Raw genomic sequence first — 115343 nt, 5'->3', positions numbered from 1 at the left:
GTTCTTGATGGCTACCAGTCGTCCTGTCTTTTCTGTGATATTGAGCGTCTTCACACCCTTACCACCACGATTAGTTACTCGATAGTCAATAACATCGGAACGTTTGCCGTAGCCCTGCTCACTCACAACCATCACGGTCTCATGCTCAGGATCGTTGACTACAATCATACCAATCAAAGCATCGTCACCCTCATCGAGGCGCATACCGCGAACACCAGTAGAAGTACGTCCCATGGTACGAATCTGATTTTCATCGAAACGAACAGCGCGACCATTACGGTTGGCAAGAATCAGTTCATTGTGACCATTGGTCAGGCGAACATCTACAACCTCGTCTCCCTCTACGATATTGATAGCAATCACACCATTGGCACGAGGACGAGAGTATGCTTCCAGACAAGTTTTCTTGACTGTACCATTCTTGGTAGCAAATACCACATAATGGTTGTTGATGAACTCTGCATCATTCAAACCTCTCAAGCGGAGGAAAGCGTTCACCTGGTCATCGCTCTCAATATTGAGCAGGTTCTGGATAGCTCGTCCCTTAGAATTGCGGTCACCCTCTGGAATCTCATAGCACTTGAGCCAGTAGCAGCGTCCCTTCTTCGTGAAGAACAACATGGTCTGGTGCATGGTAGCAGGATAGATGAACTCCGTGAAGTCCTTATCACGTGTGCGGGCACCTTTGGCACCTACTCCACCTCTTGCCTGCTCACGGAACTCAGATAATGGTGTGCGCTTGATGTAACCGAGATGACTGACTGTGATTACCACAGGGTCGTTTGGATAGAAATCTTCTGGGTTGAACTCATGGTCGTCAGGTTTGATCATGGTGCGGCGTGCATCGCCATACTTGTCCTTTACCTCGTTGAGTTCGTCCTTCATTACCTTCTTGCAAAGCTCTGGATCATTCAATATCTGATTCAAATAATCGATGGTCTTCATCAATTCGTTGAATTCATTATGCAACTGCTCCAGACGGAGTCCTGTCAACTGAGACAAGCGCATATCAACAATAGCCTTACTCTGAATCTCGTCCAGTTCGAAGCGCTTCTCCAGATTGCGTTGTGCATCAGAAGGAGTCTTGCTTGCGCGGATGATATGAACAACTTCGTCGATATTATCGCATGCGATGATAAGACCTTCCAGGATATGAGCACGCTCCTGTGCTTTCTTCAGCTCGTACTGGGTACGGCGGATTGTTACGTCATGACGGTGCTCCACAAAGTACTTGACGCATTCCTTGAGGGTAAGCAGACGAGGACGTCCTTTGACAAGAGCGATACAGTTGACAGAGAATGAACTTTGGAGGGCTGTCAGCTTGAACAACTTGTTCAAAAGAACGTTGGCATTGGCATCGCGCTTTACATCTACAACGATACGCATACCCTGGCGTCCTGATTCATCATTTACATTGGCGATGCCATCTACCCTACCTTCCTTGGCAAGATCGGCAATAGCCATGACAAGTTGCTCCTTGTTTACACCATATGGAATCTCTGTGATAACGATTTTGTCGTGAGCATCTCCGCTTTCGATTTCAGCTGTAGCTCTCACAACAATTCGTCCACGTCCAGTTTCGTATGCATCCTTTACTCCCTGGATGCCATAGATAGTAGCACCTGTAGGGAAATCTGGAGCAGGAATGTATTTCATGAGTCCTTCTGTGTCGATGTCAGGATTGTCTATGTAGGCACAGCATCCGTCTATTACCTCGCTCAGGTTATGGGTTGGTATGTTTGTTGCCATACCTACTGCAATACCATTACCACCATTAACCAGAAGGTTAGGAATCTTTGTAGGCATCACTGATGGCTCCTGAAGGGTGTCATCGAAGTTGTTCATCATATCTACGGTTTCCTTGTCCAGGTCATCCATGATGTGCTCACCCATCTTAGAGAGGCGGCACTCTGTATAACGCATGGCAGCAGGTGAGTCGCCGTCAACAGAACCGAAGTTACCCTGTCCGTCTATCAAGGTGTATCGCATATTCCATTCCTGTCCCATACGAACAAGGGCACCATATACAGAAAAGTCTCCGTGTGGGTGATACTTACCGAGTACCTCACCTACTACACGCGCACATTTCTTATATGGTTTGTCACTGGTGTTTCCAATACCCAACATACCGTAGAGAATACGACGATGTACAGGTTTGAAACCATCGCGTACATCAGGAAGCGCACGAGCCACAATCACCGACATAGAATAGTCGATATAGGATGACTTCATTTCTTCCTCGATGTTAATCTTCATGATTCTATCATGATCAAGAGTCTGATTTTCGTCCATTTTTTATATTGATTATTTGAATTGTTATCTTATACTTCTATGGTGGAGCTTAGAACTTCATTTGGAATTTCTGATTCCGACCCATCTACTTTTGGTGGAAAATTGTCGAGAAGGGCATTTGTTTGCGTTTTAAGCGATTTTGTTCCCTCTAAACTAACGACAAAGATACAAACTTTTTTTCTAAGAGAAGACATTGTGGCGTAAAAACAATAAGAATTTAGCGTTTTTTGTGTTTTAAGTTGCTTGTTATCTGCAAATATTCCTTGTTTTGTTCATTAGCCGTATTGTTTTACCTTTTTCTTTTTTTCTCTTTAGATATGTTTGTTGAACTCATTCTAAGTTTTATGAGTAGTGTGCTGTTGTCTGTTATACTCTTATACTCTGTGGTCAATTTTGTATCCCCGTCATGGACTTATGCTCTCCTCTCTGTGTTCTCTTTCCTCTTCTTTTGGCATAAATTTTGTGATATGGTAATTTAAAAATATGAATATATAAAAAGAATCATTGAAATTTAAATATTGAACAAATATGGAATGTCAAAAAAACATAAAACGCATTACTGTTCTTGATGGTTTTTCTTTTCCAGAAGATGATGACTTCTCGCTGAATGATAGTGAATCTAAAAAGGATTCTGCCGAATCTGCTTTTAAGACTACCGGCAGTACGGCAAAAGGGCAGTTGCACAATAATAATAAGACTCCATTCTTAGATAATTATGGTACAGATTTGACCCAAGCTGCTAAAGATGGAAAATTGGACCCTGTAGTGGGAAGAGAGCATGAAATCCAAAGGGTTTTGGAAATCATCGGTCGTAGAAAGAAAAATAATCCCATACTCATCGGTGAGCCAGGTGTAGGTAAAAGTGCTATTGTAGAAGGGCTGGCGCAACTTATTGTAAAACAGCAGACTTCTCCAGCTTTGTTCAACAAAAGAATTGTTTCTGTTGATCTTACTGCTATGGTGGCTGGTACCAAGTATAGAGGACAATTTGAGGAACGTATCAAGGGGCTTATTACGGAATTAGAGAACAATCCGGACATCATCATTTTTATAGATGAAATACATACTCTTATAGGAGCTGGTGGCGGTGGTGGAGCTATGGATGCTGCCAATATTCTGAAGCCTGCTTTGGCTCGTGGTACAGTTCAGTGTATAGGCGCTACGACCTTTAAGGAATATACAAACAGTATCGAAAAAGACGGAGCTTTGGAGCGTAGATTTCAGAAGGTTATTGTAGAGCCTACTACGGCAGAACAGACTTTGACTATTCTTAGAAATATCAAGGATCGTTATGAGGAGCATCATGGTGTGACATTCTGTGATGAGGCTCTTGAGGCATGTGTCAAACTGACAGAACGATATGTCACAGACCGCTTTTTCCCTGACAAGGCGATAGATGTCATTGATGAAGTTGGTTCCAAATTGAGATTGACAAATCTCAAAGTTCCTGACTATATTCTGGACCTTCAAAATGAAATCGAGGAAGTAACATCCAAGAAACTGGAGGCTGTTGGTAATCAGAATTTCGAACTGGCAGCCAGTTATCGTGATAAAGGCTTGTCTTTGGAGAATAAGTTGGATTTGATGCGCAAGCAATGGCAAAGTGGAGATCGTACTGAGCGTATTCCTGTGAAGGAGTCTGATGTGGCTGATGTTGTCAGTAAAATGACGGGTGTTCCTGTTCAGAGAATGGCTGAGGAAGAAGGTGCTCGTCTGAAAAATATGTCTGCAATCCTGAAGAAAAATGTGATTGCTCAAGATGATGCCATCGAAAAGATGGTTAAGGCTATTCAGCGTAACCGCATCGGATTGAGAGATCCTAACCACCCTATCGGTGCTTTCATGTTCTTAGGTCCTACTGGTGTGGGTAAAACTTATCTTGCCAAGAAACTTGCAGAGGAACTGTTCGGTTCTAAGGATGCGCTCATTCGTGTAGATATGAGCGAGTATTCTGAAAGTTTCAATACTTCCCGACTTTTGGGAGCGCCTCCAGGATATGTAGGTTATGATGAGGGTGGACAGCTTACTGAGAGAGTTCGCCGCAAACCTTATTCTATAGTACTGCTTGATGAGATAGAAAAAGCCCACGACAAGGTGTATAATATGCTTTTGCAGGTGCTTGATGAAGGTCGTTTGACTGATGGTAATGGGCGCCTGATAGATTTTCGCAATACCGTTATCATTATGACATCCAATGCAGGTACACGTCAACTGAAGGAATTCGGATCAGGTATCGGCTTTAATGCTGGCGGACTTACGAAGTCTGTAATGGATGAGAAGGATAAGGAATATGCTCGAAGTATCATTCAGAAAAGTTTGAGTAAGCAGTTCTCTCCTGAGTTCCTGAATCGTCTGGATGAGATTATCACTTTCAATCAGTTGGATATTGATGCGATTAAGCGTATTATTGATATTGAACTGCGAGGCCTCTTCGGAAGAGTTCACGATATGGGATATGAAATTCAGATTACTGATAAAGCGAAGGAACTTGTAGCCACTAAGGGCTATGATGTGCAGTTTGGCGCTCGTCCTCTGAAGCGTGCTATTCAGACCTATATAGAAGATGGCGTCTGCGAACTTCTATTGGGCGGCAAACTTAAAAAGGGTGATACAATCAGTATCGGTAAGAATCCGAACAGGGAGGAACTTACTTTCAAGGTTGCAGTAGTAGAGTAGTTCTTCCTCGGGTGGCAAATTCTCATGAGAAGAGCAAAATCTGAGGTGCTCCTGGATGATTGCCGTGTTAATATAAGTTAAGGGTAATGAATTATTTCATCAATTAGAAATATTTCATTACCTTTGCAATCGCTTTGAAAATGAAAAGCCATGATGGCTCAGTTGGTAGAGCAACGCATTCGTAATGCGTGGGTCGCGGGTTCGAGTCCCGCTCGTGGCTCTTTTCTGCACTATTTGTGCGGGATTAGCACATCGGTAGTGCACGGGCTTCCCAAGCCTGGGAGGCGGGTTCGATTCCCGTATCCCGCTCAAAAGATAAGGTATTGAAAATCAGATAGTTGTGGTTTTTAATACCTTATTCTTTTCTTCTCCCCTATCCGCCAGTTCTTATTATATATAAGGTATAAATAGCCTTTTTGTGAGTAATATGTGAGTAACGCATGAAAAGTGTAGATTCCTTGTAAGTGAATATCTCCTCTAATTACGCAAACCTTTACGGACGATTTTGGTGCATTTATGATATAAGGTAAGGGAATATTTTATACCTTTGCATCGGAAATTTAAAACAAAATAATAACATAAACAAATCATGAAAGAACTTAAAGCATTAAACAAGCGTACCGCTCCTAAGAGTGTCGCTCCTGAGAGAATCATTCAGTTTGGTGAAGGTAACTTCCTCCGTGCATTCGTAGATTGGATTGTATGGAACATGAATAAGAAGACCGATTTCAATGGTTCTGTCGTTGTAGTACAGCCTTTGGCTGGTGGTATGGTAGATTGGCTGAATGGTCAGGACTGCCTTTATCACGTAAATCTTCAGGGTAAGGAGAATGGTCAGGCTGTCAATACATTGGAGCGTATCGATGTTATCAGCCGTGCACTGAATCCATATTCTCAGAACCAGGCATTCATGGCTTTGGCTGAGCAGCCAGAGATGCGTTTCATCATCTCTAATACAACTGAGGCTGGTATTGCATTCGATGACGCTTGCAAGTTTACAGATGCTCCTGCTGCATCTTATCCAGGTAAGTTGGTTCAGTTGCTGTTCCATCGCTATAAGTTCTTCGAGGGTGATCCAACTAAGGGTATGATTTTGATGCCTTGTGAGTTGATTTTTTTGAACGGTCACCACTTGAAGGAGTGCATTTACCAGTATATCGAGCTTTGGAAGGAAGATATGGGTGCTGATTACGAGGGCTTCAAGGAGTGGTTTACTAACCATTGCTATGTTTGCGCTACACTCGTTGACCGTATCGTTCCTGGTTTCCCACGCGATACCATCAAGGAAATTCAGCAGAAGGTTTGCTACAAGGATAACCTCGTAGTAAAGGCAGAAAGCTTCCACCTCTGGGTAATCGAGAAGGCTGAGAATATGACAGTTGAGCAGATGCAGGAAGAGTTCCCTGCTCACAAGGCTGGTCTCCATGTTCTTATTACAGACAACGAGAAACCATACCATGAGCGTAAGGTTACTTTGTTGAATGGTCCTCACACAGTATTGAGCCCTGTAACATACCTCAGCGGTGTCAATATCGTACGTGATGCTTGCGAGCACCCAGTATTGGGTAAGTATATCCATAAGGTACAGTTCGATGAGCTGATGCAGACATTGAACCTCCCTATGGATGAGTTGCAGAAGTTTGCTTCTGACGTATTGGAGCGTTTCGAGAACCCATTCGTTGATCATCAGGTAACCAGTATCATGCTGAACTCATTCCCTAAGTATGAGACTCGTGACCTCCCTGGTGTGAAGGTTTACTTGGAGCGTAAGGGTGAGTTGCCACAGGGCTTGGTATTCGGTCTTGCAGCTATCATTACTTACTATAAGGGTGGTACCCGTGCTGATGGTGCTCCTATCCAGCCACAGGACGATCAGAAGATTATCGACAAGTTGAAAGAGCTTTGGGCAACAGGTGATACTCAGAAGGTTGCTGAGGGCGTTCTTGCTTTCGACTACATCTGGAAGGAAGACCTGAACAAGACTGTACCTGGTTTGACAGAGTTGGTTAAGAAAGATCTTGATCTTATCCAGGAGAAGGGTATGCTTGAGGCAGTAAAGACTATTTTGTAAGAAATAGAGTGAAACTTAGATAAAGCATTTCCATGCGTAAAAAAGGGAAGTTCCGAAAGGAACTTCCCTTTTGTCGTATTTATGTTTATCTGTTTCTGTGTTTCATATACCATGGATGAACACAATAATTATAGAATACTAAAGTAAGTACCAGCAAAACTATACTGATAGCCAGGATGTATTCATGGTCTGTCTGTATCTTGGGCAAGAACTTTTGCAGTTCTACAATTCTGTGATTTCCCCAGAAGCCATATCCTAAAAACAGTCCGAGGCTGATTCCAAATTCCCAAGACAGGAAAAATGAACTCTGACTGGTTCCTCTCTGGCAGTGTTTGGCCAGTTTGATATAAAACAGCAGGAACCTGCTTCCTATTACACCAATGCCAAATCCGATAAGAGATGGAGAGATGAACTGGATGGCCGACTGATGGTTTGTGAAGAATATCAAAACTGCAGCCAGCATGAAGATGACTCCAGAAAAGACTTCACTCTTGAGTTCAGCATTCGGAAATGCGAATTTCTCAGCAAGCAGGGCTATGATGAAACCTCCCATCAACATGGTGTAAAATACTACGGAATGCTGTATGGAAAACAATAATCCCACAACAGTTGTTATTGCAGCCGTGTTGAGGAACAAGAGAAAACCCTGAGGAAGGAAAAATCTATCCAGGCTAAGGATTTTCATATTGTCTGACGGAGCCTTGAAAGGAAACTTTACCCATGAGATGAGCAAGACAGGAATTAATGCGAAGCATCCTCCGGCGATGACTACACCTCTATAATTGAGCCACTTGAATAAAATCAGGGCAATTACTGGTCCGAGAGATAATGCGAATCTAGAAAACCATGCAGCCGTATAATTAGCTTCAGTTCTCTGAAACGACTCACAGGTATCAATGATGAGCGTACTGGCTAATGTCATTTGAGCCAATCCGATGAACGCACCTTGCAGCAGTCTTGCCAGTATCAACATCCAAAACTCTATTTTTACCTGCAGGACAAATTCCAGATAATAGATAAGTGCGAAGCACACAGCTACGCCCACAATCGCAAACTGGCATACATGATTTCTCCGATATTTCTGAACCAGATAAGAGCAGAAACCGCCAAGCAGGAATATTCCGATGCCATAGGCACCCATGATACTTCCCACTTCAAGTGAGGAGAAACCAGCCTGTATTAAATAAGGCGGAAGAGCCGGTATCAGCATGTAAGTGCTCGTCATCAAGAAAAGGTTTGCTATTGCCAGCAACCAGAAATCCCGATGCCACAACTTGAAGTGTACCGGCGTGTTTTGAGTATCCATCTTTTAAAATAGTGTTTGTAATTAGCTATTTTAATAGCTTTCTTCAATATTAGGATAATCACCTGTCTTGACAGCATCGACGTATGCCTGAACGCCCTTTGTCATCTCAGCCCCTACCTGTGCAAAGTGGCGCAAGAACTTAGGCTTGAACCCCTGGGTCATCCCCAATGCATCCGCATAAACCAATACTTGACCGTCGCATCCGTTACCAGCTCCAATTCCGATAGTTACGGCTTTTACCTGACGTGTAACTTCAGCAGCTATTTTGGCAGGAACTTTCTCCAAAACGATGGCAAAGCAACCAGCTTTATCCAGAGCGATGGCATCGCTGATGAGCTTTTCTGCTTCTGCTTCTTCTTTGGCACGGATACCATAACCTCCGAACTTGTTGACGCTTTGAGGAGTCAATCCTAAGTGGCCATGAACAGGGATTCCGGCATCTATCAGTGCTTTGATGGTATCTATCATTTCTACTCCACCTTCAAGTTTGAGGGCATCCACACCCGTCTCTTTCATCATTCGACAAGCATTGCGCAAGGCTTCTTCGCGTGAAATCTGATAACTACCGAAAGGCATGTCGCATACTACCATGGCATGATTAACGGCACGCGCTACGCTTCTGGCATGATAAATCATCTGGTCAACGGTGATAGGTAGTGTATCAGCGTTTCCTGCCATAACGTTTGATGCAGAGTCTCCGATCAGAATGCTGTCAATACCGGCAGCATCGATAATACCTGCAGTTGTAAAGTCGTATGCAGTGAGCATAGTTACCTTTTCACCAGCTTGCTTCATTTCAGCAAAAGTCTTGGTGGTAATTTTCTTTTTATCTGTTGATAAATATCCCATTTTTTGTGTTGTTTTTATAAATCGACTGCAAAGTTACACATTATTTACGAGATAGGCTAACAATTTTAACTAAATCTGCAAATGTGAAGCCAATATAGTCGGAAATCACTTCGTCAGAATAAGGTCTGATGGCATCAGCAGCGTTTGTCGTGGCCAATCCGAGCGTAAAGGCACCAGATGCTCTTACGGCTTTCAGACCGTTAAAACTGTCTTCCAAGCCAACACACTCTTCCGGTTTGACTCCGAAATAAGCCGCTCCCTTGAGATAGCAGTCTGGGTCAGGTTTGCTCTTGGCAAAATCTTCACTCGTGAGAACCCTGTCAAAGTAGTCTTTAAATTCCGGTCGCAGCTGATAAACATTGAGCATCTTAGGGATATTGCTGCTGGTTACAACAGCGCATTTTATGCCGTTATTGCGTAAATCCTTTACAAAATCCTCAAATCCAGCAATATAGTTGTAGCTCATGTTTTGCTCGAATTCATCCAGACGGGCGGTAATTTTAGCCTGTTCATCTTTCACGCTACAGAAATCATCTTTAGAAGCGAAAATCTTATCATCGGAAAAATACTTGTCGTAGATCTGAACCAGAGTCTGTCCTTTGATGATTTGTGCGAAATCAGGAATCTCAGGATGATACTCCTTCCCTATCATTCCCCAGAAAACCGAATATTGCGATTCGGTGTCAAAAACGACACCGTCTAAATCGAAAAGTGCTGCTTTAATCATTATTTTATTTGATAAATTGATAGATACAATCTCTTTTAATTCTCTAAATCGGTTGCAAAGTTACATATTTTTATTCTAAAATCAATAAAGAAAGTAAATAATCACAATCATTGTCAGTTATTTCGTATTTTTTTTATATTTTTGCACTCAAATAATAATATATAAGGTATGAAGATAATCGAGAAATACTTTCCGAATCTCACGGATAAGCAAAAAGAACAGATATCAAAATTGGATTCTCTCTATCGTGACTGGAATGCAAAAATCAATGTAATCAGCCGCAAGGATATAGACAATCTCTACGAACATCATGTGCTGCATTCCTTGGCAATAGCGAAAGCCATCCATTTCCGTGCGGGTTCTGAAATCCTGGATTTCGGATGCGGTGGAGGATTCCCAGGCATTCCTCTTGCTATTCTCTTTCCTGAATGCAAATTCAAATTGATTGATGGAACTGGCAAGAAAATCAGGGTTTGTAATGAGGTAGCTGCTGCTATTGGACTGGAAAATCTGAAGGCGGAGCATATTCGCGGTGAGGAGGAAAAGGGAAAATATGATTTTGTGGTCAGTCGTGCGGTGATGCAACTTCCTGATTTAATGAAAATTATCAAGAAGAATTTCAAAAAGTCCCAGCAAAATTCCCTCCCTAATGGTCTTCTTTGCCTGAAAGGTGGAAATCTTCAAGAAGAATTGAAACAATATAAAAATATTGCAGAGATTACTCCGTTGAGTGATTTCTTTGAGGAAGAATGGTTCAAGCAGGATAAACAGTTGGTATATGTGCCGGCGTGATAGATTGCACATATTCTGCAGAACAAATGATGGAGTCTTTCATGGAAAGGTCTCTTAAGAGTTTTTGATTATACAAATGTTTCTAATTATTTAAAAGAATATTCGATGTTACATATTGAAAAATTCGAAGTTAACATGCTTCAGGAGAATTGCTATGTGGTAAGTGATGAAACCCGGGAGTGTGTCATCATTGATTGCGGAGCTTTTTATCCGGAAGAAAGAACAGCCATCGTCAATTATATCAAGGAGAATAACCTTCAACCGGTTCATCTTCTTGTAACCCATGGACATCTTGACCATAATTTCGGCAACAATACAATCCATGAAACTTTTGGGTTGAAACCGGAAGTGTCGGCAGCAGATGAGAGTCTGATGAAGAACCTGAAGCAGCAGGCTGAGGTTTTCTATCAGATGCAGTTGGATTACGATTTTCCTCCTGTAGGTCATTTCTTTGAAGAAAATGAAGTGATCCGTTTCGGAAACCATCAGTTTGAAATCATCCTCACTCCGGGTCATTCCCGTGGCTCAGTCACATTCTACTGTGCCGATGAAAAGGTAGCCTTTACGGGCGATACGCTTTTCCGTGGTTCTATTGGCAGAACAGATTTTAAAGGCGGTTCTATGTTCCAGATTATCAACAGTCTCCGTTTCCTGGCCCAGTTGCCTGATGATGTAAAAGTATTGCCAGGACATGGACAGGCAACGAGCATCGGCGAAGAACTCGCTCATAATCCGTATATGGATCGATGAATAAAGTAGAGAAAATCATTCTTGGTATTGACCCTGGAACCAATGTGATGGGCTATGGGGTCATCAGGGTGACAGGCAATAAGGCTCAGCTGGTAGTCATGGGTGTCATCGATATGCGCAAGGAGAGTGATCCTTATCTCCGATTGGGTAAAATCTTCGAGCGTGTAACCGGTATCATTGATGAGTATCTCCCGGATGAGATGGCCATCGAGGCTCCTTTCTTCGGAAAGAACGTTCAGTCTATGCTGAAATTGGGGCGGGCTCAAGGAGTGGCTATTGCTGCAGCTATCCATCATGATGTGCCGATTCATGAGTATGCTCCTCTGAAAATCAAGATGGCCATTACGGGCCAGGGACAGGCTTCCAAGGAACAGGTGGCGGGCATGCTGCAAAGAATGCTGCACATCAGTGATGAGGATATGCCGAAATTCATGGATGCCACGGATGCCTTGGGTGCGGCTTATTGCCATTTCCTGCAAATGGGAAAGCCGGAAACCAATGCCAGGCATTATAGCAGCTGGAAGGATTATGCTTCCAAGAATCAGGCAAGGGTTGCTGGCAGCGCCCCCGTTACGGGGCCGAGAGCCCAGTTGATGGCTGCTCTCAATCGTACAACACATAAATAATTTTGATTATAAAGATATATAAGAAGATGCAAACAATTATCAAAATAGAAAATGGCATTACGCGTATGCCGGAATGGCGTATGGCTGAGCCTGTCAATTTTGAGGCTTGTGAAGGTGAACATATTGCCATCGTAGGTCCTAATGGAGGTGGAAAATCTATGTTTGTGGATATGATAGTGGGTCGCCATCCTCTGGTAATGCATGATCCATATTATGATTTCTCTCCGAGCAACAAGCCGATGGTGAGTGATAATATCAAATATATCACTTTCCGTGATACCTATGGCGGTGATAATGACCGTACTTATTTCTTGCAGCAGCGCTGGAACCAATTGGAGATAGATGAGTCCACTCCTATTGTCAGAGATAAACTGGAGGAAGCTTATCAGATGGCTGGAGAGGATACGCCGGAGCGCCGTGCCCTGCAGAAGCACATTTACAAACTCTTCCACATGGAGCATTTGCTCGACAAATATACGATACTTTTGTCCAGTGGAGAGTTGAGAAAGTTCAAGCTGGCTTCTACCCTCTTCGCAGAACCACGTGTGCTGATCATGGATAATCCGTTTATCGGACTTGATGCAGATACCCGTGATCAGTTGAAAGAGCTTCTGAAAACACTCTCTTCGGAGCGTGCGCTGCAAATCATTCTGGTCTTGAGCAAGAGCGACGATATTCCAGATTTCATCACACATGTTGTGGAAGTGAAAGATATGAAAGTATTGCCAAAACTGACAAAAGAGGAATATTTGAAGATGAGGCAGCCTGTTCCTGATCACATCTTAAGTCCAGAATTGGAGCAGGCCATTGTGGATCTACCATATAGTGAACGTGAATACCATAATGAGGAAGTTGTCAAGATGAATAAGGTTCGCATCCAATATGGTGAACGTATTATTCTGAAGGACCTGGACTGGACGGTTCTGAATGGAGAAAGATGGGCTTTGAGCGGACAGAACGGAGCAGGAAAATCTACCCTCTTGAGTTTGGTTTGTGCTGATAATCCGCAGAGTTACGCTTGTGATATTGCGCTCTTTGGCAATCCACGTGGAAGCGGTGAAAGCATCTGGGACATTAAGAAGCATATAGGTTATGTCTCTCCGGAACTGCATCGCTCCTATCAGCGAGATCTTCCTGCCATCCGTATCGTAGCAAGTGGTTTGATGGATTCTGTAGGTCTTTATGTTAAACCTAAGGATGAGGATTTAGCTATCTGTCGTTTCTGGATGAAGGTCTTTGGATTGGAAGGAAAGGAAGAAGCGGGTTTCCTCAAACTCTCCAGCGGCGAGCAGCGTCTGGTCTTGTTGGCTCGTGCTTTTGTGAAGGATCCAGAACTTCTTATCCTTGATGAGCCACTTCATGGACTTGACAATGTGAATCGTAGGCTGGTGAAAGATGTCATAGAGGCATTCTGCAAGCGAAAAAACAAGACTATGATTATGGTGACCCATTATAAGGAAGAATTGCCTGCTTGTATTGATCACAGCATCTTCTTGATTCGTCATGCCTGATAGTAGAGAAAGTCTTTGATACTTTTGTGAAAGGTTTGAATACGGATAAAAAATCTTTAATATTAATTAAAAAAATAAGAAAAATGAAAAGAATGATCATAGCAATGGCGCTCATAGCGCTCACATTTGCATCAGCTTCTGCACAGGATGTGCTGAATGAAATAGTGAAGACCTCATTTGCAACCGTAAATGATACAACCCAAAATATCGAAGTGCGCAAGACTGCGGTTTTCAAGTATGATGCCATGACTTATCTTCGTTCCAAGTTGTTGCAACCAGCTGACCTGCTTGACAAGAATGTAGATTTGAAGAAGGTGAATGCCACCATCCAGGTACTCAATGAGCAGGCTTTAGCCATGAATCAATATGTTGCTCTCTATCAGAAGCGTCTTTATGAGGCTAAAAAGAAGAACAGAGATATTGTAACCAATTTGTTCAAGCAGGCAACCCGAGATCATAAGTTGTTCAATGATACTGATACAGAGGTAACCTTAGCTTATTATGACCGTAAGGACTACCCTATCCAGTTCTGTATTGATTGCGATTGGATAAAGACTTTGGATTTCATCCGTACAATCGATTGGAATGGTCTTTAATAGTATTGAAAGAAGTACTCCTTATATATAATATGGATATTTGTGAAGGTACACCTTATTATATATAGAGAATAATAATGAAAAATATCTCATAAAATTTGCATATTAAAAAATAAGTAATTACTTTTGCAAAATAAAAGAGAATTTATGATGAAAAAGGAAAATAATATGAGTCTCAAACACTTGACCAAGTCAAGTGTTTGGGAAATACAGGAGAACGATGTGTTCCGTCTTTGGGAAGCTGCGGAGAAGGATACTGATCTGAAAGATAATCAGCGCCGCTATGTGGATGTCATCCGTAGTGCCTTCGAAATAGAGGAAATCAAAGTTGATAAACCTATCGTTATTGATAAATATATCCAACGAGGTTTTAAAATCGGAACCTTCCGTATTGATGATATGAATGTAAAGTACGCTATCAAGAAGCGCCCAATTCTTCGTGTTACCGATTTGACTTATGAGAATATTCATCACATAAGTGCTACAAAACTCATCGAAGTGTTGGAACGTAACTTTGGTGGTGGCTGGGAATCTCTCCCACAGAGTATCCAAGATATCATTCAGAGTGGTTTTGATATCAGCACAACTACCCTTCCTAAGGATCGTCTTCATAAGCCAGGCGGTCTCTATGAGAAGAAACTTGATGATGGTTTCGAAGTGCTGGAAATTCCTAAGGGAACATGGACCGAGGCGATTTTTGCCAAGGCGAAACCTCAGGTTGAGAAGGTGCGCATGAAATTTGCCGATGAAGACGAATTGGATCGTGAGGATGATCTTCGTGCGCGTGCTGAGGATGATGAAGACGACGATGAGGATGCACCAGAGATTGAGGATCATTACAATGATATCGATGAAGATGATGACGCTTTCGATGATGACAAGCTGACAGAGGAAAGTTATCGTACTACATTTGAGGATCCTGAAAATTTAGGTCTTGATGATGCGAATGATGTCGCTGACGATGATGAATATTAAAAAATAAAATAAAATGAATGCATTAATTGGTTTAATAGCTTTAGTAGTTGTAGCCCTTGTCGGATGGGCTATCGCCGAGTTTAAGTATAAGGCCTTCACTTTCACCCGTTCAGAAAAGGATATTGAGGAAGAGAAGGAATTGGAAGAATTGAAGCGTGCTGATGGTTTCAAGGAGATGAATATCCGCGACATCATGCGCAAGAATTCTACAAATGGTTATAATGCCGTAGGTTAATCTTTATGGTATTTCAATACATCATAATAGGAATAGTAATAGTGGCATGCCTTGTGTATGCCACTATTATTATGTGGAAAAATGGCAAATCTCAGCTGAAATGTGGCGATTATAAGTGTGCAGGATGCCCTTTTTTCGAGAAATGTGAAAAAAAACAAGAAAAAGTTGGGAAAAAATTTGGTGGAACCAAATAAAAGTAGTACCTTTGCAACCGCAAATGAGAAATACAATATCTCAATCTACAAGGTGTCTTAACCGAGCGGTTAGGTAACGGTCTGCAAAACCGTGTAGAGCGGTTCGACTCCGCTAGACACCTCGAAATAATCAAGAGGATGTGTCATAGTTTTATGACACATCTTTTTTTTGTTCTTCATATTTCTTATTCATCGGATTACGCAGAGTTCACGGAATATTCTTGCCCCCTCGGATTACTCACTGATTTTCACGGAACTCGACCTTGCGGTCGTAGCGATACCCCCTAAAGCAGGAACGTTACGGCTATATAAACGGCTGCATAAGCCAATCCCTATAGGCATAAAAAGTCCCACAGATTTCACAGATTTATTTGGGGCTTCCAAAAGAATTGTGTAAATCTCTGAAATCTGTGGGTAATTGATGATATGCTTTTATTTTTTCAAGGCAATATTATAATTGTAGTATTTAGTATTACCCGTGATGTCTTCTACAACTTGAATGAATGGCGGGAATTTCACGCTCTCTTGTTTTGCAATACCCTTTGTTTCAAGTATCATCAGATCATTCACAGGAGATTCGAAGGAATCCAATTCAAAATACTGACCTTTCCAGATAAAACTCTTGCGATGCTTCTTGATGGTTTGGCGGTAAGGATCCGCCTGCTGGAGAAGCGACTCATAAAGATTGCTGCTTATCTGGCGTTCTGTTTCTATTTGTTCTGTGTCAGATATTCTCTTCTTGGTAGTATGTACAAATACTTCCTTTTCTTCAAAGCGGCGCTTGCGCAAACGAATCTCACAATTAGGTTCACCAGTCAAGTATGTCTGTACAATATCGCTGTCAATACTATTTGGCACATTGCCAGTCAATTTGACAATATACTTTCTTTCCTCCTCTATTGGCTGAGGAATTCCAAGTACATTAGAAATCTCTTTGAGCACGCGATTCAGCTTGTTGTCAAAGTCTTCATGATTGTTGATCACTCTCAGATGTGGATGACCCGTCCATGCCTCAATGACACGCTTGTCCAATTCGCGGGCTATTTGAAGACCCTTTTCATCAGCCTTTTCCAGGCGCTGGGCATTGTTGCTTGTTGTGTAGAATTGCTCAGCACCATCCGCAGCAGAAACCAAGTGAAGTATGGCATCATATCTCTCGTCTCTCAGTTGAGTCTGCGTATAGCCAATTTCTCCGATAATATCTTGCCATTGCTGCGGTGAAAGATAAGCCGAGATGTCCATTACTCCCCTATCGCAGACGATGAGAACAGGCTGTTCGAGCGTCTGAGCCATTTTGTAAAAACAGTCCTCGAGATGCAGTTGGGTCAGGAGTGTAGCTTTCTCTCCAACGTAGAAGAAATCTTTGTTGGATGTCAAATAATTCATACCCGCCTGCGTAAACATCGTAGGCACCTCTGGGATTGTGAAAACCTTGTATCCCAGACTGGAGAAATGCTCAATAACTTTCACCAGTGCAGTAGTCTTACCAGCACATGGTCCACCGGTAAGCACGATTTTCTTAATAGTATTCATTCCGTATTTATTTTCTTTATTTTGTTTGCAAAGTTAACAAAAAATATCTGGATTATATCCAAATTTCGCATAATATTAGTATAAAGTATAAAAAAGAAAGGGAAATATTTTGCAGTTCATTTGAATTGCCGTATCTTTGCATAAAAATAAATATAAAAACTATGGAACAAGTAAAGACTTTGATTATCGGAAGTGGTCCTGCTGGATATACAGCAGCCATATATGCAGGAAGAGCTGATTTGAAACCCGTTCTTTATTCAGGTATTCAGCCAGGAGGCCAGTTGACCACCACTACAATCGTAGAGAATTTCCCAGGCTATCCTAATGGCGTGGATGGCAACCAGATGATGATGGACTTGAAGGAACAGGCCTCTCGCTTTGGAGCCGATATCCGTGATGGCAGTATTTCTAAGGTAGATTTCAGTAAGCGCCCTTACCATATAGTTGACGAGCGTGGAAATGAAATCCTTGCTGATACAGTCATTATCGCTACAGGTGCTTCTGCCAAATATTTAGGTTTGGCTGATGAGGAAAAATATCGCGGACAAGGTGTTTCTGCTTGTGCCACCTGTGATGGTTTCTTTTATCGTAAGCGTACCGTAGCAGTAGTTGGTGGAGGTGATACTGCCTGTGAAGAGGCCCTGTATCTTGCCGGACTGGCTAAAAAAGTCTATATGATTGTAAGAAAACCTTATCTTAGAGCCGCAGAGATTATGCAGCAGCGCGTGAAGGAGAAAGAGAATATTGAGATTCTTTTTGAAACAAATACATTAGGACTCTTTGGTGAAAATGGTGTAGAAGGTGCTCACCTTGTGAAGCGCAAGGGCGAAAGTGATGAGGAAGAATTTGATATTGCCATAGATGGCTTCTTCCTGGCAATTGGTCATAAGCCTAATACTGAGTTGTTTAAGGATTACATCGACTTGGATGAGCAGGGATTTGTCAAGGTTATTCCTGGCACTGCGAGCACAAATGTACCTGGTGTTTTTGCAGCAGGAGATGTGGCAGACCCGGTTTATCGTCAGGGAATCGTTGCAGCAGGTTCTGGTGCCAAAGCAGCCATTGAGGCAGACCGATATTTACAACAGCTTTAATCGGAAGATTGTCATGATAATTGATAAGAATACGAATTTCGAAGAAATCTTCAAGCGTGATCTTCACCAGTATTTATGTTCTATTGATCGAGTAGATGAACATTTGCCGGAAGCTCCAGATTTGGAAGAACTCTGGGCAAAGATTGGTGAAAGCTATTTGCCGGATGCAATGAAGGAATTTACAAAATATCCTACCGTGTCACTCGGTTGGATTATGTTTGTAGGATTGGCAATGGCTAAATATTGGGATGTAGATTGGGAGTTGTATAGTAAGGTAGAGAATCATTATGAATACTTGAAAAATAGTATTGATTTTGATCACATGGATGATTACATCTGTGAGAAAATACTTCTTTTGGATGAGGAATCTCATCAGAAAATGAATCATGTGGTGGCAGAATGTGCTTCCCGTACATTGAATCAATTGGCTCATATGGGAATAGAACCAGGTACAGAGACTGCATTTAGAGCTTTTATCGCCGCATTGCATCAGATGTATTTGATGGGAATAGCCGTTGAATTGAAAGCATTAGGCTATCATATGACTCAGCTGTCATGAGATGATCATTATAACGAAATTCCGATCAGAAAAAAATATAAGCTGCATTGCAGTAAAACAAAAATGATATTGCTTATGGAGGGAAATTATATTCGTTTTGATTGGGCGATGAAACGCCTACTTCGCAACAAGGCTAATTTTGTGGTCTTGGAGGGATTTTTGGCATCACTGATAGGCAAAAAGTTCAAGATAGAACGCTTCCTCGAAAGTGAAGGCAACCAGAGTGATGAAGAAGACAAATACAATCGTGTAGATATCCTCGCCGAAAGCGAGGAGGGAGAACTCTGCATTATTGAAGTACAGAATAGCCGTGAATTATCATATTTCCACCGTATGTTATATGGCGTTTCCAAGACTATCACAGAATATATCGGTTTAGGAAAACCTTATGAAGAAGTGCGAAAGGTTTACTCCATCAATATTGTTTATTTCGAATTGGGTCAGGGTAAGGATTATGTTTACCACGGCAAGACAGAATTTGTGGGTATTCATCAGCCTCATGATACCTTGAAACTATCCGTCAGACAAAATGAAAAATTCTTCGGTAATAAAGAATATGATATTTTGAAGCGTAAGGCTGCAGGTGATATCTTCCCTGAGTATTATGTGCTCCGTGTGAATGATTTCGATCAGGTAGCTACCACTCCATTAGATGAGTGGATAGAATTTTTGAAGACTGGTAATATCAGTGCCAAGGCAAAGGCTGCTGGTCTTGCTGAGGCCCGTGAGTGCTTACGTGTCGATTCGCTCTCTGAAAAAGACAAAAAGGCTTATTATCGCCACATGGAGTCAATAAGGCACATGAAGAGCCTCTTTGATACTAGCCGTGATGAAGGCTTTCAGGAGGGGAAAGATGAAGGACTTGCGGCGGGCAGAGCAGAAGGCAGAGCAGAAGGCAGAGCAGAAGGCAGAGCAGAATGTTCTTTAGAAATTGCTAATCAGTTGAAAGCGATGGGATTATCACCAGAGCAGATTGCCCAAGCCACTCATCTCCCTATAGAAGAAATATCAAAACTCTTTAAGCAATAATAGTTAAAGCGCGGCTAAGGTATCATAATTATTCCTTAACTGTGCTTTTTTATTAATTCCCCCCTTTCGTGCTTAAGACTTTTCGAAGCAAGGACAGATCTTGGCGGAAAACTCGTTGTTGCCGTGGATGGTGTTTCGAAAAAGAAAATTGAAAATGATTTTGACCGAAAATGACTTTGACCAAATGACCGGAATATTATATTGTAAGTCTGGCAAAGCATTACAGAATAGTTGCGCATAACCGATTTCGCTTCTAAAAGCATTATTTTAGAGTTCAAAATTAAGGGATTTTAGTGAAATAATCCGCAGTTTTGAGCTTATAAGTGAAAAAATAAGCCGAAAAATACGCTTTTTATAGAGATTTCTTAATACCAATATAATAACTTCGTCTCGATTTGTAAGCATCGCTATATTTACTATTTGTCCATTAAAAAGTTAAATCTTAACTGTCAACAGACGAATCAATTTTCCAAAACAACTATTATGTAAGTACTTGATATTGTGGGTTATAACTACAATCATTGGCTTGATATAGATTAAGTCAATAAAATTTGTTATCTTTATAAATGTTCTGTATTTTTATTATTATAGCAGAGATTGGCAAACTATTATATAATACCACTTTTAATGCTTTCTTTAACGTAAAAGTTATTTTTGAGGCTATTTTTGCGATTTAAGACCCTCGAAAATGGCGAAAAAATGAAGCAGAAATGCCCAAACAAGTACCCCCAAATGCAGTTTTAGTAAAGAAACACTACAAAATGACAGGCAAGAAATGGATATTGAACATGGATTTTCTTTGAATTTGAGAGACAGGAGCATATAAGAATAAGATTTTTTAGGAGAGAAAAAGAGGGGTTTAATAATCATATAACACACTGATAGTCAAGTACTTCTAATTACATCTTATACACTAAGACACTTGCTATGAAGAAAACAAAATCCGGTCATTTGGTCAAAGTCATTTTCGGTCAAAATGAAATTTGAATCGGTCAAAATGGTCTATAATATAATATAAATAATATTTATATTATATTATAGGATGACCGAGCGCCCCCGAAAACGATTTTGACCGAACATGACCATGACCAAATGACCGCTTTTCTAAAATTCTGAGTCACAAGCCTTCATTTTCTTCCAATTCTATCAAAATGCAGCAATTGATTTCCGAAATATCATTGTAAAGCAATATCAGTCAGGCACTTACAGACACCCCTAAAAAATCTGTAGCCCAAAAATTTGTTTTCAACTCCAAATTGTTGTACCTTTGCACCAGCAATCGAAAGAAAGCTTCTCTTGCACCGAAAGTCGGTCTTTACAGACGACACATTTGAGTCTCGATTGATGTAAGGCGCCAGACATCAATAACGACCCAAATAAGGGCAAGAAACGAGGCTTCTGGGGAATTGAAATATCAACCATCTAAACAACACAAAGTATGATTAATTACTGCATTACCATGCGCTCAGTGAATAGGATGAAGACCGAGAAGTTTGCCAAGCACATCTCCAGCCCCCATTAATACTCATTTCCCTCATCCTTAATCACGCTTGGACCATCGATGAGCTCGGGTTTTGGTGCATTACGGTTTACGCCATCATAAGCATTCCTTACATCCCCCATGCTGATGTCTATATCGCGATTTACAGGGCGGTCTGAATCATTCAGCGTGTGGGAGAAAAGCCATTGATAAGTTTTCTTCATGTAGAAAACGCGGGCTGGCATTCCATGATTGGCACCTTGCCACCAATCATAAATCAAGCGGGAATCATTTCCGTCACGTTTTAATTTATCTACTACTACTTTGGATTGCTTTACAGGAACGGCTCTGTCGGCTGTGCCATGGATAATCCAAAATGGAAGTTTCCCCAAACCGCTTACGTCTTTCAGGGAACAACCGCCACAGAGCGCCATTCCTGCTGCAATACGGTCGGGATAGGTGCCACAGACATCCATTGTTCCATATCCTCCCAAACTCATGCCTAAAACATAGACACGGGTGGTGTCACAGGAATAATGCTGCTTCACCCAATCAAGCATATCCATCACTTTCTTGGGACTCCAAGCACCTCCAGGGTTTTGAGGCACAAGCGTCAGAGCATCAATATCTCGGCCTTTCACAATGGCATCCAGCGGTCCGTATCTTCTTACTCTTTCAAGGTTGCGACCGCATAGACTGGCACCATGAAGGAAGATGATCACTGGCGTTTGCTCCTGCGTATAGAAATAATCCACTGGTGTATAAACCCAGAAGTTATAGCCTCCAGGTATCTCATTCTTTACTGCCCTAAGAAAATCGTATGCAGATATCTTTAAGACGGAAAGCAATAATATAGTCAAACAAAATATCTTTTTCATGTTGGCGAAATTACAATAAAAAATGCAGAAAACCAAGATTTGTCTTGGATTTCCTGCATTATTTCATATACTTTGCAACAAGTTAATATGCTTTCACAAACTATGGGATTTGTTTCTCAGCCTGTTGGGGTCAGACATGATATTTGTACTTCTTGGTGGCCCGCTGCGGTATGGAATGGTCAAAATTAGGTGATAAACCATTTCCTGTAGAAACTCCTCCTCCTCTTGCAGCCCCACAATAGCTTGACCATCGCTGCATGATTTTGGAAACGTAATTGACTGTCTCGCTTCCACGCATATAGCCACATTTGATGATTGGCAATTTATAATAGGTAGGATTACTGAGCTTGAGTACTGACTCTGCCACATCATCCCAGCGATGCGGATTCTTGCCGTGTTGACGTGTCAGTGCCATCGCATCCCGGATATGCCATGGTCCTGCATTATAGGCTGCAAGTCGGAATTTCAGACGCTCGAATGGGTCGCCTATATCCTGGAACATACGCTCGAATTTCGCCATGCACGTAGCCGAAGCGGAGATGTTGATTTCCGGATTGGTGAGTGAGGAAACGGGGATTCCTAATTCCTTGGCAGTACCTGGCATAATGGCCATCAGTCCGCAATAGCCTGCCCATGATTTTGCATAGGTATCAAAACCTGACTCCGTATAGCATTGGGCTGCCATCAGTCGCCAGTCGATTCGTGCCATAGGGGCATACTTCTTAAACAAATGGTCGTATTTGCTGATGACGCCTCCTGCTGCATTGATCATAGGAGCATAGACTTTGTGGATGATAAGTCCCTCTGAAAGTATCTTCTTTTCCTCCTTTTGGACGTTTGCCAAGATATGGGGCGTAAACCAATGGTTTAATGCTTCTTCCAGTGATTTGTTTCCCTTGTTGACTGCCCATTGGACTGAGGCGGTCGCCTGATCAGAATCTTTCTCTTTCGATGTCTGGTAGGCGCCGCAATAGGCAATATCGCTGCGTTTGCCTTTCTTAAGCGGATAAGCGATTAAATCACCTTTGCCCTTTTTCAGTTTGTTGATCATATCCAGGGTATCCTTGCAGAGTTCTACTCTTACCGAAACGCCTATGGAACTGGCAAATTTCTCACAGAGCAAGTAATCCTTACCTAAGCCCACTCCCTTATAATCATAATAGGTAGAAGGGCCTGATAGGGTCAGCATGATCAGTTCTCCATTGTTTTCTATATCTGCGAGCGAGAAGGTACTTGCAGAGGAACTGGAGTCTGAAGCCTCAGCATCACCTGAGTCTCCATCCTCTATCACCGTTCCCCATGGCGTATATTCCGTCTTCTTATTTTCCTTCTTGCATGATACGGCTAAAGACAACAGACAGATGGTCAGCATTGCCGTTCTAAAATATTTTCCTGTTTTCATTTTATTCAGCCGGTTGCTTGTCGCCAGATTCTGTAGGCACGGATTCTGGCTTCTGTTTTTCTACATGCTGATTGTCATGTTGTTTATCATGCTTCTTGGTGGCATCATGATGACTGCTCTGTTCTTTAGGCGAATCCTTCTTCGCATCAAGCGTTTCATTCAAAGCAGGAGTAGTGTGAGTACCCTTCTGCTTTTTGGTAGAATCTGCAGTTGTTGACTTGGATGAAGTGCTTACGGAACTGATGCTTGGCAAGATGGTACCATTCTGATGGAGGAATTTCGTGTATTTCTTGCAAATTTTATTGGAATATGCATTGAAGATATTGTTGGCAAACAGAATATCAGTTATTTTATTATCACTGACATATTTGCGCATATTCTTGGTGAAATATCGATAATCGACTACATGGATTTCCTCAAATGAATAGAACAGGTAGCCTGGAAGAGCATTTCCGAAACTATCCTTCAGAATCATGACGCGGCGATGATTGTTGACATTGGTTTTCACCCGGGTAATTCGGGTATCACCGCCCATGAAGGTACAGTAGGCACCACCATTGCCGTCTTTATACTTATAGAAGAAGATGCCTTTGTATGGCTTGCCTTCGCCTATGACCTCGTAGTTGCGGTTGATTTTATAATCCGTATAATAGGTTTCGTATTTTACGTTCTTTGGAACATAATAGACGAAATCTTCCGGGGCATTTTTCAGGGAAATATCATGAGAATAGCCATACATACTTCCTACGTATCCATGTACCACTTTTCTTTCATAGCTTGAAAGCGGCTTGAAAGGAACCTTTGCCACTTTAGCGAATTGCTGGGCTGCATAGAAAGCTCCAAGTGGTGCCCAGTGGTGGTCGGTTCTGAGGAAGATGTTTTCTGCCACGTGTTTGCCCAGTGCAGTATAGACATCTACGGCATGAACATCCTTGTCTAAGTGAGCATAGATGTTGTTGATGGTTGGACGTTCTTCGTTGGAGCATCCTTTTGCCTTATCAGGACAATAGAAATCCACTGCAGTCGGTATGACCATGCAATATACATTTACCTTTGGTCCGAATACCTTCTTGTATTCATTTGCTGACTGGGCATAATCCACACCACCCTTGGAACTGCCGCCATAAGCCATCAAAGCTCTTACCTCTTTTCCTTTACCTACGATGATAATACCACGGTTGGCGATTTTGGCATTCTCTTCTGCCGTAATATTATTCTTGTATTTACCTACATTTCTCTCTCCCATTTCCAGTTCTTCATCTGTAAGACCCGATGTCTCGGTGGCATCTGCTGATGCATGGAAGGTCACTTTTTCTTCACCCACAGACATGCTGATGAGATCCTTTTCCTGCATACTCATAGACATGAAGATGTCTCGGTAAGGTTCACTATCGCTGAACCAGGAATTGATGCTCTTGGTAAATTCACCCGATTTCAAACTTTCCAGTGAATATTTTGGAAATTTGGCAAGCTCTCTCTTTTCAAGTGCAGAGTATGTGCTCCGAGGGAAGAACAGGAAAACGATGGTGAATCCTAAGAACACCATACTCATGATTGATATGTATATATAATTCTGTTTCATGACTTTAAATGCAATAGTTAAATATCACAATCTATTTATTTCTTCATTTGCGTTATTGGCGCAACATTCGTTCGAAGCCTCTTGCCGTGGATTTTGCATAGGCATGCTGCAAGTTGTTGGCGAAGAGTATATCTGTGATTTGATTGTCATTGACATATTTCACAATGTTCTTTGTGAAATATCTGAAATCTACTACATAAATATCCTCAAATGAACCGAAGAGATATCCTGGCAAAGCATTGCCATAGCTATCTTTGATGATCATCAGTTTTCTTCCATTTCTTACGTCTGTCTTGACATGCGTTGTGCGCAAATCGCCACCCATGAAGGTGCAATATGCACTGCTGCTGCCATCCTTGTATTTGATGAAGAATGGTCCGGTGAATGGGTTTGTGAGGCTCGTTACTACCCTATTCTTACCCATGTTGTGTCCGACATAGGTGGTGACATAATTGCTGTCTTTAGGAATATAGTAAATGAATTTCTCCGGAGAGTTCTTTACTGTGATGTCCTTTGAGTAATGATACATACTCCCCACAAAATTATGGATGGTACGCTCTTCGAAATCGTTCAGATTAGGAACCTTTACCTGTGCTTTTCTGGCAAATTCACGGGCTGCATAGTATGCTCCTAATGGAGACCAGTGGTGGTCGGTGCGGGAATAAATATTCTCATCCACGTGTTGCTTGAGTACAGGATATACATCTACTATTTCTACGCCTTTCTCCAGATGCTGATACATATTATTGATGACCGGCTCTTCATCGCGAATCCATTCCTTGGCTTCCTCCGGACAGTATAGACCTGCAGAGGTAGGAACGATCATGCTATAGATTCTTACATGATGCTTCAGCGTATCCCGGTACTGATTGATGGCATTTGAATACCATGTTCCTCCTGTTGCCAAACCGGTAAATGGTTCCAGTGCTCTGATCTGGTTGTTCTCTTTGCTGATGATGATGCCCGTTCTGGTTTTATAGCATGTGGAATGGGTTTCTGCCATCATTGCCTGAGCGCAGAATGAGCAGAATAATGCAGTATTTATGAATGTATATAATCTTTTCATTTTTTTGGTATATTTTAAATTAGAATCTGGTGTAAATGAAGGCATTGTTGGTGGCTCCAACAAGCAAGGCTACGCTCAGCGTGAGGAGGATAATGGACACTACCGTGCGAGTTGCAAGGGTGATGTTCTTCTTCATCCTTGTATTGTTGGGCAGATATCTGTTATACAACTTTGCCACCGTATCATATACTGGAAGACAGAACAGGATGCCTGCCACCCATAACCAGAAATTGTCCATGCATGCACTTTCTGCTGCAAAGTCATATACGTTCTTGGCATTTCCACAGAACGCATCGAAGAAATGTTGCATCTTGGTAAAGTCATCAAAATAGAAAATTCCCCATCCGATGATGACGAGCAACAGACTGTATATATGCAGCAGGAAGGAAGGTATCTTATCCTGCACCTTCAGCAATGTATATTTTTCGGCAATCACGATGACACCGAAATAAAGACCCCAGAAGATGAAGTTCCAGCTGGCTCCGTGCCACATACCGGTCAAGAACCAGACAACAAAGATGTTGAGTGGCTGGTGACGTCGGTTTCCTCCCATTGGAATATACACATAGTCGCGGAAGAAACTACCTAATGACATGTGCCATTTCCTCCAGAAGTCTGAAATGGATGTGCAGCAATAAGGGTGCTTGAAGTTCTCAGCAAAGTGAAAACCTAAACATCTGCCCAGTCCTATTGCCATGTCACTATATCCTGAGAAGTCGAAGAAGATCTGAAGCGTGAAGGCTAATATGCCCACCCATGCTCCAAAGGTGGATAAATTCTGAAGTCCGTTGGCAAGGAACTGGTCTGCTATCTCTGAAAATTGGTTGGCAAGAATTACCTTTTTACCCAATCCAATCAAGAAACGATAGCAACCTTCTACGATGTCATACTGTCTTACCTTTCTGTCTCTGATTTCCAATGCCACAATATCATATCTGACAATAGGTCCTGCTATCAGCTGCGGGAACATGGAAATATAGAGAAGCAAGTCCAGGAAACGGCGCTGGGCTGGCGCTTCACGGCGATATACATCTATGAGATAGGATATGGACTGGAAGGTATAGAAACTGATACCGATAGGCAGTGAAATCTTTGGAATGCTTACTGGAATACCTATCGAATTGAGTGTTGTTGCAAAGAATCCCGCATATTTGAAAGTGCCGAGTAATAGGATGTTGCATATCAAACCAATTACCAATGCTCTTTTGCGATGGGATTGCTGACTGTCTATTCCAAGACCGGCAAAGTAGTTGACCATGACACTGAACAGCATCAGGAAAACATATATTGGTTCGCCCCAAGCATAAAATATCAGTGAGAACAGTACAAGTATCGCATTGCGTACATTTGCTGGATGCTCGCCCGTCTTGAAGAATTTCTTATCCAACAAGTAGGCTAACAGATAGCACAACATAAAGGCTGGTAAGAACGCAAAGATGAAAAATAAATCGGAAAATACCATTATGTTTTATTTTTATTTATGTTTTGTAAAACTTTCTGTTTTGACTGAGTGTCTGTTTGATTCTGTTAATACAACAGCAGACTTTCTAATTGGTTGGCAATGAAGTAACCATTTCGTTTGGCTCCCTTGCTGTTGGTGTGGACTCCATCTGTCGTAAAAACCCTGCGGTTGATTTCTCTTGCCCCCTGAATGGTTCCCCCATAATCCAGACGGATGACCGATAGGCTCATATAATGTCCGCATTTTTCTATGATGTCGCCAATTTTGTGAATACCAGTAACGCCAGGCTTACCTATCTGCATCGGTGTTATCAATACAATCTGTGCGTCAGGGAAAGCTTCCTTTATCTTTTCACAACTGTATCTGACAGATTCTGCAAGGGAGGTCACCTGATGGATTGGTTTCCTTAATACGGTATTGGAAGTCGCAGAAAAAACCTGCTGTGGAGTTTGGGAAAATAATTGCGGTCTGGATGATTTGAACCAAGCATCATTTGTTCCAGCCATAATCATGATCAGATCTGGTTGGGACTCCTTGCCTTCTGTTGTTGCTTGAATCAATCTCAGTACTTGATTGAAAATGACATTGTTATCCGTCAACTTCTCAGAATATTCCTCGGTATTGATTTTTGTTTTAGAACAATTAGTCCAAGTAGCGCCACTCCTGGCATAACTTTTACAGGTAGAAGGGGAAAATCTCTCTTTGAACCATTTGCTCCAACCTCTGTCTTTGTCGCAATCATCTCCACCTATGAACGTATTGGAATCACCCAATAAGACAACATGCAGGTGAGAATGATTGGCTGCTGAGATATTAGTCATAAAGCCTATGACCATTAATATCCCTAAAAACAATTTTATCTTCATTTTTTATTTCAGTCTCATTTTCAAAATGTTATCTGTCTAAATCGGGTGCAAAATTACAGTTTTTTTTGTTAATATGCAAACTTTCAGAATAAAAAAATCAGGAAAGATGAATTTCGTCTTTCCTGATTGTATTTATGACTGATAGAACTATTTCTTTCCTATCCTATATCCTGCAGGATTTTTATCCATGCCCCTGCTTCAATTTTTGCGTGGGCAAGGAGAAATTTTTGCGTGGGCACGCAAAATAAAACCACTATGGGACTTCCCAAAATATGGGTCTGACTATGCGCAGATTTTTGCGTTATTTTTTTGCGAAAATATGTATAATCCGCTAAATGTGATGAGTCCGTTGAGCATCAATAATTCATAACCCAATTTGTAGCCCAAATGATGGGATGAATACCAGTCGATTGCATAACAGATAATCGGACTCAAAATCGCAATATAGGGAGTTACTTGATCATTGGCTCTCCGTTTGGTGAAGATTCCAAATCCAAATATTCCCAAAAGGGGTCCGTAGGTGTAGGAGCAGATAATGTATATGGCATCTATCACGCTTGTTGAGTTGATCTGCTTGAAGAGGATGATGAAAATAACAAACAGAATGGCGACGCCAAGATGCGTAGATTTTCGTAGTTTTTCATCCTTTGGAGAATCTATGATATCTACGCAAATGCTGGTAGTTATCGCCGTAATGGCTGAGTCGGCACTGGAAAAGCTGGCTGCCACAATACCGATGGTAAAAAATACGACAACGATATTGCCCATGTAGCCTGATGCAGCAAACATCGGCAATAGATCATCCGGTGATTCTGGGAAAGGCATTTGTTGCTTTTGTGCCAGTAATATCAGCAATATGCCTAATGCTAAAAACAGCAGGTTGGCTGGTACGAAGGCAAAGCCATACGTACACATATCTTTCTGGGCATCACGAAGCGTCTTGCAGGTGAGATTCTTCTGCATCATGTCCTGATCAAGTCCCGTCATGACTATGACCACGAATATTCCACTTAAGAACTGCTTCCAGAAATTCTGTCTTGAAATCCAATCGTCGAAGACAAATATCTGCGAATATTTACTGTCACAAATGGCATGGTAAGCCTCCATCGGAGTGAAGTCCAGGCATTTGATGGTATAATAAATAATCAGGATTAAGGCAGAAAACATACATAAAGTTTGGAACGTATCCGTCCAGACTAATGTCTTGATTCCACCCTTGCGGGTATAAAACCATATCAGCATGACCATTACGGGAACTGTCAATATGAATGGGATTCCTAAATTGTCTAATACAAACTTTTGCAGGATGATGCATACAACATAAAATCTGACCGCGGCTCCTATGATTTTGGAAATGATGAAAAAGGAAGCACCGGTCTTATAGGAATGATTGCCCATCCTATCTTTCAGGTAAGAATAGATGGTCGTTAAATTGTGCTTATAATAGACGGGTAATAGGAAAAAAGCTACGATGAAATAGCCAAAAATAAAACCGATACACATCTGCAGGTAGGTCATGTTCATCTTATAGGCCATTCCCGGTACACTGACAAAAGTGATTCCGCTGATGGATGCGCCCACCATTCCGAAGGCCACCATGTACCAGGGAGACCTGCGGTTTCCCCGGTAGAAGGTTTCATTATTTGCCTTGTGTGACGTTATTTTACTGAATATCAGCAATATGCAGAAATAGATAAGTATTGTAGCTAAAATCATTGTTCTGATCGTTTAAAAAGGAATTCTAAATTTTGTATTTATTCTTTTTCTTAGCTTCTGTCGGAGTGCCATGATAATTGCGGGGTGAAATCATTCTCCTGCCACTACTGATATTTCCTCCACAGTATTCACTCCATCGTTTCTGAATGCGCTCTACGTAATCTGCAGTTTCCGTGCCTCTCATGAAACCTCTTTTCACGACAGGATCCCTATAATAGTAAGGATTGCTAAGCTTGAGGACGAAATGTTTTACTTCCTCCCAATTGTATGGATTGCCCCCATATTTCTTGGTTAAAGCCATGGCATCTCTGATGTGGCTGAAGCCTCCATTGTATGCAGCAAGGGCATATAAGATTCGCTGGCTTGGATCATGGATGTCAGAGAAATGTCCCTGAAGTTCTGCCATATAGCGGGATGCTGCAGCGATGTTGGCCTCTGGCTGATGTATGTCGTTCATGGAAAGTCCCAGATGGGATGCGGTAGAAGGCATGATCTGCATGAGTCCGCAAGCCCCTGCCCACGATTTGGCATTTGGGTCAAAGCAACTCTCCTGATAACATTGCGCAGCCATTAAGCGCCAATCCATTCTTGCTGTTGGAGCATATCGCTGAAAGTAACCATCGTATTCCGAGATTACACCTTTAGTTCTGTTCAGGAAAGGAGAATAAACATGGCGCCTGATACTTTGTGAGGATAAAAGAAATGCTTCTTCTTTTTTCACTTCTGCAGTTAATTGCGGTTTGTACCAGGCATTCAGAGAGTCTGCCAAACTGTTGTTGCCTCCTATGACGACCCATTGTTCTTGGGTTGTATCTTGCTTAGGACCGCAAAACAACAAATTACCTTTCGCTTTCTTGCGTGATAAGGGTACGGCAATAATGTCGCCCTCCCCTTTTTCCAACTTGCTGATCATTTCAGTAGTGTCCTTACATACTTCCACTCTCAGGCTGACACCAATTTTCTGGGCAAATTTCTCGCAAAGAAGATATTGCATACCTAAATTCCGGTTCTTATATATATAATATGTATCAGGACCGTTGACAGTCAGCATGATTAATTCACCATTTGATACAATATCATCATAAGTAAAACTTTGCGTTTGATTTGAGTTACTGGAATAATCCTCCTCGCCTATAGGTGTCCCCCAAGGTGTAACATCTGGTTGCGTTTTCTGATTAGAACAACTGCAAACCAACAAAAATAATGCAAATATTGCCGATAAATATACTTTATTCATATTTCAGGTTACAAAATTACATAATTTTTTGGATATTCAAGCGAAAAGATGTACTTTTGCAATGTTTTTTAAACAAAATGAAGAAATATGTTACGAATAGCAGTACAATCTAAAGGGCGTCTTTTCGATGACACCATGAATTTACTTTCAGAAGCAGACATTAAAGTGAGTGCTTCTAAGCGCACTCTTTTGGTGCAGTCTTCTAACTTCCCTCTCGAGGTTTTGTATCTCCGTGATGATGATATTCCTCAGAGTGTAGCAAGCGGCGTCGCTGACATCGGTATTGTTGGCGAGAATGAATTTGTGGAAAGAGGTGAAAATGCCCAGATTATTGATCGTCTTGGTTTTAGCAAATGTCGTTTGAGTCTGGCTATCCCTAAGAAAATTGATTATCCTGGTTTGCAGTGGTTTAATGGCAAGAAAATTGCGACTTCTTATCCCAACATCCTTCGCAATTTCATGCAGCAGAAAGGTATCAAGGCTGATATCCATGTCATTACTGGTTCTGTGGAAATTAGTCCTGGTATCGGTCTTGCTGATGGTATCTTTGATATCGTAAGTTCAGGCTCTACCCTTGTTAGCAATAATTTGGCAGAGGTGGAAGTCGTGATGAAGAGCGAGGCTTTGCTTATCGGTAATTGGAATATGGATGAAGAGAAGCATCAGATTCTGAACGAAATGCTGTTCCGTTTCGAAGCTGTGCGTTCTGCTCAGGACAAGAAGTATGTGATGATGAATGCACCAAAGTCTAAGGTGAAGGAAATTACGGATGTCTTGCCTGGTATCAAGAGTCCTACGATCATCCCATTGGCTGATGATGAATGGTGCAGTATCCATACGGTTCTCGATGAGAAGAGATTCTGGGAAATCATCGGAAAACTCAAGGAGCTGGATGCTCAGGGTATTCTGGTTACTCCTATCGAGAAGATGATCTTGTAAAAAGAGTTTTGATCATATCTGTCTTCTACCCGGAACTTTGATTTCATGTTCTGGGAGTTAGAAACAAATATAAAAGTAAATTATTAATAATATAAGGAATGAAGGTAATTTGTTATCCTGCAAAGGAAGAATGGGACGAATTAGTGAAACGTCCACACCTGGATATTTCAGAGCTTAATGCTACTGTAGAAGGTGTTCTCAATGATGTTAAGAATCATGGCGATAGCGCTGTTATACGTTACGAAGAGAAATTCGACCATGCGCATTTGGACTCTTTATCTGTATCTGATGCAGAAATGGAAGAGGCTGAAAGCCTGGTTTCTCTTGAACTGAAGCATGCGTTGGAGTTGGCCCATCATAACATTTCTTCATTCCATCAGAGCCAGCAGTTTCATGGAGAAAAGGTGGAAACAGTCTCTGGTGTGACTTGTTGGCAGAAAAGTGTTGCTATTGAGAAAGTTGGCCTCTATATTCCTGGAGGTACAGCTCCTCTCTTTTCTACGGTCCTGATGCTTGCAACACCAGCCAAGATAGCCGGTTGTAAGGAAATCGTACTTTGTACTCCTCCTAACAGAGAAGGCAAAGTGAATCCTGCCATCTTGATGGCGGCTAAGATTGCTGGTGTGAGCAAGATATTTAAAATCGGTGGCGTTCAGGCGATTGGTGCGATGGCATATGGCACAGAGAGTGTTCCTAAGGTATATAAAATCTTTGGTCCGGGCAATCAGTACGTCATGGCTGCTAAACAACATGTTTCTTTACACGATGTGGCTATTGATATGCCTGCGGGGCCTTCTGAAGTATGTGTTATTGCGGATGAAACCAGTAATCCTGTGTTTGTTGCTGCCGATTTGCTTTCTCAGGCTGAGCATGGTGTTGATTCTCAGGTTTTCCTGATTTCTACTTCTGAAGAGATGATTGAGAAAGTGAAGGAAGAGGTGGAAAAACAACTCGAACAATTGCCGAGAAAGGAGATGGCAGCCAAGTCTTTGGATAATTCTAAACTTGTCTTGGTGAAGGATTATGATGAGGCCATTGAACTCAGCAATACTTATGCGCCTGAACATTTGATTATCGCCACTCGCAATTATGATGAATTGGCGGAGAAAGTGGTAAATGCCGGTAGTGTATTCTTGGGACAGTATGCTTGCGAAAGTGCTGGTGATTATGCCAGTGGTACCAATCATACCCTTCCTACTCATGGTTATGCGCTGGCATATAATGGCGTCAATCTGGATAGTTATAACCGCAAGATTACGTTCCAGCATTTGACTGATGAAGGTATCAGAAGTATCGGTAACGCTGTTGTTGTTATGGCTGAAAACGAACAGTTGGAAGCTCATGCCAACGCGATGCGCGTGAGAGTTGATGAAGTGGGAAAATAGTTTTGTCCATTTCGACTTTTTAATTTTAAGAATCTATTTTATCGAAATATGAAAGAATTAAAAGAACTCTGTAGAGCCAATATTTGGAACCTTTCTCCATATAGTTGTGCAAGAACAGAATTTTCTGGTAAGAAAGCTCACAACTTTCTGGATGCCAACGAGAATCCGTATAATGATCCCTATAATCGTTATCCGGATCCTTTCCAGACGGATGTGAAAAAGGTCTTGAGCAAGATCAAGAACGTGCCTGTGGAGAATATATTTTTGGGAAATGGAAGTGATGAGGCTATTGACTTGGTGTATCGTATCTTCTGTAATCCGGGAATAGACAATGTGGTTGCCATTGCTCCTACTTATGGAATGTATCAGGTATGTGCTGACGTGAATGATGTGGAATACCGTCAGGTGTTGCTGGATGAGAATTATCAGATTACGGCAGATAAGTTACTGAGTGCTTGTGATGACCATACGAAGGTTATCTGGATTTGTAGTCCGAATAATCCTACGGGCAATCTGATCAATCCGGAAGCGATCGTTGGTGTATTGCAGCGTTTTGATGGCATCGTAGTCTTGGATGAGGCTTATGCTGATTTCTCCAGTATTCAGCCATTCAGATCATACTTGTCTAAATTCCCTAATATGATTGTGCTCAACACCATGAGTAAAGCCTGGGGTTGTGCTGCTTTGAGATTGGGTATGGCTTTTGCCAGCAAGGATATTATCGATTTGTTCAACAAGGTGAAATATCCTTATAATGTGAATTTACTTACTCAGCAACATGCCCTGGAGGTTTTGAATGATCCATATCAGGTGGATGAATGGGTGAAGAATCTGTTGCAGGAAAGAGGTAAGATGGTTACGGCCTTTACAGAACTTCCTATCTGCGTGAAAGTTTATCCTACTGATGCCAATTTCTTCTTGGCGAAAATGACGGATGCGCAGGCTATATACGATTATTTGGTTGATAAGGGTATCATCGTTCGCAATAGAAATAGAGTGCAGCTTTGTGAGAACTGCCTGCGAATTACGATCGGTAAAAAGAGTGAGAATATAGAATTGTTATCAGCTCTTCGACAATATCAATAAACAATAAAAGCTCGGAAGGAAATCTTTCGAGCTTTTATTGTTTATTTGAAAAGTATATTTTAGAATTTTATCTTCTTCTTCTTGCCTTTACTTTCGTTGCCCACTCTATCTAATGCGGTTACAATGTAGGTAGTTTTACCATCCTTGATATATGGTACTTTCACGTTGTGATCGTAGGTGATCTTCATAATTTTGGATGCGTCGTTTAAGTCAATAGGTTCACCTTCCTTAAATTGATAGATAACAAATTTATTGGCCACATCACCCCATTTTTTTCCTTTAGGAGTTTTCCATTTCAATATAGGTCCCTGCTCTGTCCATTTAAGTTTTAGACATCTAACGTCTTTTGGACTTTTATGATCCAAGAAAGTCATAAGAGGAGGCAATGCAGGATATTTCCAATAGTAATCTCTTAAAGTATGACCAATATTTCCAACGTTGTCAGCAGCTGTCTGGGCGTACCATAAAACGGTTCCCTTTACATTCTGCATTTGCTGGTGTAACTTGTGCTTGGCTGGAAGCTGATGACTTCTTGGATTTTCTGGGTCAGCAAACTTCGCTGTTCGTTCAATGTCTTCGCCAATAAATAAAGGTCTTTTACCTGCATGCTTGTTCCACCAGGTAATAAGGGTCTTATAATCAGCAGCCTTATGTCCGATTTCCCAATACAATTGAGGAACGCAGTAGTCTATCCAACCATTATTCACCCACAAAAGTACATCGGCATAAAGGTCATCAAAATTCTGCAAACCATTCGTTTCAGAACCATTCGGATCATTTCTTTTATTGCGATAAATACCGAAAGGAGAAACACCAAATTTTACCCAAGGTTTTACATGATGTATAGTCTTCCCCAATTGCTTTACAAATCTGCTTACGTTATCTCTTCGCCAATCTCCAATATTCCAATAGCCATGAGAGTTCTGCTGATACAGGGCTTGGTCTGGAATCTGTTTGCCAGCTACTGGATAAGGATAGAAATAATCATCTATATGGAAACCATCTACATCATATCTGCTGACGATGTCGGCTGCCACTTTGCAGACGTAATCAGCAGATTCTTGCAAACCAGGATTGAGAAGCACTAAATTATCATAGGAAAAGCATAATTTAGGTTGTTTTACGACAACACTGTTTTTGCTAAGTTGTGACATGCTTGTGGATCCGTGTTTAGCACGATATGGATTGATCCAGGCATGAATTTCCATTCCTCTTTTATGGCATTGTTCTACCATCCATGCCAAAGGGTCCCAGTAAGGATTCGGAGCCTGCCCCTGGGTTCCTGTCAGGAATTTACTCCATGGTTCCAGTTGGCTCTCATAGAGGGCATCACATTCCGCTCTCACTTGAAAGATAATGGCATTGACACCATCTTTTTCCAACTCGTCCAGTTGCTTGCTGAGCATAGACTGAATCTGTTGGGTGCTTTTACCCATGAATTGACCATTGACACATTGGATCCATGCGCCACGGAATTCACGTTTGTTTTGTGCTGATGCGCCCAATGTAAGGAAAAGGGCCATCGCAAAAATGATTAGATTCTTATACATTTTAATTTATATTATTTGTTTATTCTTCGTCTCTTAATTTTGGTAGTGAAATATGGTATCTTACTGCCAAGAATCGGATCGCGCAAACGATAGCAAATGTGGCAATGACCGTGATATAGAGGCTAACCTGCAACCAGCTCAGCAACCAGTATGTGAGTCCTCCCACCACACAAGCCATAGCGTATATTTCCTTTCTGAAGATCACAGGTTCTTCGTTGAGCAGCACATCTCTGATCACTCCTCCGGCAGCTCCCGTAATGCATCCCATAATGATAGCAACCCAAAATGGGAAGCCACATTCCAATGTTTTTTGAATACCCGCTATATTGAATAGGGCCAAACCGAGTGTGTCGAATAAAAACCAAGTAGTATCCAGACGTCTGAGATAATGGTGGCATACTATTACGACACACTGTGCAAATAGCGTACATATCATGTATATCGGACTTAGCATCCAGAAAGGTCTTACACCTAACATGACATCTCGTATGGTTCCTCCTCCTATTGCCACAGCAATACCGCATACAAAGCCTCCCAGCCAGTCGTAATGTTTGCTGGCTGCGAGTCTTATGCCTGACAATGCAAAGGCAAATGTTCCTATGAATTCTATTACACGTTGTAGTGTAATGACAAATTCCGGGTCATGATTGATTATCATTTCATTATTCTCCTACTAATGTTTTTGTTATATTTTGATTGATTGAACGTATTATTCCTTGAATCTATCTCCCCAACAGGTTACCATCCAATTATATAATTTTTCTTCATTAGGAGAGTGCTGTGCATACCAGAATCTCTCATTTTGAATTTCATTCGGAAGATATTGCTGGTTGGTGAAGTGCCCAGGATAGTCATGTGGATATTTATATCCGTCATGGTAGCCCAATTCTGCCATTAATTGGGTTGGAGCATTTCGGATATGCAGCGGAACAGGAAGATTTCCCGTTTCCCGCACCCTTGCTATTGCTGCATTGATGCCTAAATATGCACTGTTACTCTTAGGACTGGTGGCAAGATAAACCACCGCTTCGGCTAATGCAATCCGTGCTTCAGGCCATCCGATTTTCATGACCGTATCAAAAGCCGCATTTGCCAAGAGTAAAGCATTCGGATTGGCAAGTCCGATGTCCTCGCTGGCACTGATGACCACTCTTCTTGCAATGAATTGTGGGTCCTCCCCTCCTTCTATCATTCTTGCCATCCAATATAATGCAGCATCAGGATCACTTCCCCGGATACTCTTGATGAAAGCAGAGATAATGTCATAATGCATTTCTCCCTGTTTATCATAGGCAAGAGGATTTTGCTGGAGTTCCCTTTCTACTACCTCGTCTGTGATGATTATTTCATCCGAAGAGAAAGAATTCACGATCAATTCCAAAATATTCAGCAGTTTGCGGGCATCGCCACCACTATACCTTAGCATTGCACTCGTTTCCTTCAACGTTATGTCTTTCTCTTTGAGAACAACATCTTTATGGATCGCTCTTTCAAGAAGCCCCTGTAAGTCGTCTTTTCCTAAAGGTTTCAGAACGTAAAGTTGGCACCGGGAAAGTAAAGGCCGTATTACCTCAAAGGAAGGATTCTCTGTGGTTGCTCCGATGAGGGTAACGATGCCTTTCTCTACTGCACCCAATAATGAGTCTTGCTGACTTTTGGAGAAACGATGGATTTCGTCAATAAACAGTATAGGAGAAGCGGAGTCAAAAAAACGGTTGTTTTTGGCTCTTTCTATCACTTCCCTGACATCCTTTACACCGCTTGTCACAGCGCTCAAAGTATAGAAAGGTACTTTGAGCGTGTGAGCGATAATTTGTGCCAATGTTGTTTTGCCTACACCAGGAGGTCCCCAAAGAATAAAAGAGGAAATTCTTCCTGCATCTATCATTTTACGGAGTATGGCTCCTTCACCTACTAAGTGTTTTTGGCCAACGTAGTCGTCAAGAGAACGTGGTCGCATTCTTTCTGCTAAGGGTTCACTCATTTTCTTTACATTTTATGATCTGTTTCCAAATATGAGAATACAATGTTTTGTATGACTTGTATTCATTGCGTCTGTCGTCATGAGATTTCATCTATCATCATATGGATGTCTGCCTCATTTCTTTCCTTCAGAAGAAATCTGGTTCCCCATCAGTTTTTGTAATTCGATGACGCTTTGATTATAGTCATTGATTGCTGCAGCTTTCTTCATGTAGAAGTCAATGCTGTTGTTCAGCGCTTCAACATATTCAATATATGAAATTTCGCCATTTTCATATTCTGCCTGGCTCATTTCTTCCAGTTTCTGGTTGTTTTGCTTGCCTTCCTCCTGATAATATTTCATTCGGACAAATGCTTCATTGCACTTACTCAAGCATGCATGATATTCTTGTTGCTTATCCAACTGCTCTTGCTTGATTTCATATTCTGCAATTTCTTTATCTTTTTTGGCAGCCTTAATTCGGGCTTTGGTTGCACCATAAAAGAGTGGAATCCCCACTCCAACTTCAAATCCCATAAAGTTGCCTCCTTCAAACCTGCTTCTATTGACATGGTAGGGATCCCATGAGGAGATGACCATCTGGTTGCGAAGGGAAAGACTGAGAGAGGGTGCATAGCCGTTTTTTGCTACGCTGACTGCTTTGTCTGCTACTGAAATCCTATCTTGCGCATATTGTCCTTCTGGAGTAAGCTGGTAGTTGAAACTGTTTTGTACCCAATCCAATGCTACTAAATTCCGGTCTGCAGGTTTGATGGGTTCATTGCTATTTACCAAACCGGATAATAGGAGTTGCTTACTTTCGATTCCGCTGAGGACATTCGTCATTTCCAACTTGTTTTCACGATGCATTCTATTGGCTGAAAGTAATTCCAGTTGGCGTGTTTCTCCTGCCTTGAATCGCGCTTCAGCTATTGTCCGATAACGGTTGAGAATGCTGTCCTGCTTGTTGAGAATGTTTAAACGTTCATATTCATATATCAACTGATAGTAATTGCTTTTAATCTGATAAATAAGTTCAGACAATACTACATTCTTCTTACTCTTTTCAGCTTGAGTTTCCGCTTTTAATTGCTTGTTCTTTGCAATATAAAGAGTTGGAAATTCTATACTTTGAGTGAGGGAAATGGAATTGTCCGTACTTCCGCCAGATGTAGGATCCTGTGACAGCGTCAAATCGGTTTTGTCAATATCCCATGCTGTGGCCTGAAGGTTTTTGGCACGTTCTATCGACTTGTTTGCTGCAAGAATCTTATAATTCTTTTCGTATGCCATATTCAGGCATTGTTGTAAATTGAGTACTTTGTGTTGTGCTTGCATATTGCTACACAAACACAACAAAGTAATATATATTATTGCTCTTTTCATATAACTATTTCTTAGTAAACGTTTTGTAAATTGCCGGTAAAACCAACAAAGTCAATAATGTAGAAGTGATGAGTCCGCCGATAACAACAGTAGCCAAAGGTCTTTGTACCTCAGCTCCATCTCCGTGTGACAAAGCCATCGGTAAAAATCCTAACGATGCTACGAGTGCAGTCATTAATACAGGGCGGAGTCTGATCATGCAACTGTCAATTATTCTTTCGTGAATAAGTTGAGTGTTGCTGCGCCCGGACTCTACTGCTGATGACAACTGATTCTTCTGCATTTGATTCATCTCACCGATGAGTACAATTCCGTTAAGAACTGCAACACCAAACAGGGCAATGAATCCAACTCCGGCTGAAATAGAGAATGGCATACCTCTAAACCATAATGCCCATACTCCACCAATGGCAGCCAATGGAATTGCCGAGAATACGAACAGACTTTCTCTTACGTTTTTTACTGTTGCATAAAGTAACAGGAAGATAATGATAAGCGCCAATGGCACTACTATCATCAATCGGGTAATTGCACTCTGTAAATTCTGGAACTCGCCACCATAGGTATAATAATATCCTTCCGGCAACTTCAGTTTCGTATCCAGCAGATTCTGTATTTCATCCACCGTACTCTGCATATCTCTTCCTTTTATGTTGAAACCGACATAGATACGTCGCGCACCATTTTCGTGAGAGATTTGTGCTGGAGCGGGTTCGTAAATGATATCTGCAACCTGGGTCAATGGAATTGTTTCCCCGGAACCTATTGGGATAGCAAGATTTTGGATAGATGAAACATTGCGGTCGTTATTATCTAACCTCAATACAATGTCAAATTTCCGTTCTCCTTCATAAATGGAACCGGCTATTCCGCCCGCAAATGAAGTTTCAAGCACTTGATTGATGTCATCAACGTTGATTCCGTATTCCGCCATCCGTTCATGATTATATACCACCTGAATCTGCGGCAAACCAGAAACTTGTTCCACAGATGTTCCACTTACTCCCTGGATGCCACTAATCATCTTGCCTACATGTTCTCCTAACTTGGTGAGTTCATCCAGATCATCTCCAAATATTTTGATTGCAACATCTTGCTTGATGCCAGTCAGCAACTCGTTATTACGCATTTGGATAGGCTGTGATATTTCAGCCTCTAATCCCGGAATCGTATGGAGTGTTTCTTCCATCTTTTCCATGAGTTCTTCTGTTGTTTCAGCGGAAGTCCATTCTGCTTTTGGCTTGAGTGAAATCATGATGTCCGCTCTTTCAACAGGCATTGGGTCAGTTGGAATCTCGGCACTTCCTATACGGCTAACGACTTGTTTCACTTCCGGATATTCAGCCCTCAGCAGTTTCTCTGCCTTGGTACAACTTTCTACCATTTGCGAGAGAGAAGTTCCTTGCGACATACTCATTTCTACGGCAAAATCTCCTTCTTCCAAACTTGGGATAAATTCTCCTCCAAGAAACTTGAATGCCACAAGACTGACACAGAACAAAGCAACGGCACCTGTTATCACGTTCTTGTTTTGTTTCAGTACCCAGTTGAGGACAGGAAGATACCATTGCTGTATTTTCTTGACCATCTTGTCGGCGAAAGTCTCTTTCTTGCTGATTTTCTTGCTAAGGAAGAGGCTACTTGCCATCGGAACATACGTAAGTGACAATATGAAGGCGCCGAGTATGGCAAAAAATACAGTGAGAGCCATCGGACGGAACATCTTGCCTTCAATGCCCACTAAGGTCATCAAAGGAACATATACGATCATAATCATGATTTCACCGAAGGCTGCACTTTGCCTGATACGTGAAGCAGAGAAATGAACTTCTTCATCCATCTCGGCTTGCGTGAGGCTCGTCTTCTGAGTTTTTTGGTTGATATGGGTAACTACGGCTTCCACAATAATGACAGCAGAATCCACAATCATACCGAAATCAATGGCTCCTAAACTCATCAGGTTGCCATCTATGCCAAAGGTCTTCATCATTCCAAAAGCGAATAGCATACTGAGTGGAATGACGCTTGCAACGACCAGTCCTGCTCTCCAGTTTCCTAAGAAAATGACCAATACAAAGATGACAATGAGGCCTCCCATGATCAAGTTGTGCTCTATGGTTCCCTCAACACGCTTTACAAGATTTGTACGGTCAATGAAAGGTTCTATGATGACTCCTTCTGGGAGGGATTTCTGAATCTGGGCAATTCTTGACTTGACATTTTTGCTTACTTCTTGGAAGTTTTCTCCTTTGAGCATGATAGCTATTCCGGCTACGACTTCTCCCTCGCCATTTCTCGTAACGGCACCAAAACGGGTTGCGTGACCTTCCTGTACCTTGGCAATGTCGCCGACTTTTATTGTTATTCCGTTGACATTCTTTACAGGTATATTGGCAATATCATCAAAAGTCTTGGCCACACCAATAGCACGGATATAGTATTGGTTTGAGTTTTGCTCAATATAGCTTCCACCGGTATTGGCGTTGTTCTTTTGCAAGGCATCGAAGACTTCGGATACTGTTATGCCATTGGCATTCAATCGGTCTGTGTTGATGGCTACTTCGTACTGTTTGACAAATCCTCCCCAACCGCTCACTTCTGCAACACCAGGAGTTCCTGAAAGTTGTTTTCTGACAATCCAATCTTGGATCGTGCGAAGTTGCGTGAGGGAATACTTGTTTTCATACCCTTTCTTGGTTCGTACTGTATAGTGATATATTTCTCCCAGCGCAGTAGCGATGGGTCCCATTTCTGTAGAAGTGTTCTTTGGCAACTCTTTTACTGCGTCGTTTAAAACCTGACTTACTTGAGAGCGGGCCCAATAGATATCTGCCTGGTCATCAAAGATTAATGTTATAACTGATAATCCGCTTCTGGAAATGCTCCTTCGTTCTTGAAGGCGTGGTATATTGGCCAATGCCATTTCGATAGGAGTGGTTACATATTGCTCGACTTCCTGGGCACCCAGGGAAGGTGCTTGGGTAATTACTTGAACCTGATTATCGGTGATGTCTGGTGTAGAGTCAAACGGCAATGTAGCCAACGACCAAAGTCCCCAAACTATAAGCGATATAGTGAGGAAACCTACCACAAACTTGTGCTTGATGGAACTTGTAATTAGTTTCTGAAACATGATGTCCTTTTAAATTTGTAAATTGATTAATAATTTTAATTTCCGGACACTAATCTTCTTCTCCATGATCGCCAATCTGCGATGCCAGGTAGAAAGCATTATCAGTCACTATCTTTTGTCCATTCTGTATGTGCTTGCAGAGTGAAACCTCTGTATATCCGTCATTTCTGACTCCTGTTGTCACTTCATGTCGTGAAAAACTGTATTCTCCATTTTTGGGTTGTTTATTGAGTGCAAAGATATATTGTTTACCTTCTATATTAACAATAGCTTTGTTAGGAAGCGCAACACAAAGCTGGCGTCCTGTCGCTATTTGCCCGGATACATACATGCCATCAAAGAGGTTTGTGCCTCTGGTTGCATCAAGTTTGACATGTACAGCAACGCTTTTTGTTCCTTCGTTAAAATATTCATTCATGCCATAAACATGACCGGAGACTTTTACGCCTGGTTGATTGGTGAGTGAGAGTAATACTCGGTTTCCAATCTTTACTTTATTCAGATCTCGTTCAAAAACATTCAAGTCACATTCTACAGCATTGTTATTTCTGATTTTCATCAAAGGCGTCTGCATGTCTGCGTAACTTCCCAAAGATGCTGTAATTTCGCTTACCGTACCTTTGATAGGAGCATATAAAGGGAAGACTGTTGTAAATTTTCCCTTCGCCACAGATGCTGTAGAGATGCCCAACTGAGTCAGCTGGCGACCGATTCCTATAAGATTTGCTTTCGCCACCTTATAGTCTTTTTCAGATAAGAGTAGTGTTTTTTTGATACCGGCTCCTGCGGAGGCCAGTGTTTTCTGTCTTTCCATTTCAAGCTTCGCACTTTCCATTTCTTTATATGCAGAATAGTAGTCTTTCTGTAAAGATACGATTTCTGTATTTTCAATGGTTGCCACAACTTGCCCTTTATTAATCTGTTGTCCTTCTTTCACAGAAATTGATTTGACGACACCGCCCATCAAAGAAGCGACGTCTGCCATATTCTGGGCTCTAAGTACCAACGTGCCGTTTACATGAAGCATTGCATCCAGTTCGCGCTTTTGTGCCTCCCCTAATTTGAGGTCAATAGCATTCAGTTGTTTGCTGGTTAAAGGAATGTTTTGAAAATCCACTTCTTCTTCCTTTTCCTCATTCTCCTCCTTGTCTGCTTTACTTTCAGAATAGAAACTGAAAGCAAAAAATGCGATTGCAGTACATACCACAATCAAAGATATTCTTTTCACCATTTTCTTATTATTCTTTTGTTTAGTATTTGCTGATCAATCCAAGTTGCTTCTTTATAGATCAAGCAGCTTCTTTATAGATTCTGTCGCAATGAAATGATGGAATTTCATCTAAGATGCGACCGTCTTCAGTTATCAACTAAAGAAATGAAATGAAGTAAGAAAAAGGAGGCCCCCGTAAAGAACTATTCACAGAAGCCCCTAACTTGATTGACATCGTTTTTTGTTGCCATTTTGATATGACAATCTTGTAGCATGGGGTCAATTGAATAGAAGAAGGCAATAGGGCTACGAGCATATTTCTGTCGTAGTCCGGATGTTTGTATATGGATTTTATATTTTTGCCATTAGAGATAAACTGATGCATCTGGTGAATATTGCATCCCTTGTTGTCTTTCTCATGGTGGGCAGTATGCTCATCATTAATATTTCCATCATATTGGCATTGTTGTTCTATAAAACAAACTTGCCCCATATGATGGTGGTGAAGTATAATGGTAGATAGCAACAAAGCGCATGTTGCTATCCACATATTTAAAATATGAATTTTATACTTTACCATGATTGCAATATTAAGTCTGATGATGTTTCTATACGATTGCAAAGTTACTATTTAAAATTGGCATTTCAAAATTCAAAGATGTTTTTTAACTAAATCTCGCTTAATTCAGTAAAAAAACGAAAAAAAATGATGTAGTTAACGAAAAAGTTTATACTTTTGCTCTCAATTTATATAAAGGTGTTTTAATTCAATGTGCTATGTTTTGTAATGAACAGAAAAAATATCGATTAAGTGTTGCAATATTGATTGTTGTTTCACTTTTGATTTGCATATATCTGATAGCTTTCAGTTACTTCTTTTCTAAGAAGCAGATCCAATCGGCTATGATACCTGTCAAGGTTTACTCTCAATATGAAATATTGGATGGAGGAAAAGTGGTTTATCATTTTGATAAAGATACCATTTCTGCTACTGGATATTTCTTCAATAAATACTTTTTTATCCCTTCCTGTCAAGGTCGTATTTATGCTGATTTGGATAGTACTATCTGGCAGAATAAATATAAGGATGTAAATGTGGAAAAATTGGTGCAACTTCATATCGATTCCTTGAAAACGAAGTATAGTCAGTCAAAGTGGATTGATGGAGAGTTGTCTTATTATTTGAAATGTCACAATGCCAGTGATGAAGGATTCTTTCATATTTCTCAGGTTGCTTTGAAAGAAGAAAACCTTCGGGATTCTACTCGAAAGATGTTGGATTCATTAAAACATCTTTCACATAAGTCTTTGAAGATAGTTCGTCATTTGGAATTCGTTGCGATTTCTCCTTCTGGTAAGGCTAATAGAAAACAAGTTGAAAAATTAAAACATGTTGGTGGAAATGTTTTCCAATTGTTCTCAGAAACCTTACCTGAAGAGTCTTGCGCTTTGTCTTTTCATAAGTCAAAAGAATTGGCTTCTTTGAGTATTGTCCCTATTTTGTTTGATGTCAAATTGGATTATTTTTTGGGCACAACAGGAACTTATAATGGTGAGGTTGATTCTTTAGGATTGCCTCATGGTCATGGTGAATGGCAGGGGTTTACCGATGCTGCCTATTACCAGGGAAACTGGAAACATGGAAAACGTAATGGTTTTGGTTTTTCTGTTGCAGATAAAAGTCAGTTGCGCATAGGAGAATGGGTGCTGGATAAATACAAAGGAGAACGATTAATTTATAGTTCTGATCGAATCTACGGTATTGATATCTCTAAATATCAGCATGTTATAAAAGGTAAGAAATATAATATCGATTGGAAACGTCTGCGTATTTCCCATCTTGGAAATATCAGTAAAAAAACAATTAATGGGGATGTTAATTATCCGATTAGTTTCATCTATATTAAAAGTACTGAAGGGGCAAGTTTATTAAATCCTTTCTATAGAAAAGACTATGTGGCAGCACGGGCACATGGATATAAGGTAGGAAGTTATCATTTCTTTTCTACTCTAACTCCAGCTACTTTGCAGGCACGTCAATTCCTTAAAAATTCATATGTCAAATCGGGTGACTTGCCACCTGTTCTTGATGTTGAGCCTACTAAAGCCCAAATTCAGAAGATGGGAGGCGTGGGTGTCCTTTTGACCAGAATGAAAATATGGTTAAGAATGGTTGAAAAAGAAACGGGTAAACGTCCTATTATTTATGTAAGTCAGACTTTTGTAAATCGCTATTTGAGCAAAGCGACTGATATAAAGCAAAAATATCAGGTGTGGATTGCAAGATATGGAGAATACAAGCCTGATATCAAATTGGTTTTCTGGCAACTTTGTCCTGATGGTAGGGTTACAGGAATTCGGGGTCATGTAGATATCAATGTATTTAATGGTTATCATGATTCTTTCAAGCAGTTTATCTCTAATCTGAAGTGATTCGTAATAGGCAGTTTGTCTCTAATCCGAGGCCTCTCGTAATAAAAAATATGCTTTTCTCCAAAAATATATTGTTAAAGTATATTAATAAAAATAACAATGATGCAATATTTTTCTTATATTTGCGTAATATTATATATACGCAATTAAAAATAGGAGTTAATAGCATAGGATGAGACAACTTAAGATTCAAAAAAGTATAACCAATCGTAACAGCGAGGCACTTGATAAGTATCTTGTTGAGATAGGTCGTGCCCCAATGGTGTCAATTGACGAAGAGATTGAATTGGCCCAAATCATTAAGAAAGGTGGTCGGGCTGCGGAAAGAGCAAAAAACAAATTAGTTGAGGCTAATCTTCGTTTTGTGGTCTCTGTTGCCAAACAGTATCAGCATCAGGGGTTGACTCTTACTGACTTAATTGATGAGGGTAATATCGGATTGATTAAAGCTGCAGAAAGATTTGATGAAACCCGTGGTTTTAAGTTTATTTCTTATGCAGTTTGGTGGATTCGACAGAGTATTTTGCAAGCAATTGCTGAGCAAAGTAGAATAGTCAGACTTCCTCTTAATCAGGTTGGTTCCTTGAATAAGGTTAATCAGGAAAGTAATAGATTTGAACAAGAAAACCAGCGTCGTCCAAGTGTAGAAGAACTTGCGCAGCGCACAGGTATAGATGAGGAAAAAATCTCTCAAAGCATGGCGGCAAGTGGTCATCATGTAAGTATTGATGCGCCTTTTGGTGAAGATGATGACAATTCTATGGTTGATGTCATGGCAAGTGGAGAAGATAGTCGCACAGATAAGCATGTTGATCATGAAAGTATGGCTATGGAACTACGTCAGGTTTTGGATAAGGTTCTTAAAGACAGGGAAAAGCAGATTGTTTGTGCCTGCTTTGGAATTGGAGAAACTGAAAAAGGATTGGAAGAAATTGGAGATAAAATGGGATTGACTCGTGAAAGAGTTCGTCAAATACGTGAGAAAAGTATTACAAAACTTAGAGATTCCGGAAATGTCAAAATTCTGATGAAATACTTAGGGTAATTTTTGAAAAAACATTTAATTCTCTTTGTTGTTTCATAAAAATATACTAACTTTGCAATCGGGTGCTTTTTCAAGCTCCCGATTTTTTGTTATGAGGCTTCTGGTTCATATTATAATCTGTATTTTCTTGACTTTATCGCTGGATGGATATGCAAGAAATGTTACACCGAAAGACGATTTCCGTGATTCGGTGATGAATCGTATCTATCGATATTATCAGTTGTCTTATTCCGCTTCTGAGCAATCTCATGAGTCTTATGCATACACGAAATTTATGATGCGTACCAATCATCGCAACTTTACGTTGGCTATGGTTCCTTCTCTTTATGCGATAGCTCATGGTTCCGGTAGAGAATTTATGGGAGAATATTATAGTAAATATACAGTAAAAGAAAAGAATAAGATAACTCCTCATCGTTTACTATGTATTACTACAGTTCCTCACAAAAGGAATACAATGCCTTCTCTGCTGAATTATCTTACTCCGAATGTTTATGGTGAATGTCTTTTTCAAGACAATATACTGTCTCCCTATCATCGGTCAAACAGGAAATATTATAAATTTATGGTCACGGCTCTTCCATTTGGAAAAGCTCAGGTTTATGCCTACCCTAAATTGAAAAATACTCAATTGGTTACGAGTATGGCTATAGTGGATAGTCATACGGGTAGAATAAATTTGGTTGATTTTGAAGGTGAGTATGATATGACTCGCTTCTTTATCAGCGTGGTGATGAATAAAGAGGATTCTGTGGGTTCTCTGTATCCGAAGAAGTGTGACTTGAGAGCTAATTTTCGTTTTATGGGCAATCAGATAACGGCCAGATATTCTACTATTTATGGCTTGCCGAAATTATTGTCGGATTCATTGAATAATGTTGAAGATACTACATTGATGGCAAAGGTGCGCCCTACCCCGTTGAATGAGGAGGAATTGCATTTCTTGAACCATTATTATCTGAAAAAGAATGAAAGGGATTCTTTGGCCAAAAACGAAAAACATAAAAAGTCCTTTGTAAAAGATGTGTTGTGGGATATTGTGGGCGATAATGTCTTAAATCGTATCAAGCAAAATTTCGGAAAACAAAATCAGGGGTACCTTAGAATTAATCCTATTCTGAATCCTCTTTATATGGGTTATTCCGAAAGAAAGGGATTTGTGTATAAGTTTGATGTGCGAGGAAGTTATTCTTTTAGTGATGATGTGCAATTTGCTCTTCGCTTTAAAGCTGGTTATGCTTTCAAGCAGCATCGCTTCTATTTCAGTATTCCTGCTACTCTTAATTACAATAAAAAGCATGATGGATTCCTGCAGTTTGAGTTGGGTAATGGAAACCGAATTAATACCAATGTTGTGGCTCGTCGTATATTGGATATCAGTGAGAAAAAAGATAGTCTTATCAATTTCCCATATGGTGATTATACGGCTTTTAAGGATAATTATTGGCGACTGACGAATCATTGGATGTTTAATAACTATATCGGTTTTGAATTGGGAATCATTGCCCATCAGCGTAAATCTATAAGTCCGGAATTTTATAAGGAAAACAATTTCCCAAGTTTGTATAGATCAGTTGCGCCTGCATTGGCTCTGGTTTGGCATCCTATCGGGAAAAACGGTCCTGTCGTAAAAGTTGATTATGAAAGAAGTTTCAATCATTTTCTTCATTCTAATATCAGCTACGAACGGGTTGAAATGGATATGCAAGATATTATCAACATGTCAAGAAGGCGGAGCCTTTCTTTGCGTTTGGGTTCTGGATTCTATACTCAGAAAGGTGACCATTGGTATTTTGTTGATTATACCAATTTCAGGGACAATAATTTACCTGGCGGCTGGAATGATGATTGGGCTGGCGAATTTGAATTGCTTAACTCAGGATGGTATAATGCATCAGATTATTATGTTCGGTCCAATGTTACTTATGAGTCTCCAGCCTTGTTTGCTGCCTGGTTGCCATGGGTTGGACGTTTTATAGAAAATGAACGATACTATGTCAATGCCCTCTTGGTAAGACATCTTCATCCTTATACGGAATGGGGATACGGGTTCAAAACCCGTGTGGCTTCGGTAGGCATATTTGCTTCTTTTCAAAACACAAAATTTCAAGGAGTCGGTTGTAAATTCGGCTTCGAATTATTTAGAGAATGGTAATTACAATTTAATATACAAGCATTAAGATATGAATTCTCAACTTACTGTTTATAAAGCAAGTGCAGGTTCTGGAAAAACCTTTACTTTGGCTAAAGAGTATATGGTCTTGGTGATACAAGACCCATCTTCATACAGGAATATTCTTGCTGTAACATTTACTAACAAGGCAACTGAGGAAATGAAAAATAGAATCCTCAGCAAACTGTATGGAATAGCTAATCGGCTGGATGACTCAAGAGATTACTTGGAACAAATCAAGGGGGTATTATCTCAGATGTCAGAAGAGCAGATTATTGAAAATGCTGGTATTGCTCTGAAAAATCTTATCCACAATTATAATTATTTCCGCGTCGAAACGATTGATACATTCTTCCAGAGTGTACTCCGTAATCTGGCACGTGAACTTGATTTGACCGCTAATTTGAGAATTGGTCTTAATGATGTCCAGATAGAAGAACAGGCTGTAGATGAATTGATCGAAGAACTTCAGATGACAGACAAGCTTCTCTTTTGGATTATGGATTATATTAAGGAAAATATTGCAGATGACAAAAACTGGAATGTGATTTATCAAATAAAAGCTTTTGGACGGAATATCTTCAAGGATTTCTATAAGGATCATGCTGATGCGCTGAATAATTGTATTGAAAAAGAAGGCTTTTTTGAGGCTTTTTCTTCAAGATTGAGAAAAATGCAAGCAGAAGCTAAAGAGCATTTTGACCAGATTGCGGCTACCTTTTTTGACGCATTGGATGAAAACGGACTTTCGGCAGATGACTTTCAAAATAAGACCAGAGGTATATGGAGTTACTTTTCCAAATTGAAAAACGGTAAATTCAATGATGATGATTTGCAAAATGCTACATTGGTAAAATGTCTGGATAGCGAAGAATCCTGGGTCAAAAAGTCTGACGCTCAGGCTGGTAAACCTGCGTATGACTTAGTGGTTTCCCAACTCTTCCAACTGCTTCATTATTCAGAAACTTCAAGACCCAAGTTATTGCGTATATATAAAAGTTGTGATCTTACTTTGCGCCATCTGAATCAATTACGTCTTTTGGGAAGTATTGAAAAGAGAGTCAGAGAAATGAACAGAGATGCCAACCGTTTTTTGCTTAGCGATACCCAGACTCTTCTTCATTCTTTGATTCAGGATGAAGACTCCCCTTTCATCTTTGAGAAAATCGGTTCTCAGTTGGAGCATGTCATGATCGATGAGTTTCAAGATACCAGTACTGTGCAGTGGAAAAACTTCAAGGTGCTATTACAGGAGACAATGAGTCATCAGAATGCAGGAAATTTAATAGTAGGTGATGTGAAACAGAGTATTTACAGATGGCGTTCTGGTGATTGGCGTCTGCTTAATAATATTGAATCTGAGTTTCCATCTAATTATACAATTCAAATTGAGTCACTCTCTCACAATTATCGCTCAGACAGGAATATCGTAGATTTCAATAACGCTTTCTTCGAAGCTGCTGCAGAAAAAGAATATCAGGCCATAACGGATAAAGATTTACCTCATACTTTCTCTGACTCTGGTTCTGACTCAGACTCTGATGGCTCCAGTGCAGCTCAACTCAAGAAGGCTTATAGTGATGTAAGGCAATGTGTGCCTCAGAAAAAGCCTGCATGTGGCTATGTGAGGATTAATCTCTTGGGACAGAAGAGTATCAAAGAAGATGAGAATTCTGAAAACTATCAGGACAAGATGATGGGTATGATTTTAGATACCATCAACGAACTTGTAGAGGCGGGAGTAAAATATAAGAATATTGCCATATTGGTGAGAAGTAATAAGACCATACAGAATATTGCTGATTATCTGATGGCTAATAGTGCGACTCCATTGCCTTTGGTTTCTGATGAGGCTTTCAGACTGGATGCCTCTCAGGCCGTGAATGTGATGGTTACTGCTCTTCGGTGTCTGGCTCATCCGAATGATGATATAGCTAAGGCCGGCTTGATGAAGTTCTGCATGAAATATCTGGAAAACAAGCAAATAGCAGAAAAATTCTTGGAAGAAAGAGAACTTTATTTGCAAAAGCCGCTTTTGGATTTGACAGAGTCCCTTTACAGTTACTTTAAATTGGGAGAAATAGAAACGCTCTCTCAACAAAGTTCATACGTAAGTGCATTCTATGATCAGTTGGCTTCTTATCTCTCAGATAATGGTGGTGATATAGATGATTTCTTGAATGAATGGGATGAGAATATTCACTCAAAAAGCATTCATAGTGATAAGGCTGACGGAATCAGGCTTTTGTCCATTCATAAAAGTAAAGGTCTGGAGTTTGACAATGTCATCATGCCTTTCTGTGATTGGGCGTTAGAGAAGACTGATACGATTTGGTGTACGCCTCAGGTTGCACCATTCAACGAACTTCCTTTGGTGCCTGTCGATTTTTCTGCAAAGAAAATGGTTGGTAGTATTTATGAGAAAGATTACTATCAGGAACATTTGCAGAATATGGTTGATAATTTGAATTTGCTATATGTAGGATTCACGCGAGCTGGTAAAAATCTGTTTGTATATGGTAAGCGAGGTGCTGCTACGCAGAGAAGTTTTATCATCGAAGATAGTCTGGAAGCAGTTTACAAGACATTGAATGCCCAGAATGCTTCTGGCCAGTATGAGGAACAGACTCTCGATTTTCAAGGAAATGGAACTGACAAGAAAACCGATGATGTTTACTTCGAATATGGAGAGATAGATGCTTCTTCCAAAGAGGAGGCGTTTGCCGAAAATAAGAATGTTTTTATGCAAAAATCTGCAGACTTGCCTATTCGGATAAAAGTGAAGTCTGATTTATATTCCTTTAAACCAAGCCTGCAGAGTGAATTCTTTATGCATGGTGATGAGTCCGAGGAACAGCAGAAGTTCTATATCAAAATCGGAACGGTTCTTCATGAATTGTTTTCAAAGATAAAGACAAAGGATGATGTTGAGTCGGTGTTGAAGCAACTTGAACTTGATGGTGTGCTTTATGATGAAAATATTTCGAAGGAAAAAATCGAAAAAATGTTGCGTGCTCGACTGAATAGTCCGCTTGTCAGTGAGTGGTTCTCTGATAAATGGAAAGTACAGAACGAAACCAGTATCCTCTATTTGGATAAGGATGGAAAGGTTTGTCAGGATCGTCCGGACCGTGTTCTTGTAGGAGAAAACGAGATTATCGTGATTGACTTCAAGTTCGGTAAACCTCATGCTGAATATCATGATCAGGTAAGGCAATATATGTCTCAACTCAAGGGTATGGGATATTCCTGCGTCAAGGGCTATCTGTGGTACGTTTATCCTAATAAGGTGGAGAATGTTGTTCTTGAAGATTAATTTGTTTAATAATTTTGTTTGAAATTTACAATGAAATCATTTCTAAAATACGTTGCTGAAGATATCATTAGAGATTATGGTACTGACTTAAGTCGCATCATGGTCGTTTTCCCAAATAAACGTGCCAGCCTTTTCTTAAATGAAGAGCTGATGAAAATCGTACAGAAACCATTTTGGAGCCCTAATTACATGACAATTAGTGATATGTTTCTCCAGAATACTTCTTTACAACTGGCAGACCCGATCAAACTAATCTGTGATTTGCACAAGTCGTTTGTGAAATGCACAGGGGTTGATGAAACGCTCGATCATTTTTATGGTTGGGGGCAACTTCTGTTGGCTGATTTTGATGACCTGGATAAAAATCTTGGTGATGCAAGGAAGATTTTTATCAATATTGCTGATCTTCATGAATTGGATGATGACAGTTATCTTGATGAAGATAAGAGAAGAGTTCTGAAGAAATTCTTTGGTAATTTCAAGGATACTCAGAACACAGAATTAAAACGCCGTTTCATGGCTTTGTGGAATCATTTGTATGATATTTATACGGATTTCAATCAACGATTGGCAAGTCAGGGACTTGCCTATGAAGGCGCTTTATACCGCCATGTGATTGAGGCTGACACTTTGAACCTGCGTTATGATACCTACTTGTTTGTGGGATTCAATATGATGCAGCAAGTAGAAACTGCCCTTTACAGGCGTATCAAGCAGGATGCTTCTTGTCATTTTTACTGGGATTATGACAAATATTATGTTGGTCAGAATAAAAATGAAGCGGGTGTCTATATCAATCAATATCTGAAACTTTTCGGCAACAAGTTGTCTGAACCTTCGCTTCAAAACGGTATCTATAATAATCTGAACTCCAAAAAGAAGATTACGTATATCAATGCTGCAACTGAGAATATTCAGGCAAGATACGTAAATGATTGGTTGATGGAAAAGGTTGAGGATGATCATGGAAATCTGGTTCCACGCTATCAGACTGGCCGCAAAACTGCTATTGTGTTAGCTGATGAAAACTTGCTTTCTACCGTGATTCATTCCTTGCCTACAGAAATTGACAGTCATGTGAATATTACCTTAGGCTATCCGCTTAAGCAGACTCCTTTTTTCAGTCTGATCATGCAATTAATCAATCTTCAGACGATAGGAAGTGTCAAGGGTTCTACTGCTTTTCGTCTGCATTATGTGGTCAAGGCATTACGCCACCCTTATGCTAAGTATATCAGCTCAAATTATCAGGATCTTCTCCATAAAATAGAAGAACAGAAACTTTACTTTCTTGACAGGGATGTACTGTGTGCAGAGGAAGATGAAGGTATGAATATGATGTTCGCCGATTTGGAAGCCTCTGAAAATAGATGCCTGGCTTTGGTCGGTTATCTGGTTAACATTCTCAGACTTATAGGTTCTCATGCAAATGATGGGGAGGATTCCTTGTTTCAAGAATCTCTCTTCAGAACTTATACCTTAATTAATAGATTGAAATGTTTGGTTGAATCTGGCGATTTGGATATCGACATAATGACCCTGCAACGTCTTATTCAGCAACTTTTCCAAAACACAAATGTGCCTTTTCATGGAGAACCGGTCATCGGAGTTCAAATTATGGGTGTATTGGAAACCAGAAATTTGGACTTCGACCATATTCTCGTGTTGTCATGTAACGAAGGTAATCTGCCGAAAGGTGTCAATGATTCTTCGTTTATTCCCTACTCCATCCGTAAGGCTCATGGTCTGACTACGATCGATAATAAAGTGGCTATTTTTGCCTATTATTTTTACCGACTTATTCAAAGAGCACAGGATGTAACTCTTTGCTACAACAGTTCTACAGATGAAGGACATACCGGTGAAATGAGCCGTTTCATGCTCCAACTCTTGGTGGAAAGTAAACACGTGATAAGTCGCAAAACGATAGTCTCTGGTCAAAATGTTGAAACTCATAAAGCGGAAGTTATAGTTAAAACACCTCAGATGATGGAAATCTTAGATAAGCCTCGTCTGCTAACTCCTACTTTCCTCAATACTTACCTGAGATGCGCTAAGAGCTTCTATTATAAATATATTTTGAGTATTCGAGAGCCGGAAGAACTGGAGGATGAAATGGACAATAGAATGTTTGGAAATATTTTCCATAGAGCAGCTCAGTTGTTTTATTTGAAATTCGCAAGTAGTTCTGATATTAAGATAGGAACTGATGGGGAAAAATCCCTGATCAGACCTATCGTTATTAACAAAGGAGATATTCAGAATGCGATAAAAGATGAGAGCTTGCTTTACAGACTGGTCGATCAGGCTTTTAAGGAAGAACTGTTCAAAATCAAGGATCAGAAAAAATCTCCTCAATATAATGGTTTGCAGCTGATCAATCGTGAAGTAATTACCAATTATTTGAAACAATTGCTGTATATTGATATAAAACTGGCTCCTTTTACTATCAAAGGTTTGGAGATAAAGGTAGAAAAAACTTTTGAATTCTCTACTCCTTCTGGTACAAAGAATTTGAGATTGGGCGGATTCATAGACAGACTTGATGAAGTTTCGGCTTCTGAAAGTTCTGATCATAGTATTCTTGGTGAACGTATCAGGGTGATAGATTATAAAACGGGACGTATTCCTTCTTCTTTACCTAAAGTTGTGGAGAGTCTGTTTGATCCAAATGAACTTGACAAACATACAGATTATTATCTGCAGGCTATGTTGTATTCATATATTGTCAAGCAGAGCAAGAAACTCAATCCTGCCAATGAGTCAGTAAGCCCTGGCCTCTTGTTTATTCAGCAATCTGGAGCAAGCGGTTATGAGCCAACATTGAAGTTTGGAAAAGAATACATTTCAGACGTTTCGCCTTATGAGGAGAAATTCTTCGCAGGTTTAAATCAACTGATTTCTGATATATTTGATCCGAATTCGCAATTTGCTCCTACAGAGAAAAAAGAACGCTGTGAATTATGTCCTTATAAAACTCTTTGTAAATAATGTAATTGATAATCTCTGACAAGTAAATGTTTAATTTCTCTTAAAACTTGCTTGTCAGAGTACCCTTTTCTTCCTGTGGATACGTATTAAGTTAAACTCAATTTTAAAAATAATGTTAGATATTGCATATTATGTTATATTTTATGCAAGAATATTAACTATTTTGTCTATCTTTGCAGTGTAAATAATAAACAGACAGAAAAATATGAAAAAAGTATTAGTAATTCTTCAGTTACTCATGGTAGTACTGTTTGCGCAAGCTCAGATGATGAATCCGGTAAAATTTACCAGTTCATTGAAAACAAATGGTACGCCTGAGGCAGAGATTGTTTTTACTGGTAAGATTCAACCAGGTTGGCACGTTTATTCAACAGGCTTAGGTGGTGATGGACCTATTTCAGCATCCTTCAATGTCAATAAGATGGATGGTGCTGAAGCTGTAGGAAAGTTGCAGCCACGAGGCCATGAAATTTCCAAGTTTGATAATCTTTTTGGTATGAAATTGCGCTACTTTGAGGGAAGCGTTACTTTCGTTCAGAAAATCAAATTCACAAAGCCTGATTACCATATTGACGTATATGTAGAATATGGCGCATGCAACGATCAGAACTGTATGCCTCCAAGTGAAGCAACCTTCAAGGGAAGTGGTAAGTCTCCTGCTGTAGATAGCAAAGCTGCCAAGGAGGAAAAGGCACAGAAAGAGGATCAATTAGATCCAGCTGCGCTGGCTAAGGCAAAGGCTGATTCTCTGGCTAAGTTGAATGCAAATGCTGTAGATAGCACCCAGGCTTTGGATTCTGCTGCTCTTTCCTCTACCCTCCAGACTATGGATGCTAAGGAACTCTGGAAACCGGTAGTGAAAGAACTTCAGGCTTTTGGAGGTAATAATGATATCGCAAATCATTCACTTTTCTATATTTTCATCATGGGGTTAGTAGGTGGATTGCTGGCACTTGTTATGCCTTGTATCTGGCCTATTATTCCTATGACGGTAAGTTTCTTCCTGAAAAGAGCAAAGAATGACAAGAAGAAAGGTATTCGTGATGCGGTTACTTATGGTTTGTCTATTGTTGTCATTTATCTCGCTCTTGGCTTGATTATTACTGCCATCTTTGGTCCAAGTAAACTCAATGAGTTGTCAACAAGTGCTGCGTTCAATATTATATTGTTCCTGATGCTGGCAGTCTTTGCTTTCTCTTTCTTCGGTTGGTTTGAAATTAAGTTGCCAGACCGTTGGGGAAATGCTGTTGACAACAAGGCTTCCAATACTACAGGTCTGATTTCTATCTTCCTGATGGCATTTACGCTTGTATTGGTATCATTCTCTTGTACTGCTCCTATTATCGGTTTGCTTTTGGTTCAGACTGTAACATCAGGTGATTGGTTGGCTCCAACCATCGGTATGTTCGGTTTTGCCATTGCTCTTGCTTTGCCATTTACCTTGTTTGCATTGTTCCCATCATGGTTGAAGTCTGCTCCAAAGTCAGGTTCTTGGATGGAGACTATCAAGGTTGTGCTTGGTTTTGTAGAGTTGGCATTCTCTTTGAAGTTCCTCTCTGTAGCCGATCTCGCTTATGGTTGGCATATTCTTGACCGTGAGGTGTTCTTGTGCTTGTGGATTGTTATTTTTGCAGCATTAGGATTGTATCTTATCGGTAAACTAAAGTTCCAGGTAGATGCTATCGGTGGCGATATCAATAAGCCAATGCCTGTTCCTTGCATCATGCTCGGTCTTTGCTCTCTTGCATTTGCCATCTATATGATTCCTGGTCTCTGGGGTGCTCCATGTAAGGCTGTAAGTGCTTTTGCTCCACCTGTCAACACACAGGATTTCAATCTCAATACAAAGACTGTTGAGCCTGCATATAAGGATTATGAATTAGGTATGGCTGCTGCTAAGGCGTCTGGAAAACCTGTTTTGATCGACTTTACCGGATTTGGTTGTGTTAACTGCCGTAAGATGGAGGCTGCTGTTTGGACAGATCCTTCTGTGGCAGATAAGTTGTCCAAGGATTATGTTCTGATTTCTCTTTATGTGGATGATAAGACTCCTCTTCCAGAACCGATGGAAGTTACTTTCAACGGAGAGAAGAGGACTTTAAGAACTGTTGGAGATAAATGGAGTTACTTGCAGGCAAGTAAGTTTGGTGCCAATGCGCAGCCTTTCTATGTGGCAGTAGATGATGAGGGTAATCCTCTTACCGCTTCTTTCAGCTATAAGGAAGATGTTCCTGCATATTTGGATTTCTTGAACAGAGGTCTTGAAAATTTCAGAAAATAAGAGTAATCAAAATTTTCTAAAATAAATTTAAGTTAAAACCGGAGACTTTTTGGCATGAAAAGCCAAGGTCTCCGGTTTTTTATATTTAGTGGCACACTATTTGTTGTTTATATGACAAGAAATTTAAATTATATAAGAATGAAAACAAAGGAATTACCAGTATTATTGCTGACAGGTTATCTTGGCAGCGGTAAAACCACATTACTCAATAGAATATTGGGAAATAAAAAGGGTATTAAATTCGCTGTTATTGTAAATGATATTGGCGAAGTAAATATTGATGCAGCCTTGATTGAAAAAGGTGGTGTTGTAGGTCAGAAAGATGATTCTCTTGTTGCACTTCAGAATGGTTGTATCTGCTGTACTTTGAAAATGGACTTGGTTGAGCAGCTGAAAGAGATTACTGATATGAAGAAATTCGACTATATCGTAATCGAGGCCAGTGGAATCTGCGAACCTGCTCCTATTGCCCAGACCATTTGTTCTATTCCTTCTTTAGGTCCAGAATATATCAAGAATGGTGTGCTCCGTCTTGATAGTATCGTTACGGTAGTGGATGCTCTCCGTATGAAAGATGAATTTGCTAATGGCGATGATCTGATGAAGGATAATATCGATGAAGAGGATTTGGCTTCATTGGTTATTCAGCAAATCGAGTTCTGTAATATCATCCTTTTGAATAAGGCTGCTGAGGTTGAACCAAAGGAACTGGAGAAACTGAAACAGATCATTCGTGCTATTCAACCTAAGGCAGAAATCTTTGAATGCAATTATGGTGATGTAGATTTGGATAAAATCGTCAATACTAAAAAGTTTGATTGGAATACTGTTGCTACTTCTGCTGGTTGGATACAGGAAATCGAAGCTGAGCGTAATGGGAAGGAAGAAGATGAACATCATCATGATGAAGATGATCATGAACATCATGATGAAGAAGATCACGACGAGCATGAGCATCATCACCATCATCATGAAGACGAGCATGAACATCACCATGGTCACGAGCATCACCACCATCATGATCACGACCATGAGGAAGGTGAAGCTGAAGAGTATGGCATTGGAACATTTGTTTATTACAGCCGTAAGCCATTCGACTTGGGTTTGTTTGATGAGTTTGTCGCCAGAAAATGGCCTCGTGATGTTGTAAGAGCCAAAGGTATCTGCTATTTTGCTGACGAAAAAGATATGTGTTATGTCTTTGAACAAGCTGGTAAGCAGAAAACTGTTAAGCAGGCTGGACAATGGTTGGCTACAATGCCTAAGGATCAGTTGGAAGAACTTCTTCAGCGAGAAGAACAACTTCGAAAGGAATGGGATCCTGAGGTTGGCGACCGTATGATTAAGATTGTCTTTATTGGTCAGCATTTACAGAAAGCTGCTATTTGTGCAGAATTGGACAAGTGTCTGTGGGATTAGATTAGTCTGTTGGAAATCATTTTATAATAAAGATAAAGGGTGAATCAAAAGTCTTTGACTCTTGACTCACCCTTGTTGGTATGCTCGGCATGAGCTTATTCTAATGGGTGCAAGTCCCTAACGAGCCCCAATAGCGGGAATCGTATAGCCAATAGCAAGGGTGTCCATTGCGAGGTGGAATCTGAAAGAAGCTTGCGGCAAACATCTGACCTAACGCACAGAAACTTCATACAAGGCATTTGACCATGGATGAGATTGCCAAACAAATCAAAGTCCTATAGCTATTCGGAATGGTTGGTGTAAATGAAGTGGGTATAAGATGGAAAGAATAAGCCCTTATCCGAGGAGGTCTCACGGACATGGCGATTAGTTGCTTTTACGAAAGTCATGGAGTAAAGCTTGCCGTGAGAAGTCAGCAGATGCCATAGTAGTGGAGTTCTCGATAACACTCCATGAAGGGCAGAACCTATAAATTAAACGATAGTAATTGAAACGTACCTTATGAAGGAAAGAATGCAGAAAACATTGGCAGAAGTCAAGGGCTGCCCACAGAAAGATAGGACGGAATCCGAAGGATATGTGGGAGCGCAGACCTTCATGTGGATATGTGAAGACAACATCGTGGAAGTACCATTCGATAAGGAACACCTATTGGAGCGCATCATCAGTCCCGATAACTTGCTCAAAGCCTACAAGGCAGTGCAGCGTAACAAGGGCTGTAGCGGTATCGACAAGATGTCATGTGAGCAAATGCTCCCTTGGCTCTTGGCTAATAAGGATGTCCTAATCCGTTCCTTGCTTGACGGTTCATACCGTCCGAACCCAGTTAAAAGGGTAGAGATACCCAAAGACAATGGCAAGATGCGCCTGTTGGGCATCCCCACGGTCATAGACCGTCTGGTTCAACAAGCCATCAATCAGACCCTAACCCCCATCTATGAGCGCCAATTCTCTCCAAGAAGCTACGGCTTTCGTCCGAGAAGAGGTTGCCATGATGCCCTGAGAAGTGCGCAGAAAATGGTCGATGAAGGCTACATCTATGTGGTTGACCTCGACTTGGAGCGTTTCTTCGACACGGTGAGCCACAGCAAACTCATAGAAATCCTCAGCCGCACGATAAAGGATGGCAGGGTAATAAGCCTTATCCACAAATATCTCCGCAGTGGTGTGATGAACAAAGGAATGTTCGAGACAAGTGAGGAAGGCACTCCACAAGGAGGACCGTTAAGTCCGCTTTTGAGTAATATCATGCTCAACGAGTTGGACAAGGAACTCACACGTCGAGGTCTCCCTTTTGTTCGCTACGCCGATGACTCGATGATATTTTGTAAGTCCAAGCGTGCAGCCAAGCGCGTGAAGGAATCCATAACCCGATTCATCGAAGGAAAACTTCATCTAAAGGTGAACAGGGATAAGACATTTGTGTCCTATGTGCAAGGTGTGAAATACCTTGGCTACTCCTTTTATGTAATGAAAGGCAAATGCCAACTCACTGTGCATCCAAAAGCCAAAGCCAAGATGAAAGCCAAACTCAAGGAGTTGACTTCCCGAAGCAATGGTTGGGGATATGCCAAGAGGAAGCAAAAACTTGAAGAGTACATAAAGGGTTGGGTAGGTTACTATCACCTTGCCAACATGAAACGTTTTCTCATAGACATGGATGAGTGGCTAAGGCGACGGCTACGTATGTGTATATGGAAGTCGTGGAAGAGGGTGAAAACGAGAGTTGCCAACTTGGTAAAGTGCGGTATAGACAAATACCAAGCTTACATGTGGGGCAATAGTCGTTTGGGTTATTGGCGCATAGCTGGCAGTTATATACTATGTCATGCGATAACCAACGAAAAGTTGAGCATGGCAGGCTATGCTACACTGATGGGTTCATACATCGAATGGCACCCAAAAATAGGAACCGCCGTATGCGGAACCGCACGTACGGTGGTGTGAGAGGTCGGAAAACGAAAAGTAGGAGAAAAACTACTTCGTTTTCCTCCTACTCGATTTTATATATTTCAACTTTTTTTTATATTGCCCAAATTGTGATTCTCGGTTTGGGCACTCGTTGCCCGCCTCGTGATCCCTCGTTGCCCGTCTCTTGTTCACCAGCTCCCCATCACGTGTTCCCCGAGGGATCGCTTGATGGGCATGGTAGGAACGCGGTTTTTGACGAGAATGCTCTCCCTTATATCTGTAGTTTCCTATATTTAGTTGACTACATAGTTCCTTATTCCTATTGTAAGTTGACAATTATTTTCTCTATTCCTAATTCTACTTGTCAATCTTCTATCTTATTCCTAGTTAGTATTTACATACTGTAGTTATTTTGCATGAAAGATTCAAAGGAGGAAAAAAACTGCACAAAACTTTGTTGGATTGTAGCAAATACTCGCTTATGTGTATGAAATCATCAATGCCTATAGCATCAAATCCTTGATGGTTGTACCATTCATGAATCTGCTTAAATCTATCCTTTCTCCAATACCATGCAAATGTCCGGTTTCGGAATACTGCCAGATATTGCACTTTCCTCTGCCGTCAATAGGGGGTTGTCGGGAGTTATAATTGGCGATGAAGAGATAATAGCGATTGAACTTCGCCCCCATCTCCTTATTATAGAAGCTCTCGTTGCTATAGATGATAGGATACTTGCCATAGTGTTTTTTCACTAAATCAGCAAACACCTGTATGCTATCCTGCAGCTGTCGTCCCTTCCATCTTCCCTGGATGCCTTTCTCCTCCACATCCAATACAGGAATCAAGTCCTGCTCGCCCTTCTTCACCATCTTTTGGAAATCCCGGAACTGAGCAGTTACTGAAGAGCCGGCAGACATCAGATGATAAGATCCCACCTTCAATCCATATTTACGAGCCAGTCTGATATTTCGGCGATAATGTCGATCCACATATCCTTTACCATGTGTAGCTCTGATATAAACGAACTTGATTCGCTTATTCTTCGCTATTTCCTTCCACTTGATAACTCCATTGTGTTTCGATACATCAATGCCGTCATATCCGCCACGAGTATAAGGTTGCCCTTTCAATCTATCAACGAACACATCTGAATAAGATGAAGCGATGCCTAACCATCGCTTCACATTATATGGCGACACCACATACATGATTCCCAGACCAACACCAGCCAAAACGACCAGGCTGCCTAAGGAAACCAAAGTATATTTTAATCCTTTCTTCATTATATTTTATCTTTTAGTTGTTTTCAGGGGGACAAAGATAGTGAATTTATCCGAAACAGCATAGAAAGTTGGGGGATAAATGTATGAAATGGGGAGCTGGAAGTACCAAATGACAAAACGGATCTTGACCACATTCTTCAAGCATCCGTTTTGCAAAATTCATACACACATAACCGATAGTAAATCTGATCCTATTTTATGAAGACCATCAACAATACGTTTACGCTGCTGCTCACGTGGTTTCTTCAATCCATTCACATAGTGTGATAAAAGACTTTGGTTTATTCCAGAAGCACGACTAATTGCCGCTAGAGAAACGTATGGAGAATATGCCTTCAAAAGAGTAGTTGCATCCTGATAGTTATACACAAACTCATAATCGCCATTCTTCAGCCATTCCGGAACATCTTCTCCATTTTCCACAAGACCTTCAACATGAAACTCTAAACTATCCTTTGCCTCCTTTTGCAAAGCTTCAAAGGTTGGTGCTGTAAAAACTACCGCACCTGGTACATTACTACCAAGAGAACCGCCAAAATTCTTGTCACACCACGCAACATTAACAATAATCTTTTCCATAATGTGCTACTTTAAAATCATTATTAATTCAAAAAGCGAATGCACCAAGGCTGTGGAAGTTTTACTTCCAACCTGCCTGGTGCCAGATGCTATTAAGAAGAAATTGATTCAGCACTTCATTTTCCTTACCTCTAATCGTTACGGTTCCAGGCTTGGAAGGATGCTTGAATTGTCTATGGTCACCCTTGGTTCTCGCCAAATACCAACCATCTTTCTTCAACATCTGCAAAACATCTTTGACTTTGTACTTTTTCATATCATTGAATGTTTTGATTACGCAGGCAAAGGTACGAATAATAATACTTTTAAGCAAATATTTTGCGTTAAAAGTATTAAAACCCGTTGGCACATTTTATCGTTTTGCAAGCAAAAATCCATTAAATCCTATAGGCTGCGGCTTTGAGAACATTCTCTTAGTTTTATAACTAAGAAAATGACAACGAAATGGTTAGAAAAACAAATAATATTTTCAGAATCTTTGATATGACCGATAATATTAGCAATTCGGTTGGATAACGCAAGCTTACCTCATCGGAAACATATCTCTGACCAAAAACTTCATATGTCATAAACTAACAAATCGGCACTAAGTAATTGAGTTCGTCGTTTAAACTTCTACTCTGTGCCGATTTTACCTATCGGATTTGCCAATTACAAACTTTCGTAATAGCTGCGTATCTTCTGTGCCATTAGTAAGCGACGCTGCTCAAGGAACTCTGGATACAAATCACAGTCTAAGTCGCAAACATTTTCGGGAATACAGTTTGCGACAAGGTTCTTCTTAAGAGCTACATCATTAATAATAGACCCACATTCTGCTTGCTTGGTTTCGCACTGTTTCAACGCCAAAGAAAAATAGTCTTTTGGGGCACGCATTCCTATCGATTCATTTACAGGCCTGTCAAGGTAAGCATAGTTGGCTTCCTGATTGTAGAAGTTCTTACTGTAATTGTTCTTGATAAGATACTTCTTGGGGAATATGTGGTGTACGTCCCCACCAAGGCTTATCAACTCACGTACTGTTATATTGGAAGACAATAAAGAAATGTCGTTGAAATAAACCTGAGCAGCTAAATACACAAGATAAGTAGGATTGGTCGTAGACGTGGAGTTCAAATTTTGGGGCAAAGCCACCGTCCAAAAGTTTTCAGACAGGATGGCATCTTCCATAGCCTTAAGCATTGTCGGTACTCCTCGCTCACTTATCTGACGCAAATCCCTTGCAAAAGCAGACTCTGGTGAAGTGCTGTATCTTCCGGTTAGAGCAGACAACACATACCATTTCTGAACAATGCGTTTTCGTTCAGCAACAGGCACATCTGACTTTTGGAGCAACAGGTGTATGGTATAGGCAAAATCAAGGGCCATATTTGAAGTGACCATCTTGCTTGATATAAAACCAGCCGACTTGATGGCTAGCATGAACTGCGTGAAGTTGTGCTGACTGATAACATTAAGTACACCTTCATACATTTGCTTGAACGTATCATCCACAATCTCCTCTTTGAAATCTCGGGTTTCAAAGTCACGTCCCGTGAGCAACTGCACAAGTTCAGCCAACTTGGCTCGCTTCAATTTATGCATGAAAGCGACACGTATAACATCATCACAAGTCGGATCATATACAGTCTCTGTATCTGTAGAAAGCCAAGCAAGTTTTTCCAAATAGCCACTTCCAGCAAACTCTGTATCATGTTCCTTGATATAGTTATAATAGGTGGGTACAACTGATAAATGACTGAAATAATCAATGATTTTGCGCAAGGTATTACCCTTGTGCGCCTCATCTGCAGCCATCTTTGACATCACAAAGTCGCCTTGGCTGAGAGCTGAGCCTTTGGAGTTGATGCGGATGAAGATGTCAGTCACCACGTCTATATCAAGATTCTCTGACAGTTCTATCACTCCCATCTGAATGGCCTCTATCCCTTTCAAGGTGTTCAGAACTCCCTGTAAGTCCTCGCCTGTCATGTTGGGATTCTGCTCAATATATTTTGGAATAAAAGTCCACGATGAAAACGAAGTACTGAATATTTCAGAAATATCAGGAATCCAATACTTGCTTTTTAAGTGAGCTGGTGTTTGCACTGCGAAAATTTCCGCTTCATTGTTACCATTAGCATAGTCAAGTGCAGCAAACGGATTAAAAGCTATCTTTACACGGCACTCTTTGAACTCATTGTTAAAAACCTTTTGTGCCGCCACGGCAGTCATCAATGCAGTAATGCGTTGTTGACCATCTATAATTACTTTCTTGCCAGAAGATATAGTACCGTCCTTTAGCTTTACATTAGGATTCTTCCAAAGGATAATGTACCCTGTAGGATAACCCTTGTAGAGCGAATCTATTAGGTCACGCACCTGACTGTTCTTCCAAACAAACGGACGTTGTATTTCAGGGATGGCGACATCCTTGGCTTCTATCAAGCCTAAAATTCCCTTGATAGAGATGAATGTATTTCTAAATTTCTCTCCGTTCATGATTTTCCGTTTAATAAGATTATATTCGTTGTATACTTTTTATAATATCTTCTTCCTCTATGCGTTTAAGCATATCTTTATCGCAGCTTTCAATATTAGCCAAACGATTTGCCTGTTGTGTTATAGCCTTCTCAAAGAGGTTTCTTACAAAACGAGCATTTCCAAAATCGTTCTTACCTTTACCAACTTCCTTTGTTAGGAAATTAGCTGTTTGAGTCAATGCTGATTCTGACAATACGTATTGTTGCTTAACAAGATAGCTCTGGAATATTTCCAATAATTCATTTGGAGTGTAATCAGGGAAATTAATGTACCTGTTGAAACGAGACCTTAACCCAGGGTTAGATTCAATAAACGTTTTCATTTCAGAACCATACCCGGCAAGAACTACAATTAGTCTATCTCTATTGTCTTCCATGCGTTTAAGCAAAGTAGCAATAGCCTCGTGTCCATAATCTTGACTTCCACCTTGAGCCAAAGTGTATGCTTCGTCAATAAACAGGACTCCATCAAGTGCGGTGTCTATAATCTTGTTAGTTTTCACTGCTGTTTGCCCTATATATTCAGCAACTAACCCAGACCTATCAGTTTCTACAAGTTGGCCTTTTTTCAATACTCCTAGTTCTTTAAATATTCCTGCTAATAATCTTGCCACAGTTGTTTTTCCAGTACCAGGATTTCCTGTAAACACACAATGATATGCAATTTGAGTTACGGGAAGCCCTTGTTCTGTTCTTTTTCTGTTCAGTTTTATAAAATTGACCATAGAGGATAATTCTTCCTTTACGGAAGCTAATCCGATTAAAGAATTTAAAGCATCCATAGAATTTAAGACTTCCACAGCCTCTTTTCCTTGTGATTTTTCACAAAAGCCTTTCTTTTGTAAATCTTCTTGTATTATTTGATTTTCCGATGTGCGTGTTTGGGCTGACAACAACTCATTTATAGGAGCTGTTTGGTGAATGGTACTATGGGGGTGCTTTGCAAGTTTAGCTAATTTTAAATTTAATTCGTCTATACTTTTCACATACACCTCACGCGGCTTGCTACCTTGCGCTGGTCCCACGATACCCTCCATCTCCAACTGGTCCATCAGTCGTCCTGCACGGTTGTAGCCTATACAGAACCTGCGCTGGATCATGCTAGTAGAGCCCTGCTGTGAAAGAACAATCGCGTGGGCTGCCTCTTCGAAGAATGGATCCTGCTCGCCAGCACTAATGCTGCCGTTTCCACCTGTACTTCCTTCATCATTGGCTGGTTCTGGCAACTCCATTGGTTCGATAGGACCAGGCTGTTCGCAGATATACTCGTTGATGCGCTCGATTTCAGTAGTATCAACGAACGCACATTGCACCCGTACAAGTTCATTGTTTTGGATGCAAAACATATCTCCTCTTCCTGCAAGACGATTGGCATCTGGATATCCAAGAATGATTTGAGATTCACTTTTTAAGACCATTCTGAAAGCTATGCGTTCAGGAATACTATCCTTAACAGCATCAGTAACAACACTCTTAGAGGGGCGACGAGTAGTTATAACCATATGAATGCCCACAGTACAGGCTTCCTTGGCAAGACTAACAATAAGGTCTTCCGCCTCCTTTCCATAAGTCATAATGAGGTCACTAAACTCATTAATTACCACAACTATGTAAGGCAAATACTCATGTCCGTCAACGAGCCACAATCTACGGTTGATGTACATCTGATTATACTCCTTTATATTGCATGCCCCAGCTTTCTCAAAAAGCTTGTTGCGGTCATTCACAACTTGACTGATGCTATTGAGAGTTAGCATTGCTTTCTTGGTATTAGTGACTATAGCCTCATCATCGGGTATTGCTGCCATAAACTTATTAGCTATTCTCGAATAGACATTTAACTCAACTTTACCCAAATCAATGAGTACCAGCTTGAGTTCGTTGGGATGTTTTTTATAGAGCAATGAGAAAATAATGGCATCCAATCCTAAAGCATCGTTCTGCCCCATAGAGCCTGCAATGAGCAAATGTGGCGCCATAGATAGATCTATCATAAACACCTCTCCGTCAATGTTTTTTCCTATTGCCAACGGAAGTTCCATTCGAGTGTCTTTAAATTGAGAAGAGTTAAGAACACTTTCTATGCTTACAACATCAGGATAAGAATTTGGTATTTCTATTCCAAACGTTTCTTTACCAGGGAGTGGAGCGATAACACGAGTTCCGAAGGCAGAAAGGCTTAGAGCGATATCATCCTCGAATTCTTTAACCTTAGATAGAAGCATACCATCTGCTAATTGTATTTCGTAGAGCGTAATGGCAGGACCTACAGATGCATGAATAGTTTTTATCTGTATTCCAAAATTACCCAATACCTCGATGATACGGTTCTTGTTAGTCCTTTGTTCCTCCTCATTTATGTGATTGATATTTACCTCATATTCCTTGAGTAGATCAAAAGACGGATATTTATAACGGGTAAATGGTTCTTTTGGATTAATTGGGGTTATGGTAGACTCCATTTTTTGAGATACGTCTTTTGGATTAATCGGAGGTGTTGTAGACTCCATTGTTTGGGATACGTTTTTTGTGTGATTTGTATCGGTCGAAGTATTTTTTTTGAGAGTATTACTAAAATAAGTTATGGATGCAAATAAAATATAAAGCACACAAATAACCAATATAGAAAGAGTTAATGCCGACCATTCGCATGTAGAATGAATTGCCATAACTATTACTATACCAGAGAATGCTAAGAAACTACCTAAGCAAGAATAATTTCTTTTAGGCTTTTTATTTTCACCTGTGGATTGCGATTTATCCTCTACTGATTTTTTAGTTGTTCCAACTTTCTTTACATAGGAAATCCCCGTTCCTGGTATACCGACATGAGCAGTTGTACCTGTTGGTCCAATGGTGATACCTGCACCTCGCTTTCCGATAGATGTACTAATCCCCTTTTTTCCAAAGTTCAAACGAACACCTGGAGCTATTTTTATTGATTTTCTTATTCTTAATCCCATAATAATATTTTTTTCACTAATGCCGTACACTGTTTCTTGCTTACTCAAGCCTACAACTCGGATTCTTTACCTGTACGTTCAAGACAACTATTCCTTACCAAGGTATCTAGCTTTTCAACCATCTTACGCTTAGTTTCCTTAGAAGCATTCCAACGGCACAACGCTTCTTCCCTTGTTAACTTTGTTGTATTCATTCTTTATTCCTCCATTTTTAGTTCAAATTACATCAGCAAAGATACAACATTCTAGTGTAAACGCCAAAGAAATAAGAGAAAATCTTTATTTTATCGTATTACATAGATTCCATCACGTTCTATTCTTGATTTAAAGAAAGGATTCATGTTTTTGTGAATACGCACTACATCAACTGAGCACTTGAACAAGCCCTCTAAAAACTCTTTCAAGTCGGCCAATAAAAATGGATTAGGAGTTTCTGTTTCTACACAAATATCCAAATCGCTTTGCTCTGTTTGCTCATTTCGTGATACGGAACCAAAAATGCGTAAGGTCTTGATTCCAAAATCTTTAGTAATTTTGGAACTATTTTGCCTTATTATTGCCATATAATCTTGCACAGTTCTCATAACACCTATCTTTAAACAGTGCAAATATAAGAAATTATCTGGTATCTTCCAAACTTTTTGCCATGTTCTTGCAATTCATCCCACAAAATATCATTTTAAAACTTTGATACATTCAGACATTAGTATCCAATAAAAATTGGACACGTTAATTAATCAAATAGTCCCTTAAAAAGGGGATAATCGAGTTCTTTGACATCGTTGAAAATAGTCTTATCAAATAAATCTCTTAGGTGGGTTTTGTCCGTCAACGAAATGCTTAGAATCTGCAAAACTTCATACGTCGAGTGTTTCAATTGCATATCATGGTGCACAATAGCCACGAGACAATAAGTGATAATGGCAACACTAATGGCCAAATAAGCATCAAAACTGATGAAAAATGCTGCTTTATAGCTATTTTTTCTTCATTTCCTATTCTAATTCGTTTTTTTTTGTTAATTTTGCAACGAAAATACAATAAAGTCATATCCGTAAAAATACAGAAGATGGACAAAAAACATTTCGATATAGATTTCAGGGCAGCCACGCTAAAAGATTTTGAGGAGTGTATGGATTTAATAAATCAGGCACGACAGCAGATGATAGAATCAGGACTACATCAATGGACTGGTGGCTATCCTTCTGAATCTGATATTTTGGCTGATATCAATAACGGAGTAGCGCAAGTACTTACTATTGATAAAAAGATTGCAGTTTATGGAGCTGTCATACTTAACGGGGAAGAAAAATATAATAGTATCCAGGGTACTTGGAAGACATATGGTAATTATTATGCCATTCATCGTTTGGCAACTTTACCCGAACTCCAAAGAGAAGGTTTTGCTCAGGTATTTATTAAAAAGGTAAAAGGACTTTGTGAAGTAGAATGCATTCCAAGTATCAAGGTAGATACCCATATCAAAAACCTGAAAATGGTGAAACTTCTATCATTGATGGGATTCTGCTATTGCGGAACTGTCGATTATGGTACCCGTGGCAAGCGAATTGCATTTGAATATGTTACGCTGAATGAAAAAGAAGAAAATATCTATTAAGAGATTTTAATGTCGTATTTCCAAAATATTGTTTCTTTTTTTGGCAATTAGAATTATTTGCAGTATCTTTGCATTAGATATGTTGTAGCTGGCTTTTGAAAGTTGATATTTCATTTTGTCCGCTTACTTCTATCTAAGTATGAAAGAAACAATTATGAAAGAAGAAAAAACGACTATGATGAAGCAGCTTGTTGAACAACTCAACAATGCTTCTCAAGCATATTATAATGGTGAGGCAGAACTGATGTCCGACTATGAGTGGGATTCCAAGTTCGACCAGCTGAAATTGTTGGAAGATGAAACTGGAATAGTTTTACCAGATTCTCCAACAAATAAAGTTTCTGAGGATTCTATTTCCGGCAAGAAAGAACCTCATGAATTTCCTGCCTTATCACTTGCCAAAACCAAAAGTGTTGCTGACCTTGAAAAATGGGCCAGTAACAAACCGATTTGGATTTCATGGAAACTTGATGGACTTACGTTAGTTGCTACTTATGATGATGGGAAACTTACCAAAATCGTAACTCGTGGTGATGGGCATATTGGTACGAATATTACTCATCTTGCCCCTGCCATCAAGGGAGTATTGCCTAAGATTTCTGAAAAAGGGCATTTGGTAATCCGTGGAGAGGCTGTAATTTCCTATGAGGATTTCAATAATTTTCTTTTAGAGACAGAAAGTGATTATGCCAATCCGCGTAATCTTGCGTCTGGATCTCTGACGCTTAAGGATGTGGATGAAGTTAAACTCCGCCATATCCAGTGGATTCCTTTCACTTTAGTATATTCCGATCAGGAAATTCTATCATGGGGGCAAAGAATGGATTATTTAGAAAAGCTTGGTTTTCAGACGGTGGAACATCGATTCATAGAAAATCCTACCTCTGTGAATATTCAGGAGAAAATTGATGAGTTTACCCAGAAAGTTACCCATAAGAAGCAACCGTTTCCGGTGGATGGACTGGTTATTACTTATGATGATACCCAGTATGCTTCTACTGGTTCTGTTACTGGTCATCATGCGACAAGAGCCGGTTATGCTTTCAAATGGCAGGATGAATATGCAGAGACGGTTTTGGATCATATAGAATGGTCATGTGCTGCCAGTACGATTTCACCTGTTGCTGTTTTTCAACCAGTAGAGTTGGAAGGCACTACCGTTCAGCGTGCTTCGCTCTGTAATATCAGCGAATGTGAACGCTTGGGTATTGGAGATGCGGGTACGAAATTACAGGTTATCAAGGCCAATAAGATTATTCCTAAAGTCATCAAAATAACTGAAAAAATTGGCGTTCTGAATATTCCTGATAAATGTCCTGTTTGTGGTGCTGAGGCTCATGTGGTTTTGAGTGAATCGGGGACTAAGAAATTACATTGCAGCAATGCTGACTGTACTGCTAAACAGTTGAAGAAGTTTGCCCGCTTTGTAAGCAAAGATGGAATCAATATAGACGGAATTTCAGAACAAACGGTTTCCACTTTTATCAATCATGGATGGATCAGGGATTATGCTGATTTCTATCACTTGAAAGATTTTGCCTACCAGATTACGAGTTTGGATGGATTTGGTAAGAAATCGGTCAGTAAGTTGTTGGAAAGTATCGAAAAAAGTCGAAATACTGACAGCAGGCATCTGCTGTATGCTCTGAGTATTCCTCTATGCGGGTTTGATGTTGCCAAACGTCTTTTAAGTAAATATACTTTTAAGGAATTGATGGAAACTGCTAAGACTTCGCTTTTTGATGATGTATTTGCAAGTATAGATGGTATTGGACCTGAAAAAAGTGCCAGGTTCGTAAACTGGTTCAAAGATGATAAAAACTATCTTAAGGTTTCAAACCTACTGAAGGAACTTGATGTCAAAGAGGTAGAAGTTGCGGAAGTGGGTACGAAATGTGCAGGTCAGACTTTTGTGATAACAGGCGATGTGTATCATTATAAAAACCGAAACGAACTGAAGGCTTATATAGAAAGTCAAGGTGGTAAGGTAACTGGTAGTGTGAGTAAAAGCACAACATACCTTATAAATAATGATGCAGAGTCTCAAAGTTCTAAAAACAAGAAGGCCCATCAACTGGGCATTTCCATTATCACAGAGGAACAATTCAGAGAAAAATTCACTTGAGATGACCATTCTTAATATATGATGATTCTTTCTTCATAAAAATGGATTTCATCTCATCTAAACTTAAATAAAGTATGTATATAGCAGTAGCAGGTAATATTGGAAGTGGTAAAACAACGCTTACTCAAATGTTATCAAAGCATTACGGATGGAAGAAATTTCTTGAACCCGTTGAGAAAAACCCTTACCTGGATGATTATTATAAAGATATTCCCAGATGGGTGCTCAATATGGAAATCTTCTATTTGAAGCAGCGCTTCAAAAATCTGTTGGAAATACAACAAAGTAACGAGACTATCATTCAAGACCGCAGTATCTTCGAGGGCGTGTATGTCTTTGTGGCTAACAATCGAAAAATGGGTTATATGGACGAGCGTGACTTTGATACTTATATGGGATTGTTTGATTCAATGATGTCTGTTGTAGAGCAACCGGAATTGATGATTTATCTTCGTTCTTCTGTACCGCATCTCGTCAAAAATATCCAAAAAAGAGGACGGGAATGTGAACAGAAAATTCCACTTGATTATCTTCAGGGGATCAATGCTCTCTACGAAGATTTTATATGGAATAAATACAAAGGAAGGGTGCTCGTGATTGACGTTGACAACATGGATTTTGAGCATAATCCTAAAGAGTTTGGAGGCATCATTGATAAGATAGACGCAGAACTCTTTGGCCTTTTCTCTTCACGAGTAAACGAAAAAGATTAGTAAACAATTTAAACGTAAAGAAAATGCATATAGCAATTGCGGGCAATATCGGTAGTGGTAAAACGACGCTCACGAAATTACTGAGCAAAAGATATGGTTGGAAACCTAATTTCGAACCTGTTGATAATAATCCCTATCTGGCTGATTATTACAAGGATATGGAAAGATGGTCTTTCAACCTGCAGATCTATTTCTTGAATAAGAGATTTCATGATGTAGTAGAAATCTCCAAGTGTGATGATACGATTATTCAGGATAGAACTATCTTTGAAGATGCGAAGATTTTCGCTCCAAATCTTCATGATATCGGTATGATGAGTGACAGGGATTTTGAAAACTATACCGACCTCTTTGATCTTATGATCAGTCTGGTAAAACTTCCTGATCTCATGATTTATATCAGAAGTAGCATCCCTACTCTGGTGAGCCATATCGAGCGTCGTGGTAGAAACTTTGAAAAAAGTATTCGCATAGATTATCTTCAGGGATTGAATAACAGATATGAGAATTGGATCAAAAACTATAAGGGTAAATTGATTATTATAGATGGTGACCATCTTAATTTCGAGGAGAACCCTGAGGATTTCAGACAGATTACTGATCAGATAGATGCTGAACTTTTTGGCCTGTTCCCGTTGGAATAAGTTAGATGTCAATAAGTTTCAGTTTCCTGATTACGAATATATTATCAACAAGAATTAACAAATTGTCAACGTATGAAGCATTACAATATCGAAGAAGACATGAGGTATCTCCAACTTCTTTCGCAATCGTTTCCTACGGTTGCGGAGGCGAGTACGGAGATTATCAATTTGCAGGCAATCCTTAATTTGCCTAAGGGTACGGAACATTTTCTGGCTGATATCCATGGTGAGTATGAAGCATTTATTCACGTATTGAAGAATGCATCTGGAAACATTAAGCGAAAGGTAAATGAACTGTTTGGCAACACACTGAGGGAATCAGAGAAAAGAGAACTGTGTACGCTTATTTACTATCCTGAACAGAAACTTGAACTGGTAAAGCATAATGAGACGGATATTGATGACTGGTATCATATTACGCTTCATCAATTGGTTGCAGTATGCCGTGATGTTTCCAGCAAATATACTCGTTCAAAAGTAAGAAAGTCACTTCCTGCTGATTTTTCATACATCATTCAGGAACTTCTACATGAGCATACGGAAGATCATGATAAAACTGCTTATGTGAATGTAATTGTCGATACGATCATTTCTACAGGTAGAGCGGATGATTTCATCATCGCCATTGCCAATGTAATCCAGCGTTTGGCTATCGATTCGCTTCATATATTGGGAGATATTTACGATAGAGGTCCTGGCGCTCACATCATCATGGACACGATGAGGAAATATCATAGTTGGGATATGCAATGGGGAAATCACGACATTCTCTGGATGGGTGCTGCGGCAGGTAATGATGCTTGTATCTGTAATGTTATCAGATTGAGTTTGCGATATGGTAATTTACCAACTCTTGAGGAAGGATATGGAATCAATCTTGTTCCTTTGGCTACGTTTGCCATGGAGACTTACAAGAATGATCCATGTATGGAGTTTATTCCTAAAACAAGTGGTGGTGCTTCCCTGTTGGATGAAAAAACTTTGCGATTAACGGCTCAGATGCATAAGGCCATTGCGGTAATTCAGTTTAAGGTGGAGAGCCAGATTATTGCCAAGCATCCTGAATGGAAAATGAATGACAGATGTCTCTTCGAACATGTTGATTATCAGAATGGAACGATAGATCTTCAAGGGAAAACGTACAAGATGAGTTCTTGCTCCTTCCCTACTATCAATCCTGCTGCCCCATCTGAATTATCACCAGAGGAAGAAATTCTCATCAGCAAATTGCATCATTCATTCTCTGTTTGTGAAAAGTTGCATAAGCACATCAGAGTGATGTTGCAACATGGTTGTATGTATGGAATTTATAATAATAATCTGTTGTTCCATGCATCTTGTCCACTGAATGAAGATGGTTCTTTGAAGGAAGTGGAAATTTATCCTGGAAAGAAATATAGCGGTAGAGCCTTAATGTACCATACGGGTATGCAGATTCGTACTGCTTTCCAGCAGGATTCTGCGCCAGAGGAGCGAGATTATGCGATTGACTATTTCTTGTATCTGTGGTGTGGTCCAGACAGTCCTCTCTTTGACAAGAGTAAAATGGCTACATTTGAGCGATATTTTATTGCAGATAAGGAGACTCATGTTGAGGAAAAGGGATATTATTTCAAGCTTCGTGATGATGAAGAAGTGATAGACCATATTCTTGATGCATTCGGAGTGGTAGGTTCTAATAGACATATCATCAACGGACACGTGCCTGTAAGAACTCTGAAGGGTGAAAATCCTATCAAAGCCAACGGAAAACTGATGGTTATCGATGGTGGATTCTCTAAGGCTTATCATAATGAGACGGGTATAGCCGGTTATACGTTAGTCTATCACTCCAGAGGTTTCCAGCTTGTTCAGCATGAACCTTTTACAAGTACAGAAGATGCTATCCAGAGAGGTACGGACATTAAAAGTACCACCCAGATAGTAGAAATGTCTAATAGAAGAATGCTTGTGGCTGATACTGATATAGGTGTGGAACTTCGTAAGCAAATTGACGATCTGGAGGAATTACTCTTTGCTTACAGACATGGATATATTAAAGAAAAAGAAAAGAAGCAATAATTTGTAATACAGCAAGTTATCCAACTTTAGTTAGAGAAATATTATAAGGCATTATTTCCTTGTAATATTTCTCTTTTTTTTGTTTTTAGCCCGATAACATCTTTTTGTTTTTTCATTTGAGTCTTAAAATGATTGTTAAAATGACTTTAGGTAAATAAACTTATTTCTACTACACTTCGTCTAACCAAACGTAAATAGAGAAAAACTGTAATTTGATTTAGATTATGAAATCTGTAGTTAGATTTAAATGATAAAATAAATCGGATTATACTAATAGTGATAATAATATAAATGATTAAGATATGAACAAAAGATTTGGTAAAGTTTTGATTGGTGCTTTCTTAGCCACCATTCCTTCTGGGATTTATGCAAAACAATGGACTCTTAAAGAATGTATCAATTATGCATTGGAGAATAATATAAGTTTGCAAAAGACTCAAATTAAAAAAGCAAGTGCAAATGAGGATTATTTGCAGTCTAAGGCTGCTTTGTTGCCCTCTTTGTCAGCTTCGTCTAATCAGAATGTAAGTTATACTCCGTGGGTAACAAGCGGAATCAGTGGAGAGGGTTTCACCAAATCTTCTGTTGATAAGGTTTATTACAATGGTTCTTATTCTGTAATGGGTAACTATGTAATTTGGAATGGTAATAAAAATCGTAATCAGGTAAAACTGAATAAGTTGACTTACGAGGCTGCAGCTTTGGATTCAGCTACTCAGGCTCAAAACCTTCAAGAACAAATTGCAACATTATACATTCAGATTTGCTATTCTACAGAGGCGATAAAGGTAAATCAGGAAAGCTATAAGTCAAGTCTGGAAAATGAAAACCGTGGAAAGGAATTTGTTAAGAATGGTAAGATGAGTCAGGCGGATTTAGCTCAGCTTACTGCTCAGAGAGCACAGGATGAATATAATATTGTTGCTGCTGAGAGTAATGTAAAGAATTACAAGAGACAACTTAAGGAATTGTTGCAAATTACAAACGATGAGGCTTTTGATATTGTGATTCCTTCTACTACTGATTCACAGGCTTTAGCTTCTATTCCTGCTCTCAATAGCGTTTATGCTTCTGCTCTTGACAATCGTCCGGAAATCAAAAGCTATCAGAATATGATAGATCAGAGTAATTTGAATATTGATATTGCCAAAGCTGGTAAAATGCCAACGATTAGTGCTAATGCAGGTGTCTCTACAAGTTCTACTTCCATGAACAAGACTGGTTGGGGAACGCAAATCAAGCAGAATTTTAGTTTAGGTGGTGGTGTTTCCATCAGCATTCCTATCTATGATAATCGTGCAACCAAAACTGCTATCAACAAGGCTAATCTTCAGAAACAGAGTAGTATGTTGGATTTGAAGAATGAGCAGACAAAGCTCTACTCTACTATTGAAAATTATTGGTTGCAGGCGAATACAAATCAGAGCCAATTCAAGTCTGCAAAAGTTTCTACCGAAAGTGCCAAGACCTCTTTTGAACTCTTGAATGAGCAATTCAAATTGGGATTGAAAAATATCGTAGAACTTCGTACGGGTAAGGATAATCTCCTTAAAGCTCAACAGAATGAATTGCAGGCTAAGTACTTGACAATCCTTAATTTAGGTATGTTGAACTTCTATAAAAACGGAAAGGTGGAGTAATCTTCTTTTATCAATATAAATAGGTATGATGAAATAATAAATTAAAAGAATACAGAGAGATATGAAAAAGAAAATCTTTAGTAAGGTATGGATTGCCATGATTCTTGTGGTTGTCATAGCAGTTGCTGCTTGGTTGCTTTCAGGGGGCAAAAAGGAAGAAAAGATTAATTTCAAACAAGAGAAAGTTGCCACTCATACACTGCAGAACAGTATTACTGCTACAGGAACGATAGAGGCTGTTACCAGTGTTACGGTTGGTACTCAGGTGAGTGGTATTGTGAATAAACTTTATGTGGATTACAATTCCGTAGTTAAAAAGGGTCAGGTGATTGCTGAACTTGACAAGACCAACCTAATCAGTGAACTGAATACGGCCAAGGCAAATTTAGCAAGTACTGAGAGTAATCTCTGTTATCAGAGTGCCAATATGAAGCGCTATCAGACTTTATATAAGAAAGGTCTTGTAAGTGCTGATGAATATGAAAATGCCCTTTTGGCTTACAGACAGGCCAAGGAGCAGGTTGCTTCTTCCCGCGAAAATGTGCAGAAAGCGCAAACTAATCTGGGTTATGCAACGATCACCTCTCCTATCGATGGAACTGTGATTTCTAAAAGTGTGGAAGAAGGACAGACTGTTGCAGCCAGCTTCAATACACCAGAACTTTTCACGATTGCCAAAGACTTGAAGAATATGCAGGTTATTGCAAATGTTGATGAGGCTGATATAGGCGGTGTTGCTGTTGGTAATAGAGTAAACTTTACGGTAGATGCTTATCCTGATGATACTTTCGAGGGTGTTGTTAAGCAGGTGAGATTGGAAGCTACTACAACTAATAATGTGGTAACTTACGAAGTGGTAATCAGCGCTCCTAATGCTGATTTGAAATTGAAGCCAGGACTTACTGCCAATGTTACCATTTTTACGAAGGAGCAAGCTAACATATTGAGTGTTGCTAATAAGGCTTTGCGCTTTACTCCAACTAAAGAGACGGTGGGCAAAGATATGAAAATCGTAGATTGCAAAGGTAAGAATAAGGTATGGACGCTAAATGGTAATACGCTGACTGCCCATTCTGTAAATATCGGGCAGAGTGATGCAATGCATACTCAGATTATTAGCGGTATAAAGGCAGGTCAAAGCGTTGTTACAGAAATTGTTGTTGATGCTTCTGAAGACGAAGAAGATAGTCAGCCGCAAAGTCAGGGATTGATTAGCGGACCTGGTCCAAGAGGAAAGAAAAAATAACCCAAGTTGAGAGTTCCCTGATAACGGGACTCTCAGCAGAAACAATTTTCAAGAGATGACAGAAATTTCAAGCAATAGCCAAGAAGGCAAACAAATAGGGCAACAAGAAGGCAAAAAGGTCGTCATTGAACTGGATAATGTGAAGCGCAATTTCTTAGTTGGAGATGAGGTGGTTCATGCCTTGAAAGGTGTTAGCTTCAAGATCTATGAGGGAGAGTTTGTTACAATCATGGGTAAATCTGGTTCAGGTAAATCTACCCTACTCAACCAGCTCGGTTGTCTCGATACTCCATCCAGTGGTGAATATTATCTTGATGGAGTCAGCGTGAGAACGATGTCCAGAAATGACCGTGCCATTCTGAGAAACCGTAAGATTGGTTTTATATTCCAGAACTACAACCTGTTGCCTAAGACGACAAGTGTAGAGAATGTAGAACTTCCTCTGATGTATAATCCTAATATAGGTCCTGAAGAGCGAAAGAATAGAGCGATTGAGGCATTGAAGGCTGTAGGTCTTGGCGAGCGACTTTATCACAAGAGCAACCAGATGTCTGGTGGACAGATGCAGCGTGTTGCTATTGCCAGAGCTCTGGTCAATGATCCTGCGGTGATTCTCGCTGATGAGGCTACAGGTAATTTGGATACGAGAACCAGTTTTGAGATTCTGGTCTTGTTTCAGAAACTTTATGCAGAAGGCAGAACCATTATATTTGTGACTCATAATCCGGATATTGCCAATTATTCCAGTAGGAATATAGAGTTGCGTGACGGTCATATTATCAGTGACGAATACAATCAGCATATCCTTTCTGCCAAGGAAGGTCTGGCTGCATTGCCTCAGAATACAGATGAGTAGATTTAGAATCTTATTTCTTTGATATTCCTATAAAAAATAAGAAAATGAATTATCAGAATCTTTTTAAAATAGCAATCCGTGCCATTGCGGCCAATAAGATGCGCTCTTTCCTCACGGCATTAGGTATTATTATCGGTATTGCCGCAGTCATTACCATGCTTGCCATTGGTCAGGGAAGTAAAGCCAGCATCAAGGCTAATATTGCAGAGATGGGTTCCAATATGATTATGATTCATCCGGGAGCCGATATGCGTGGAGGTGTTCGTCAAGATGCTTCTTCCATGGAGACTCTTAAGCAGACCGACTATGACGCCATTAAGGATGAATGTAACTATATTTCGGCCATTTCGCCTTCTGTAAGCAGTAATGGACAATGGATCAATGGTAACAATAATACCCAGAGTAGTATTTATGGTGTGAATCAGGACTATTTGACTATCAGACAATTGAAGATTGCTGATGGAGAGATGTTTACTGATTCTGACATCAAGACTGCTGCCAAAGTTTGTGTCTTGGGACAGACGGTTGTGGATTATCTTTTCCCGGATGGAAGTGATCCTATAGGAAGGGTTGTCCGCTTCAACAGTATTCCTTTCCGTGTGATAGGAGTTCTTAAGAAAAAGGGTTATAACAGTATGGGTATGGACCAGGATGACCTTGTTTTGGCTCCCTATACTACGGTCATGAAACGTATTCTGGCGCAGACTTATCTGAGTGAAATTGTATGTTCTGCCATTACAGAAGAAGCTTCAGAACCTGCTCAGGATCAGATAACACAGATTCTTCGTAGAACACATAAGTTGAAAGACGCTACGGATACGACGGAGGGTGACGATGATGATTTCAATATCCGTTCACAGGAAGAAATCTCAAGTATGATGAATTCCACGATGTCAACTATTACAATTTTGCTCGGTAGTGTTGCGGGTATTTCTCTGATTGTGGGTGGCATTGGAATCATGAATATTATGTATGTGAGCGTCACAGAACGAACCCGAGAGATTGGCTTGAGAATGAGTGTTGGAGCCAGGGGAATAGACATCCTCAACCAATTCCTTATCGAGGCTATTCTGCTGAGCGTTACTGGTGGTATAATCGGTGTGATTCTTGGAGTAAGTATTTCGGTTTCCTTGCAACAGTTTGCCCACGTAGCTACTCAGATAGAGCCATGGAGTATTATCATGAGCTTTGCAGTATGTACGTTTACTGGTGTATTCTTTGGATGGTATCCTGCCAAAAAAGCAGCAAGGCTCGATCCGATAGAAGCCATTCGTTACGAATAAAACAGGCAATAAAAGTTTTTTAAGAGATTTTTTGTAGCCAAAAAGACAATATTATGGCCTCCACTACGTTATTTTTTAATAACAAGTGGAGGCTTTTATTAGCTCACATTTAATAACTTGGAGATTTAACTATTTAAAGATTACTATTATGAAAATTAGTTGCGCAATAGTAGATGACAATATAGAATCTGTAGAAATTCTAAAGAGCTATGTAGCTAAAGTCCCCTATTTGAATTTAATAGGTGGCTATACGAATGCAGTTGAGGCAATGAAAGGCTTTAGAGAACATTCCATTGATTTGCTTTTCATGGGTATTCGTATGCAGCAGTTGAGTGGCTTGGAACTTGCGAAAATGCTACCTAAGAAGACTCGTATCGTTTTTGTTACTGCATTTAGTGAATATGCGATAGATGGTTATAAGTCTGGCGGTTTCGACTATCTTCTCAAACCGGTAAATTATCAGAATTTTCAGGCTTGTGTTGAGAGAGTAAGAAATTACATGAGAGATGTGGATGAAGCTGACCCGATAAGGAGAGATGGCTATATGTTCGTGAAGAGTGATTATAAAGCTATCCGGGTCAATTTTGATGATATTCTTTTTGTGGAAGGTGTAAAGGATTATGTGAAATTCCACATGAAAAATAAAAGAAACATCATTACTTTAATGAATTTGCGCCAACTGGAAGATCATCTCCCCAAACGAAAATTCAAGAGAATTCACCGCTCTTATATTGCAAATTTTGATTTGTTTGATTATACAGACAAAACGAAACTCTATTATGGAGAAATTGGTATCCCGATTTCTGAAACATATAAGAATATTGTAGTTGATTTTATCGACAGACATACTTTGGATTAAGATATTGGTTTACAAGAGCTGCAGATCTTATGGATGAAGTCTTCAGAAGAAGAACTTAAAAGCAGGCTTATAAAATAAATTAGGATTTTGAAATAGTGCTATAAGGGAAGTATTATAAAGGTAATTTTATAAAAAAGTTGTTTTATATATGGAGTCCTATAGATATATTTCTTAGAGTAAGTTTTATTGTAAGAGTAAGATTTTAAAAATATAAAAAGCGAAATATTGAAAAGTATTAAATGAAACCCAAACAGGCAAAGCTAAATTCCATACGCTTTAATTCATTAGCATTGCCTGTTTGAGAGAATAATTATTTTTTGCTCTATTTATTAATGCTTTATAGTTTGATAGAAACTTTTGTCGTACATAATTTTTGACGAGGTTAAGCGTCTGTTGATTTTAAGTTTTATCGAACTTAATTTTTGTTGCAAATGAGATTTATCGCAATTGTAGCGGATTCGTGATCAAAATGCTGGCTCCGTGCTCTATCAGAAAATTGTAATCGCGGAATCCCCAGAGAACGCTGATGCAAGGCATTTCGCAATTTTTGGCAGTCATAATATCCACATCACTATCTCCGATATAGACTGCTCCTTCCCTACTCGCCTGAAGTTGTTTCAGTGCAGCCATTACCGTGTCGGGTGCAGGTTTTTTGCGAATATCTTCTCTTTCACCGATTGCCACATCTACCAAATCTCCAAAGAAATGCTTGCACAGGGCTTGTGTTGCATCGTAGAACTTGTTGCTGACTACGGCAATTTTCTTACCCTTAGCTTTCAGACTTTCAAGCATTTCCATTACCCCCTCGTATGGTTTTGTAGAATCCAGGTTGTGAGTCATATAATGCTTGCGGAAGGTTTGATAAGTATCTTCGAATTTTGGATTTAGCAAGCCTTCTGGAATCGCACGTTCCATCAGTTTCTTTACCCCATTACCTACAAAAAGTCTTACTTCCTCCAGTGTTCGCTCTGGCATTCCGTGAGTGCGCAAAGCGTAGTTGCAACTTGCTGCAAGATCTTCTAATGTTGATAGTAATGTTCCGTCTAAGTCAAAAATGTAGGTTTCGAAATTGAACCTGACATCATGATTCGTTTGGACAGTATGGTTCATTCTATTACCATCTTGAATTCCATTTGTTGATAATCTTTCCATAACAATCTTTTTGAGTTTGAGTATATAATACTACTTTTTGCCTGCAAAGTTAAACAAAATCTTGTTAGCTTCGTCTATTTGAAATTATAATTAACCTATTTTTAATGCTATAATTTGGTCGTTCCCCATATTTAGTGTACTTTTGCATCATCAATTCAGGACAGTTACTCCCAAATGATAGTACTTCATGTTCGATTTAGGGAAAACGTCAATTTAAATGATTGATATTAAACACAAATCATTATAGACTCAAAACACAATTCGTATGAAAAAGAAAACATCAAAGTTGTATGTTTATGGAGCAATAGCATGCTTGCTGTTAATAGCAGGAATTGCTTATCTTTACTGTTTTTCTTCCTTCTCGAAGGAAAGCAAAACCGTATATATTTATATAGATGATGATGATAACATCGATTCCGTCTATACCAAGTTGAAGCCGATAGCCAATTCTTTACCATTCCAGGCTTTTCATACTCTTACTCTCCATTCCAGTTATGCAGATCATATCAGAACGGGTAGATATGCTATCAAACCAGGTAATGGTGCCCTTATCACCTGGAGACATCTCAAGAACGGCTTGCAGGAACCTGTCAATCTTACCATACCTTCTGTAAGAACGATGGACAGACTGGCTGGCGAAATCAGTAAGCGACTGATGCTTGACAGTGCAACCATTGCAAAGGCTCTTTATGATGAGGCTGTCTGCGAGAAATACGGTTATGATACTGCTACAATCGCATGTATGTTTATTCCAAATACCTATGATATTTATTGGAATGTGTCTTTGGACAAACTATTAGACCGTATGCAGAAGGAAAGCAAAACTTTCTGGAATTTTGAGCGTACGGAAAAGGCGAAAGGAATGAAACTTACTCCTAATCAGGTGATTACACTTGCCAGCATTGTGGATGAGGAAACTGCCAATAATGCAGAGAAGCCGATGGTTGCGGGAATGTATTATAACCGTCTTACTTTGCGCAATGCAGAATATCCAGAAGGAATGCCTTTGCAGGCTGACCCAACCATCAAGTTTGCTTGGAAGAAATTTGAACTGAAGAGAATTTACAACAATCTTCTGCACATTAAGAGCCCGTATAATACTTATGTGAATACAGGTTTACCTCCAGGTCCAATTCGTGTTCCTTCTATTGCCGGCATTGATGCCGTGCTGAATCATGTGCACCACGACTATTTATATATGTGTGCAAAAGAAGATTTCAGCGGTACTCATAATTTTGCAAAAACCTATCAGGAGCATTTACAAAATGCAGCAAAATACAGTAAAGCGCTGAATGAAAGAGGTATTAAATAGAAAAATAACTAAGTGAAACTCGATTTTGATGAAAAATAGTGCAATAAAAGCAAAAATCTTTGTATCTTTGCACCATCAATAACAAAATAAAACATATAATAGATAATATGGCATTAAATGAAGACAACTTGAACGAGGAAAAAAAGAGTATCTCGTTTGTAGAACAGTTTGTAGAAGAAGATCTACAAGAAGGTAAAAATGGTGGACGCATACAGACTCGTTTCCCACCTGAACCAAATGGCTATCTTCATATAGGTCATGCTAAGGCCATCTGTATGGACTTTGGTGTTGCCGATAAATACAACGGAATCTGTAATCTCCGCTTTGATGATACAAATCCAAGCAAGGAGAATAATGAATATGTAGAAAATATCCTCCAGGATATCCAGTGGTTAGGTTTCAAGTGGGGAAATATTTACTACGCTTCCGACTATTTTGAGAAATTGTGGGACTTTGCGATCTGGATGATCAAGAAGGGTCATGCATATGTTGATGAGCAGACTGCTGAGGAAATTGCAGCTCAGAAGGGAACTCCTACAACTCCTGGAACTGCCAGCCCATACCGTGATCGTCCGGTAGAAGAAAATCTCAGACTCTTTAATCAGATGAACACACCTGAGGCTGTGGAAGGTAGTATGGTTCTTCGTGCTAAGTTGGACATGGCTAATCCTAATATGCATTTCCGTGATCCTATCATCTATCGTATTATCCAGACTCCTCATCATCGCACTGGTACCAAATGGCACGCTTATCCAATGTATGATTTTGCCCATGGACAGAGCGACTATTTCGAGGGTGTAACCCACTCTATCTGTACTTTGGAATTTGTTCCTCATCGTCCTTTGTACGACAAGTTTGTGGACTACTTGAAAGAGATGGATGGAACTGCTGATAATCTCAAAGACAATCGCCCACGCCAGATTGAGTTCAATCGCTTGAATCTTACTTATACAGTAATGAGCAAGCGTAAGCTTCACACTTTGGTAGATGAGCATTTGGTTAATGGATGGGATGATCCTCGTATGCCTACTCTTTGCGGTATGAGACGTCGCGGTTATTCTCCTGAAAGTGTCCGCATGTTTATTGACAGCATTGGCTATACTAAGTTTGATGCTTTGAACGATATGGCTCTCCTGGAAGCTTCTGTTCGTGAGGATTTGAACAAGAAGGCTTGTCGTGTAAGTGCAGTCTTGAATCCAGTGAAGTTGGTTATTACCAATTATCCTGACGGACAGAGTGAGGAAATGGAAGCCATCAATAATCCTGAGAATGAGGCTGATGGTTCACACACCATTACTTTCTCTAAGAATTTGTGGATAGAGCGCGATGATTTTATGGAGGATGCTCCTAAGAAGTTCTTCCGCATGACTCCTGGAAAAGAGGTTCGCTTGAAGAATGCTTACATCGTTAAATGTACAGGATGCACGAAGGATGAGAATGGCAACGTGATTGAAATTCAGGCTGAGTACGACCCAATTAGCAAGAGCGGAATGGAAGGTGCTAACCGTAAGGTGAAGGGTACGCTTCACTGGGTTTCTGCTGATCATTGCGTGAAAGCAGAAATTCGTGAGTACGACCGTCTCTTCTGTGTAGAAAATCCTTCTGCTGATGATAGAGACTTCCGTGAATTGCTCAATCCTAACAGTTTGCATGTTGACAATAATTGCTATATTGAGGAATATGCTGCAACCAAGAAACCAGGAGAATATCTCCAGTTCCAGCGTATTGGTTACTTCATGGCAGACTTGGATTCAACAGAGGCTAAACCTGTATTCAATAAGACTGTTGGCCTGAAGGATGCTTGGGCTAAGCAGAAAAAGAATTAATATGACACATTTTATTAGATGAAAATAAAATATCAAATACGTCTTTCAAATGATTTTGGAAGATGTGTTTGATATTTTTTTGAATTTATATTTTAATAGAAAATCAAGAAAAATCAATATGAATACAGCAGATTTGTTTCTTTGGATTCTCGATAACTTAAATTATTGGGTAGTTCTCCTCTTTATGGCTATTGAGAGTTCCTTCATTCCTTTCCCATCCGAGGTTGTTGTTCCACCAGCAGCATGGAAAGCGATGGATCCTTCCAGTGGTATGAACTTTGTTTTGGTAGTTGTATTTGCTACTTTGGGTGCAAATTTAGGTGCTCTTGTCAATTATTACCTTGCCAAATGGGTGGGAAGACCTATTGTTTATCGTTTTGCTGATAGCCGAATTGGTCACATGTGCCTGATAGATCGTGAGAAAGTTGAGAAAGCAGAAGAGTTTTTCCGCAAACATGGTGCTACTTCTACGATTTTCGGAAGATTGGTTCCAGCAGTAAGACAACTCATCAGTATTCCTGCGGGCTTGGCAGGAATGCACGTGGGAAAATTCTTGCTTTATACTACTATTGGTGCAGGTATTTGGAATACTGTTCTCGCCTTTATCGGTTGGGGAATTTATAATTATACTGATTATAAAACCACACAGGATGTTTATCAGCAGGCAGTGAAATACAGTCATGAAATCGGATATGTAATTTTGGCACTTGCTGTTGTGGTTGTTGCTTTTCTTGCCTATAAGGGATTAAAGAAGAGTAAGTAAAATTTTTGAGGACTTTCTAAAATGATTTACCCCCATTATGGTTTTATCAATAACCATAATGGGGGTAAAAAATAACTTGTCGGCATGATGACATGTTAATTCGTTCCTGAGAAGAATTTGATATTCTGCTCTTCTGACATTTTACAAATCAGCAGCGTACCATTTTCTTCGGCTATAATGTAACCTTCAAGACCCTGAATAACTACTTTCTTTTCATTGAGCGTGTGAACGATATTATTCTTGGAGTCTATCATCTGAATATTGTTTCCGATGGTTGCATTTCCGTTTGCATCTTTTTTCGATTGAACCAGCAGGCTACCCCATGTTCCCAAGTCACTCCATCCGAAATCAGCAGGGAATACGAAAATTTCCTCTGCTTTTTCCATGATAGCGTAGTCTATGGAAATGTTCTCACATTCAGGATAACGCAAATCTATCTGCTCCTGTTCCTTTTCTGTGCCATAGATACTGCGCATGCTTTCAAAAATCTTGGCAATTCCTGGTTGGTAAACACGGAATGCGTTTACGATAGTGGATGCACTCATGATGAAAATACCAGCGTTCCAGAAGAAGTTATGGTCTTTTACATACTTCTCTGCAGTTGCCAAATTTGGTTTTTCCTTGAACTGGTCAACACGGAAGATTTCTCTGTTTCTTGCAGAAGGAGTACTCAAATCACCCTGTATGTAACCGTAACCAGTCTCAGGACGGGTTGGCTTCATACCCAAAGTTACGATACTGTCAGTTTCACCGGTAAACTTCAATGCGGAAGTAATGACGCGTCTGAACTCGTTACAATTGTTAACGATGTGATCAGAAGGAGTCACTACAATATTGGCGTGAGCATCTTTTTCCTTAATGCGCCAACTGATATAGGCAACACAAGGAGCTGTATTTCTTCTGCAAGGTTCCTGCAGAATATTACCTTCTGGAATCTCTGGCAACTGTTCGTGAACCAGAGCTGCATATTTCTTGTTTGTAACTACCCATACATTTTCTGGTTTACAAACGCCTTCAAATCTATCAAATGTGAGTTGCAATAAAGAGCGACCAGTTCCTAAAACATCGATAAACTGCTTGGGTTTATCCTCTGTACTCATAGGCCAGAATCTACTGCCTACTCCGCCAGCCATAATGACGAGATGATTATTGTTGTTAGCCATACCTATAATTTTACATAATATAATATTGCAAAGGTAGCAAAAATGTTTTAAACAAACAAATTTAGGGACAAGAAAAACCTCTTGCCCCTAAATTTTATTTTAAAAAACGTAAATTTTACTGGGAAAACCTTTTAAATCAGCGTTTTCAATTCTTTTTTCCATTCAGCGTAAGCCTCCAGATATGCAGCACGGTTACTTTCGTCCGGTTCGATAACTGCCAATTTCTTCAATGTAGAGAAAGCCTCGTCATGATCCTTGTAAATTCCAGCACCAATACCAGCACCCTTTGCAGCACCTGCACTACCGTCGGTTTCGTAGAGTTCTATGGTTGCTCCACTTACTCCAGCCAATGTATCTCTGAAGATAGGGCTCAGGAACATATTAGCCTTTCCTGCATGGATTTTCTTAATGTCCATACCCATCTCCTGCATGATTTCCATACCATAGCAGAAACTGAAAACAATGCCTTCCTGTGAAGCGCGTACAATGTGGGCACGATTGTGCTTGTTGAAGTTCAAGCCACGGATAGAACAGCCAACTTCCTGATTTTCAAGCACTCTTTCAGCTCCATTTCCGAATGGAATGATCTTGACTCCTTCACTACCGATGGCTACTTGAGAAGCCAGCTCGTTCATATCTGCGTAACTGATGTCTGGAGTGATGTTTCTGTGAACCCAAGCATTGAGAATACCGGTTCCGTTGATGCAGAGTAAGACGCCCAGACGGTCTAAGTCTGTGGTGTAGTTAGCATGAGCAAAAGTATTCACGCGACTTTTTGGGTCATAATTGACATCTCCCAATACACCATAGACCACACCAGATGTTCCAGCAGTACTTGCAATTTCACCAGGGTTGAAAACATTCAGGCTAACAGCATTGTTAGGCTGATCTCCTGCACGATATGAAATAGGAGTTCCCTCTTTGAGTCCGAGTTCATCAGCAGCTGCTTTGGATACGTAGCTCTGAACAGAGAATGTTGGAGCGATTTCTGGGAGAATATCCTCGCTGAATCCGAAATAGTCCAAGAGGAATTTAGCAGGCTTCTTGGCTTCGAAATCCCACATCATTCCTTCAGACAGACCGCTGATGGTTGTCTTCACTTCTCCGGAAAGTTTCATGGCAATATAATCTCCAGGAAGCATGATCTTGTCTATCTTATCATATATTTCAGGCTCATTTTCTTTCACCCAAGCTAATTTAGAAGCCGTGAAATTACCAGGTGAGTTAAGGAGTTTTGACAAACAGGTGTCCTCACCTATATTGTGGAAAGCATCTTCGCCATAAGGTACTGCACGCGAATCGCACCAGATAATGCTTGGTCGCAAAACCTGTTGCTGCTTGTCCACGCACACCAGTCCGTGCATCTGATAAGAAATACCGATGGCTAAAATATCTTCGCCTTTGGCGCCCGTTTCAGCCATGATTTTCTGAAGTGAGAGTTTTGCATTTTCCCACCACATATTTGGATCCTGTTCAGCCCAACCTGCTTTTACCGCCATGATAGGAGCTTCGTGTTCTGGGAAAAACGCTGAAGCAGCGATTTCACCATTGTCAACATCTGTAAGAGAAGCTTTTACAGAACTGGAACCTACGTCAAAACCTAATAAGTATCTTCTTGCCATAATTCATCAATTTATTTAAGTTATTTATTTTTTAGATAATACGAATAAAAAACTGAAACCCCTATTTTTTTCTTGAGAAACACAAGATTTTTTAAGAGTAAGAGCTGTTTTTGCATGATAAAAAGCGGTCGCAGTAACAAGGGATGATTGAAATTTAGTCAAATTGGGAATGAAGACTCTAATCAAATAGAGTCAGGGATAACTGAGAATCTGAAGAATTATTAGCTTTAGTAGATTCATCAAAATCCGTCTGCTCTTTCTGTGGAGAAAATTTCAAGATCAACTGCTCAGCCAATTTATCTTTAAAGTTGAGTTTGTAAACTCCATGACCACTTCCCTTTTCTATGATAGAAGAAGGGTTTTTCGCATTTTTGATGAGAAATTGGGAAACATAAGAATGAACGTCCTTGTAATTCAATGGTGTAAACATAGAATTACAAGAATTAAACACATGACGGGCAATCTTTTCAGTTTTGAGACCATTATCGCCTGCCAAAGTTAGAATTCTCAAAATTTCCTGATCAAAATTCATTTAACGCGAGTTTTTTTTAATGCGTACATAAAAGAAACCGCGGCATTTAGAAATGTCGCGGCAACTTGGAATCATTTTATTTATGCGAGAGCAACCTTGTTGTCCTCGTCTTTAATCTTACCCTCTTTGAGAAGCCAACCAATTCCAAGAATTGCATCTTCTGTTGAAATCTTAGCCATCTCTGCAACTTCTGTAAGAGAAAGAGCTTTATCTGCTGCTGCCAAAGCCTGGTAAACATCACCAGCTCTGAAACCAGCGTTCTCTGCATTCAAGAAGATTGTTTCCTTCTTTTCTGCTGTTGTTTTCTTGGTTGCAGTAGTTTTCTTAGCTACTGAAGCCTTCTTTGTAGCAGTAGCGGTTTTCTTAGCTGCTGCTGTTTTTGTTGTTGCTTTCTTTTCTACCATGTTTTATTGTAAATAATAGTTATATTAGGAAATTTGACACCTATTAAGGCTTTTCTTAATTTCTTAATTCCCTTTATAAAAAACTCATCGTTTTCGTTGGCAAATATACGACTTTTTATTGATTTTTTAGTGTTTTTTTGAAAGAATGTGCCTTTAAATGCAAAAAAGAGTTTCATTTTTTGATGTAAATCAAGAAATGAAACTCTTAATGTGTTATTTTTGAAGCATTTATGCCTTTAAGTCTAATTTAATTTCCAACTCGTCCAACTGCTTTGGATCCAGCTCAGAAGGAGCGTCCAGCATCACGTCACGACCCGAGTTGTTCTTAGGGAATGCAATGCAGTCACGGATACTGTCGAGACCAGCCAGGATGCTTACGAAACGGTCGAGACCGAAAGCAAGTCCTGCATGAGGTGGTGCTCCATATTTGAATGCGTTCATCAGGAAGCCAAACTGAGCCTCTGCACGCTCTGGTGTGAAGCCGAGAACCTCAAACATCTTCTCCTGAAGAGCAGTGTCGTGGATACGGAGGGAACCTCCACCCACTTCAATACCATTACATACGAAATCGTAAGCCTTGGCACGTACCTGCTCAGGATGCTCATCCAAGAGAGGAATATCATCAGGATTTGGCATAGTGAATGGATGGTGAGTAGCCATCAGGCGCTGCTCTTCATCGCTCCACTCAAACAATGGGAAGTCAATAATCCAGAGACACTTGAACACGTTCTTGTCGCGCAAGCCCAAGCGGTCGCCCATTTCCAAACGGAGAGAGCAGAGCTGAACACGAGTCTTGTTTGCGTTGTCGCCGCTGAGGATAAGAACCAGGTCGCCGTCTTTAGCGCCCATCACTTCCTTGATCTCAGCCAATACTTCTGGAGAGTAGAACTTGTCGATGCTGCTCTTCACAGTACCGTCAGCATTGTACTTGATGAAGACGAGACCCTTGGCGCCAACCTGTGGTCGCTTAACGAAGTCTGTGAGTTCATTGAGTTGCTTGCGACTATAGTCTGCACAACCAGGAACACAAATACCACCGATATATTTAGCCTCGTCAAAGACAGAGAATTCACCCTTGCCAGCAAAAGCGTCCTTCAGTTCCACGAATTCCATTCCGAAACGCAAGTCTGGTTTATCACTACCAAATCTACGCATAGCCTCGTGCCAAGTCATTTGTTCCAACTTTGGCAATTCCACGCCACGGATTTCCTTGAACAGGTGGCGAGCCATTTCCTCAAACAGATTGATGACGTCGTCCTGATCAACAAAACTCATCTCGCAGTCAATCTGAGTGAACTCAGGCTGACGGTCAGCACGCAAGTCTTCATCACGGAAGCACTTTGCAATCTGGAAGTAGCGGTCGAAACCAGCCACCATCAAGAGCTGCTTCAAAGTCTGAGGACTCTGTGGCAGAGCGTAGAATTGACCAGGGTTCATGCGTGAAGGAACCACGAAGTCGCGAGCACCCTCTGGAGTACTTCCGATAAGGATAGGAGTCTCCACCTCCATGAAATTATAATTGTCGAGGAAGTTGCGGATGAGGATGGTCATGCGGTGGCGCAATTCCAGATTCTTACGCACTGTAGGACGACGCAAGTCCAGATAGCGGTATTTCATGCGAATATCATCACCGCCATCAGTATTGTCTTCTATTGTAAAAGGAGGAGTCTGGCTCTTGGAAAGAACATTGAGTTCCTTGGCAAGGATTTCAATGTCACCAGTATCCATCTTTGGATTTTTGCTCTGACGTTCGCTTACGATACCCTTTACCTGGATACAGAATTCACGACCAAGTTTGTTGGCCGCCTCACATAAGTTCATGTCATCAGCTTCGTTGAAAACGATCTGTGTGATTCCGTATCGGTCACGCACGTCAACGAAGGTCATACCGCCCATCTTACGAGAGCGCTGAACCCAACCGGCAAGTGTTACTTCCTTGCCTGCATCAGAGAGTCTGAGCTCTCCACAAGTATTCGTTCTATACATTATCTTATTATGTAAATTGTTTCTGAACTGCAAAATTACAATATTTACTGGAAAGAACAAAAAAAAATCGCAAAAATATTCCATATAAATACTTTTGCGATTCAATTTGTGGGGTTTATCTGTTCTTTTTGCAGTTTTATCTTGCTGGAAAAAGGGATTCCTTCTTGTAAGAAAACAATTCTCGATGACAGAAGAACTATTTCATCTTTCTGAAAATCTGCCTGTGGAATTTTTCTTCGGCTTTGATGATGGATAATACCTTGTTGGCAGGTAACATCATGAGAAACTTTCCATGATATTCCTGCTGCAACTGTTTGATTTGAATATCCAGTTCATCCTGTTTTCTGATAGCCTCTTCACAAGCTTCATTGTCTTTCGGATTGATCATGCGGAGTCGGCGCATTTCATCAAAAAGCGCTCTTTGCTTCTTCATCATCTGGCGGTAAACCGGGAAGAATGAAGCTGCTTGGGATGGGGACAGACAGGCATTGACTGTGATGAACTGCTCCAGATCTGCCTCAAATTTTGCAGGATTGAATGGAGGGCGCTTTCTGTGCTGACCGTTAGCCACACCAAAAGTGCACAACATCAGAATCATGAGCACGGTTGTTCTCAAGATCTGTCCCATACTGCATTTTAAAATATTTTTCTTCATCATTGTTCTTTACTGCTTTTAAAAGTTTTCTCCCACCAGCGAAGCATAAATCGTCTGATTGTCCATCATGGTGTAATCAGCCATCTGGTCGAAAGTACCATATTCAGAGCCTGAGGTTGTATGATGAATCGGGCTGGTAACAGCTGTGTTCACCTTGTCTGAATGAGTATGATTGCTCACCCAAAGGCTGCCGGCTCCAATAACCAGTACTGCTCCAACGGCTGCAGCCACCTTTTTGATAGGCAGACGGTTCCACCATGTGGCAGGGCGCATCTCTATGACGCGGGCTTCTGATTCTGGCAACAAATCCATCATCTGATCCGTAAAAGATTCAAAATAACCTTCCGGAACAGAAAAATGATTGGCTTTACCAAACTTATCTATCAATATTTTTTCTTCTTTCTTCATACATCTTCTCTTTTTATTATATCTGACGTAACTGATTAGAAAAAGTTTAATCTTTATTCTCAAAATATTCCGTGATTTTTTTCACGGCCAGATGATACGATGCTTTCAGAGCTCCTTCACTGGTGTTCAGTATCTTACTGATTTCTGAGTATTTCATATCTTCGAAGTATTTCATCGTGAAAACGGTGCGCTGAACTTCGGGCAGTTTAGAGACGGCTTCCTGCAGTTGGGCCTGTGTTTCATCGCCATCAAAATAGTTGTCTGCCAATAGCTGGTTGGCTACTCCAGCATTTTCTATCTCGCTGGCCATTCCCTCCTGCTTTCTTTTCCTGAGAAAGTCGAGCGATTCATTGACCGCAATCCTGTAAAGCCAGGTGCTGAGGGAAGATTTGCCCTGGAAAGTTTCCAAATTTTTCCAGGCTTTTAGAAAAACATTCTGCAAAACATCATTGGCGTCTTCATGAGTGAGTACGATATGGCGAACCTTCCAATACAGTTGCTCGCTATATTGTTGCACCATGGCCGAGAACCCTTCCCTTCTGGTGGCAGGTTCCCGGAGCATGTAAACCAGTTCATTATCAGAAATACTCTTCATTTAACGGTAATTTTTTATGAGATATTGGTAAATGGCCTTGTCAAATCCATATACGTCAGGATATTCCGACCATCCTGCTGGAGTGTTTCCTTTCGTTGGATAGATGGTGTAATAAGCCAGATACAAGGGTACTGCGGGTTCCACTTTGATGGAGCGGATGATTCTCTTCTTGTCGTTCAGCGAATCAGTCGTCATGCAGTAGTTGAGATTATCCAAAAACTTCTCGCTCTTGTCCTTCAGGATGAACTTAGCCAGTTCGAAAGGCTTTTCCACTCTTACGCAGCCATGGGATACTCCCCTATTCTGCTGCTTGAAGAAATCGCGGCTGGATGTGTCGTGCAGATAGACTGAGAAGTTATTGTCAAATCTGAAGATTAGTCTGCCCAGACTGTTGCCCTTTCCGCCTCTTTGCACCACTGCGTACATCGGGTCGCGGAGCAGTCCTGCGTGTACTTGGTTCATGCTCAGTTCCTTTCCCGTCCGTCTGTCCATGACGTAAAAACCGCGGCGCTCGCAATAGGAACGGCTGAAGTAATGGATCATGTCTTTTTCGATGATGCTTCTCGGTACGATCCATACCGGATTCACATCCATGCGCTTGATGGTGCTGGTGAGCAAAGGAGTTTTGGTCTCTGTGGTTCCGCAACCGATGCGCATGGTGAGCGTATCCTTTTCATCAACGGCCATCAGATGGAAGGAAGGGATGTTCACCATGATGTATTTTTTGTGCTTCTGCGGATAGTCTTTCAGTCGCCATCTTGCCCGCTCCATGTTGCAGAACAGCTTGGCTTGCCAGTTTTTCGAGCCTTGTCCTGAGGCAAATTCCTTGGCCAGTTCACGGTAGAAAGTGCCTGCAGGTTGAATTTCGCTGAGGAAAACGGGAACGGAATCTTTCTCTATCTTGCGCAGGGCCATTTGATAAAAACCATCATCAGGCAAATCCATCTTGATGTCAAAAAGGCCTCTGTATCTTACCGGTCTGCGGATGGTGTCTGGTCTGTGCGGCTTGAGTGTGTCGAGCCTGTTGAGCAGAAAAGAAGGATTTGTGTAGCCAAATCTCTGTCCTGTAGCGTATCTCAGATAAGCCTTGGTCAGTTTGTATTCCAATCTGCCGAAGACGTGGTTGATGGGGTGCGCTTCGTCAAACCCCATCTCGCGTGTGATTTGGATGTCATTCTGGATGTCCTTTACGCAGAATCTGTTGGGTGAAAATCCCATTTCTCCTACGGTCTGAAGATATCTGAGCAGCGTGTCGGCCTGAGAGGTAAGGCCATGACGATTAATCCACAAGAAGTTGCCCTCCTGTCGATAATACTTTCTTGTGCGAATGTCTGCCGCCAGATCATCCTTGTCGTTTCTTATCAGGCTGTCTATGACATTTCTCACCTCCATCGAGCGGATAGACATACAGTCGTCTCCGAATTTCCGGTAGTCTTCAAGTGTCACATTTCTGGTAGTACAAACCACTTTTTCCTCACATGAAGAAAAGAGTTCACATGAGGAAAAGAGGAAAAGCAACAAGGACAAATTATATAAAATCCTCTTGATTTTCACATTTAATATTATCGTTTCACGCTAATTTTACGAGCTACAGAACCCACTTTCACAATGTAGCAATTGGCTGGAAGGTTCAACTCTATTCTCTTGTCGCTGCTGTCGATTCTTCCTTCATAAACCTTCTGGCCTACGATGTTATAGACAGAAACGCTGAGTCCGGCAGCCCCGGTAATATGCAGTGTGCCATTATAGTAGCTGATTCCTATCTGGTTGAAGTCGATAGCATTGACTTCAATGATGGGGTCTGCAGCAGCCTTGAAATTGCCGCCCATCAGCATAGCTGAAGCGAACAGTATATAAAGTAATTTTCTTGTCATAAGCGCTTATTATTTATGAATTCATTTAATACTGCAAAAATAACAAAAAAAGTAGAACCTGCAGTCAAACAAGTCCTACTTTTAATATTATTTAATATAATAAATTACATGATTCCGTCAGCGCGGAGCTTCTCCTGCCATTTCCATGCAGAAGCCAATACATCCTCCAACTTAGTCTCAGCCTTCCAGCCCAAAACCTTGTTGGCCTTGGTGCAGTCGCCCCAGATCTTCTCAATATCACCCTCGCGGCGAGGACCATATTTCCAGTTCAGTTTCACGCCGGTAGCCTTCTCGAAAGTCTCTACGATTTCCAGGGTAGAGTTACCGTTGCCAGTACCGATGTTGAAGTACTCGATAGGCTCAGTCTCCTTGTCCAGAACGCGAGCCATTGCAGCTACGTGAGCCTTGGCCAGATCCACTACATAGATGTAGTCGCGGATGCAGGTTCCGTCAGGAGTATCGTAGTCATTGCCGAAGATGGTGAGTTCCTTGCGAATGCCCATCGCAGTCTGAGTAACGTAAGGGATGAGGTTGTTTGGAACGCCGTTTGGCAACTCGCCGATTTCTGCAGATGGGTGTGCGCCGATTGGGTTGAAATATCTCAGCACGATGCTCTTGATATTAGCACCGCTGTGGATGTAGTCGGCGATAATCTGCTCGTTGATTTCCTTGGTGTTTCCATAAGGAGAGGTGGCCTTCTGATGAGGAGCCTCTTCGGTAACAGGAAGGTTTTCAGGCTTTGGCTGACCATAAACGGTGCAGCTGGAAGAGAAGATGATTCCCTTGACATCGTACTTAGGCATCAGTTCCAGAAGGTTGATGAGCGATACGATATTGTTGCGGTAATAGAGCAATGGCTTCTGCACGCTCTCGCCTACTGCCTTGCTGGCAGCGAAATGGATAATACCCTCGATAGCTGGATATTTCTGGAATACAGCCTCTGTGGCAGCCTTGTCACGCAAATCCACCTGCTCGAAAGCTGGGCGAATACCTGTAATCTTCTCAATGCCGTCCAATACTTCAATCTTAGAATTTGAAAGATCATCTACGATCACTACGTTATAGCCTGCCTGTTGCAACTCTACTGTAGTATGGCTTCCTATGAAACCAGTACCACCTGTCACCAATATTGTCTGTTTCATTTATTAGAGTTTTGTTTCGTTGAATAATTGATTTCTGTGGGCAAAAGTACTCTTTTTTCTTGAAACAACAAAATAAATGCGGAATTTTTTCATGTAAACCAACATTTTTCTTTTTATCACATGGATTGTGACGGATTTGAAATGATTTTGATGGATGCTTAATAATAGGAAATGTTTCAGATTTCGTCCCCTCTCTACAAAACTATAATAATTCTTAAAGAAAGAACCAAGTATCAGAATTTTTTCCTACCTTTGTATTTTAAAAATTTTAATATCATTCATTAAACACGAGAAAAATATGGCAAAGTATTTCGCAGAATCAGAATTGATTATCAATGAAGACGGCAGTTGCTTCCATCTTCATTTGCGCCCAGAACAAGTGGCTGATAAGGTTATATTAGTTGGCGACCCTGGCAGAGTGGCTCTCGTTGCCTCCCACTTTGAGGAGAAGGAATGCGAGGTCTCAAGCCGTGAGTTCCATGCCATTACAGGTACTTATAAGGGAAAACGCATCACCGTGCAGAGTACGGGTATCGGATGCGATAATATAGATATTGTGGTCAATGAGTTGGATGCTTTGAAGAACATCGACTTCAAGACCCGCACCGAGAAACCTGAGCACACCACCCTCACCCTCGTGCGCATCGGCACCTGCGGCGGTTTGCAGCCAGAGTGTCCGGAAGGCACCTTTGTGGCTTCACAGAAGAGTATCGGTTTCGACGGACTCATCAATTTCTATGCCCGCCGCAATGAGATCTGTGACCTCGAGACTGAGGCTGAATTCAAGCGCCAGGTGAAGTGGATAGACCAGATAGGAAATCCATACTGCGTAGATAATAATAAGGAGTTGCTGGAACAGATTGCAGCCGATGATATGGTGAGAGGAATTACCATTGCCTGTGGCGGATTCTATGGCCCTCAGGGCAGAGAACTCCGTGCTCCGCTCGCCGATCCGGAACTTAATGCAAAGATTGAGGCATTTGAGTATAAAGGATTGCGTGTCAACAACTTCGAGATGGAAAGCTCTGCGCTTGCTGGTCTTTCTCTGCTGCTCGGCCATAAGGCTTTAACCTGCTGCATGGTAATAGCCAACCGCCGCGCCAAGCGTGCTAATACTGGATATAAGAGCACGATCGACAATTTGATCAAGGTGGTGCTCGACAGAATTTAGTTGAAAGGCTTTTTTAAAGGTAAAAAGGTAAAAAAGTAAAAAGGTAAAAAAAGTACAAATTTAAAAGGGAAATATATAAAAAGGATAGATAAATGACAAACTCAGAAGAATGTATTTGCGCCCTTGCCACTCCAGCTGGAGGCGCCATCGGAATCATCCGACTCAGTGGTAGTGAAGCCATCCGTCTTACAGACAAGGTGTTCGTTTCTGTTAGCGGGAAGCAACTGGCTGCCGCTAAACCCAACACCCTTCACTATGGAGAAATCAAAGACAAGGATGGTCATACGATAGATGATGTCTTAGTGAGCGTGTTCAGAGCGCCCCACAGTTATACGGGCGAGGATTCCACGGAGATTTCCTGCCATGGTAGCCGATACATTCTTCAGCAAGTTCTTCAGCGCCTCATAGAGGTAGGTTGTCGCCAGGCAGAACCGGGCGAATACACCCGTCGTGCCTATATGAACGGCAAGATGGACCTCTCGCAGGCTGAGGCAGTGGCAGATCTGATAGCTTCTACCAACAAGGCGACCCATCAGATGGCGCTCAGCCAGTTGAAAGGACATTTCAGCAGTGAATTGACCGTTTTGCGCGAAAAACTCCTGAAGATGACCTCCCTGCTCGAACTGGAATTGGACTTCAGCGATCATGAGGAACTGGAGTTTGCCGACCGCAGCGAACTGCGTGCCTTGGCTGCGGAAATAGAAAAGAAGATTACCACCCTCGCCCATTCCTTTGAGACCGGAAATGCGCTGAAACAGGGCGTTCCTGTGGCCATCGTGGGCAAGACGAATGTGGGCAAGAGCACCCTGCTCAACCGCCTGCTGCATGAAGAAAAGGCCATCGTGAGCAATATCCACGGCACTACCCGAGACGTCATAGAAGATACGACCCTCATCGACGGAATCACCTTCCGCTTTATCGATACTGCTGGAATCCGCAAGACGGACGATGTGGTGGAGAACATCGGAATCGAGCGCACCTATCAGAAGATGGAAGAGGCCAAGATAGTGATCTGGCTCCTTGATGCGCAGCCTACGGAAGCGGAAATAGAGGATATGAAGGAGAAGAATCTGGGCAAGAAACTGCTGATGGTTTTCAATAAAATCGATGAGATTTCATTTGATAAGGCTGTGCTTTCATCAGATGAGAATAGCCAGACTTCATCTTCCATTTCATTGTCAGATGAGAATGTTTCTATCTTGAATATCAGTGCCCGTACTGGCGAAAACGTTTCTGATTTGGAGCAGGCTCTCGTCAGGGCAGCCGACATTCCGGAGATTACGGAGAACGATGTAATTGTGACGAGTGCCCGCCATTATGAAGCATTGCTCCGTGCCGACGAATCCCTCTCCCGTGTCTTGGAGTCAATGGACATGGGCATGAGTGGCGACATTATAGCCGAAGACCTCAAGATGGTGCTGGAAGAATTGGGAGAAATCACCGGTGGACAGATCAGTAGCCAGGAAACGCTGAATAATATCTTCAAGCACTTCTGCATCGGAAAATAAGTCGTGATAAACAACGATTAATATCGACAACAAATGATAGTTAAGGTGCTCAAAATGAGCACCTTTCTTTTTAGCCTTACTATTGGTTATAATCAATGGTAAGGCTTTTTTAGCACCTTTTTGTACCGCTCTTGTACCTCCACTTTTCAAGAGTAATAATTTGAGACTCCATTTTTGGCAAATGAGTGCAAGATTGCCAAGAGTTTTGGACAATGATGGACAATGATATAAGACTATTGAAAATAAACGGAGTAATGACAGACGACTTTTTCTACAATAAATTAAGTAAAAAAGTATAAAAAGCGTACAAATGACAGCAAGCAAAGAAAGAATTCTAAAAATTTGCGAGTATTGTGGGAAGAGCTTCTATGCATCAAAATCCACAACTCGTTATTGCTCCAAGCAATGCAACAGTTATGCCTATAAGGCAGCAAAACGTGAGGAGAAAGTAAAGATGGCTGAGACAATGAGCCACCGAAAAGCTTCCGAGAAATCCATGTCTGAAATCCTCATGAAAGAATACCTCACTATTCAAGAGGTCGCTATACTTTTGGGACTAAGCAGACAGACCATATATAATATGGTGTATAGTGGTAAGTTGCGAGCATCCAAGATTACTTCTCGTTTATCTTTAATCAGAAAGCGAGATATAGATTATCTTGTTGATAGTTTGCCATACACCACAAATAAAAGTGCTTCAAAAGAAGCAGTTCATGCAAACCGAGAGCTACCTGTTCCAGAATATTACTCTGCCAAGGAAATTGCAGAAGTCCACAACACTTACGAGACCGCCATCTATGAGATTGTCAAGAAAGTCAAGATTTCAAGAATATCCATACAAGGAAGAGTATATTGGAACAAGAAAGAGGTGGATGATTATTTTGCACACCTGTCTCCAGATCCAACCATCAGTGAATGGATGACTGTTATGGACATTCAACAGAAATATTGTATGACGAAAACAGCCGTATATAGTTTCGTTAGTCACAATGCTATTCCAAGAAAAATGGAAGGTAACAATGTTCTGTATTCCAAGCGTCATGTACAATTGGCAAAAGGTGAATCCGTAGAAGACCAACTTTATTATACAATACCGGAGGCCATGAAGTTGTATGGTTTAAGTCAGGACCAGATTTATAAGCGTATCAAGAAATACGCTATTGAAAAGGTGAAGATTGGCAAGTATATCAAGATTTCCAAGCGAGATTTAGAGAAAGCTATCGGCAAACCTAAGGTTATTTAGCGGTTATCAAAAGGTTAAGTTGTACCCCATTACATAACTCTATTATTTTGCAATCGATTTCAAAGATCTCTTAATACGGGATCATATATGAAACATAAGTATCACATTATAAAAAGTAAACATCATGGTAAATACATGTACAAGAGTTTCTCTTCGCCAAAGAGCGATTAAAAACGACCGTATTTCTCTTTATTTGGATTTCTATCCACCAGTACGCAATCCTGAGACTATGCAAATGAGTCGTAGGGAATATTTAGGTATCTATATCTATGCTCATCCAAAGAATGAGATGGAACGTGAGTTTAATACAGATATGCTCAACAAAGCAGAGGCCATCCGTTGCATCAGAACCCAATCACTCATCAATGAAGAATTTGGTTTTTTGGACAAAACACGACAGAAAGCTGATTTTTTGGCATACTTTGAGAAGATGACACATAAGAAAGATGACAAGTGGACATGTGTCTACAAGCATTTCTTCAAATTTGTTCAAGGTCATTGTACATTTGGGGATGTGACAGTGGAACTTTGCAAAAAGTTCAGAGAGTATCTTCTGAATGCAAATCAGTTGAATCGAACAAAACAAAAGGTATCTCTCAACTCTGCAGCAGGTTACTACTCTACTTTCCGTGGTCTCTTAAAAATCGCCTATCGTGACAAGTGGCTGCGTGAGAACATCAATGACTATCTGGACAAGATTGAGCCACAAGATGTAAAGAAGGAGTTTCTTACCCTCGATGAAGTAAAGCAGTTGGCAGCTACTCCTTGCGATATACCTGTACTGAAGTCTGCCTCCCTCTTTGCTTGCCTCACAGGATTGCGAATCAGCGACATCTTAAAATTGCGTTGGGAAGACTTCGAGATAGCTCCCGACCAAGGCTATTGCTTGCGTATTCGTACCCAGAAGACTCAGACCGAGGCAACCTTGCCTATCAGCAACGAGGCATACGAACTATGTGGTGAACCAAACACGGGTATCGTGTTCAAGGGATTGAAGCGCAGCATGATTAACCATCCCCTTAAAGCATGGTTGAAGAAGGCAGGAATCACCAAGCCATTTTCATTTCATTGCTTCCGGCACTCGTATGCAACCATCCAAATCGCCTTAGGCACAGATATTTACACGGTTTCGAAGATGCTTACCCATAAGAATGTAAGCACAACACAGATATATGCCGACCTTGTGAACGCAAAGAAAAGAGAGACAGCAAATAAGATTTCTCTTAAATAAATCCATTGCATTCATTTCATGGTGCCCGATATTGAAAAAATGTTCAATATCGGGCTTTTTAGTTAAAGGCTCCTAAAAGTTTTACGTGAGTCACGCGTGACTCACGTGTCAGTTTCTGCTGTTTTTCATATTTTTGCGCCACAAATGATTAATAATACGTAATATGAAACAGTTTAAAAAAGAATTTTTGACACAGCATTTATTGGTTTTGTGTGCAATGTCTATCATTGGTGCACTTGTTCGCAACGAAGCTATGCAATATGGTGTAGACACCTTTAGCTGCAATTTGACGTTCGTTATCTTAACCACCATACTGATGGTTGTTTATCTCCATGCATTAGATAGTATCGTACGATTACTTGCCCCATGGTTTAAGCATATCCTTTGTAATACTGTAAACAATACAGAAAGAAAGCGTCTGTCTTCTATAGCCATCAATGAAACAAATACATATGACGAGGGGGAAGAGCTAAACCTGGAAGATGTAACTTTCGTCTATGCAGATGAAGCCTCTTCTTGTATTACAAGCTATGAACAGTTGAGACAGGAAGCATTGGAAGACAAAGCCAAAAAGGAAAAGGTCTTGTTAAACTCAGCTATCGATTATACCAGAAGAACTTTTGCTGCCTACATGAGGGAGGAGCATTTGAACCAACTTTGTGACAACATCGCTATTTTCCAGTGTTGTGCCTCTACACACATGAGACATCATTCATTGATTGTTGACAAGGCTATTCGTACTATTGACTTAATGCATTATGCTTGGAATATAGGAAACCTTTTCAAGAAGAAAGGCATTGATACAGCAACCTTTATAAAACAAGTTTTTGCTGATGCGCTAGTTGATGTGGAAATATCCACTATTATAAGGAAGTTAAGAATGGAAGGTACCTGCATCATAGAATTACTACCAAGCTTAGATGTTCAAGGCGGAATCAAGACACATTATTGTTACTGATAAGCATTGAGCGGTTATTCAGAGGTTATATCTCAGTGATATTTATCTCCATTACATAACTCATTTACTTTGTACCCGAATAATAAAAAATGAACAGATATGATAAATGAAAGTATCACCTTTGATAAGTTACCACAAGCGGTATCTTATTTAACAGAACAAGTTATCGAGTTGAAGCAAATGGTATCAGCACTTCAACCTACATCATCAGCAAATAACCATATATTGGTTGAGATTGATGAGGCTGCTATTATTATAATGAAGTCGAAGCCAACCATTTATCGATTGGTTAACCAAGGCATTCTGCCATCCTATAAAAAAGGTAAGAAGCTATACTTCTATAAGGATGAGCTGCTTGCATGGATTGAGAATGGTCGAAAAGCTACCAAGGAGCAGAACCATTCTGAAATGCTAAAAGCCATGCAAGGTGGAATGAAGCGCAAACCCAAGTCAATGTATAATTTTTAACTCTATGCCAAATGACAGCTTTAAATAACAATAAGGAAACTTCCATCAATCCAATGATTATCATGGATAAGGCTATTGATATGAGTGCTCGCCTATCAGGAAGCCAGTTCCCCGTAAGTATCTTTCCTGCCAAGATTCAGAGAATCATCAAGGAGGTACACGAATGCCACAGTTTTCCTACCGACTATATATCAGCAGCCATACTCACTGCATTGGCTGTTGGTATCGGCAACACGCACTTGGCACAGATGAAACAAGGTTGGCTTGAAAGTCCTATCTTATACATGGCTCTTATCGGAAGACCAGGAGCCAACAAGAGCCACCCACTTAGCTTCGCTATGAAGCCATTCCTCGATTACGACTATGAGCAAAACAAGTTGTTCGAGGAGCAATACAGTAAGTTTGAGGAAAAGATGTGCATGTCTCGCAAGGAACGCATTGAAAATGGAGAGGATGGATTTCCGCAAGAACCTGTACGCAAACGTTTCTTGGTCTCTGATGTCACACCAGAAGGCTTGAGCTATATTCATGCGCAGAACAAGAGGGGTTTATGCCTATGGACAGACGAGCTATCTGCATGGTTCAAAAACTTCAACCGCTATAACAATGGTTCAGAGGAACAGTTCTGGTTATCTGTCTTTAGCGCCAAGACAACCATATCAGACAGAAGAAGTTCCAAGAGTTCCATCTTCATTAAACGCCCCTATATCTCAGTAATCGGAACCATCCAAAAGAAGATACTTAGTGAGTTGGCGAAAGGCGAACGCTCCAGCAACGGCTTCATCGATCGCATTTTGTTCGTCATGCCTAACCTTCAGCAGAAAGCGAGATGGAGTGACCGAGAGTTGCCCGATAATATAGAGCGAGATTGGCAAGCCATCATTCAACACCTTATTGATATGGAGTGTCCAATAAATGAGCAACAGGAAATCGAGCCTCATGTCTTATCATTCACTGAAGAAGCTAAGGCAAGGCTCTATGAATGGCAGCATCACTTCTCTGAGCAATGCGATAATGAAACAAATGATACCATTGTCAGCATCTATTGCAAGTTGGAGATATACATCATCCGTTTCTGTCTGATCATTCAATTGGCACGATGGACGTGTGGAGAATGTGATAAGGAAGCCATCGACCTGCTGAGTATAGAGCGAGCCATCCGATTGACAGAGTATTTCAAGAACTCTGCCATATCAGTACAAAATATCCTCAACGAGAATATGCTCACCGCTCAACAACAAGCAATCGTCAACCATCTTCCTGCAACATTCACCACGGCCCAAGCTCATGATATCGCCAAAGAGAACGACATGAAGCCAAGGACATTGGAAAGATTTCTGAATGATAACATCGGAGTCCTATTTCGCAAAGAGAAGCATGGAGAATATTCAAAGATTAACTCGTGACGGTATTGTCGGAATTGTCGCTTTTGACGGTTTTAATACCAAAAGCGACAAAACCGACAGAACCGCCACATAAAAAAAGAAATGAAATGAGTACACATAGATTCATATTAGAGCCATACAAAGGCATCACTACCCGACATACATGTCCAGAATGTCATAAGAAACGTAGCTTCGCCCGATATATTGACACAGAAGGGAAGATTGAGTTTCCTCCTTACGTAGGGCGCTGCAACCATGAGCAAAGTTGTGGTTATCACTTCACTCCCAAGGATTTTTTTGAGAAGAATCCTGAGAAGAATGAGACATTCACAAAGGATGAGACTATTTCATATAAGAAGAGAGAAATGCCAAAGCCATTACCCACTTCTTATATAGACGAGAACATCATGCGAAGTTCTCTGAAATGTTATGAGGCAAACAACTTTTTCTTGTTTCTATCTTCTCAATTCGGTGAAACAACTACTCTTTCTTTGATGGAGAAATATCATGTCGGAACTTCCAAACACTGGACTGGTGCCACGGTATTTTGGCAAGTTGACTATCAAGGTAAGGTGAGAACTGGTAAGGTAATGCTCTATAATCCTGAGACAGGTAAGCGAGTAAAAGAACCATACAGCCATGTTTCATGGGTACACTCGCTTATCCCTCAAAAGGATTTCAATCTCTGTCAATGCTTCTTTGGTGAGCATCTTATCAATGTAGCCAAGACCAAGCCTATAGCATTGGTTGAAAGTGAGAAGACAGCCTTGATAGCCTCGTACTATCTTCCTCAATTCTTATGGATAGCAAGTGGTGGTAAGAATGGTTGCTTTAACACGAAGTCACTATCTGTTCTGAAAAACAGAGATGTGATCTTATTCCCTGATTTGGGAGCGACAACAGTTTGGCAAGATAAGCTGCCAATGATGCAAGTTCTCGGCATCCGTGCAACGCTTTTCGACTTTTTAGAGCATCAAGCCTGCGAAGAGGATAAAGCTAAAGGCTTGGACATTGCTGATTATTTGCTCAAAATCAAGCCTGCAGAAGCAAAACTTCAAGCCCTCATCAAACAGAATCCTGCCATTCGGAAGTTGATAGATGTCTTCAAACTCGAAATTGTTGACGAGCCTCAACCACGTTTCCGCACTCCTAAAAGGCAACGTGGTTTCAGACTCTGAGATGATTTGAAAAATCGAGGTATCTGACGATAGCAAGTTATGTTTTGAGTTACTCAAAACCTTTCGAGTTACTCTCGAAAGCACTTGCCTATCGGTAGATACCTCTCCAAAGTCGAGTATCTGAATCAACCTATCGGTAAGTATTGATTTGCAAATATGATGATTGAGTGACTTACTGACGTACTGATTCATTGTCGTATTGATATACAGACAGAAAGTATTGTATATATGTTTATATGTATATCATTCATTTGAACAAACGTTAGAACGTTCTAACGGTAACCCCAAAAGAACACTCACAGTCTTGTAATCGCAATGACTCTCAATACAGCGAGTAGCAAAACTGTGGCGTAGCCCATGGAATTTTAATCGCGGAATATCCAACTGCTTCAATAGCTTGTTAAAATAGTTGCGATACGTTCTTGGCTCAGTCGGTTTTGTATTGTTCGTGAGGACATAGTAGTCCTTTGTAGATTCAATTATAATAGAAGAACTTGCCTATTATTGTTTTTCCAGCCATTTTTTTACACACCTTATAGCTCTGATTTGTTCGCTTTCGCTAAACTTAGAATCGTCATTCGTTTCATTTCCTCTGGCATATAGCTGATAGCATGACGGATATCACGCCACATCTTTCCTTAATAGTCAGTTGTAGTTTCTTCATTCCGGACAATGAGTTCATGATCCCTTAGGCTTTCATCAATTTTTGTCCAAATGAAAACATCGCCATCAACATGGATAAATGGTTCCTTTATAGACTGGTAGGCCTTAATTTTTGCCAATGACCACAAGTTCGGATTATAATGATTCAGGCAGTCAAGAGATTCGATTACATCCGTATATGGCAAGTGCAATTTGTTGATAAGAACATCATATCCTTGACTGTCGGTTACCAAAGTAACATCATCATAATAACGTCGTAACTGATTACAACTAATAATCCAGCTCAGATAGTTGAATATAGGTAAAAGCCATCCATAACTATCGGTCAGACTATTCTTGTTGCCGGTCCAAAAACTTTGTATAATTTTCATTTTCTTATTTCTTTATATCAGGCAAGCGATTAGTTTCATTGTTGCTGATGTTTATATCTGCCTTTTTAGCTTTTTGCTTGCCGAAATTATAAGTCAATCCCACACGGAATGAGGTGTTGTCATTGTTTATTCTGTTTCTAAAGACATAATCTTTATATTCAGTTCTGTTATTGCTCTTAGTACCACTAAAGATGTCTTGGGCTTGTATATTCAAAAGAAGTTTGTTCTTAATAATATCAATCTTGCATCCTAAGCCGACACAATCGATGTTTCCAGTGTGAAAGGATTCTTCTATTCCTGGAAGCACATGATAATAGTTCGCATAAAAGTTCAAAACTTTGTAATGGTAACTTAAATTGGCAGAAAAAGATGTATTCAGACTTCGCAAATCTTTGTCATCCAGCTCGTCAACGTAAGATTTTGCTTTAACGTAGAACATAGATACACTTGAATACAAATTGAATTTTCCAAATGAGAAATTATAACTAGCATCTGTACCAAAAGTATTAATGGTAAGACAATTCTTTGGAGAATACTTGGTGAACAAGTCATCCACTACCTGAGTCAGATTCTGTATGGCATCAGATGTGTGATAATAATACAGGTTAAAAGAGAAATTTCCTTTAAACACATAGTTAAACTCCAAATTGTCCATGACCGATGGTGTAAGTCTATCGTTACCTTCGGTGTATGTGTAGGTGTTACGAAAAACACGTGTAGGATTCATATCATTCATAGAAGGTCTGTCAATACGTTTGCTGTAGCTTAAGGCAAAGGAATGATTATCTGAAGGATTGTATGAGATTTCTGCAAATGGGAACCAGTGATCATATTTATTAGAAACGGACAGCCCTTCTAATGTTATTCCATCATCATTGGTGTGTTCATATCGTAAACCAGCTTTGGCGTAAAAAAAGCCAAACATTCGATTGACATCTGCATAGAAGGCTGTTATCGTTTCTTTATATAAAAAACCATTTCTACTTCCAAACTCAGAGACGTTATTGGTCCTGAAATGGGAATATTTTCCACCTAACTCAAAATTTAGCCAAGTAAACGGAAGGTTTAAATCTGCGCTCAGGGTATTGACGATATAGCTATAATCATTATTGCTGTTCGAGAATTTGTGTGCTGTACTCGAATCAAAATTCTGATTAATTTTGTCAATGACATGGATATAGTTGTAATTTACCGTTACTTTTTTGCCTAAGCTATCAAGTTTCCAGTCCACATAGGGGGAGATAGTCTCCAAACGGTATTTATCGTGATTCGAATCGGAATAAGAATTCGATGGACATGTGTCTGCATTGAAAGTCATCTGCCCCATTTGGTGGGCTTTACTGCGAGAATTATTTAATGTTGCAAAAAATCCCAAATTCAAATCGCCTAATTGGTAATTGCTATTTAGATTCTGACCTAGTATGTCATACCTATTTAAAGTATTGTCGGTCGTAAAGCGCATATAGTCAGGATAAGAATAAGTATTCTGTACTATTTGGCGGCGCTTTTCATTGGAATTATTTATTTTGTATTCAACAGAAAAATTGCCTGAGGAAAAAGACAGTCCAAATCCTTCTTCTGCGCTAAAGTGAGAGCGTTGTGTTAACACCGTGTGGACATTCCCATCAAACCCCACAGGCTTACTCTTTAGAATAATATTGATTACTCCGCAATTGCCTTCTGCATCAAATTCGGCAGAAGGATTGGTTACAAGTTCTGTTTTGCTTACATTTTCAGATGGTAAGGTGCGTAGGTACATATCCAAATCTTTACCATCTAAGTTAATGCGATGGCCATTAACCAAAACAACTACACCGTTTTTGCCAATAATCTTTATTTCATCACTTGTCGGATCTATACGAGGAATATTATGGAGCATATCTCGCATATTAAAACCACTGGCAAAGGGACTGTTTTGAACAAGATAAACAAGTTTGCCAGCTTTCTGGCTAAATAGTCTGCGCTGAGAGGTAATCATCACCTCATTCAGTGTGTGCTCCTTCACAGTCAACATGATATCGCCCAAATCAACATTGTTGTGTACGTCAATGGTGTCAGCTTTTAATATATCACCTAATTGTCTGTATCTGACGACAAACTTTCCTGACGGTAGAGAGAATGTAAACTTTCCTTGATTATCAGAAAAACCACTGGAGATAGTTTCTCCATCAAGATGACTTACTATTATTTCCGTGGCTTCCAACGGTAAAAAGCCTGCAGCTTTATCAAATAGTCTTCCTGTTAAATTCCATTCTTGAGCAAATGCCATATTATTCGAAATGGATAATGCTATAATAATTATAAACTTTAGTTTCATAATAATGCAATGAGTCCGCTTGAGAAAATTTTCTGCTATCCTTGCATGACTTGGTAACTATAGTTTTTAAAGCCTTAGCCATAGGAAAGAAAAACTCAAGTTTTCTCCTTTTTTAAATGTTATACATATTGCGGAGGTATACAGCCTCTTTCTTTCCATTTGCAAAAGTACTAAAAATGCAGATACGAAGAACTTTTATGTTGATATTTTAAACTGAATTAAACTTATAAACAGCAAAATTATACTCACTCAAACAAAACTGTATCTTTTATAGAAAAATTCTGCCCAAATATTCAGAATAGCTTAAAATGAGTGATTTATGAGTGTTTCACCTCAATTGAGGTAATAATTTAGCAACGGTTCTAATATTTCTGCAATGTGCATATGTTTGCTTGTCAAACAACTCTTTTCGTTTGCAAAAATATAACAATTTATTGGATACACAATAAAATGTATGTTTTTTAACGATTGATATTGATAAGTGAGAATTCTGTGGATGAACTTCTCGGTTAATAAATCCTGAGATATTCATCACACAGAATTTGGGTATTGCATTTTAGAGGTTAATTTGAAAACCAATGCTTTTCTAAAAACGATTAATCTCATCCTCAGCAGAACCGCTTCCGTTGTATTTATCTTTGAAACTATTGAAGTTGTAACTAATGGAAGCTATGATGCAGCGATTGAAGTTGTTCACCTTTCTGTTCTGCACCACAAAATTAACCCTCTTTACATCGTTCAACTTCGAGCTATCAAACAAGTCCTCTGCTTTCAATGTTATCGTCAATTTCTTTTTAAGTAACTGTTTCTGTACCATCATATTGAATGACGAATAACCGTTTTGCTCGTAGATGCCATGATGTCCCTTAATGTTCCAAAAGAAATCACATCGAAAAAGCCAATCGTTCCTTAGTGCCACTACATTTTGGAAAGCGAAGAGACCGTATGGATGATTGTAGTCTAATTGCTCTCCATTATATGATAGCGTGAAATAAGGTTTATAGACACCCATCGTCAAAGTAGGTCGCCAACAACCAAAAACAGGTGAAACAACACATTGCGCTCCTAGTTGCTGGAAATCCTTGGCGTTGGTTGACATCCAAGTTACCGTTCCAGGTTTGCCGGATACAGCAACGACAGTCGGATGGATGTAATCCTTGATATACTGATAATCCAACTTGAAGTCGAATATGCTATAATTCACACTAAGTTCTGTATCATAAACGTATTGCGGTTTCAGATAAATGTTGCCTTGCTCATAATGGTATTGATTGTTGTAGCTCACACTGTTGTTCAACTGACGAAACGAAGGACGGTTGACCCTGCTACTGAAATCAAGATTCATCCCCACTCTCCCAAACATAGTGGAAAGAGAAAGGGATGGAAGTAAGTCCGAATAATTGGTCTTGTTCTTTACTTCTCCTTGGTCTGTGTTGATGGCATGAATGTACTCATAGCGAAGCCCGATGCTTCCTTTCCATTTGGAGGCAGACAAACTAAAGGTGGCAAATCCTGCATACTTGGTTTCCTTATTCTTGAATTGGTCATCGGCTATCTTCCCTTCTTCGTTTACAGACATACCCCATGAACTGATTTTACTGAAATCCGTTCCGAAATCAAGCCTATTATTCTTATTCATGTTCCAGGCAAACACCCCTTTGAGTGCAGTCGCACGATTTCGCTGGTCGTTTTGCATATGCGTGATTTCTGAGACAGCATCTATTCTACTTGTCTCGCTCACTTGTTGCTTATGTTTCAGTTGAGCATAAACATAGTCGGCATCCAAGTTGAGTTGTAGGTTATCTGTTAGTTTGCCGATATAATACAGATTGACATTGTGAAACCTTTCCTTTTCAGATTCATCAGTCTTGTTGTCTGTAGATGTCAGCAGTTCATCATTCTTGTACGTCTGCATATAGTCAAAAGGAGAGTCGAGCATCTTGTAGTTGGAGATGCTTCCCAAATATCTTCCGCCGATAGTGTGATTCTTGTTTATGGCATAATTCATACCAACATTATAGTCATGAGAGCGAGAGCGGTCGGAATATTCAGAAGCAGAAATCTCATGAAATGTATCTTGCTCGTAATTGAACTGGTTAACATCATATCTGATGTCACTTCTCGTATTGTCATATTGATATGCGAGGAATACATCCAAAGCTCCTTTGTGGATGTTGAAGTTGACCTCCTCGTTGTTAGACAAACTCTTATGTTTGGAGATTTCCGCACCCACAATACCAGAAAGTCCATCCAAGGAATGGTGTACGGTAGTGATGTTTATGACACTCCTTGTTTCTGCATCGTATTCTGCCCCAGGGTTTGTTATGAGCTGTACAGACTTCACGTTGGTAGAAGAAAGGAGTGACAACCCTGAAGTATTAGTCTGCTTTCTTCCATCTATATAGATGACAGGCTCACCCTTACCAAACACCTCATACTTTCCATTTGTATAGAGCATCCCAGGAATATATTTGATAACATCTGTTGCCTTGCCAATATTTTTCAAATTGGAATTTTGAACGTCAAGCGTAAGTTTACCGTTTTCTCTTGATATGTATTTACGATGCCCTTTAATCACAATTTTTTGCAGATTAATTGTAGCATCCTCCAAGGTTATGGCACCAACTTCACCGGTACGATATGCATTACAATAAGTTTTGTAGCCCACGCAACTCACCTTCACGATAGCCTTTCTCGCCTCGCAAGGAATTACGAACTGACCATTCTCATTTGTTACACCACCCGTGATTAAACAGGAATCACTAACATTGAGCAAAGCGACATTGGCGAAATCGACTGGGCGAGAATGCTTATCCACGATACGACCAATCATCTTGGCGGAAGCCTTCTGAGTGCATTCCACTACAATGATGTTATCCATCTGCGTCATCTTGATGGGGTAAAAGCCTATCAGCTGCATGATGGCATCGGGAACACTCTGGTTTCTGATGCTCTTGGTTACTCTGAAATCCTCCAACTCGTCATACACAAAGTTGATGACATACTTATCCTGTCGAGCATTCAAATCCTTCAATGCCGCAGAGAATGACACATTATTATATTGTCGGGTAATGCGTTGGGCAGAAACGCCCATACTTATCACCGAAAGCAAAATCAAACTTATCAGATATTTACTCATAGCCTATTCTCTGTTTTATAGTCCATATACTGTATATACAGTTGAGGGAATCAAAAAACTAAGCAAAACAACAACTTTTTTCAAAATTTACAGAAAAAACATTCAACGACTCCTTGTCTTCCACAAAGCCATAGGATGAAATTTGATTCTATTGACCATCTCTTTATCCTCGAACAGCAATTCTGGAATATACTTCTTGTCATTGAATTCCCGCACGTATTCTTTCTCTGATTCTGTCAGAACCAATAGCTTTGAGAGAAAGTCTTTCACTTCTGTCTTGGCTTTTTCAAAGTCAAAATGCTCACTGCGCCTAAGCACAGGCAAGAGTTGCGAACGAATCTGCGGAAAACGGATCTTGTCTATCTGCGGAAAGTCAGTATATTCCGTAGGCGTAGCGTTGTCTTTTCTGCTTGAGCCAACAGTCAGATAAAAGACGGTCGCTTTTCTCAGCAACGTTTTCTCTTCATCGCTCACGAATAGTTGATGCTTCACCATGTTATAGACATCATAAATGTCACGTGCAGCACTTCTACCTATCAAGGCGTTTATCTTGGTGGCAAACAATTCGACAGGTGAAAGAGAACGTACCTTCACATCGCTCAGAAACGGAATGGACACATGAGTCTCTATGGCAGGCTGGATATGGCAACGGTCGGAATAGTTGATTTCTATCTTGATGCCATCGTTGTTGCCTGCGGCATTGGTATAATGAAACACCCATGAGTCAAGCGTATGCGGTGTCTTGGAGCCAGGTGCAAGATGATAACCCTCCGACTCCATATAGCGTAGAATCTCGTTATTCACTTCTTGGCGAATGGAGAGCATGGATTCTCGGTCGCAATCCACCGTAAAGTCAAGGTCTATATCTACCGAGAGTCTTGGCAGTTGGAAAACGGTGAGATTGATGGCTGTGCCACCTTTCAGCACAAGAGATTTAGACAGCAAAGGACTGTCATGGAAATAGTTGAGTATCTCCACCAGTCGCATCACCTTTTCGAGGTTGTCGCGAATAAAGCCTTGCTCCTTGGCGATGATGTCAAGAGCTTGTTTGTTATATGAGTTCATATTCTTCCTTTGATGTTAGTTCTTGCGGCACATACATGCGCCATTTATTTACAAATGTATCCGACTCTTCGTTGTTAGTCAACCACTTGACGCTTTTGGTTCCCTTGGCTCGGCACAGCTCCAAGAGGGATTCTGAGATGTTGGCTTGTTCCTTGATTCGCTCCAACAGATAGCCTGTCTTCTGGTACAGGAATGCCTTGTCGTACCTTGCGAGATAATCGATGAGCCTTTCCTCATTGAGCAAGACGATACCCTCCATGCAATGCAGCAATTCCTCAATACCCCCAGCTCGGTCGATGCGGTCAAAGCAATCCAACAACGTACTCTCCACATCCGTTACTCGCACATAAGGGTTTCCCTTGGGTGTCATCATACCAACGATTTCCTTTGTTTGTCGGCAATAGGTATAATCCACATCGTCGAAAGAAAAGGGATTGAAGCGAGTCATGCTTTTCACAAAAACCTCATTGAAGGGTTGATGAGCCAATCCATGAAACTCCAATGCTGTATGATAACTGATGCAAGCTGTAGGTGACAAGTGGCTTCCTATCTCATACTTGTCGCAAACAGGTAAACCCGACGCAATATCCTTCATGCAATAGGTATTGCGCCGTATAGCTACAATCCACCCTTGTTGCTTGTACCGAGCAAGCAACGCCTCCACCGCCTTCACCTTGTCTTTCAGAGCCTCAGAAAGTTCATCCGAAGTGAATATCCGCAGCTTATATAATATACTCAATAGTTCTGTCATTGTTTCTAATTTTGCGCAAAGATATAAAATCTAATTTGCTTACGGGAAAAATCAGAAACTTTTTTATGCTTTTTTATATGTTCTTTCCATCTTAATTGTCCGACTACGGAGGAACAAATCACCGATAGGCAAGTTTGGTTATTGCATTTGCTACATCTTATATATTCTGCGGCACAGGAGAAATGATGTAGATTCAATTATAATAGAAGAACCTGCCTATTATTGTTTTTCCAGCCATTTTTTTACACACCTTATAGCTCTGATTTGTTCGCTTTTGCTAAACTTAGAATCGTCATTCGTTTCATTTCCTTCCAGAACAGCTTCATAAAGAACAAGAAAAT

At 40.4% G+C, this 115343-nt stretch carries 88 protein-coding genes, 3 tRNA genes and 2 pseudogenes (2 of these 93 running past the window's edge); 48 read left to right on the top strand and 45 right to left on the bottom strand.

Annotated features, from left to right (window positions below):
• Positions 1-2292, bottom strand: partial view of a DNA gyrase subunit A gene (gyrA, locus tag KUA50_RS04840; protein WP_218457335.1) — the 5' portion only. 348 nt of this gene lie to the left of the window's left edge; the window shows 2292 of its 2640 coding nt (coding positions 1-2292); its start codon is at positions 2290-2292; the stop codon falls past the left edge of the window.
• Positions 2293-2820: 528 nt separating this feature from the next.
• Between gyrA and KUA50_RS04835 the strand changes: the two genes are divergently transcribed.
• The 4 genes from KUA50_RS04835 to KUA50_RS04820 all read left to right on the top strand — a co-directional run bounded on the left by KUA50_RS04835 (position 2821) and on the right by KUA50_RS04820 (position 7039).
• Positions 2821-4968, top strand: a complete 2148-nt coding sequence (locus KUA50_RS04835; protein WP_218457334.1) for an ATP-dependent Clp protease ATP-binding subunit — start codon at positions 2821-2823, stop codon at positions 4966-4968.
• Between the two features lie 147 nt (positions 4969-5115).
• Positions 5116-5188: transfer RNA gene (locus KUA50_RS04830), tRNA-Thr, on the top strand.
• Between the two features lie 18 nt (positions 5189-5206).
• Positions 5207-5277: transfer RNA gene (locus tag KUA50_RS04825), tRNA-Gly, on the top strand.
• Positions 5278-5557: 280 nt separating this feature from the next.
• The gene (locus tag KUA50_RS04820; protein ID WP_022111514.1) at positions 5558-7039 is read left to right on the top strand and encodes a tagaturonate reductase; all 1482 of its coding nucleotides are present in this window, start codon (positions 5558-5560) and stop codon (positions 7037-7039) included.
• Positions 7040-7124: 85 nt separating this feature from the next.
• On the opposite strand, the gene KUA50_RS04815 is transcribed toward KUA50_RS04820, so the two are convergent.
• The 3 genes from KUA50_RS04815 to KUA50_RS04805 are packed head-to-tail and all read right to left on the bottom strand — an operon-like array spanning position 7125 to position 9921.
• Positions 7125-8345, bottom strand: coding sequence for an MFS transporter (locus KUA50_RS04815; protein ID WP_218457333.1), 1221 nt, complete (start codon positions 8343-8345; stop codon positions 7125-7127).
• A 30-nt stretch (positions 8346-8375) separates the two neighbouring features.
• Positions 8376-9194 (bottom strand): 3-methyl-2-oxobutanoate hydroxymethyltransferase, encoded by an 819-nt coding sequence (gene panB, locus KUA50_RS04810; RefSeq protein WP_218457332.1) that lies wholly within the window; start codon positions 9192-9194, stop codon positions 8376-8378.
• A gap of 40 nt (positions 9195-9234) precedes the next feature.
• Positions 9235-9921 carry an HAD family hydrolase gene (locus tag KUA50_RS04805; RefSeq protein ID WP_218457331.1) on the bottom strand — a complete coding sequence of 229 codons (687 nt, stop codon included), beginning with the start codon at positions 9919-9921 and terminating at the stop codon, positions 9235-9237.
• Positions 9922-10089: 168 nt separating this feature from the next.
• Here KUA50_RS04805 and rsmG point away from each other — a divergent pair, with 168 nt between their 5' ends.
• The 9 genes from rsmG to KUA50_RS04760 all read left to right on the top strand — a co-directional run bounded on the left by rsmG (position 10090) and on the right by KUA50_RS04760 (position 15722).
• On the top strand, positions 10090-10713 hold the full coding sequence (rsmG, locus tag KUA50_RS04800; RefSeq protein ID WP_218457330.1) for a 16S rRNA (guanine(527)-N(7))-methyltransferase RsmG: 624 nt from the start codon (positions 10090-10092) through the stop codon (positions 10711-10713).
• Between the two features lie 105 nt (positions 10714-10818).
• Positions 10819-11463 carry an MBL fold metallo-hydrolase gene (locus KUA50_RS04795; RefSeq protein ID WP_118115350.1) on the top strand — a complete coding sequence of 215 codons (645 nt, stop codon included), beginning with the start codon at positions 10819-10821 and terminating at the stop codon, positions 11461-11463.
• On the top strand, positions 11460-12089 hold the full coding sequence (ruvC, locus tag KUA50_RS04790) for a crossover junction endodeoxyribonuclease RuvC (RefSeq protein WP_218457329.1): 630 nt from the start codon (positions 11460-11462) through the stop codon (positions 12087-12089). Before KUA50_RS04795 ends, ruvC begins: the two co-directional genes overlap by 4 nt.
• Before the next feature lie 26 nt (positions 12090-12115).
• A complete protein-coding gene (locus KUA50_RS04785) occupies positions 12116-13600 on the top strand; it encodes an ATP-binding cassette domain-containing protein (RefSeq protein ID WP_218457328.1) in 1485 nt (494 codons plus the stop codon).
• A gap of 83 nt (positions 13601-13683) precedes the next feature.
• Positions 13684-14196 carry a hypothetical protein gene (locus tag KUA50_RS04780; RefSeq protein ID WP_022111506.1) on the top strand — a complete coding sequence of 171 codons (513 nt, stop codon included), beginning with the start codon at positions 13684-13686 and terminating at the stop codon, positions 14194-14196.
• A gap of 150 nt (positions 14197-14346) precedes the next feature.
• Positions 14347-15171 carry a hypothetical protein gene (locus tag KUA50_RS04775; RefSeq protein ID WP_218457377.1) on the top strand — a complete coding sequence of 275 codons (825 nt, stop codon included), beginning with the start codon at positions 14347-14349 and terminating at the stop codon, positions 15169-15171.
• 13 nt (positions 15172-15184) lie between these two features.
• Positions 15185-15406 (top strand): hypothetical protein, encoded by a 222-nt coding sequence (locus KUA50_RS04770; RefSeq protein ID WP_022111504.1) that lies wholly within the window; start codon positions 15185-15187, stop codon positions 15404-15406.
• A gap of 5 nt (positions 15407-15411) precedes the next feature.
• The gene (locus tag KUA50_RS04765; RefSeq protein WP_218457327.1) at positions 15412-15600 is read left to right on the top strand and encodes a FeoB-associated Cys-rich membrane protein; all 189 of its coding nucleotides are present in this window, start codon (positions 15412-15414) and stop codon (positions 15598-15600) included.
• A gap of 51 nt (positions 15601-15651) precedes the next feature.
• Positions 15652-15722 (top strand) — tRNA-Cys (locus tag KUA50_RS04760).
• A gap of 310 nt (positions 15723-16032) precedes the next feature.
• Here the strand turns inward: KUA50_RS04760 and KUA50_RS04755 are convergent.
• A complete protein-coding gene (locus tag KUA50_RS04755) occupies positions 16033-17133 on the bottom strand; it encodes an AAA family ATPase (protein ID WP_218457326.1) in 1101 nt (366 codons plus the stop codon).
• Positions 17134-17294: 161 nt separating this feature from the next.
• On the opposite strand from KUA50_RS04755, the gene trxB reads away from it, so the two are divergent.
• The 3 genes from trxB (at position 17295) to KUA50_RS04740 (ending at position 19815) form a co-directional block, all read left to right on the top strand.
• On the top strand, positions 17295-18227 hold the full coding sequence (trxB, locus tag KUA50_RS04750) for a thioredoxin-disulfide reductase (protein ID WP_218457325.1): 933 nt from the start codon (positions 17295-17297) through the stop codon (positions 18225-18227).
• A 13-nt stretch (positions 18228-18240) separates the two neighbouring features.
• A complete protein-coding gene (locus KUA50_RS04745; protein WP_218457324.1) occupies positions 18241-18786 on the top strand; it encodes a hypothetical protein in 546 nt (181 codons plus the stop codon).
• A gap of 63 nt (positions 18787-18849) precedes the next feature.
• On the top strand, positions 18850-19815 hold the full coding sequence (locus KUA50_RS04740; RefSeq protein ID WP_256624299.1) for a PD-(D/E)XK nuclease family transposase: 966 nt from the start codon (positions 18850-18852) through the stop codon (positions 19813-19815).
• Between the two features lie 1518 nt (positions 19816-21333).
• Here the strand turns inward: KUA50_RS04740 and KUA50_RS04735 are convergent.
• The 8 genes from KUA50_RS04735 to KUA50_RS04700 all read right to left on the bottom strand — a co-directional run bounded on the left by KUA50_RS04735 (position 21334) and on the right by KUA50_RS04700 (position 31504).
• A complete protein-coding gene (locus KUA50_RS04735) occupies positions 21334-22173 on the bottom strand; it encodes a prolyl oligopeptidase family serine peptidase (protein WP_218457993.1) in 840 nt (279 codons plus the stop codon).
• Positions 22174-22303: 130 nt separating this feature from the next.
• Positions 22304-23575 (bottom strand): transglycosylase SLT domain-containing protein, encoded by a 1272-nt coding sequence (locus tag KUA50_RS04730; protein WP_256624358.1) that lies wholly within the window; start codon positions 23573-23575, stop codon positions 22304-22306.
• Between the two features lies 1 nt (position 23576).
• The gene (locus KUA50_RS04725) at positions 23577-25157 is read right to left on the bottom strand and encodes a DHHW family protein (protein ID WP_218457994.1); all 1581 of its coding nucleotides are present in this window, start codon (positions 25155-25157) and stop codon (positions 23577-23579) included.
• Between the two features lie 52 nt (positions 25158-25209).
• Positions 25210-26223 (bottom strand): DHHW family protein, encoded by a 1014-nt coding sequence (locus tag KUA50_RS04720; protein ID WP_022111494.1) that lies wholly within the window; start codon positions 26221-26223, stop codon positions 25210-25212.
• Positions 26224-26242: 19 nt separating this feature from the next.
• Positions 26243-27685, bottom strand: a complete 1443-nt coding sequence (locus KUA50_RS04715; RefSeq protein ID WP_218457995.1) for an MBOAT family O-acyltransferase — start codon at positions 27683-27685, stop codon at positions 26243-26245.
• 65 nt (positions 27686-27750) lie between these two features.
• On the bottom strand, positions 27751-28551 hold the full coding sequence (locus KUA50_RS04710) for an SGNH/GDSL hydrolase family protein (RefSeq protein ID WP_218457996.1): 801 nt from the start codon (positions 28549-28551) through the stop codon (positions 27751-27753).
• 282 nt (positions 28552-28833) lie between these two features.
• Positions 28834-30267, bottom strand: a complete 1434-nt coding sequence (locus KUA50_RS04705) for a sodium:solute symporter (protein ID WP_218457997.1) — start codon at positions 30265-30267, stop codon at positions 28834-28836.
• 25 nt (positions 30268-30292) lie between these two features.
• Positions 30293-31504 carry a transglycosylase SLT domain-containing protein gene (locus KUA50_RS04700; RefSeq protein ID WP_218457998.1) on the bottom strand — a complete coding sequence of 404 codons (1212 nt, stop codon included), beginning with the start codon at positions 31502-31504 and terminating at the stop codon, positions 30293-30295.
• Between the two features lie 87 nt (positions 31505-31591).
• Here KUA50_RS04700 and hisG point away from each other — a divergent pair, with 87 nt between their 5' ends.
• The 3 genes from hisG to hisC all read left to right on the top strand — a co-directional run bounded on the left by hisG (position 31592) and on the right by hisC (position 34914).
• Positions 31592-32443: an ATP phosphoribosyltransferase gene (hisG, locus tag KUA50_RS04695; protein ID WP_022111489.1), complete on the top strand. Its 852-nt coding sequence runs from the start codon at positions 31592-31594 to the stop codon at positions 32441-32443.
• 98 nt (positions 32444-32541) lie between these two features.
• Positions 32542-33828, top strand: coding sequence for a histidinol dehydrogenase (gene hisD / locus KUA50_RS04690; protein ID WP_218457999.1), 1287 nt, complete (start codon positions 32542-32544; stop codon positions 33826-33828).
• A 48-nt stretch (positions 33829-33876) separates the two neighbouring features.
• Positions 33877-34914 carry a histidinol-phosphate transaminase gene (gene hisC, locus KUA50_RS04685; protein WP_218458000.1) on the top strand — a complete coding sequence of 346 codons (1038 nt, stop codon included), beginning with the start codon at positions 33877-33879 and terminating at the stop codon, positions 34912-34914.
• Between the two features lie 59 nt (positions 34915-34973).
• On the opposite strand, the gene KUA50_RS04680 is transcribed toward hisC, so the two are convergent.
• The 6 genes from KUA50_RS04680 to KUA50_RS04655 all read right to left on the bottom strand — a co-directional run bounded on the left by KUA50_RS04680 (position 34974) and on the right by KUA50_RS04655 (position 44177).
• Positions 34974-36464 carry a glycoside hydrolase family 10 protein gene (locus KUA50_RS04680; protein ID WP_218458002.1) on the bottom strand — a complete coding sequence of 497 codons (1491 nt, stop codon included), beginning with the start codon at positions 36462-36464 and terminating at the stop codon, positions 34974-34976.
• 19 nt (positions 36465-36483) lie between these two features.
• Entirely contained in the window at positions 36484-37122 is a 639-nt protein-coding gene (locus KUA50_RS04675) for a trimeric intracellular cation channel family protein (RefSeq protein WP_218458004.1), read from the bottom strand.
• Between the two features lie 51 nt (positions 37123-37173).
• Positions 37174-38448: a replication-associated recombination protein A gene (locus KUA50_RS04670; RefSeq protein ID WP_218458005.1), complete on the bottom strand. Its 1275-nt coding sequence runs from the start codon at positions 38446-38448 to the stop codon at positions 37174-37176.
• Positions 38449-38562: 114 nt separating this feature from the next.
• Positions 38563-39720, bottom strand: coding sequence for a TolC family protein (locus KUA50_RS04665; protein ID WP_218458006.1), 1158 nt, complete (start codon positions 39718-39720; stop codon positions 38563-38565).
• A gap of 97 nt (positions 39721-39817) precedes the next feature.
• A complete protein-coding gene (locus tag KUA50_RS04660) occupies positions 39818-42946 on the bottom strand; it encodes an efflux RND transporter permease subunit (RefSeq protein ID WP_218458008.1) in 3129 nt (1042 codons plus the stop codon).
• Positions 42947-42995: 49 nt separating this feature from the next.
• On the bottom strand, positions 42996-44177 hold the full coding sequence (locus KUA50_RS04655) for an efflux RND transporter periplasmic adaptor subunit (RefSeq protein WP_218458009.1): 1182 nt from the start codon (positions 44175-44177) through the stop codon (positions 42996-42998).
• 756 nt (positions 44178-44933) lie between these two features.
• Between KUA50_RS04655 and KUA50_RS04650 the strand changes: the two genes are divergently transcribed.
• The 8 genes from KUA50_RS04650 (at position 44934) to ltrA (ending at position 61761) form a co-directional block, all read left to right on the top strand.
• The gene (locus tag KUA50_RS04650) at positions 44934-46589 is read left to right on the top strand and encodes a GH25 family lysozyme (protein WP_256624360.1); all 1656 of its coding nucleotides are present in this window, start codon (positions 44934-44936) and stop codon (positions 46587-46589) included.
• Between the two features lie 172 nt (positions 46590-46761).
• Positions 46762-47634: an RNA polymerase sigma factor RpoD/SigA gene (locus KUA50_RS04645; RefSeq protein ID WP_022110325.1), complete on the top strand. Its 873-nt coding sequence runs from the start codon at positions 46762-46764 to the stop codon at positions 47632-47634.
• 274 nt (positions 47635-47908) lie between these two features.
• Positions 47909-49789 (top strand): DUF5686 family protein, encoded by a 1881-nt coding sequence (locus KUA50_RS04640; RefSeq protein ID WP_218458010.1) that lies wholly within the window; start codon positions 47909-47911, stop codon positions 49787-49789.
• Between the two features lie 28 nt (positions 49790-49817).
• Positions 49818-53123, top strand: a complete 3306-nt coding sequence (locus tag KUA50_RS04635; protein WP_218458011.1) for a UvrD-helicase domain-containing protein — start codon at positions 49818-49820, stop codon at positions 53121-53123.
• A 30-nt stretch (positions 53124-53153) separates the two neighbouring features.
• The gene (locus tag KUA50_RS04630) at positions 53154-56114 is read left to right on the top strand and encodes a PD-(D/E)XK nuclease family protein (RefSeq protein WP_218458012.1); all 2961 of its coding nucleotides are present in this window, start codon (positions 53154-53156) and stop codon (positions 56112-56114) included.
• A gap of 205 nt (positions 56115-56319) precedes the next feature.
• Positions 56320-58395 (top strand): protein-disulfide reductase DsbD family protein, encoded by a 2076-nt coding sequence (locus tag KUA50_RS04625; protein WP_218458014.1) that lies wholly within the window; start codon positions 56320-56322, stop codon positions 58393-58395.
• Between the two features lie 138 nt (positions 58396-58533).
• Complete coding sequence (locus KUA50_RS04620) at positions 58534-59814, top strand: CobW family GTP-binding protein (protein WP_218458015.1); 1281 nt, start codon at positions 58534-58536, stop codon at positions 59812-59814.
• A 501-nt stretch (positions 59815-60315) separates the two neighbouring features.
• Positions 60316-61761 (top strand): group II intron reverse transcriptase/maturase, encoded by a 1446-nt coding sequence (ltrA, locus tag KUA50_RS04615; RefSeq protein ID WP_218458242.1) that lies wholly within the window; start codon positions 60316-60318, stop codon positions 61759-61761.
• 467 nt (positions 61762-62228) lie between these two features.
• On the opposite strand, the gene KUA50_RS04610 is transcribed toward ltrA, so the two are convergent.
• The 7 genes and pseudogenes from KUA50_RS04610 to KUA50_RS04580 form a co-directional block, all read right to left on the bottom strand.
• On the bottom strand, positions 62229-63011 hold the full coding sequence (locus KUA50_RS04610) for a glycoside hydrolase family 25 protein (protein ID WP_218458226.1): 783 nt from the start codon (positions 63009-63011) through the stop codon (positions 62229-62231).
• Positions 63012-63170: 159 nt separating this feature from the next.
• On the bottom strand, positions 63171-63590 hold the full coding sequence (locus KUA50_RS04605; RefSeq protein WP_218458227.1) for a type II toxin-antitoxin system HicB family antitoxin: 420 nt from the start codon (positions 63588-63590) through the stop codon (positions 63171-63173).
• Between the two features lie 61 nt (positions 63591-63651).
• Positions 63652-63846, bottom strand: coding sequence for a type II toxin-antitoxin system HicA family toxin (locus tag KUA50_RS04600; RefSeq protein WP_218458228.1), 195 nt, complete (start codon positions 63844-63846; stop codon positions 63652-63654).
• 395 nt (positions 63847-64241) lie between these two features.
• Positions 64242-66071 (bottom strand): DUF262 domain-containing protein, encoded by a 1830-nt coding sequence (locus KUA50_RS04595; RefSeq protein ID WP_218458229.1) that lies wholly within the window; start codon positions 66069-66071, stop codon positions 64242-64244.
• Positions 66072-66090: 19 nt separating this feature from the next.
• On the bottom strand, positions 66091-69075 hold the full coding sequence (locus KUA50_RS04590) for a DNA translocase FtsK (protein WP_318346074.1): 2985 nt from the start codon (positions 69073-69075) through the stop codon (positions 66091-66093).
• Between the two features lie 284 nt (positions 69076-69359).
• Complete coding sequence (locus KUA50_RS04585) at positions 69360-69659, bottom strand: nucleotidyltransferase family protein (protein WP_318346073.1); 300 nt, start codon at positions 69657-69659, stop codon at positions 69360-69362.
• Positions 69660-69808: 149 nt separating this feature from the next.
• A pseudogene (locus KUA50_RS04580) lies at positions 69809-70015 on the bottom strand (IS4 family transposase); the annotation flags it as partial.
• A gap of 129 nt (positions 70016-70144) precedes the next feature.
• Here KUA50_RS04580 and KUA50_RS04575 point away from each other — a divergent pair.
• The 10 genes from KUA50_RS04575 to KUA50_RS04530 all read left to right on the top strand — a co-directional run bounded on the left by KUA50_RS04575 (position 70145) and on the right by KUA50_RS04530 (position 82120).
• The gene (locus tag KUA50_RS04575; RefSeq protein ID WP_218456925.1) at positions 70145-70693 is read left to right on the top strand and encodes an N-acetyltransferase; all 549 of its coding nucleotides are present in this window, start codon (positions 70145-70147) and stop codon (positions 70691-70693) included.
• Between the two features lie 154 nt (positions 70694-70847).
• Positions 70848-72818, top strand: a complete 1971-nt coding sequence (gene ligA, locus KUA50_RS04570) for an NAD-dependent DNA ligase LigA (RefSeq protein WP_218456924.1) — start codon at positions 70848-70850, stop codon at positions 72816-72818.
• Positions 72819-72892: 74 nt separating this feature from the next.
• Entirely contained in the window at positions 72893-73531 is a 639-nt protein-coding gene (locus KUA50_RS04565; protein ID WP_218456923.1) for a deoxynucleoside kinase, read from the top strand.
• Positions 73532-73554: 23 nt separating this feature from the next.
• Positions 73555-74175, top strand: coding sequence for a deoxynucleoside kinase (locus KUA50_RS04560; RefSeq protein ID WP_022109967.1), 621 nt, complete (start codon positions 73555-73557; stop codon positions 74173-74175).
• A gap of 72 nt (positions 74176-74247) precedes the next feature.
• Positions 74248-76236, top strand: coding sequence for a fructose-1,6-bisphosphatase (locus tag KUA50_RS04555; protein WP_218456922.1), 1989 nt, complete (start codon positions 74248-74250; stop codon positions 76234-76236).
• A gap of 302 nt (positions 76237-76538) precedes the next feature.
• The gene (locus tag KUA50_RS04550) at positions 76539-77876 is read left to right on the top strand and encodes a TolC family protein (RefSeq protein WP_218456921.1); all 1338 of its coding nucleotides are present in this window, start codon (positions 76539-76541) and stop codon (positions 77874-77876) included.
• A 61-nt stretch (positions 77877-77937) separates the two neighbouring features.
• Complete coding sequence (locus KUA50_RS04545) at positions 77938-79122, top strand: efflux RND transporter periplasmic adaptor subunit (protein ID WP_218456920.1); 1185 nt, start codon at positions 77938-77940, stop codon at positions 79120-79122.
• 55 nt (positions 79123-79177) lie between these two features.
• A complete protein-coding gene (locus KUA50_RS04540) occupies positions 79178-79978 on the top strand; it encodes an ABC transporter ATP-binding protein (RefSeq protein WP_022109963.1) in 801 nt (266 codons plus the stop codon).
• 44 nt (positions 79979-80022) lie between these two features.
• On the top strand, positions 80023-81261 hold the full coding sequence (locus KUA50_RS04535) for an ABC transporter permease (protein ID WP_218456919.1): 1239 nt from the start codon (positions 80023-80025) through the stop codon (positions 81259-81261).
• A gap of 148 nt (positions 81262-81409) precedes the next feature.
• Positions 81410-82120 (top strand): LytR/AlgR family response regulator transcription factor, encoded by a 711-nt coding sequence (locus KUA50_RS04530; RefSeq protein WP_218456918.1) that lies wholly within the window; start codon positions 81410-81412, stop codon positions 82118-82120.
• 438 nt (positions 82121-82558) lie between these two features.
• On the opposite strand, the gene KUA50_RS04525 is transcribed toward KUA50_RS04530, so the two are convergent.
• The gene (locus KUA50_RS04525) at positions 82559-83230 is read right to left on the bottom strand and encodes an HAD family hydrolase (RefSeq protein WP_218456966.1); all 672 of its coding nucleotides are present in this window, start codon (positions 83228-83230) and stop codon (positions 82559-82561) included.
• 307 nt (positions 83231-83537) lie between these two features.
• Here KUA50_RS04525 and mltG point away from each other — a divergent pair, with 307 nt between their 5' ends.
• The 3 genes from mltG to KUA50_RS04510 all read left to right on the top strand — a co-directional run bounded on the left by mltG (position 83538) and on the right by KUA50_RS04510 (position 87173).
• The gene (gene mltG, locus KUA50_RS04520) at positions 83538-84584 is read left to right on the top strand and encodes an endolytic transglycosylase MltG (protein ID WP_218456917.1); all 1047 of its coding nucleotides are present in this window, start codon (positions 83538-83540) and stop codon (positions 84582-84584) included.
• A 107-nt stretch (positions 84585-84691) separates the two neighbouring features.
• A complete protein-coding gene (locus tag KUA50_RS04515) occupies positions 84692-86410 on the top strand; it encodes a glutamine--tRNA ligase/YqeY domain fusion protein (RefSeq protein WP_218456916.1) in 1719 nt (572 codons plus the stop codon).
• A 118-nt stretch (positions 86411-86528) separates the two neighbouring features.
• Complete coding sequence (locus tag KUA50_RS04510; protein ID WP_118115466.1) at positions 86529-87173, top strand: DedA family protein; 645 nt, start codon at positions 86529-86531, stop codon at positions 87171-87173.
• Between the two features lie 95 nt (positions 87174-87268).
• Here KUA50_RS04510 and KUA50_RS04505 read toward each other — a convergent pair whose 3' ends face one another.
• From KUA50_RS04505 to galE, 11 genes are all read right to left on the bottom strand, one after another.
• The gene (locus KUA50_RS04505; protein WP_218456915.1) at positions 87269-88336 is read right to left on the bottom strand and encodes a mannose-1-phosphate guanylyltransferase; all 1068 of its coding nucleotides are present in this window, start codon (positions 88334-88336) and stop codon (positions 87269-87271) included.
• Positions 88337-88467: 131 nt separating this feature from the next.
• Positions 88468-89958, bottom strand: a complete 1491-nt coding sequence (locus tag KUA50_RS04500; RefSeq protein ID WP_218456914.1) for a xylulokinase — start codon at positions 89956-89958, stop codon at positions 88468-88470.
• A 178-nt stretch (positions 89959-90136) separates the two neighbouring features.
• Positions 90137-90490, bottom strand: coding sequence for a hypothetical protein (locus tag KUA50_RS04495; protein ID WP_022110756.1), 354 nt, complete (start codon positions 90488-90490; stop codon positions 90137-90139).
• A gap of 80 nt (positions 90491-90570) precedes the next feature.
• The gene (locus tag KUA50_RS04490) at positions 90571-90894 is read right to left on the bottom strand and encodes a winged helix-turn-helix domain-containing protein (protein ID WP_218456913.1); all 324 of its coding nucleotides are present in this window, start codon (positions 90892-90894) and stop codon (positions 90571-90573) included.
• A 228-nt stretch (positions 90895-91122) separates the two neighbouring features.
• Complete coding sequence (aspS, locus tag KUA50_RS04485; protein ID WP_218456912.1) at positions 91123-92880, bottom strand: aspartate--tRNA ligase; 1758 nt, start codon at positions 92878-92880, stop codon at positions 91123-91125.
• Positions 92881-93076: 196 nt separating this feature from the next.
• Positions 93077-93538, bottom strand: a complete 462-nt coding sequence (locus KUA50_RS04480; protein ID WP_256624253.1) for a hypothetical protein — start codon at positions 93536-93538, stop codon at positions 93077-93079.
• Between the two features lie 15 nt (positions 93539-93553).
• Entirely contained in the window at positions 93554-93943 is a 390-nt protein-coding gene (locus tag KUA50_RS04475; RefSeq protein WP_218456911.1) for a hypothetical protein, read from the bottom strand.
• Between the two features lie 46 nt (positions 93944-93989).
• Complete coding sequence (locus KUA50_RS04470) at positions 93990-94538, bottom strand: RNA polymerase sigma factor (RefSeq protein WP_218456910.1); 549 nt, start codon at positions 94536-94538, stop codon at positions 93990-93992.
• On the bottom strand, positions 94539-96005 hold the full coding sequence (locus tag KUA50_RS04465) for a L,D-transpeptidase family protein (RefSeq protein WP_318346072.1): 1467 nt from the start codon (positions 96003-96005) through the stop codon (positions 94539-94541).
• 95 nt (positions 96006-96100) lie between these two features.
• Positions 96101-96412, bottom strand: a complete 312-nt coding sequence (locus tag KUA50_RS04460) for a T9SS type A sorting domain-containing protein (protein ID WP_022110748.1) — start codon at positions 96410-96412, stop codon at positions 96101-96103.
• Positions 96413-96516: 104 nt separating this feature from the next.
• Positions 96517-97554: a UDP-glucose 4-epimerase GalE gene (gene galE, locus KUA50_RS04455; protein ID WP_218456909.1), complete on the bottom strand. Its 1038-nt coding sequence runs from the start codon at positions 97552-97554 to the stop codon at positions 96517-96519.
• Positions 97555-97852: 298 nt separating this feature from the next.
• Between galE and KUA50_RS04450 the strand changes: the two genes are divergently transcribed.
• The 8 genes from KUA50_RS04450 (at position 97853) to KUA50_RS04415 (ending at position 106696) form a co-directional block, all read left to right on the top strand.
• Positions 97853-98725, top strand: a complete 873-nt coding sequence (locus tag KUA50_RS04450) for a nucleoside phosphorylase (protein ID WP_022110746.1) — start codon at positions 97853-97855, stop codon at positions 98723-98725.
• Between the two features lie 92 nt (positions 98726-98817).
• A complete protein-coding gene (mnmE, locus tag KUA50_RS04445) occupies positions 98818-100233 on the top strand; it encodes a tRNA uridine-5-carboxymethylaminomethyl(34) synthesis GTPase MnmE (protein WP_218456908.1) in 1416 nt (471 codons plus the stop codon).
• 310 nt (positions 100234-100543) lie between these two features.
• Positions 100544-101476, top strand: coding sequence for a helix-turn-helix domain-containing protein (locus KUA50_RS04440; protein WP_218456907.1), 933 nt, complete (start codon positions 100544-100546; stop codon positions 101474-101476).
• Positions 101477-101600: 124 nt separating this feature from the next.
• Positions 101601-102707 (top strand): site-specific integrase, encoded by a 1107-nt coding sequence (locus KUA50_RS04435; RefSeq protein WP_218456906.1) that lies wholly within the window; start codon positions 101601-101603, stop codon positions 102705-102707.
• 163 nt (positions 102708-102870) lie between these two features.
• Positions 102871-103665 carry a hypothetical protein gene (locus KUA50_RS04430; RefSeq protein ID WP_218456905.1) on the top strand — a complete coding sequence of 265 codons (795 nt, stop codon included), beginning with the start codon at positions 102871-102873 and terminating at the stop codon, positions 103663-103665.
• Between the two features lie 99 nt (positions 103666-103764).
• Positions 103765-104133 (top strand): helix-turn-helix domain-containing protein, encoded by a 369-nt coding sequence (locus KUA50_RS04425; protein ID WP_089542644.1) that lies wholly within the window; start codon positions 103765-103767, stop codon positions 104131-104133.
• Positions 104134-104144: 11 nt separating this feature from the next.
• On the top strand, positions 104145-105539 hold the full coding sequence (locus tag KUA50_RS04420; protein ID WP_218456904.1) for a YfjI family protein: 1395 nt from the start codon (positions 104145-104147) through the stop codon (positions 105537-105539).
• 86 nt (positions 105540-105625) lie between these two features.
• Positions 105626-106696 carry a DUF6371 domain-containing protein gene (locus tag KUA50_RS04415; protein WP_218456903.1) on the top strand — a complete coding sequence of 357 codons (1071 nt, stop codon included), beginning with the start codon at positions 105626-105628 and terminating at the stop codon, positions 106694-106696.
• 282 nt (positions 106697-106978) lie between these two features.
• On the opposite strand, the pseudogene KUA50_RS04410 reads toward KUA50_RS04415, so the two are convergent.
• The 7 genes and pseudogenes from KUA50_RS04410 to KUA50_RS04380 form a co-directional block, all read right to left on the bottom strand.
• A pseudogene (locus tag KUA50_RS04410) lies at positions 106979-107161 on the bottom strand (tyrosine-type recombinase/integrase); the annotation flags it as partial.
• Between the two features lie 173 nt (positions 107162-107334).
• Positions 107335-107730, bottom strand: coding sequence for a DUF6734 family protein (locus KUA50_RS04405; protein WP_218456902.1), 396 nt, complete (start codon positions 107728-107730; stop codon positions 107335-107337).
• A 4-nt stretch (positions 107731-107734) separates the two neighbouring features.
• A complete protein-coding gene (locus KUA50_RS04400; RefSeq protein WP_256624252.1) occupies positions 107735-109999 on the bottom strand; it encodes an outer membrane beta-barrel family protein in 2265 nt (754 codons plus the stop codon).
• Between the two features lie 634 nt (positions 110000-110633).
• Positions 110634-113186: an outer membrane beta-barrel protein gene (locus KUA50_RS04395; protein ID WP_218456900.1), complete on the bottom strand. Its 2553-nt coding sequence runs from the start codon at positions 113184-113186 to the stop codon at positions 110634-110636.
• 102 nt (positions 113187-113288) lie between these two features.
• Entirely contained in the window at positions 113289-114251 is a 963-nt protein-coding gene (locus KUA50_RS04390) for a nucleotidyl transferase AbiEii/AbiGii toxin family protein (RefSeq protein WP_217326989.1), read from the bottom strand.
• Entirely contained in the window at positions 114238-115002 is a 765-nt protein-coding gene (locus KUA50_RS04385; protein ID WP_217326988.1) for a type IV toxin-antitoxin system AbiEi family antitoxin domain-containing protein, read from the bottom strand. Before KUA50_RS04385 ends, KUA50_RS04390 begins: the two co-directional genes overlap by 14 nt.
• A 219-nt stretch (positions 115003-115221) precedes the next feature.
• Positions 115222-115343 carry the final stretch of a hypothetical protein gene (locus KUA50_RS04380; protein WP_296978864.1) on the bottom strand. The gene runs 796 nt beyond the window's last position, so only the last 122 of its 918 coding nucleotides appear in the window; the start codon falls outside the window, past its right edge — the gene reads right to left on this strand; the stop codon is at positions 115222-115224.

It is taken from the genome of Segatella hominis (genome assembly GCF_019249725.2).
Classification (GTDB): Bacteria; Bacteroidota; Bacteroidia; order Bacteroidales; family Bacteroidaceae; genus Prevotella.
The sequence above is the reverse complement of the archived record's forward strand: the minus strand, read 5'-3'. Positions and strand labels throughout refer to the sequence as shown.

What these genes read in the sequence shown, in the direction of transcription:
- KUA50_RS04550 (WP_218456921.1), top strand. Translation starts at nt 76,539, where the DNA reads ATGAACAAAAGATTTGGTAAAGTTTTGATTGGTGCTTTCTTAGCCACC.
- KUA50_RS04635 (WP_218458011.1), top strand. Translation starts at nt 49,818, where the DNA reads ATGAATTCTCAACTTACTGTTTATAAAGCAAGTGCAGGTTCTGGAAAA.
- KUA50_RS04700 (WP_218457998.1), bottom strand. Translation starts at nt 31,504, where the DNA reads ATGAATAAAGTATATTTATCGGCAATATTTGCATTATTTTTGTTGGTT.
- KUA50_RS04755 (WP_218457326.1), bottom strand. Translation starts at nt 17,133, where the DNA reads ATGAATACTATTAAGAAAATCGTGCTTACCGGTGGACCATGTGCTGGT.
- KUA50_RS04390 (WP_217326989.1), bottom strand. Translation starts at nt 114,251, where the DNA reads ATGAACTCATATAACAAACAAGCTCTTGACATCATCGCCAAGGAGCAA.
- mnmE (WP_218456908.1), top strand. Translation starts at nt 98,818, where the DNA reads ATGACAAACTCAGAAGAATGTATTTGCGCCCTTGCCACTCCAGCTGGA.
- KUA50_RS04620 (WP_218458015.1), top strand. Translation starts at nt 58,534, where the DNA reads ATGAAAACAAAGGAATTACCAGTATTATTGCTGACAGGTTATCTTGGC.
- KUA50_RS04740 (WP_256624299.1), top strand. Translation starts at nt 18,850, where the DNA reads ATGATATTGCTTATGGAGGGAAATTATATTCGTTTTGATTGGGCGATG.
- KUA50_RS04440 (WP_218456907.1), top strand. Translation starts at nt 100,544, where the DNA reads ATGACAGCAAGCAAAGAAAGAATTCTAAAAATTTGCGAGTATTGTGGG.
- KUA50_RS04785 (WP_218457328.1), top strand. Translation starts at nt 12,116, where the DNA reads ATGCAAACAATTATCAAAATAGAAAATGGCATTACGCGTATGCCGGAA.
- panB (WP_218457332.1), bottom strand. Translation starts at nt 9,194, where the DNA reads ATGGGATATTTATCAACAGATAAAAAGAAAATTACCACCAAGACTTTT.
- KUA50_RS04505 (WP_218456915.1), bottom strand. Translation starts at nt 88,336, where the DNA reads ATGGCTAACAACAATAATCATCTCGTCATTATGGCTGGCGGAGTAGGC.
- KUA50_RS04585 (WP_318346073.1), bottom strand. Translation starts at nt 69,659, where the DNA reads ATGAGAACTGTGCAAGATTATATGGCAATAATAAGGCAAAATAGTTCC.
- KUA50_RS04600 (WP_218458228.1), bottom strand. Translation starts at nt 63,846, where the DNA reads ATGAAAAAGTACAAAGTCAAAGATGTTTTGCAGATGTTGAAGAAAGAT.
- KUA50_RS04500 (WP_218456914.1), bottom strand. Translation starts at nt 89,958, where the DNA reads ATGGCAAGAAGATACTTATTAGGTTTTGACGTAGGTTCCAGTTCTGTA.
- ligA (WP_218456924.1), top strand. Translation starts at nt 70,848, where the DNA reads ATGAAAGAAGAAAAAACGACTATGATGAAGCAGCTTGTTGAACAACTC.
- KUA50_RS04450 (WP_022110746.1), top strand. Translation starts at nt 97,853, where the DNA reads ATGGCAAAGTATTTCGCAGAATCAGAATTGATTATCAATGAAGACGGC.
- KUA50_RS04540 (WP_022109963.1), top strand. Translation starts at nt 79,178, where the DNA reads ATGACAGAAATTTCAAGCAATAGCCAAGAAGGCAAACAAATAGGGCAA.
- KUA50_RS04775 (WP_218457377.1), top strand. Translation starts at nt 14,347, where the DNA reads ATGAAAAAGGAAAATAATATGAGTCTCAAACACTTGACCAAGTCAAGT.
- hisG (WP_022111489.1), top strand. Translation starts at nt 31,592, where the DNA reads ATGTTACGAATAGCAGTACAATCTAAAGGGCGTCTTTTCGATGACACC.
- KUA50_RS04640 (WP_218458010.1), top strand. Translation starts at nt 47,909, where the DNA reads ATGATGCGTACCAATCATCGCAACTTTACGTTGGCTATGGTTCCTTCT.
- KUA50_RS04610 (WP_218458226.1), bottom strand. Translation starts at nt 63,011, where the DNA reads ATGAAGAAAGGATTAAAATATACTTTGGTTTCCTTAGGCAGCCTGGTC.
- KUA50_RS04525 (WP_218456966.1), bottom strand. Translation starts at nt 83,230, where the DNA reads ATGAACCATACTGTCCAAACGAATCATGATGTCAGGTTCAATTTCGAA.
- KUA50_RS04530 (WP_218456918.1), top strand. Translation starts at nt 81,410, where the DNA reads ATGAAAATTAGTTGCGCAATAGTAGATGACAATATAGAATCTGTAGAA.
- KUA50_RS04645 (WP_022110325.1), top strand. Translation starts at nt 46,762, where the DNA reads ATGAGACAACTTAAGATTCAAAAAAGTATAACCAATCGTAACAGCGAG.
- KUA50_RS04765 (WP_218457327.1), top strand. Translation starts at nt 15,412, where the DNA reads ATGGTATTTCAATACATCATAATAGGAATAGTAATAGTGGCATGCCTT.
- KUA50_RS04715 (WP_218457995.1), bottom strand. Translation starts at nt 27,685, where the DNA reads ATGGTATTTTCCGATTTATTTTTCATCTTTGCGTTCTTACCAGCCTTT.
- KUA50_RS04535 (WP_218456919.1), top strand. Translation starts at nt 80,023, where the DNA reads ATGAATTATCAGAATCTTTTTAAAATAGCAATCCGTGCCATTGCGGCC.
- KUA50_RS04630 (WP_218458012.1), top strand. Translation starts at nt 53,154, where the DNA reads ATGAAATCATTTCTAAAATACGTTGCTGAAGATATCATTAGAGATTAT.
- KUA50_RS04415 (WP_218456903.1), top strand. Translation starts at nt 105,626, where the DNA reads ATGAGTACACATAGATTCATATTAGAGCCATACAAAGGCATCACTACC.
- mltG (WP_218456917.1), top strand. Translation starts at nt 83,538, where the DNA reads ATGAAAAAGAAAACATCAAAGTTGTATGTTTATGGAGCAATAGCATGC.
- KUA50_RS04590 (WP_318346074.1), bottom strand. Translation starts at nt 69,075, where the DNA reads ATGGGATTAAGAATAAGAAAATCAATAAAAATAGCTCCAGGTGTTCGT.
- KUA50_RS04835 (WP_218457334.1), top strand. Translation starts at nt 2,821, where the DNA reads ATGGAATGTCAAAAAAACATAAAACGCATTACTGTTCTTGATGGTTTT.
- hisD (WP_218457999.1), top strand. Translation starts at nt 32,542, where the DNA reads ATGAAGGTAATTTGTTATCCTGCAAAGGAAGAATGGGACGAATTAGTG.
- KUA50_RS04745 (WP_218457324.1), top strand. Translation starts at nt 18,241, where the DNA reads ATGATAATTGATAAGAATACGAATTTCGAAGAAATCTTCAAGCGTGAT.
- KUA50_RS04425 (WP_089542644.1), top strand. Translation starts at nt 103,765, where the DNA reads ATGATAAATGAAAGTATCACCTTTGATAAGTTACCACAAGCGGTATCT.
- KUA50_RS04565 (WP_218456923.1), top strand. Translation starts at nt 72,893, where the DNA reads ATGTATATAGCAGTAGCAGGTAATATTGGAAGTGGTAAAACAACGCTT.
- KUA50_RS04405 (WP_218456902.1), bottom strand. Translation starts at nt 107,730, where the DNA reads ATGAAAATTATACAAAGTTTTTGGACCGGCAACAAGAATAGTCTGACC.
- hisC (WP_218458000.1), top strand. Translation starts at nt 33,877, where the DNA reads ATGAAAGAATTAAAAGAACTCTGTAGAGCCAATATTTGGAACCTTTCT.
- KUA50_RS04815 (WP_218457333.1), bottom strand. Translation starts at nt 8,345, where the DNA reads ATGGATACTCAAAACACGCCGGTACACTTCAAGTTGTGGCATCGGGAT.
- ltrA (WP_218458242.1), top strand. Translation starts at nt 60,316, where the DNA reads ATGAAGGAAAGAATGCAGAAAACATTGGCAGAAGTCAAGGGCTGCCCA.
- KUA50_RS04795 (WP_118115350.1), top strand. Translation starts at nt 10,819, where the DNA reads ATGTTACATATTGAAAAATTCGAAGTTAACATGCTTCAGGAGAATTGC.
- KUA50_RS04820 (WP_022111514.1), top strand. Translation starts at nt 5,558, where the DNA reads ATGAAAGAACTTAAAGCATTAAACAAGCGTACCGCTCCTAAGAGTGTC.
- trxB (WP_218457325.1), top strand. Translation starts at nt 17,295, where the DNA reads ATGGAACAAGTAAAGACTTTGATTATCGGAAGTGGTCCTGCTGGATAT.
- KUA50_RS04720 (WP_022111494.1), bottom strand. Translation starts at nt 26,223, where the DNA reads ATGAAAAGATTATATACATTCATAAATACTGCATTATTCTGCTCATTC.
- KUA50_RS04710 (WP_218457996.1), bottom strand. Translation starts at nt 28,551, where the DNA reads ATGAAGATAAAATTGTTTTTAGGGATATTAATGGTCATAGGCTTTATG.
- KUA50_RS04490 (WP_218456913.1), bottom strand. Translation starts at nt 90,894, where the DNA reads ATGGTAGAAAAGAAAGCAACAACAAAAACAGCAGCAGCTAAGAAAACC.
- KUA50_RS04725 (WP_218457994.1), bottom strand. Translation starts at nt 25,157, where the DNA reads ATGAAACAGAATTATATATACATATCAATCATGAGTATGGTGTTCTTA.
- KUA50_RS04510 (WP_118115466.1), top strand. Translation starts at nt 86,529, where the DNA reads ATGAATACAGCAGATTTGTTTCTTTGGATTCTCGATAACTTAAATTAT.
- KUA50_RS04730 (WP_256624358.1), bottom strand. Translation starts at nt 23,575, where the DNA reads ATGAAAACAGGAAAATATTTTAGAACGGCAATGCTGACCATCTGTCTG.
- KUA50_RS04780 (WP_022111506.1), top strand. Translation starts at nt 13,684, where the DNA reads ATGAAAAGAATGATCATAGCAATGGCGCTCATAGCGCTCACATTTGCA.
- KUA50_RS04460 (WP_022110748.1), bottom strand. Translation starts at nt 96,412, where the DNA reads ATGACAAGAAAATTACTTTATATACTGTTCGCTTCAGCTATGCTGATG.
- KUA50_RS04595 (WP_218458229.1), bottom strand. Translation starts at nt 66,071, where the DNA reads ATGAACGGAGAGAAATTTAGAAATACATTCATCTCTATCAAGGGAATT.
- KUA50_RS04665 (WP_218458006.1), bottom strand. Translation starts at nt 39,720, where the DNA reads ATGGCATACGAAAAGAATTATAAGATTCTTGCAGCAAACAAGTCGATA.
- KUA50_RS04735 (WP_218457993.1), bottom strand. Translation starts at nt 22,173, where the DNA reads ATGAAAAAGATATTTTGTTTGACTATATTATTGCTTTCCGTCTTAAAG.
- KUA50_RS04770 (WP_022111504.1), top strand. Translation starts at nt 15,185, where the DNA reads ATGAATGCATTAATTGGTTTAATAGCTTTAGTAGTTGTAGCCCTTGTC.
- KUA50_RS04435 (WP_218456906.1), top strand. Translation starts at nt 101,601, where the DNA reads ATGGTAAATACATGTACAAGAGTTTCTCTTCGCCAAAGAGCGATTAAA.
- KUA50_RS04670 (WP_218458005.1), bottom strand. Translation starts at nt 38,448, where the DNA reads ATGAGTGAACCCTTAGCAGAAAGAATGCGACCACGTTCTCTTGACGAC.
- KUA50_RS04650 (WP_256624360.1), top strand. Translation starts at nt 44,934, where the DNA reads ATGTTTTGTAATGAACAGAAAAAATATCGATTAAGTGTTGCAATATTG.
- KUA50_RS04705 (WP_218457997.1), bottom strand. Translation starts at nt 30,267, where the DNA reads ATGATTTTAGCTACAATACTTATCTATTTCTGCATATTGCTGATATTC.
- KUA50_RS04655 (WP_218458009.1), bottom strand. Translation starts at nt 44,177, where the DNA reads ATGGTGAAAAGAATATCTTTGATTGTGGTATGTACTGCAATCGCATTT.
- KUA50_RS04545 (WP_218456920.1), top strand. Translation starts at nt 77,938, where the DNA reads ATGAAAAAGAAAATCTTTAGTAAGGTATGGATTGCCATGATTCTTGTG.
- KUA50_RS04675 (WP_218458004.1), bottom strand. Translation starts at nt 37,122, where the DNA reads ATGATAATCAATCATGACCCGGAATTTGTCATTACACTACAACGTGTA.
- KUA50_RS04430 (WP_218456905.1), top strand. Translation starts at nt 102,871, where the DNA reads ATGAAACAGTTTAAAAAAGAATTTTTGACACAGCATTTATTGGTTTTG.
- rsmG (WP_218457330.1), top strand. Translation starts at nt 10,090, where the DNA reads ATGAAGATAATCGAGAAATACTTTCCGAATCTCACGGATAAGCAAAAA.
- KUA50_RS04555 (WP_218456922.1), top strand. Translation starts at nt 74,248, where the DNA reads ATGAAGCATTACAATATCGAAGAAGACATGAGGTATCTCCAACTTCTT.
- ruvC (WP_218457329.1), top strand. Translation starts at nt 11,460, where the DNA reads ATGAATAAAGTAGAGAAAATCATTCTTGGTATTGACCCTGGAACCAAT.
- KUA50_RS04605 (WP_218458227.1), bottom strand. Translation starts at nt 63,590, where the DNA reads ATGGAAAAGATTATTGTTAATGTTGCGTGGTGTGACAAGAATTTTGGC.
- KUA50_RS04575 (WP_218456925.1), top strand. Translation starts at nt 70,145, where the DNA reads ATGGACAAAAAACATTTCGATATAGATTTCAGGGCAGCCACGCTAAAA.
- KUA50_RS04515 (WP_218456916.1), top strand. Translation starts at nt 84,692, where the DNA reads ATGGCATTAAATGAAGACAACTTGAACGAGGAAAAAAAGAGTATCTCG.
- KUA50_RS04385 (WP_217326988.1), bottom strand. Translation starts at nt 115,002, where the DNA reads ATGACAGAACTATTGAGTATATTATATAAGCTGCGGATATTCACTTCG.
- KUA50_RS04420 (WP_218456904.1), top strand. Translation starts at nt 104,145, where the DNA reads ATGACAGCTTTAAATAACAATAAGGAAACTTCCATCAATCCAATGATT.
- KUA50_RS04680 (WP_218458002.1), bottom strand. Translation starts at nt 36,464, where the DNA reads ATGTATAAGAATCTAATCATTTTTGCGATGGCCCTTTTCCTTACATTG.
- galE (WP_218456909.1), bottom strand. Translation starts at nt 97,554, where the DNA reads ATGAAACAGACAATATTGGTGACAGGTGGTACTGGTTTCATAGGAAGC.
- KUA50_RS04625 (WP_218458014.1), top strand. Translation starts at nt 56,320, where the DNA reads ATGAAAAAAGTATTAGTAATTCTTCAGTTACTCATGGTAGTACTGTTT.
- aspS (WP_218456912.1), bottom strand. Translation starts at nt 92,880, where the DNA reads ATGTATAGAACGAATACTTGTGGAGAGCTCAGACTCTCTGATGCAGGC.
- KUA50_RS04495 (WP_022110756.1), bottom strand. Translation starts at nt 90,490, where the DNA reads ATGAATTTTGATCAGGAAATTTTGAGAATTCTAACTTTGGCAGGCGAT.
- KUA50_RS04660 (WP_218458008.1), bottom strand. Translation starts at nt 42,946, where the DNA reads ATGTTTCAGAAACTAATTACAAGTTCCATCAAGCACAAGTTTGTGGTA.
- KUA50_RS04560 (WP_022109967.1), top strand. Translation starts at nt 73,555, where the DNA reads ATGCATATAGCAATTGCGGGCAATATCGGTAGTGGTAAAACGACGCTC.
- KUA50_RS04395 (WP_218456900.1), bottom strand. Translation starts at nt 113,186, where the DNA reads ATGAGTAAATATCTGATAAGTTTGATTTTGCTTTCGGTGATAAGTATG.
- KUA50_RS04480 (WP_256624253.1), bottom strand. Translation starts at nt 93,538, where the DNA reads ATGATGAAGAAAAATATTTTAAAATGCAGTATGGGACAGATCTTGAGA.
- KUA50_RS04400 (WP_256624252.1), bottom strand. Translation starts at nt 109,999, where the DNA reads ATGGCATTTGCTCAAGAATGGAATTTAACAGGAAGACTATTTGATAAA.
- KUA50_RS04470 (WP_218456910.1), bottom strand. Translation starts at nt 94,538, where the DNA reads ATGAAGAGTATTTCTGATAATGAACTGGTTTACATGCTCCGGGAACCT.
- KUA50_RS04805 (WP_218457331.1), bottom strand. Translation starts at nt 9,921, where the DNA reads ATGATTAAAGCAGCACTTTTCGATTTAGACGGTGTCGTTTTTGACACC.
- KUA50_RS04475 (WP_218456911.1), bottom strand. Translation starts at nt 93,943, where the DNA reads ATGAAGAAAGAAGAAAAAATATTGATAGATAAGTTTGGTAAAGCCAAT.